The organism is Pseudogulbenkiania ferrooxidans 2002, assembly GCF_000174355.1.
Lineage (GTDB): Bacteria > Pseudomonadota > Gammaproteobacteria > Burkholderiales > Chromobacteriaceae > Pseudogulbenkiania > Pseudogulbenkiania ferrooxidans.
This window is the reverse complement of sequence record NZ_ACIS01000007.1, coordinates 168,922-281,208: the sequence shown is the minus strand read 5'-3', so window position 1 is coordinate 281,208 and position 112,287 is coordinate 168,922. Positions and strand designations below refer to the sequence as shown.

Genomic DNA, 112,287 nt, shown 5'->3' with positions numbered 1-112,287 from the left:
CGCCCGGCGGGGCGGTCGGGCTGGGTCAGCACCAGCGGGATGTCGTGCCCGGCGTCGAGCAGGGCCTGCAAGGCGGCGGCGGCGAATTCCGGGGTGCCGGCAAAAATCAGTTTCATGGCATTCCTGCAAAAACGAGGGGACACGGCGTGCGTGTCCCCGGGGTTCGGCCAACGCGGGTCGGGCCTGGAATCTGTTCACGATCTGTCGCGAGCGGCCCTCAGCGGGGTGAAGAGCAGCACAGAAACCGGAATGGACCTGAAGTCCATGAGGATTTCCGATCGCTGAGCGAATCCCTGCGTGCCAATCTTCGATTGGCTCAGCGATAGATTCGCACGCAGTGCACCTGAGCCCCGATCAGGGACGCGCAGCAAGATCGGGACAGATTCTTACAGCGTGTGCTTCTCGCGCTTCTTCATCTTGGCCTTGATGCGGCTCTGCTTGAGCTGGGACAGGTAGTCGACGAACACCTTGCCGTCGAGATGGTCGATCTCGTGCTGGATGCAGATCGCCAACAGGCCGTCGGTCTCGATCTCGAACGGCTCGCCGTTGCGGTTGAGCGCGCGCACCCGCACCCACTCCGAGCGGTGCACCTTGTCGTAGATGCCGGGCACCGACAGGCAGCCTTCTTCGTACACGGTATCGCCACGACGCTCGACGATTTCCGGGTTGACGAAGGCGGTCAGGGCCGACTTCTCTTCGCTGACGTCGATCACCACCACGCGCTCATGCACGTTGACCTGGGTGGCCGCCAGGCCGATGCCGTTGCATTCGTACATGGTCTCGGCCATGTCGTCGATCAGTTGGCGGATGCGCTCGTCCACCGCGCCGACCGGACGCGCGACTTTGTGCAGACGCTCGTCCGGGTAATGCAGAATAGTTAGCAGCGCCATCTAATTCCGTTACTCCAGATTGTAGTTTTGCCATCAGCATGTCGATAATAGACCTGTCTGACGCAGATATCGTTACTTCGAGGGCGCCGGGAATGGCGCGCCCGTCCATGAATATTGGGGCATTTTCCATGCGCAAAAGCATTATATCGCTAGTCTTGGCTCTGGGCCTTGCGGCACCGGCCTTTTCCGACACGCTGACGCTGCGCCCTGACGCCCCGGCGCGCTACGTGGTGGTCAAAGGCGACACGCTGTGGGGCATCTCCGGCCGCTACCTGAAAAAGCCGTGGAACTGGCCCCGCCTGTGGCAGATGAACCGCGACGAAGTGAAAAACCCGCACCTGATCTACCCCGGCGACGTGCTGGTGCTGACCTGGGTCAACGGCCAGCCGCGCCTCGGCCTGGAGCGCAACCGCCGCGAGGTGAAGCTGTCGCCGCAGGTGCGCATCGAGGACCAGGACCGTGCCCTGCCGAGCATCCCGGCCAAGGCCATCGAGCCCTTCCTGTCGCGCCCGCTGATCGTCGATATCGACAGCTTCTCGCGCGCACCGCGCCTGGTCGCCGGCAGCGACGAGCACGTCGCGATGAGCAGCGGCGACCGCGCCTACGCCATGGGGCTCGACCAGGGCGGCAGCTGGCAGTCGTACCGCCCCAACAAGCCGCTGCGCGACCCGGACAGCGGCGAGACGCTGGGCTACGAGGTGACCTACGGCGGCGATCTGGCGGTCGAGAAGATGGGCGACGAGGTACAGTCGTTGCGGGTGCGCAAGGTGGCCGAGGAAATCCTGGTCGGCGACCGCCTGGTCAAGGCGCCGCGTGACTATTTCGTCAGCTACGTGCCGCATCCGCCCGAAAAGATGGTGCAGGGCAAGATCATCTCCACCCCCAACGGCGTCGCCGGCGCGGCCCAGTACTACAACGTGGCGATCAACCTGGGACAACGTGACGGCCTGGAAACCGGCCACGTGCTCGACATCCTCAAGAACGGCAGCCTGGTCAAGGTCACGACGCCGGACAACCGCGAGACCAAGGTGCTGCTGCCGACCGAGAAAGCCGGCTCGCTGTTCGTCTACCGCGTGTTCAACCGCGTCGCCTACGGCCTGGTGATGGAGAGCGCGGTGCCGATCGGCGTGGGCGACGTGGTGCGCACGCCGGACGAGGAATGAGCAGCGAGCGCGCCGACTGGGCGCTGCTGGCGCTGACGCCGGGCATCGGCCCGGTCGGCGTGCTGCGCCTGATCGACACCTTCGGCAGCGCCGCCGCCGCGGCTTCGGCCAACCTTTCGCAGCTGCAGCGTTGCCTCGGCGACGAGGCGGCGCGCGCCCTGGCGGGACGCGTGGCGACCGCCGAGGTGGAGGCGGCGCTGGCCTGGGCCGACGCGCCGGGCTGTTTCCTGCTGACCCTGGCCGATCACGACTACCCCACCGCGCTGGCCGAGGCCGGCCACGCCCCGCCGCTGCTGTTCGGCCGGGGCCGGCGCGAATTGCTGGTGCGCCCGATGCTGGCCATGGTCGGCAGCCGCCACGCCACACCGCAGGGCCGGCAGACCGCCGAGGAGTTCGCGCACGGCCTGGCACAGGCCGGCTACACCATCGTCAGCGGGCTCGCCAGCGGCATCGACGGCGCCGCCCACCGTGGCGCGCTGGGCACGGCGGCATCGACCATCGCGGTGATCGGCACCGGCATCGACCGGGTCTACCCGGCCAGCCATCGCCAGCTCGCCCACCAGTTGGCCGAAGACGGCCTGATCCTGTCGGAATTCCCGCTCGGGACGGCACCGCTGGCGCACAACTTCCCGCGCCGCAACCGCATCATCGCCGGGCTCAGCCGCGGCTGCCTGGTAGTCGAGGCCAACGTCAACTCCGGCTCGCTGATCACCGCGCGCCTCGCCGCCGAGGTCGGGCGCGAGGTGCTGGCGATTCCCGGCTCGATCCACAACCCACAGGCGCGCGGCTGCCACCGCCTGATCAAGGACGGCGCCAAGTTGGTGGAAACGGTGGACGACGTGCTGGACGAAATCGGCCGCCCCGCCCCCGACGCACCAGGGGCGGCCAGAGCCAACGCGGCCGTGGCGGACGGCACGGCAACGGCGGAGGCAGAGACGCCGCTGCTGGTCCAGCTGGGCTACGATCCGGTCGACGTCGACAGCCTGGCGGCGCGGCTCGAGTTGACGGCGGGGGAGGTTTACGCGATGCTTCTCGAGCTGGAACTGGAAGGCCGGGTGGCAAGCCTGCCGGGCGGTCGTTTCCAGCGCCTGTCCTGAAGCGGGACGCGCCCTGCCAGCATCCTTAAAAGTCTCTGCACCATGTTTGACGTTCTTGCCTATCTGTTTGAAGAATACCAGGACCCCGAAGCCTGCAACGACCGCGAAGGCGTGATGCGCACGCTCGCCGCCGCCGGCTTCGAGGACGCCGACATCAACGACGCCCTCGACTGGCTCGACATCCTCTGCAACATCAACGAGGGTGCCTTCGCCGCGATGGACGAGTCCTACGGCCTGCGCGTCTACAGCGACAGCGAACAGAAACGCCTGCCGACCGAAGTGCGCGGCCTGCTGCAGTTCCTCGAGCACCACGGCGCCCTCTCCCCGGCGCAGCGCGAGATGGTGATCGACCGCCTGCTGGCGATGCCCGACGACGAGGTCAACGTCGCCTCGGCCAAACTGGTCACCTTGCTGGTGCTGTGGGTGCAGAAGGCCGAGCTGCCGATCCTGCTCGGCGAAGAGCTGCTCGACGTGGTGAACGGCGAACCGACCATGCAATGAGCTTGTCACGGCGTTGCGACAGGCTTACCATCGCGCCCTTCCGACGCCTTAACGACACGTCCGACAAGAGCGCCCCCTTGCGCTCTTGTTTTATTTGATAGATACACAAGATGTCAGCCCGGGACTGCCGGGTTCACGATTGAACAAAACATGCCCTCGAGCCTATTGATCGTTGAGTCGCCGTCCAAGGCCAAAACGCTGAAAAAATACCTGGGTCAGGACTTCGAAGTCCTCGCCTCCTACGGCCACGTCCGCGACCTGGTGCCGAAAAGCGGCGCGGTCGACCCGGACAAGAACTTCGCCATGAAGTACCAGCTGATCCCGCGCAACGCCAAGCACGTGGACGCCATCACCCAGGCGGTGGCCGAGGCCGATCACATCTATCTGGCAACTGACCCGGACCGCGAAGGCGAGGCCATTTCCTGGCACCTGGTGCAGATCCTCAACAACAAGAAGCTGCTGAAGGGCAAGACCGCGCAGCGCGTGGTGTTCCACGAGATCACCAAGAACGCGGTGCTCGACGCCATCGCCAACCCGCGCGACATCTCGCAGGAGCTGGTCGACGCGCAGCAGGCGCGCCGCGCGCTCGACTACCTGGTCGGCTTCAACCTGTCGCCGATGCTGTGGAAGAAGATCCGCCGCGGGCTGTCCGCCGGCCGCGTGCAGAGCCCGGCGCTGCGCCTGATCTGCGAGCGCGAGAACGAGATCCGCGCCTTCACCGAGCAGGAATACTGGTCGATCCACCTCGACAGCCACAAGGGCCGGCAGAAGTTCGGCGCCAAGCTGTTCGAGCTCGGCGGCAACAAGCTCGACCAGTTCGACATCCCGAGCGAGGCGATCCAGGCCGACACCCTGGCGCGGCTGGCCGAGCAGCCGGCGACCGTCAGCAACGTCGACAAGAAGAAGAAAACCCGCAACCCGGCCGCGCCGTTCACCACCTCGACGCTGCAGCAGGAGGCGGTGCGCAAGCTCGGCATGACCACCGACCGCACCATGCGCACGGCGCAGCAGCTGTACGAGGGCGTCGACATCGGCCAGGGCACGGTCGGTCTGATCACCTACATGCGTACCGACGCCGTGGTACTGTCGAACGAGGCCCTGACCGAAATCCGCGGCTACATCGAGAGCCAGTTCGAGCCGGCCTTCCTGCCCAAGGCCCCTGTCACCTTCAAGAACAAGTCGAAGAACGCCCAGGAAGCCCACGAGGCGATCCGCCCGACCTCGATCGAGCGCACCCCGGCGGCGATGAAGCCGTTCTTGACCACCGACCAGTTCAAGCTCTACGAGATGATCTGGAAGCGCACCCTGGCCTGCCAGATGGCGCCGGCCAAGTTCGACACCACCAGCGTCGACATCACCGTCGGCGAGGGCGTGTTCCGCGCCACCGGCCAGGTGCAGACCTTCGCCGGCTTCCTCGCGGTGTACGAGGAAGACGTCGACGACGCCGAGGACGAGGACAACGCCAAGCTGCCGGTGCTGGAGGTGGGCGACGTGCTGCCGGTGGACAAGCTCTACGGCGAACAGCACTTCACCCAGCCGCCGCCGCGCTTCTCCGAGGCCAGCCTGGTCAAGGCGCTGGAAGAATTCGGCATCGGCCGCCCGTCCACCTACGCCAGCATCATCTCGACGCTGAAGGACCGCGAGTACGTGGTGCTGGACAAGAAGCGCTTCCTGCCGACCGACACCGGAGAGATCGTCAACAAGTTCCTCACCGAGCACTTCGGCCAGTACGTCGACTACAACTTCACCGCCAAGCTGGAAGACCAGCTCGACGAGATCGCCAACGGCCGGCGCGAGTGGGTGCCGGTGATGGAGACGTTCTGGAAGGGGCTGGCCAAGCAGCTGAGCGAGAAGGAAAGCCTGTCGCGCGCCGAGGTCACCACCGAGAGCCTGGACGAGGCCTGCCCGAAGTGCAGCAAGCCGCTGCAGATCAAGTTCGGCAAGCGCGGCCGCTTCATCGCCTGCACCGGCTACCCCGAGTGCGACTACACCCGCGACATCGGCGAGACCGCCGAGAGCGCGGCGGCGGCGGCGGAAGAGCCGACGGTGATCGAGGGGCGCACCTGCCCGGAATGCGGCGGCGCGCTGCACATCAAGAAGGGCCGCTACGGCAAGTTCATCGGCTGTGCCAACTACCCCAAATGCAAGCACATCGAACCGCTGGAGAAGCCGCGCGACACCGGCGTGACCTGCCCGGAATGCAAGACGGGCAGCCTGATCGAGCGCAAGAGCCGCTACGGCAAGCTGTTCTACAGCTGCAATACCTATCCCAAGTGCAAGTACGCCACCTGGAACCCGCCGGTGGCCGAGCCCTGCCCGAAGTGCCACTGGCCGATCCTGACCATCAAGACCACCAAGCGGCGCGGCACCGAGAAGGTCTGCCCGCAGAAGGAGTGTGGCTACAGCGAGGTGATCGCCCCGCCGGAAGCCAAGGAAGCCTGAGCCGCATCCGCCCTCACCCCCGACGCCACCGCCAGGTGGCGTTTTTCATTCCCGGTCGGCCCGCGATATCGCCCGTTCGTCATAACCTAGCACCGGCTTTTATTCAGCATTTCCCGGCGCAATGCTTATACTTCGAGTCAAGGGCGAAGTCAGCCCGATTTCACGGCCAGATTCGTTCTGGCGAGTACGGTACCTGCGACGGACCGGAATGCCCTCCGGGGCAAAACGCCGCCTGCCCCCAGGCGGCGTTTCCATTGGGCCAGAACGCCGCGCGCATTCCAACTGACAGCCGCAGCGCCTCGAGCAGATGTCCGCAAGCCGCCCTGGAATGCGGTTGCGGCGGCGCTGGCGACGCTTCGGGCACGGCGCAGACAGGGCGGGGTACCCGTTCCCCGGTTTGTCCGGGGTGGGTGTTGTGCCGCAGTGCCTGCAAGGCGGGCTGGAGGTAAAGGGCGGATCATGAAAGCCGACAGCAGCTTCTACTTCACCGGCAGCGCCGTGCTGACCTTGCTGGCTTTCGCCTCCACGACCTGGCCGCTGCTGGCCGTCTCCTTGCTCGTCACGTTCTGCGGCATGATGGTGGCGGACCGCGAGCAGCTGGCGGCGCTCGACAGCCACGCGCTGGCGATGTTCCTGATGCAGCACGAACGCCCGCTGCTGCCGCTGGATGCCTTCCGTGGCCGCGAGCTGCTGTTCTACTGCGCCGGCCAGCCGGTGTACCGCTACCTGATCGCGCGCGACTCGCGCTGGCTGCTGGTCGGCAAGCAGGGCGAGGTCAAGGAAGGCCCGGGCATGATCCGGGTGACGCCGGGCTACCTGTACCGCCGCCTCGACGACTGATAGCCTGATTCATTAGGCGGCTGCGCCTTTGCATCTTGAGCACCGGCAATGCTCTGAGCGTGCGAATCTCTGATTCGCTCAGCCATGATCCTCATGTGCTCCGTGTACATTCCGGTTCCTGTGCGTTGGCGGCACTCAACCTGCTTTGGCTTGCTCTCCTACTGAAACAGGCTCCCGTCCCGCCCAATGCAAAAACGGCAGCGCGCCATCAGGCATGCTGCCGTTTTGTCCCGTGCTTCGGCCAACCTTGTCAGCCGAACAGCACCAGCCCCCACACCACGGCCAGGTTGACCAGACCGATCAGCTGCGCCGCGCTGCCCATGTCCTTGGCGCGCTTGGCGAGCGGATGGCGCTCCAGCGAAGTGTGGTCGACCGCCGCCTCCACCGCCGAATTGAGCAGCTCGATGATCAGCGTGGCGAGCGAGCTCGCCACCAGCAGGGCGCGCTCGAGCGCGCTGGCGTGGATGACGAAGGCCAGCGGGATCAGGATCACGGCCAGCAGCAGCAGCATGCGAAACGCGTCCTCGTGGCGGAAGGCGGCCTTGAGACCGTCCAGCGAGTACCCGAAGGCGTTGATCAGCCGGGTGATCCCGGTCTTGCCCTTGAACGGGCTTTCCTGCAGTTTCATGCGGCTCCCAGAAGATGGATACGTGGCGCTTCGCCCAGCCAGTGCAGGCGTGCCTGCATCGAGCGCGACAGCCAGACCTCGCCGTGGCCGTCGACCAGCAGCACGTCGCGGATGCCGAAGCGGCTGGCATAGTAAGAAGCGCGCGCGGTGTCGGCAAGATAAATCGGCTTGGTGGCGACATCGGAGCGCAGCCCGGCGTCGGCGGCCGGCGCCACCACCACGGTGGCGGCCTGGGCGCGGCAGTCGCTGCTGCCGTCGCGCGGGTCGATCAGGTGGCAGTGGCGCCGTCCGTTCAGCTCGAAGTAGCGCTGGTAATCGCCCGAGGTGCCCACCGCCTCGCCGTCGGCCAGCTCCACCACTGCCATCGCCTCGTTGCGGCGCGGGTGCTGGATGCCGACCTTCCACGGCGTGCCGTCCGGCTTTTTGCCCAGCGCGATGACGTTGCCACCGATGTTGATCAGCGCGGCACGGACACCGGCGGCCTTGAGCTGGTTGCGCACCCGGTCGAGCGCCCAGCCCTTGGCGATGCCGCCCAGATCAAGCTGCACCGCCGGGTTGCGGCTGGCGATGCGGCCGTCGGCGAGGCTCAGGTCGGCCATACGCGGGCGGGCCTCGACCAGTTGCCGGAGCGCCGCCGGGTCGGGCGTGACCGGGGCGAAGCTGTCGGCGTGAAAGCCCCACAGCGCCACCAGCCCGCCCAGCGCCGGCGTGAACAGGCCGTCGGAGAGCGCCTCGTCGCGCTGCGCGGCGCGCAGTAGCTCGGCCAGATCGGGCGCCAGCGGCGCCGATTCGCCGCGCGCCAGGGCGCGGTTGATGGCGACCAGCTCGCCGTTGCCCTTCCAGGCGTGCAGGCGCAGGTGCAGGCGGTCGAGTTCGGCCATGGCCTGCGCCACCGCGGCCTGGGCGCGGACCTCCGGCTCGCCCAGCACGGTGACCTCGACGCGCGTGCCGAACACGTAGCTTTCCTGGCGGAACGGTTCGGGCTCGCGGCTGCACGCCGCGAGCCCGATCAGCAGACACAGGGCCAGACAGGTTGGCCGAAGCCACGAGATCAGTGCGCGCACCGCCGCTCCAGCGCATCGATGTACAGCCCGGCGACGTTGATGCCGGTCTGATCCATGATCTCGCGGAAGCAGGTGGGACTGGTGACGTTGACTTCGGTGAGGTAGTCGCCGATGACGTCGAGACCGGCGAACAGGATGCCGCGCCGCTGCAGTTCCGGCCCCACCGCCGCCACGATCTCGCGGTCGCGCGCGGTGAGTGGGCGCGCCTCGCCGCGGCCGCCGGCGGCGAGGTTGCCGCGCGTCTCGCCGGCCATCGGGATGCGCGCCAGGCAGTAGTCCACCGGCACGCCGTCGATCACCAGGATGCGCTTGTCGCCGTCGCGGATTTCCGGGATGAAGCGCTGCGCCATCACGGTGCGGGTCTCGCGCTGGGTGATGGTTTCCAGGATCACCGACAGGTTGGGGTCGTCCGGGGTGACCCGGAAGATGCTGTCGCCGCCCATGCTGTCGAGCGGCTTGAGGATGACGTCCTGGTGCTGGCGCACGAAGGCGCGCAGGCGGGCCGACTCGCCGGAGATCAGGGTCGGCGCGATGCAGTCGGGGAAATTCAGGATCGCCAGCTTCTCGTTGTAGTCCCTGAGCGCCTGGCCGCTGCTGAACACCTTGACGCCCTGGGCTTCGGCCAACGTGAACAGCTGCGAGGCGTACAGGTACTCCATGTCGAACGGCGGGTCCTTGCGCATGATCGCCGCGCTGAACGCGGTGAGCGGCTGGCGCTGCACCTCGGCGAGGCGGAACCAGTCGTGCTTGTCGCCGGTCAGGGTCAGGTCGCGCGCGTCCACCAGCAGCCGTCCGCCTTCCACCGACAGCTGACGCGCTTCGGCCACCGCCAGGGCATGGCCGCGTCGCGCCGCCTCCTCCATCATGGCGAAGGTGGTGTCCTTGTAGATCTTGAAGTGGTCCAGCGGGTCGGCGATGAACAGGATTTTCATAGGCGGGATCCAGTGCGCTCAGGCGTTGTCGGGGTCGGTGGCTTCCAGCTCCAGCGAGGCGGCCAACAGCGCCAGGCGGGCGATCACGCCGTAGGAATAGAAACGGTTGGGCGGGCAGTCCGGGGTGCCGCTCTTGTCCGGCAGGCAGGCCGATTCGAACGACAGCGGCACGAAGTGCATGCCTGGCGCGTTGAGGTTCTCGTCGACGCCGCGCCCGGTATGGACGCGGTAGAAGCCGCCGATGACGAAGCGGTCCATCATGTACACCACCGGCTCGGCCACCGCGGCGTTGACCGTCTCGAAGGTGTACACGCCTTCCTGCACGATCACCTCGGACACTTCCAGCCCTTCCTTCACCACCGCCATCTTGTTGCGCGCCTTGCGGTTGAGGCCGATCACCTCGTCCGGCGACTTCACGCTCATCACGCCCATACCGTAGGTGCCGGCGTCGGCCTTGACGATCACGAATGGGTCATGGGTGATGCCGTACTCGCGGTACTTGATGCGGATCTTGTCGAGCAGGCCGGAGACGCTGTCGGCCAGCGCTTCTTCGCCCTGGCGCGACTGGAAATCCAGCCCCTTGGTGGCGTTGAAATAGGGATTGATCAGCCACGGATCGATCGAGATCAGCCGCGCGAAATCGTCGGCGACCTGGTCGTAGGCCTTGAAATGGTGTGTCTTGCGCCGCACCGCCCAACCGGCGTGCAGCGGCGGCAGCAGGGTCTGCTCCAGGTTCTGCAGGATGTCCGGCACGCCGCCCGACAGGTCGTTGTTGAGCAGCACCACGCACGGGCTGAAGCCGTCGGCCAACACCAGGCGGTTGCCGCGGCGCTCGATCGGCTCCAGCCGCACCGTGGCGCCGTTGGCGGCGGTCAGTTCGGTCGGCTCGGTGATCTCTGGATTGAGCGAGCCCAACCGTACCTTGAGGCCGGCCTGCTCGAAGATGTGCACCAGCGCCGCCACGTTCTGCAGATAGAAGGTGTTGCGGGTATGGTTCTCCGGGATCAGCAGGATGTTCTTGGCTTCGGGACACACCTTCTCCACCGCGCTGGTGGCGGCCTGGACCGCGAGCGGGGTGAATTCCGGGTTGAGGTTGTTGAAACCGCCGGGGAACAGGTTCATGTCCACCGGGGCCAGCTTGAAGCCGCTGTTGCGCAGGTCGACCGAGCCGTAGAACGGCACCTGGTGGGCGTGCCACTGGCTGCGGAACCAGTGCTCGATATGGGGCTGGGCGCCGAGGATGCGGCTTTCCAGCTCCAGCAACGGGCCCTTCAGGGCGGTGGACAGGTAAGGAACGGTCATGTCTTCCCCTTTGGGATGATCTTGGGTCGAATTGCACAATGGTGGGGATGACAGGCGCCTTATTCAACCCTGGGTGGCGGAGCGGCGCGGGCTCAGTCCGGCCATGCTTCGTTATAGGCCGCCTGGTAGCGCTCTTTCAGTTGGGCCCAATCGAAGACATGGTTCTGCGCGCCGCGGCTGACCACCTTGATGGCGCCCAGCAGATTGGCCAGGCGGCCGGTGAGGTGCCAGTCGAGGCCGTGCCGGATGCCGTACAGCAGGCCGGCGCGGAAGGCGTCGCCGCAACCGGAGGGGTCGAGTGCGGGGCCGTCCAGCGGCACCGCCGGGATGTGGAGCAGCGTGTCGTCGACGTGGATCTCCGCCCCCTGCGCCCCGCGCGTGATGATCAGCGCGCGCACCTGGCGGCGCATGTCGTCCAGCGTGAGCCCGGCGCGCTCGCGCATCAGTTCGGCTTCGTAGTCGTTGAGCGTGACGTAGCTGGCCATTTCGACCAGCGCGCGCAGCTCGGTGCGCGAGAACAGCGGCAGCTCCTGGCCGGGGTCGAACACCAACGGGATGCCGGCCTCGGCCAGCTCGCGGCAGTGCTGCAGGCAGCCGAGGTAGCCCGACGGCGCCACGATGGCGAGTTCCACCGGGCTCTCGACCTCGCTCAGGTGGTTGTCGGTGGCGTGCTCCATCGCGCCGGGATGGAACGCCATCAGCTGGTTGCCGCCGCTATCGCTGATGATGAAACATTGCGCGGTATACTGGCCGGGAACGGTGCGGATATGGCGGTCCGCCACGCCGAGGCGCGCCAGATGCTCGCGGTAGGGGTCGAAGTCCTCGCCCACCGTGGCCATCACCAGCGGCCGCTCGCCCAGCAAGGCGAGGTTGTAGGCGATGTTGCCGGCGCAGCCGCCGAACTCGCGGCGCATCGTCGGCACGCGGAAGGTGGTGGAGATCTTGTGCAGCTGGTCTGCCAGGATATGCTGGTCGAAACGGTCTTCGAAGGTCAGCAGGGTATCGTAGGCGAGCGATCCGCAGACGAGGATGGACATGCCGGCTCCGCTATGAAATCAAGCGTTTAAGTGTAGCACGAAACACCGCCCTCCCCCGTGGCGAACCCTGGCTGCGCCGCCCGCTCCAAGCTGTTGCCACGTTTTTACAGGATGATCCGATGACCCCCACCACTCTGCGCCGCGGCGTGCTGCCGCTGCTGTGCGCCGCGCTGTTGACGGCGCTGCCGGCCGCCGCCAGCCCGGCGCTGGAACGCGCCCGCTTCACCGACCTGGCCGGCAGGAACGCCGCGCTCACCCAGTACAAGGGCAAGGTCACCGTGGTGAATTTCTGGGCCACCTGGTGTTCGCCCTGCCGCGAGGAGATGCCGATGCTCAACGCCGTGCGCACCCGCCTGGCGCCGCGCGGCGTCGAGGTGGTCGGCGTGGCGCTCGACGACAAGGTGTCGGTCGGCAATTACCTGCGCACGACCCGGGTGAGCTATCCCATCGTGCTGGGCGACGGCAACACGCTCGACCTGATGCGCGCCATCGGCAACCCGGCCGGCGGCCTGCCCTACACCGTGGTGCTGGACCGCTCCGGCAAGCAGGTCGCCACGCTGATCGGCAAGCTGTCGGAACAGACCCTGCTGCAGGCGGTAGAGCCGCATCTCTAGAAACCTGTTCACGATCCCCTGGCACCCGTGCCGGGCCTCGTCGTCCGGCAGCCGCCACAGCGAAAAAAGCCCGGCCTAGGCCGGGCGCAAGCTGACAACAACAGGGAAAATCTCAGAAGGTCACCTTGACCGGCGCCCACTTGGCCTGGCGCACCTGATAGACGGTGATCGGCGCCTGGATCAGGTCGCCACGGCTATCGAAGCGGTAGCTGGCGTTCACTCCCTCGTAACTGATCTTCTTCAGCGCCGCCGTGACCTTGCCGGGCTCGGTGCTGTTGGCCTGCTGCATGGCCTTCGCCACCAGCATCACCGCGTCGTAGTGCTGCGGGCCGTAGGACAAGGGCGGCTTGCCGTACTTGGCATGATAGCGCTTGATGAAGTCCTGCCCCTGGCTGCGCTTTTCCAGCACGTTGCCGGCCACCGCCGCCATGAAGCCTTCGCTGTTGCTGCCGGAGAGCTTGATGAAGTTATCGGTCTGGATCATGTCGCCACTGAGCACCTTGGTGGACAGGCCGAGCTGTTTCATCTGCAGCGCCAGGGGGGCCGCCTGGCTGTCGGACATGGCGACGAACAGCAGGTCCGGCTTGGCGGCACGGATCGTGGTCAGGATCGGACTGAAGTTGTTCTGTCCCGGCGTGGTGTATTCGCGGCGAATCACCTGCGCCCCCAGACGCTTGGCCTCGGCCTCGAACTTGTCGGCCAGGCCCTGGCTATAGGCGGTGCGGTCGTCGATCATGGCGATGCGCTTGGCCTTCAATTCGCTCAGCGCGTATTGGGCGATAGCCGGTCCCATGCGGGTGTCCACCGCGCTCAGGCGGAAGGCGTTGCCGTAGCCCTGGTTGGTGTAGGTGGCGTTGACCGCCACCGAGAACTGCGGCAGACCAGCCTGGTTGATGATGCGCGCGGCGGGAATGGTGGTGCCCGACGTGAACGGGCCGACCACCGCCTTCACTTCTTCATCCAGCAGTTTTTGCGCGGCCAGGGTGGACTGCTTGGGGTCTTCCTGGTCGTCCTGCGATACCAGTTCGAACTGCACCGGCTGGCCGTTGATCCTCAGCGCACTGCGGTTGAGGGTGTCGACGGCGAGCTGGGCACAGTTCTGGTTGTCCTTGCCCCAGTGGGCGTCCGGCCCGGTCAAGGGGCCGATGAAGCCGATTTTCACCACCTCGGCGGCAGAAGCGGCGCTGATGCCCCCCAGGGCCAGCAGGGTAACGAGCAGGGTGTGTTTCATGTTTTGCATCCTGATGAGGTTGTTGAATCGACAAGGGCACAGCAACAGCTTGATTGCGACAGCGTTGGCACCGACCGGAACGCTAACGGAACCGGCCGGGCCAGAACTCTGGCGGAATGGCCGCCACCCCGGTGAGGTGGTCGCGCAGCAGCGCGCCGGTGGTGGCGGCGAGGGTCAGGCCGAGATGGCCATGACCGCAGGCGAAGAACAGTTGCCGCAGGTGCGAGGACGGGCCGATCACCGGCACGGTATCCGGCACCGACGGGCGGTTGCCCATCCAGGCGCTCATGCCCTCGGTACCGAGCTCGCCCAGCATGGCCTGCGCCTTGTCCAGCAGCAGGTGGGCGCGACGGTAGTCCGGCGGCGCGTCGCGGTGCGCCAGTTCCACCGTGCCGGCGAGGCGCAGGCCACCGTCGGCCATCGGCAGGATGACGAAGCTTTCACTGGCGTTGAGCAGGAAATGCCGCAGCGGACGACCGGCCCTGGGCAGGGTCAGGTGGTAGCCGCGCTCACTCTCCAGCGGCAGCGCCTGGCCAGCCTGGCGTGCGAAACGGTCGCTCCACACGCCGCTCGCCACCACGACCTGCCCCGCGCTCAGCGCGCGGCCGTCGGCCAGGGTGATGCCGCTGACGGTGCCGTGCTGCTGACGCAGCGCCGTCACCGGCTGCTGCAGGAACCGGCCGCCTTCGCGCAGGAACTGCTGGAACAGGCCGAGGCTGAACAGGTAGGGATCGTCCACGTGCGACCAGTCGGGAATCAGCACCCCCTGCTGCCACGGCGCACGCAAGGCCGGCTCCAGCCGTGTCAGTTGGTCTTTGTCGCAGCGCCGCCAGCGCACGCCCTGCTCGCCGCGCCGCTGCCAGCGCGCCAGGTCGGCCTGCAGGGCGCCCTGATCGGGATAGAGCGCCAGTGCGCCGTGGCGACGCCAGCTCCCTTCCAGACCGCAGCGGGCGATGAGCGGGGCGTAGTCCTGGTTCACCCGGGCCAGCAGCTGTCCCAGCTGCCGGCTCAGCGCCGCCACCCGCGCTGGCCGGCTCGCCAGCACGAAGCGGCCGAGCCACGGCATCAGACCGGGCAGATGGCGCCAGCGTACCGCCAGCGGGCCGAGCGGATTGAGCAGCCAACGTGGCACCTGGCGCAGCACGCCAGGCTCGGCGAGCGGGAACACCTCGCTCACCGCCAGCGCCCCGGCGTTGCCGGACGAGGTGCCGGACGCCGGCGGATCGCGGTCGAGCAACAGCACGTCGAGCCCGGCCAGGCGCAGTTGCAGCGCGCTGGCGATGCCGACCACGCCGGCGCCGACCACGATGACGTCGGCGCGGCTCATGCCCCCTCGCCTACGCCGAGGCGCCAGTTGGCCAGCGCGCATCGCGCCGCCGCCAGATCCCAGGCGGCGGTACCGACGCTCTTGAACAGGCGCGGGCGGGCCGCGTCGAAGCGTCCGGCCACGGCGTCGGCCAGCGACGCCACGGTGGACCAGTCGATCCCGGCCTGGATCAGATCCCCAGCCTCGTGGCGCGCGCCGACCGGGTCGTCGGAAAACAGCTGGCTGCCGGCGATGGCGTGCGGCCCCAGCTCGGCCATGTCGGGACGGAAGGCGCCGACCCCGATCAGCAGACGATCGGGACGCGCCGGCTGGTCGTACACCGGAACCTTGCTGGTGGTCAGCATGATCACTACTTGCGCCGCCTCGGCCACGTCCCCCGTGGCCGGCTGCAGATCCAGGCCGAGCGTGCCGTGCTCGCGGCAGAACGCCTCGGCGGCCGCCCTCTGGTGGCCATGCACGTCGACGCGCAGTCCCGGATACAGCGCCGCCAGCGCCTCGGCATGGCCGGCCGCCTGCTTGCCGGTGCCGATCAGCGCAACGTGGCGCGTAGGCGCCGCTTGCAGCGAGCGCATCGCCAGCATCGAAACCGCCGCGGTGCGCCGTGCGGTGACGGTCGGCCCGTCCAGGATCAGCAGCGGCACGCCGCTGGCGGCGTCGTAGACGCTGACCACGCCGTGGATGGTGGGCAGGCCGCGGCGGCTGTTGTGCGGGCAGACGTTGACCAGCTTGTGCATGGCGACATCGTGGGCGGAGGCCGGCATCGAGAGCAGCACGCCCTCCTCCTGTAACGGCAGCACCTGGCGTTCCGGGCTGCTGATGCGACCGGCCTGGTACTCTTCGGCGGCGTACGCCAGCCCTTGGCACAGGGAATCGAAGGGCAGCAGCTCGGCGGTTTGGCGGGCGGAGAGAACCGGTAGCGGTGTCGGCATGCTCATGGGGCGTCAGACCTCTGAATTGGTAGAATTTCGACCAGATTTTGGTTGCTTCCACATCAACCATCCAAAACTGGCCAGATGCAGGACAGCAACCACACTGTTCATGTCAAAAAAATTACCAATTAGCCACGCAAGGCACAACCCTATCGCGTCATCGCCAGGGAATTTGGTAAACTTTGTCACCAATACGCAACACTCATGTCCGCTTTTAGACCAATTTGAGTGACCACCATGCAAGAGACCAACCACTTCCAGCCGCGCCCGATCTACCAGCAGGTGGCCGAGCAAATCCAGCACAGCATCACCAACGGCGAATTCCTGCCGGAATCCCGCCTGCCGTCGGAGCGCGAGCTGGCGGCACGCTTCCGCGTCAGCCGCCCCGCCGTGCGCGAGGCCATCGGGTCGCTGCAGAACCAGCAGCTGGTGATGACGCGCCGCGGCTCGGGCACCTACGTCTGTGCCGATGCCTTGCAGCGGCTGCAGCAGGCCCAGCTCGCCGACACGGACCGACGCGCCGACGACAGCCCGCTGTCAACGCTGGAGGTGCGGCTGCTGCTGGAGCCCGCCATCGCGCGGCTGGCCGCGCGACGCGGACAGCGCGACGACAAGGCCGAGCACTACCTGGCGCTGATGAAGAACGTCAAGAACATCGACATCCAGGCACAGCAGGCGTTGTGGAGCGAGAGCGACCGGCTGTTCCATCGCCAGCTGGCCGTGATGACCGGCGATGCGCTGATGGTGCGCATCGCCGACGAAATCGCGAAAGCCATGGAGCAGCCGCTGTGGCAGCGGCTGCGTGACGACGGGATCTACGACGAGGAACGCATCAGCCTGTACGTGGCGGAACACCAGCTGATCTACGAGGCGATCGTCAGCGGCGACGAGCAGGCGGCGGCCTTCTACGTCGAGCAGCATCTGCGTCGGGTGGGCCGGGACATTTCCACCGGCGACGCCTCGCCGCCGAAAACGCCGGCCTAGCCGGCCGCACGCCCACCCGCGCAGCCGCTGCCTGCAGACGGCCCCCTCACCGGGGGAAAGGACGCCTCCGCGGGGCGGAGGCGGCACGCCTAAGCACTACTCACCCGCTGCGCCAGCCGCAGCGCGGCGATGCGGCCGATCTCGCCGAGACAGCGGGCGAATTCCTGTTGCGGGGGGTCGTGCAGGCGCTGCTCGAGCTGGGCGAGGATGTCGTCCCGGCCGAGCCCGGCCACGGCGACGATGAAGGGATGGCCGAAGCGCGCGCGATAGTGGGCGTTGAGTTCGGCCAGCCGCGCGGTGTCGGCGCTCTCCTGGCGCAGGCCGGCGGCCTGCTGCTCGCCGCCCGAGGCCGCGCTCAGCGGGGCACGTGTACCCAGTTCGGGGTGGGCGCGGATCAGCGCCAGCTGTTCCTCGTGGGAGGCTGACAGCATGGCGGACACCAGCGCCTGCCACAGCGCAAAGCGCGTGCTGAACGGGCGTTGTTCCCAGGCGCGCTCGGCCACCCACGCCGTCTGTTCGAACACGCCGTCGAGCGCGGCGACGAAAGCGTCGCGCTCCAGGGCCGACAAGTCCGCCGGCGTCCAGCGCCGGTTGTCAGGGCTATCCATGGCGTCCTTCCTGCCGCCAACGCGGCGAATCATCACCATGCGGTTATAACCATAATAGAAGCTGGCCACTGCGCTGCTTTCCCGACAGCATCGTCATGACCGACAGAAAGGCCACGCCATGGGCCGTCTCACCACGCATGTGCTCGATACCGCGCGCGGCTGCCCCGCCGCCGGGCTGGTCGTGAGCCTGTACCGCATCGACGGCCTGCAACCACGCCGGCTGCTGGTTACCCGCACCAACGCCGACGGCCGCTGCAATGCCCCGCTGCTGGAAGGCGCGGCGCTGCAGCCGGGGGTGTACGAGCTGCACTTCGCCGCCGGCGACTACCTGCGCGCGCAGGGCCATGCCCTGGGCGACCCACCCTTCCTCGACGTGGTGCCGATCCGCTTCGGCATCAGCGATACCACGGCGCACTACCACATCCCGCTGCTGCTGGCGCCGTACGGCTACAGCAGCTACCGCGGGAGCTGAGCGTGGTTGCCTACCTGCTCGACTGGCTGGCGCTGCTGCTGCGCTGGCTGCACTTCGTGGCCGGGGTGGCGTGGATCGGGGCGTCGTTCTACTTCGTCTGGCTCGACAACCACCTGACTCCGCCCACCGACCCGGAACTGCAGCGGCGCGGCGTCGGCGGTGAGCTGTGGGCGGTGCACGGCGGCGGCTTCTACAACCCGCAGAAGTACCTGGTCGCCCCAGCCGTGTTGCCGTCCAGGCTGCACTGGTTCAAGTGGGAGGCCTACACCACCTGGCTGTCGGGCTTCGCGCTGCTGGCGCTGCTGTATTTGGCGCGCGCCGAGGTGATGCTGGTCGATAGCGCCGTGGCGCGCTTGAGCCCGGCGCTGGCGGTGGCCGCGGCGTTGCTGACGCTGGGCGGGGCCTGGCTGGTCTACCACGGCCTGTGTCGCAGCCCGCTCGGACGGCGTGACGGCTGGCTCGGTCTGAGCGTTTACCTGCTGCTGGTGGCGCTGGCCTGGGGGCTGTCGCAGCTGTTCGCGGCGCGCGCGGTGTATCTGCTCTGCGGCGCGGTGATCGGCACGCTGATGGCCGGCAACGTGTTCTTCGTCATCATCCCGGGCCAGCGCGTCATGGTGGCAGCCCTGACACGCGGCGAGACGCCGGACCCGGAGCCGGGACGGCGCGGCAAGCAGCGCTCGGTGCACAACAACTACTTCACGCTGCCGGTGCTGTTCATCATGATCAGCCCGCACTTCGCCTTCACCTACGGCCACCGCTACGGCTGGGCGCTGCTGGCCGGCATCGGCGCCGCCGGGGTGCTGATCCGCCACTTCTTCAACCTGCGCCACCGTGGCATCGTCGACTGGCGCTTTCCCGCCGCCGGCGTGGCGCTGTTGCTGCTGGTGGCGCTGGCCGGCGCGCCGTCCGGCGTGCTGTCGGCCGGGGAAACACGGTCTTCGGCCAACCTGGAGCAGGTGCGCGCCATCCTGGCGCAGCGCTGCGTCGCCTGCCATGCGGCACGGCCGAGCTTTGCCGGATTTTCGGCACCGCCGGCCGGGGTGCGGCTGGACGAACCGGCCGAGATCAAGCGCAACGCCGCGCGCCTGGCCGCGCAAGTGCAAAGCAGGACCATGCCGCTCGGCAACCTGACGCACATGACCGACGCCGAACGCCGCCTGGTCATCGAATGGGCCGCCGCCGGAGCGCCGGACTGAGCGCCGGCCCGGCACCCCGGGCCACGGAGAACCCGGCCGCAGCGGCTTCGGCCAACCTGGGTCAGCTGGACCGACGAGCGGCCCGGCATGGCCGGAGTGAAGGCTACGCCTTGGCAACCGCGGCGCGGGGGAAGTGGGTAAGGAGGGACGGGGGAGTGGCGGCACCAGCGGCAAGCGGGCCGTCCGCCGAAGCGGGTGCCGGCGCGCTGCTCACACTCAGGACGCCTCGGCCGCGTCGATGATGCCCCACCAGCGCAGCGTCTGGCGGAAATGGTTGCGCACCTGGCCGGCGGCCTCCTGCTCGTCGCCGCCGGCGATCGCATCCATGATCGCCAGGTGCTCCTGCATCGCCGGCACGATGCGGTCGGGAAGCAGCGGGCGGGAATGCTGCATCACCAGGATGCGGTCGCGGTTGCGCGCGTAGATCTCCCGGATGCTGGCGTTGTCGAGGACATTGGACAGGGCGCTGTGCAAGGCCCAATCCACCGCCATCGCCTCGCGCTGCAGCGAGGGCGTGATGCCGGCGCGCGCGGCGTCGAGCACCTGCTGATGCTTTTGCCGCAGTTCGCCGAGCGTGTCCGCGGCGTGCCGGCGCACCAGCAGCCGGGCGCCCTCCTGGTCGAAGACGGTGCGCAGGTGGAAGCACTCGCGCACCAGCTCCGGCGTCGCCTCCATCACCGCCACGCCGCGCTTGGGCAGGACGCGGACGTAACCGGCCGACTCGGCGCGCTTGACCGCTTCGCGCACCGGCGCCAGCGGCAGCCCGATCACCCCGACCAGGTCCGACATCGAGACGAACTGCCCGGCCCGCAGGCCACCGCCGGTCAGCAGCTCCCGCAGCGCCAGGAAGGCCTTGTCGGCCAAGAGCAAACCTTCAGGCTCCTGCATGTTTCTCGTCCCCATCCATTTCGTCGAGCGGCAATTGTCACATCAGGCTTCGCCGGCAGCAAATTCCACCTGCCACACCAAGCAAACCCATAAAGACATTTTTGTTGCAAAACTCGAAAAATTCAAACTAACATGTCAGAAAGAATATAACACCACGTCCCCGGTGCCGCTGTACTCCGGCCGGCGGGTAACGGTGAGTCGTCCGACGCGGAATCCGTCCCGCTTCGGCAAGCACCAGGTGGCTCAGCACCCCCTCCCGGCCGGCTCGGGAGGAGAGGCCTACCGGCCGGGAGTCGATAGCAAAACTATCGACAGAACCGATGCCGGAGGGAATTCAAGCGCTTGCGCTTTATCCCTAAGCTGTTCCAACCAAGCTAATAATTATTTACACCAAGGAGAAGCAGATGGCCCGAACAAGAGCAGCGCATGCCGCCACCGTGGCGTTGCGCAACAACCCCGTGAGCATGGAACTCACCCCCTCCCGTCATCCCTTCGACAAGACCCCGGTTGCGCACGGCAACCCCCTTTCGATCCGGTTTGCGAGGTGAACCATGTACAAACGCTTCCATAAGACCCTGTTCGGGCAAGTCGTCATCGCCCTGATTCTCGGCGTGATCGTCGGCATCGTCTGGCCCGATTTCGCCACCAAGCTCAAACCGATGGGCGACGGCTTCATCAAGCTCATCAAGATGCTGGTCGCACCCCTGGTGTTCTGCGTCGTGGTGCACGGCATCTGCAGCACCGGCGACCTGAAGAAGGTCGGCCGCGTCGGCGTCAAGGCCCTGCTCTACTTCGAGATCGTCACCACCTTCGCCCTGGCGCTGGGCGTGCTGCTGGCCGAAACCCTGCGGCCGGGCGCGGGCATGAACATCGACCCCCACACCCTCGATGCCTCGGCGCTGGCCGACTATAGCGAGCGGGTGTCCCAGGTGGGCCACCTGACGGCGGTGGACTTCATCATGAAGCTCATCCCCGCCACCTTCGGCGACGCCTTCGCCAAGGGCGACATCCTGCAGGTGCTGCTGATCGCCATCCTGTTCGGTTGCGCCGTCGCGGCGCTCGGCGAGCGCGGCCGCCCGGTGACCGTCGCCATCGACCACCTCGGCCAGGTGTTCTTCAAGCTGATCGGCTTCATCGTCAAGCTCGCCCCCTTGGGCGTGATGGGCGCCATCGCCTTCACCGTGGGCAAGTACGGCATCGGCTCGCTCAAGCAGCTCGGCCTCTTGGTGGCGCTGTTCTACCTGACCTGCAGCATCTTCGTGGTCGGCATCCTGGGCATCATCCTGCGCCTGGCCGGCTTCAACATCTTCAAGCTGCTGGGCTACCTGCGCGAGGAACTGCTGATCGTGCTGGGCACCGCCTCGTCCGACGCCGTGCTGCCCCAGGTGATGCGCAAGCTCGAACTGATGGGGGTGAAGGATTCGACCGTGGGCCTGGTGATCCCCACCGGCTACTCCTTCAACCTCGACGGCTTCTCGATCTACCTGACCCTGGCCGCGGTGTTCATCGCCCAGGCCACCAACACGCCGCTGTCGCTGACCGACCTCCTCACCATCCTCGCCATTTCGCTGGTGACCTCGAAGGGCGCCCACGGCGTGCCGGGCTCGGCCATCGTGATCCTGGCCGCCACCTTGAGCGCCATCCCGGCCATCCCCGCCATCGGCCTGGTGCTGGTACTGTCGGTGGACTGGTTCATGGGCATGGCGCGCGCGCTGACCAACATGATCGGCAACTGCGTGGCGACCGTGGTGGTCGGCGTGTGGGAAAAGGATATCGACCGCAAACGCGCCACCCAGGTGCTCAACGGCGAAATCAAGGTCGATCTGCGCGCCCCGGCCCGTGCCGAAATGTTGGCCGAAGCCGCGCCCCAGACACGCATCTGATCGAACGCTCGACACCCCGAGGGACGCGCCAAGCCGGCGCGTCCCTCACGAACTTTCACTGAACACTGCAAGGAGAACCCATCATGGCCCACGCCACCGGACCCACCGTCATCGCCCCGCCCGCCGAGCTGCCCGATTGGGCGCGCCGCTCGGTGGACCTCGCCAACCCGCGCCTGGGCGCCCAGGCCCTGTACGCGTCCGACGATTTCTTCGCCGACGTCTCGCGCATGCTCAACCCGGAACCGGCCCAGTTCGTGCCCGGCAAGTTCGACGAGAACGGCAAGTGGATGGACGGCTGGGAGTCGCGCCGCAAGCGCGTGGCCGGCTATGACTGGGCGCTGGTGAAGCTCGGCGTGAAGGGCGTGATCCGCGGTTTCGACGTCGACACCAGCCACTTCACCGGCAACTACCCGCCGGCGGTGTCGATCGAGGCCGCCGTGTCCGCCAGCGACGACGTCGAGGCCCTGAAGGCCGCCGCCTGGACCGAGATCCTGCCCGCTACCGCGCTGGGCCCCAATAGCCATCACCTGCTGCAATGCGCCAGCGGCGATGTCTGGACCCACCTGCGCGTCAACATCTACCCGGACGGCGGCATCGCCCGCCTGCGCGTGTACGGCCAGCCGGTAGGCGGCCTGGAGAGCGCCGGCCCGGACCAGCTGGTCGACCTCGTCGCGCTGGAAAACGGCGGCCGCCCGGTGGCCTGGAACGACGCCAGCTTCGGCTCCTCCGCCAGCAATATGCTGCTGCCCGGCCGCGGCCTGAACATGGGCGACGGCTGGGAGACCCGCCGCCGCCGCGAACCGGGCAACGACTGGTGCGTGCTGGAACTGGGCGCGCCCGGCATCATCGAGAAGATCGAGCTGGATACCGCCTTCTACAAAGGCAATTATCCCGACGCCTGCTCGCTGCAGGCGGCCTTCGTCAGCGGCGGTACCGACCAGTCCGCCACCACCCAGAGCATGTTCTGGCCGGTGCTGCTGCCGGAGCAGAAACTGTCGATGGACGCGGTGCACACCTTCACCGATCTGGCCAGCCTCGGCCCGGTGACGCACGTGCGCCTCAACATCTTCCCCGACGGCGGCGTCTCGCGCCTGCGCCTGTGGGGCCGGGTGGCCAAATGAAGACCCTCGCCCTCACGGTGGAGCCGCTCAGCCGGGAAGCCTTCGCCCCCTTCGGCGACGTCATCGAGGCGTCGGAGGCGGTGCGCCACTTCCCCATCAACGGCGGCAACACCGAGCGCTACCACGATCTGGCCAGCGTCGAGCCGGGGCCCGAGGGCCGGGCCATCGTGTCCATCTTCCGCGGCCAGCCACGCGCGCTGCCGTTCCGGGTGGAGATGATGGAGCGCCACCCGCTGGGCAGCCAGGCCTTCATTCCCCTGTCCGGCCGCCCCTACCTGGTGGTGGTGGCGCCGGCGGGGGCGCCTCCGGCGGCGGAACACCTGCGGGTCTTCCTGGCCCGCGCCGACCAGGGCGTCAACTACCGCACCGGGGTGTGGCACCACCCGCTGCTGGCGCTCGACGCGGTATGCGACTTCCTGGTGGTGGACCGCAGCGGCCCCGGCCACAACTGCGACGAAGTCCAGCTCGACGCCGTCGGGGTGATTCCCGGCGTGGCCTGAGCAGCGGGAGCACCGATCATGCCTGATATCGTTGCCGACGGCGCCCGCGCCAGCTCCACCCGCCAAGGCGGGGGCGCTCCGGGCGCAGGTTGGCCGAACCGCGAAAGGTAGCGCGCCATGTTGCTCGGTCTGGCGCTCCTCTACGTAGGAGCCGTGCTGATTCTCAACGGCCTGTGGATGCTGGGTCGCATCGGCGACAGGGAGATATCCGTGATCAACCTGTTCGCCGGCGGCCTCACCCTGCTGGTGGCCCTCAAGCTCGCCTTCGGCGAGGGGGCTAACGCCGCGTCGATCAAGGCGGGCGCCCTCTCCCTGCTGTTTTCCTTCACCTACCTGTGGGTCGCCATCAACCGCCACAACGGCGCCGACGGCCGCGGACTGGGCTGGTTCAGCCTGTTCGTGGCGATCACCGCGCTGCCGGTGGCGGTGGATACCCTGCGCCTCGCCGCGTCCACCTGGGACTGGTGGTTCGGCCTGTCCTGGCTGGCGTGGGCCGTGCTGTGGCTGCTGTTCTTCCTGCTGCTGGCGCTGCAGAAACCGGTGGCCAGGCTCACCGCCGGCATGGCCATCGTCCAGGGCGTGCTGACCGGCTGGCTGCCGGGCTACCTGCTCCTGACCGGGGCGATGCGCTAAGAACCTGTTCACGATCTTGCTGCGCATCCCTGATCGGGGCTCATGTGCTGCTCGGAATCCTCATGTACTCCAGTACATTCCGGTTCCTGCGCTGCTTTTCACCCCGCTGAGGGCTGCTCGCGACTGATCGTGAACAGGTTCTAAGGACAACGGCACCCGACGCCGCCCGCAGGCCAAAACAAAGCCGGCCCGTCTCGCGACGGCCGGCTTTTTCCTTTCGACGGCGGGAACTCAGCCCTGCGGCGCGTAGGGATGATGCTGGTGCCAGTGGCGGGCGATGTCGACGCGGCGACACACCCACACCCGGTCGTGCTTCTCGATGTGGTCGAGGAAGCGCTGCAGGGCGCGGAAGCGCCCCGGACGGCCGAGCAGCCGGCAATGCATGCCGACCGACATCATCGCCGGACGCTCGTCGCCCTCGGCGTACATCACGTCGAAGGCGTCGCGCAGGTAGTCGAAGAACTCGTCGCCGTGCGAGAAGCCCTGCGGCAGGGAGAAGCGCATGTCGTTGGTGTCGAGGGTGTAGGGCACGATCAGTTGCGGCACCGTCGCGCCGTCGGTCTTCTGCACCTCCATCCAGAACGGCAGGTCGTCGCCGTAGTAGTCCGAGTCGTACAGGAAGCCGCCGTAGTCGGCCACCAGGCGGCGGGTGTTGGGGGAATCGCGCCCGGTGTACCAGCCCAGCGCGCGCTCGCCGGTGAGGCGTTCGATGATCTCCATGCCGATGCGCAGGTGCTCGCGCTCGGTCGCCTCGTCGACGTTCTGGTAGTGGATCCAGCGCCAGCCGTGGCCGGCGATCTCGTGCCCCAGCTCGCGGAAGGCCGCGGTGACCTCGGGGTGACGTTCCAGCGCCATGGCGACCCCGAACACGGTCAGGGGCAGGCCGCGCCGCTCGAATTCGCGCAGGAAGCGCCATACCCCGACGCGCGAGCCGTATTCGTAGACGCCTTCCATCGACATGTGGCGGTCCGGGAAGGCCGGCGGGCTGAAGAGCTCGGACAGGAACTGCTCGCTCCCCGGGTCGCCGTGCAGCACGCAGTTCTCGCCGCCCTCCTCGTAGTTCAGCACGAACTGGACGGCGACGCGGGCGCGGCCGGGCCAGTTGGCGTACGGCGGGTTGCGGCCGTAGCCGACCAGGTCGCGGGGGTAATCCTTGGTGATGGCCATGTGTTTCTCCTGCATTGTTGCGCGCCCGGCACCGTGCGGTGCCCGGCGTCATGATTGCCGTTGCCTCAGGTGCGCCGCGCGGCGCGCATCGCCGCCAGGTAGATCAGTGCGCCGGCCAGCGCGCCGATCACCCAGCCGAAGTTGTTCTCGGGCAACAGATGGAAAAATTGCGTCGCCAGCTCCCAGCCGACCGACAGCGTGCCGGACAGCGCGAGCGCCGCCAGGCCGACCTTGTTCCAGCCGCCGTCGTAGTGATAGCGCCCGGTGGGCGCCATCGTGTACAGCTCGGCCTCCTGCACGATCTGCTTCTTGACGAGGTAGAAGTCGGCCATCATCACGCCGTACAACGGGGCGAGGATGGAGCCGAACACGCTGACGAAGACCGTGATCGCCTTCGGGCTATCGACGAAGATCCACGGGCACACCAGCACCGCGAGGATCGACGCGATCAGCCCGCCGCGCTTGAAGTCGACGTGCTTGGGGAACAGGTTGGCGATGTCGTAGGCCGGCGAGACGAAGTTGGCGACGATGTTGATCCCCATCGTGGCGACGACGAAGGTCAGGCTGCCGATGACCACGGCCACCTTGTTGTCGATGCGCGAGACGATGTCGACCGGGTCCATGATCATCGCGCCGAACACCGTCGAGCTGCCGGCGGTCACGATCACGGTGATGATCGAGAACACGATGAAATTCACCGGCAGGCCGAGGAAATTGCCGATCTTCATCTGGCGCTCGTTCTTGCCGAAGCGCGAGAAGTCGCCGAAGTTGAGCAGCAGCGCGGCGAAGTAGCTGACCACCAGCAAGACCGCGCTGCCCATCGCAGTGACCGATTCGCTGCCGCTGAGCACCTTGTCGCCGAGCGTCAGGTCGAGCGCACCGAGGCCGGCCTGCGACAGGATCCAGCCCATCAGCACGAACATCACGACATACACCGCCGGGCCGCAGAAATCGACGAATCGGCGGATCGTTTCCATGCCGCGCTGGAAGATCACCAGCTGGAAGAACCACATGAACATGAAGCAGGCCCAGCCGAGCAGGTCGAGCCGCAGAAAGCTTGTGTCGCGCAGCGCCACGGCGCCGGGGAAGAACAGCAGCACCAGCGTCGCCACCGCCTTGGAGGCGAAGTAGGTCTGCACGCCGTACCACACGATGCCGACCACGCCGCGGATGACCGCCGCGAGGTTGGCGCCCATCACGCCCATGCTCACGCGCGCCATCACCGGGAAGGGGATGCCGTGCACCAGGCTGGGCTTGCCGACCCAGTTCATCAGCAGGTTGACCAGCAGGATGCCGAGCGTCAGCGCCGCCAGCACCTGCCAGCCCGACAACCCGAGCAGGAACAGGCTCGCGGCAAAGGTATAGCCGCCCACGCTATGCACGTCGGACATCCACATCGCGAAGATGCTGTAACCGTTCCAGGTGCGCGCGCTCTGCGGCACCGGCGCGAGGTCGTCGTTGTAGAGGCGTGGGTCGGCGCCGGCGATGACCGGTTGCGGAGTGCTGCGGGTGGCGCTGTGGGCGGTGGTGGTCATGAAGGGTTCCTCCTCGCGATGCGTCGTCGTGGTGCCGATGGGGCCGGGGCCGGCACGCTGACGCGTGCAGGCTCATACCGTTGTTAATAGACGGCGGAGACGGTAAATGCTGGCCCCGTTGACGACAGCCTCGGCGGGAGAGGCTCAGGAACCCGGCTGGGCGCTCAGGTGTTCGAACTGCCCGGTGAAGCGCTTCGCGGGCGGGAAGGCCAGATCGCCGTGCTTGCTGGTGCCGAGCCGGAGGCTCACCAGCGTCTCGGCAAGCTTCACCGCGGCGGTGACGCCTTCGACGATCGGCAGGCCGACCGCCTCGCGGATCTCGTCGGCGAGATCGGCCATGCCGCCGCAGCCCAGCACGATCGCGCCGATGCCGTCCTCGGCCTTGGCGCGGCGGCATTCCGCGACGATGCGCTCGAGCGCGCAGGCGCCGTCGTCCTCGAGATCGAGTACCGGAATCTCGGCCGCGCGCACGCGCCGGCAGTGGTGGGCGAAACCGTAGGACTGCAGCAGGTGCTCGGCGATGATGCCGGTGCGCCCGAGCGTGGTGACCACCGAGAAGCGCGTCGCGATCATCGTCGCCAGGTGAAAGGCGGCCTCGGCGATGCCGATCACCGGGGCGCGCGTCAGCTCGCGCGCGGCGAGCAGGCCCGGATCGCCGAAACAGGCGATGACGTAGGCGTCGGTCCCGTCGCGCTCGCCCTTGCGCACCTCCTCGGCGACGCCGACCGCGCTGATCGCCTCGTCGAAATGGCTCTCGATCGAGACCGGACCGCTGTCCGGGTTCACCGCGATGATGCGCGTGCCGGGCGCGGCCACGCGCTGGGCAGACGCGCCGATCTTTTCGGTCATGCTGCGGGTGGTGTTGGGGTTGATGACGCGTATCAGCATGGTTGTCTCCTTGGTATGTAGGCGGGAGCCCGTCCTCGGTCGGCGAAAGCCGGTTTTCCCATCTTCCGCCTCCCAGTGGGACAAGCTCGGACGGCCCATCGTTGCCAACAGTCTAGAATTGCCTTGTACACAATTCAATGATTTTTTGTGTACACACACTAGTTACCCACGATACGCGTTGCCAGTGTGCACCCCCTGCCTCGTGCCGTGCTCGATGCCAGCCCGCAATGGACACGCCGCAAGCCGCCTGCTCAGCGCAGGCAAAAAACAATTTCAGTCCTATACGTATACAATTTTTCACGCACCCACTTCCCCGACGATGGCAACGCTCGAGCCGACAGCACGCGCTGGAGCGGTATCGCCAGCAAGGACGGGCACCCCGCAGCGCGGGACAACGCCTGCGGCGGCAAGGCGGCCGCACGGCGTTCACGGTGCGCGACAGCAGCACCGGCGTTTTCACCGGCCAGGGGAGGCGCGACCGGGCGAGTAGATACTAAAAGTATCGACAGAACCGAGACCCCCGGCAATTCAACCACTTAGTCTTTCTCCCTATGCTGTGACCATCAGTCAAGCAAACCCACCCCAGGAGGAAGACAAATGGCCCGAATGAGAGCAGTGGATGCCGCCGCGGCGGTATTGCGCAAGGAAGGTGTGAGTACCGTGTTCGGCGTGCCCGGCGCCGCCATCAATCCCCTTTATTCGGCCATGAAGAAGGATGGCCGCTTCCAGCACGTGCTGGCGCGCCACGTGGAGGGTGCCTCGCACATGGCGGAGGGCTACACCCGCGCGCGCGCCGGCAACATCGGGGTGTGCATCGGCACCTCCGGCCCGGCCGGCACCGACATGATCACCGGCCTGTATTCGGCGTCGGCGGATTCGATACCTATCCTGTGCATTACCGGCCAGGCGCCGCGCGCCCGCCTGTACAAAGAGGACTTCCAGGCGGTGGACATCGAATCTATCGCCAAGCCGGTCACCAAGTGGGCGGTGACGGTGCGCGAGCCGGCGCTGGTGCCGCGCGTGTTCCAGCAGGCCTTCCACATCATGCGCTCCGGCCGTCCCGGCCCGGTGCTGATCGACCTGCCCTTCGACGTGCAGATGGCCGAGATCGAATTCGACATCGAAACCTACGAGCCCCTGCCCTTGCACAAGCCGGCCGCCACGCGCGCCCAGGCCGAGAAGGCGATGGCCATGCTCAACGCCGCCCAACGCCCGCTGATCGTCGCCGGCGGCGGCGTGATCAACGCCGACGCCGCGGCCCGGCTGCAGGAATTCGCCGAACTCACCGGGGTGCCGGTGATCCCCACCCTGATGGGCTGGGGCACCATCCCCGACGACCATCCGCTGATGGCCGGCATGGTCGGCCTGCAGACCTCGCACCGCTACGGCAACGCGACGCTGCTGGCGTCGGACTTCGTGATCGGCATCGGCAACCGCTGGGCCAACCGCCACACCGGCTCGGTGGAGGTCTATACCGAAGGCCGCACCTTCGTGCACATCGACATCGAGCCGACCCAGATCGGCCGGGTGTTCGGCCCCGACTACGGCATCGTCTCGGACGCCGGCGCGGCGCTCGACCAATTGCTGGAAGTGGCGCGGGGGATGAAGCTGGCCGGCTGGCTCCCCGACCGCAGCGCCTGGGTCGCCGAGTGCCAGGAACGCAAGCGCACCCTGCAGCGCAAGACCCACTTCGACGCCGTGCCGATGAAGCCGCAACGGGTATACGAGGAGATGAACCGCGCCTTCGGCCGCGACACCTGCTACGTCAGCACCATCGGTCTGTCGCAGATCGCCGCCGCCCAGTTCCTCCACGTCTACCGGCCGCGCCACTGGATCAACTGCGGCCAGGCCGGCCCGCTGGGCTGGACCATCCCGGCCGCGCTGGGCGTGTGCGCCGCCGACCCCGAGCGCAAGGTGGTGGCGATCTCCGGCGACTACGACTTCCAGTTCATGATCGAGGAACTGGCCGTCGGTGCCCAGTTCAAGCTGCCCTACCTGCACGTGGTGGTGAACAACGCCTACCTGGGGCTGATCCGCCAGGCGCAGCGCGGCTTCGACATGGACTTCTGCGTGCAGCTCGCCTTCGAGAACATCAACGCTCCCGAGACCGAAGGTTACGGCGTGGACCACGTGGCGGTGGTGGAAGGCCTCGGCTGCAAGGCGATCCGCGTGCGCCGGCCGGAGGAAATCCAGCCCGCCTTCGCCCAGGCCCGCGCCTGGATGGAAGAGTTCCGCGTGCCGGTGGTGGTGGAGATCATCCTGGAACGCGTCACCAACATCTCGATGGGCACCGAGATCAACGCCGTCAACGAGTTCGAGGAACTGGCCGCCCGCGGCGCCGACGCCCCGACCGCCATCGCGCTGCTCGACTGAGCCGCGCCCAGACATCAGGAGGACACCATGCCTAAATTCGCCGCCAACCTGACCATGCTCTTCACCGAGCTGCCTTTTCTCGAGCGCTTCCAGGCCGCCGCCGAGGCCGGTTTCCAGGGGGTCGAGTACCTCTTTCCCTACGCCTTCGCCAAGGAGGTCCTGGCCGAGCAGCTGGCGCGCCACGGCCTGGTGCAGGTGCTGCACAACCTGCCCGCCGGCGACTGGGAAGCCGGCGAGCGCGGCATCGCCTGCCATCCGGACCGGGTCGACGAGTTCCGCGACGGCGTCGGCCGTGCCATCGACTACGCCCGCGCCCTGGGCTGCACCCAGCTCAACTGCCTGGCGGGCATCGCCCCGGCCGGGGTGCCGCAGGACACGCTGCACGAGACCTTCGTCGCCAACCTGCGCTTCGCCGCCGCCCAGCTGCAGCGGGCGGGCCTGCGCCTGCTGATCGAACCGATCAACACCTGGGACATCCCCGGCTTCTACCTCAACCGCACCGCCCAGGCGGCGGCGATCCTCGACGCGGTGGGCTCGGACAACCTGTTCATCCAGTACGACATCTACCACGCCCAGCGCATGGAGGGCGAACTGGCGGGCACCATCGCGAAATACCTGCCGCGCATCGCCCACATCCAGCTCGCCGACAACCCTGGCCGTCACGAGCCGGGCAGCGGCGAGATCAACTACCCGTGGCTGCTGCGTCACATCGACCAGCTCGGCTACGACGGCTGGATCGGCTGCGAGTACAAGCCCGCCAGCAGCACCCGCGACGGGCTGGGCTGGATCAAGGCCCTTGCCGCCTGACCCCCCAGCAGAGAACCGGAATATCCCGATAACAGGAGAAACATCATGGCAAACATCGGCTTCATCGGCCTCGGCATCATGGGCGCCCCCATGGCCGGCCACCTCATCACCGGCGGGCACACCGTCTTCACCTACACCCGCAGCCACACCCCGGGAGCCATCCTCGAGGCCGGCGCCAGGGTCTGCGCCAGCGGCGCCGAGGTGGCGCGCCAGGCGGACATCGTCATCACCATGGTGCCCGACACCCCGCACGTGGAAGACGTGCTGTTCGGCGCCAACGGCGTCGCCGCCGGTCTCAGCGCCGGCAAGATCGTGGTGGACATGAGTTCCATCTCGCCGGTGGCCACCAAGGAGTTCGCGCGCCGCATCAACGAGCTCGGCTGCGAGTACCTCGACGCGCCGGTGTCGGGCGGAGAAGTCGGCGCCAAGGCGGCGACGCTGACCATCATGGTGGGCGGCAGCGAGGCCGCCTTCGCCACGGTCCAGCCGCTGTTCGAGCTGATGGGCAAGAACATCACCCTGGTCGGCGGCAACGGCGACGGCCAGATCACCAAGGTGGCCAACCAGATCATCGTCGCCCTCACCATCGAGGCGGTGGGCGAGGCGCTGCTGCTCGCCGCCAAGGCCGGCGCCGACCCGGCCAAGGTGCGCCAGGCGCTGATGGGCGGCTTCGCCAACTCGCGCATCCTGGAGGTGCACGGCGAGCGCATGGTCAAGCGCACCTTCGATCCGGGCTTCCGCATCGAGCTGCACCAGAAAGACCTCAACCTGGCGCTGACCACCGGCCGCCAGCTCGGCGTGTCGCTGCCCAACACCGCCACCGCGCAGGAACTGTTCAACGCCTGCGCGGCGCACGGCGGCGCCGGCTGGGATCACTCGGCGATGGTGCGCGCGCTGGAGAAGATGGCCAACTTCGAGATCGGCCAATAAGTGTTCCAAGAAGGGCCGGCATCGACCGGCCCCATAGCCCCCAGGAGACCCCATGCGTTACCTGTCCATCGATGTCGGTTCCTACCGTTTCGTCGCGCGGCTGGAAGAGGAGGCCGCGCCGCGCACCTGCGCCGCCTTCCTGAAGCTGCTGCCCTTCTCCAACCAGGTGATCCATTCGCGCTGGAGCGGCGAGGCGGTGTGGGTGCCGCTCGGCGATTTCGACACCGGGCTCGGCTTCGAGAACCACACCAGCCACCCTTCGCGCGGCGACCTGCTGCTCTACCCGGGCGGCTTTTCCGAAACCGAGATCCTGTTCGCCTACGGCAGCAGCCAGTTCGCCAGCAAGATGGGCCAATTGGCCGGCAACCACTTCCTGACCGTGGTCGAAGGCGCCGATCAGTTGATGGACATGGGCCGCACCGTGCTGTGGAAAGGCGCGCAGCCGATCCGTTTCACCGACCTCGGTGAGCTCTGAGAGCAAAGGACCCCCGCCGATGAACACGCCTCCCCGCGACCTGCTGGCGAAGATGTTCGCCGCCGCCGTCAACGCCGCCCAGCCCGAGCACTGCCTCCCGCCGTTCCTGCCCGAGCCGCCGCACGGCCGCACCATCGTCATCGGCGCCGGCAAGGCTTCCGCCGCCATGGCCCAAGCGCTGGAGCGGCACTGGCCGGGTGAGCTTGCCGGCCTGGTGGTGACGCGCTACGGCTACGCCGTGCCGTGCCAGCGCATCGAGATCGTCGAAGCTGCCCACCCGGTGCCGGACGCCGCCGGGCTGGCCGCGGCGGGCCGCCTGCTGGACACGGTGCGCGGCCTGACGCCCGACGACCTGGTGATCTGCCTGATCTCGGGCGGCGGCTCATCGCTGCTGCCGCTGCCGGGCCACGGCGTCAGCCTGGAGGACAAGCAGGCCATTAACCGCGCCTTGCTGACCTCCGGCGCGACGATCGCCGAAATGAACTGCGTGCGCCGCCACCTCTCGGCGATCAAGGGCGGACGGCTCGCCGCCGCCTGCCATCCGGCGCGCGTGGTGAACCTGCTGATCTCGGACGTGCCCGGCGACAACCCGATGGACATCGCCTCCGGCCCGACGGTGGCCGATCCCACCACCTGCGCCGACGCGCTGGAGATCGTGCGCCGCTACGGCATCGCCCTGCCCGCCGGCGCGCGCCGCTGCTGGAGTCCGGCGACGGCGAGACCGTCAAGCCGGACGACGACCGCCTGGCGCGCGTCACCACCCACCTGGTGGCGACGCCGCAGATGGCGCTGGAGGCCGCCGCCACGGTCGCCGCCGAAGCCGGGCTGCCGGCGCTGATCCTGGGCGACAGCATCGAGGGCGAGGCGCGCGACGTCGGCAAGGTCATGGCCGGCATCGCGCTGCAGGTGAAGCACCGCGGCCAGCCGGCGGCGGTGCCGTGCGTGCTGCTGTCCGGCGGCGAGACCACGGTGACGGTGCGCGGCCAGGGACGCGGCGGCCGCAACGTGGAGTTCCTGCTGTCGCTGGCGGTGGCGCTGAACGGCACGCCAGGCATCCACGCCGTGGCGGGCGATACCGACGGCGTCGACGGGCAGGAGGAGATCGCCGGCGCCTTCATCACCCCCGACACCCTCGCGCGCGCCTGGGCCGCCGGCATCCGCCCGCGCGACCGCCTCGACGACAACGACGGCCACGGCTTCTTCGAAGCGCTGGGCGACGCCCTGATCACCGGCCCGACGCTGACCAATGTGAACGACTTCCGCGCCATCCTGCTCACCTGAGCGGCAAGCCATTATTAACTACAAAGTCTATTCCAGTAGGTGAGCGAGCCAAGGCAGGTTGAGTGTCGCCGGAGCGCAGGAACCGGAATGTACACGGAGTACATGAGGATTCCGAGCAGCGCCGACGCTCAAACTGCGAAGGCGCAGCCGCCTAATGGGATGGACTCGAAGAGGAGACTGATGATGAGAGACACCAAGGCACTGACCCTGGACGAGGTCAAGCGTATCGCCGCCGCCGCCGAAACCGAGGCGACGGCACAAGGCTGGGCGGTCAGCATCGCGGTGTGCGACGCTGGCGGCCACGCCCTGTGGCTGCAGCGCATGGACGGCGCGCCGCTGATGAGCGCCGCCGTGGCGCCGGAAAAGGCGCGCACCTGCGTGCTCAGCGGCAAGCCGAGCAAGGCGTTCGAGGAGATGGTGAACAACGGCCGCTTCGCCGCGCTGGCGATGCCGGTGGTGCCGCTGGAAGGCGGCGAGCCGATCGTCGTCGGCGGCCAGGTGATCGGCGCGGTCGGGGTTTCCGGCGTCAAGGCCGGCGAGGACGCCCAGGTCGCCCGCGCCGGGGTGGCCGCCGTCATCGGCCAGTGGGAGGTCGCATGAGACGCCAGCGTCGTGCCCGCATCCTCGCCACGCTCGGGCCGGCGAGTTCCACGCTTGAACGCATCCGCACGTTGGCCGAAGCCGGCGCCGACGTGTTCCGGCTCAATTTCAGCCACGGCAGCCACGAGGACCACGCCGCACGCCTGCGCCTGATCCGCGAGGTCGAGCAGGAACTGGGCCGCCCGATCGGCGTGCTGCTCGACCTGCAAGGCCCCAAGCTGCGCATCGGCCGCATGGCCGGCGGCAAGGCGCTGCTCGAACCCGGCGCCCGCTTCCGCCTCGACCTCGACCCCGCCGAGGGCGACGCCGGCCGCGCCACCCTGCCGCACCCGGAAATCTTCGCCGCGCTCGAGGTCGGCACCGAGCTGCTGCTCGACGACGGCAAGCTGCGCCTGCGCGTCGAGGCCTTCGGCCCCGACTTCGCCGACACCACGGTGCTGGTGGGCGGCACGCTGTCCGACCGCAAGGGGGTGAACGTGCCCGGCGTGGTGCTGCCGATCTCGCCGCTGACGGCGAAGGACCGCGCCGATCTCGCCTTCGGCCTGGAACTGGGGGTCGACTGGGTGGCGCTGTCGTTCGTGCAGCGCCCCGAGGACATCGCCGAGGCGCGCGCGCTGATCGGCGACCAGGCCTGGATCATGGCCAAGCTGGAAAAGCCGGCCGCCATCGAGCATCTGGAGGAAATCGTGGCGCTGGCCGACGGCGTCATGGTGGCGCGCGGTGACCTCGGGGTGGAACTGCCACCGCAGCAGGTGCCGGTGCTGCAGCGGCGCATCGTGCGCGCCGCCCGCGCCGCCGGCCGGCCGGTGGTGGTGGCCACCCAGATGCTGGAATCGATGATCGTGGCCCCGGTGCCGACCCGCGCCGAAGCCTCCGACGTCGCCACCGCGGTGTACGAGGGCGCCGACGCGGTGATGCTGTCGGCCGAATCCGCCTCCGGCCAGTACCCGGTGGAGGCGGTCGCCATCATGGACCGCATCATCGCCGAGGTGGAGCACGACCCGGCATGGCGCCACGAACTGGCGGCCGGCCACACCCCGGCCCGGCCCAACACCCCGGACGCCATCTGCTGCGCCCTGCGCCGCGTCGCCGAACTGCTGCAGCCCGCCGCCACGGTGGCCTTCACCTCCTCCGGTTTCAGCGCGCTGCGCGCCAGCCGCGAGCGCCCGGTGGCGCCGATCCTGGCGCTCACCCCTCAGCTCGCCACCGCGCGCCGCCTGGCCCTGGTCTGGGGGGTCCATCCGGTGCCGTTCGACGAGGTGCAGGACGTGGGCGAGATGATCGCCCACGCCAGCGACGCCGCGCTGCGCGAACAGGTCGCCGCGCCCGGCGATACCGTGGTGGTGATCGCCGGCATTCCCTTCGGCCAACGTGGCAGCACCAACCTGCTGCACGTGGTGCACCTGCCCGACGGCGTGGCAGGGGAAGGCTGACATGGCACCGCAGGACAACACCCCGCAGCCGCTCGTCATCGCCGGCCGGGCCTACGCCTCGCGCCTGCTGGTGGGCACCGGCAAGTACCGCAGCCTGGAGGAAACGCGGCAGGCAGTGGAAGCCTCGGGGGCGGAAATCGTCACCGTGGCCGTGCGTCGCACCAACCTCGGCCAGACGCCGGGGGAGCCCAGCCTGCTGGAAGTGCTGCCGCCAGAGCGCTACACCTACCTGCCCAACAGCGCCGGCTGCTATACCGCAGAAGATGCGGTGCGCACCCTGCGCCTGGCGCGCGAGCTGCTGGACGGCCACGCGCTGGTGAAGCTGGAGGTGCTGGGCGACGAGCGCACCCTCTACCCCAACATGCCGGAAACCTTGCGGGCCGCCGAGGTGCTGGTCCGTGACGGCTTTCAGGTGATGGTGTATTGTGCCGACGACCCGATCCAGGCGCGCCGCCTGCAAGATATCGGCTGCGTGGCGGTGATGCCGCTGGCCAGCCTGATCGGTTCCGGCATGGGCATCCTCAACCCCTGGAACGTGCGCCTCGTGATCGACGCCGTCTCCATCCCGGTGCTCGTGGATGCCGGGGTGGGCACCGCCTCCGACGCCGCCATCGCCATGGAACTGGGCTGCGACGGCGTGCTGATGAACACCGCCATCGCCCAGGCCCGCGACCCGGTCGCCATGGCACAGGCGATGCGCCTGGCCGTGGCGTCGGGACGGCTCGCCCACGAGGCGGGACGCATGCCGATGAAGCATTACGCGGCCTCGCCCAGTTCGCCCGGCGACGGCCTGATCGCGGTTGGCCGAAGCCGCTAGCCCCCGAGGAGAGGTGAGGATGGACCGATACACGGAACTCAAGAGCTTCGTGCTGGTGGCCGAAAAAGGCAGTTTCGCCGCCGCGGCGCAGGCCGAGCGGGTGACGCCGGTGGTGATGGGGCGCCGCCTCGACAGCCTGGAGGATCGCCTGGGCGTCAAGCTGATGCACCGCTCCACACGCGGCCTGCACCTCACCGACCTGGGCGAGCAGTTCCTCGATCAAGCGCGCCAGCTGCTCAAGGACTTTGACGACATCGAATCCTCGCTGCTGGCCGGACGCAACCTGGTGCGCGGCCACCTGGTGGTGTCGGCGCCGGCGGCGTTCGGGCGGCGCCACGTGGCGCCGCTCGGCCAGACCTTCCAGACCCTCTACCCCGACCTGAAGCTCTCGTTCAACCTCACCGACAGCGTAGTCGACCTGGTGCGCGAGGGCTACGACATGGCGATCCGCATCGGCGAGGTCACCGACCCCAACTACGTCGCGGTGAAGCTGGCCAGCAACCGCCGCGTGGTGTGCGGCACGCCGGCGTACTTCGCGCAGCACGGCGTACCGCACAGCCTGGAAGACCTGGCCCAGCACAACTGCCTGGCCTTCAACCTGCAGGGCGGCCAGCCGCGCGGCTGGTCCTTCCTGAAGGACGGCCGGCTGGTGGCGGTGAAGGTCGGCGGTAACCTGGACTGCAACGACGGCGAGCTGCTGTACAACTGGGTGAAGCAGGGGCTGGGCATCGGCTGGCGCTCCACCTGGGAGATCGAGGGCGAGCTGAAGCGCGGCGAACTGGTCACCGTGCTCGACGCGTTCGCGGTGCCGGCCTACGACATCCAGGCGGTCTACCCGCAACAGCGCCACCTGCCTGCCAAGGTGCGCTTCTTCATCGACTACCTGAAAAAGACCTACAACACCCCCGGCTATTGGGAACGATAGACGGCGCGATGCACGCCGCCGCGGTGTCTATAGTGAGGGAAACCCCTCTGCGGATGTCCCCGCCATGCCCCTCTCCCGCCGCCCCCTGCAGCTCCTCTGCCGCCTGCTGCTGGCGCTGTGGGTATTTGCCTGCGCGGCGGGCGCTCTCGAGGGCTGCCTGGCCGAGCAACCGTTGGCGGCGGGCCCGGCCGTCCTGAACGCCGACCCGTCGGACGCGCCCGCTCCGGCGCCGGCCTCGCACCACGCCGCCTGCCAGTCCTGGTGCGCCAGCCTGGGCAGCGCGACCAGCGCCTCCCAGCCGGCGCCGGCCGCTCCCTTGGCGACCCCCGTGCTGCTGCTGTGGCTGCTGCTGCCCATGATCCTCCCGCCCCTCTGCCGCCACGGCCGGGCCTCCCGGCCGCGCCAGGCGGCATGGCCGGCCACCTCGCCCCCTTCCTTCCTGCTCCTGCTGTTCCAGCGTTTCAACCAGTAGCGTCCGCGCCCTCCGGATGACCGGAGCGCGCGCCGTGTCGCCGTCGGCGGCAAGCTCATGCCGCGACGATGCGTGGCGCCGGCCGGCCTGTTGCCACCCTCACCAGCCAAGGAGTCTGCCATGGCCCTGTTCCCCCCTTGGAAAACCGGCCTCGCCCTGGCCCTCACCATGGCGTTCAGCTACATCGTGTGCGCCCTCCTCTACCGGCAGTGGCCCGCGCAGGGCATCGACTTCCTCAACGCCCTGTTCCACGGCCTCGATTTTCACAAGCTGGCCAGCCCGGCCCCGTTCACGCTCGCCGTCTTCCTCTACCCGCTGGTCGTGCTGACGGTATGGGGCTTCGTGGTCGGCACGGTGTTCGCGTGGCTGCACACGCGGCTGCACGGCTGCCGCTAGCGGCGCAATGAAAGGAGAATGACGATGGCACGCGTCAGCGACCCGGTCTGCGGCATGCAGATCGACCCGGCCACGGCCCAGTCCAGCCAGGAGTACCGCGGGCAACGCTACTGGTTCTGCTCGGCGCACTGCCAGCAGCAGTTCGCCGCCGCGCCGGAGCGCTACGCCCCCGTTAGCGCCACCGGTGGCGCCAGCACGCCCCCGCCCGCGGCCGCGGCGATGCCGCCGGCCGCAGCAAGCGGTGCCAGCGGCCGTGCCAAGGACCCGATCTGCGGCATGCTGGTGGACAAGGCCAGCGCGCTCAGCACCCAGCGCGGCGGCCGTACCTATTACTTCTGCAGCGACAGCTGCCTGCGCACCTTCGAGTCGCCCGAGCACGAACTGAAGGCGATGAAGACGCGGGTCACCATCGCGCTGACCGGCGTGCTGGCGCTCGCGATGCTGCGCGCCGGCGCCTTCCTGGCGCTCGCCGCCGGCGCCACGCTGCTGTCATGGGCGCCGATTCCGGCCCTGCCCTGGCTGACCTGGGGCATGTGGCTGTTCCTGCTGGTCACGCCGGTGCAGTTCATCGGCGGCTGGAGCTTCTACAAGGGCGCCTGGAACGCCATCCGCACCCGCAACATCAACATGGATTTCCTGATCGCGCTGGGCACCTCGGTGGCCTACTTCTACAGCGTGGCGGTGCTGTTCTTCCCGGCCATCCTGCCGGTCAAGGTGGCCGAGCGCGACGTCTATTTCGAAGTGTCGGCGGTGATCATCGCCTTCGTGCTGCTCGGGCGCTACATGGAGGAGATCATCAAGAAGAAGTCGTCGGCGGCGGTGCGCCATCTGCTCGACCTCAAACCGGCCACGGCGCACGTGCGGCGCGACGGCGTGGAAACCGACATCCCGGCCGAGAGCATCATGGTGGGCGAAACGGTGCTGGTGAAGCCCGGCGAGAAGGTGCCGACCGACGGCGAGGTGATCGAAGGACAGTCCAACGTGGACGAGTCGATGCTCACCGGCGAATCGATGCCGGTGGCGAAGCGCCCCGGCGCACCGGTGATCGGCGGCACCCTGAACGGCGCCGGCGTGTTCGCCTTCCGCGCCACCCGCATCGGCGCCGACACCGCGCTGGCGCAGATCATCCGCATGGTGGAAGAGGCCCAGGCCAGCACCGCGCAGATCCAGCGCCTGGCCGACACCGTCACCGGCTATTTCGTGCCGGCGGTGGTCGGCGTCGCCGTGCTCGCCTTCCTGGGCTGGTGGCTGGCCGGCCACTTCCCGCAAGGGCTGCTGGCCTTCATCGCGGTGCTGATCATTTCCTGCCCGTGCGCGCTGGGCATCGCCACGCCGGCGGCGCTGATGGTTGGCGTCGGCAAGGGGGCGGACGGCGGCATCCTGATCCGCGGCGGCGAGGTGCTGGAGCGGGCGGAAAAGCTCACCACCATCGTGTTCGACAAGACCGGCACCCTGACGCGCGGCGAGCCGAACGTCACCGATATCGTGCCGTTCGACACTCACGACGCGGCGCAGGTGCTGGGGCTGGCCGCCGCAGTGGAAACCGGCTCGGAACACCCGCTGGGGCAGGCCATGGTAAGGGCGGCACGGCAGCGCGGCCTGCCGCTGCCGCCGGCCGGCGCCATCACCGGCATCGCCGGCCACGGCATCCAGGGCGTGGTGGAGGGGCGCACGGTGCTGCTCGGCAACCGCCGCCTGTTCGCCCGGGAAAACATCGCGATCGACGCCGCGGCAGAGACCCTGGCGCGCCTGGAGGCGGACGGCAAGACCGCCATGCTGGTGGGGGACAACGGCCGCCTGATCGGCGTGATCGCCGTGGCGGACACGCTGAAGCCGGAGGCCGCGCAGGCCGTGGCCGCCCTCGCGGCGCGGCGGATCAAGGTCGTGCTGCTGACCGGCGATAACCGGCGCACCGCCGAGGCGATCGCCCGGCAGATCGGCATCGAGCAGGTGATCGCCGAGGTGCTGCCGGAGGACAAGGCCAAGGTGATCCGCCAGCTGCGCGACGCGGGCGAGGTGGTGGCGATGGTGGGCGACGGCGTCAACGATGCGCCGGCCCTGGCGACCGCCGACATCGGCATCGCCATCGGTTCCGGTTCCGACGTGGCCAAGGAGACCGGCGGCATCATCCTGATCCGGAACGACGTGCGCGACGTGGTGGCGTCCATCCAGCTGTCGCGCGCCACCATGGGCAAGATCAAGCAGAACCTGTTCTGGGCCTTCATCTACAACAGCATCGGGATTCCCGTCGCGGCGCTGGGCCTGCTCAACCCCATCCTGGCCGCGGCGGCGATGGCGCTCAGTTCGCTGTCGGTGATCGTCAACTCGGCGCTGCTCAAGCGGGCGCGTATCGGGCTCTGAGAACCTGTTCACGATCTGTCGCGAGCAGCCCTCAGCGGGGTGAAGAGCAGCGCAGGAACCGGAATGTACTGCAGTACATGAGGATTCCGAGCAGCACATGAGCCCCGATCAGGGATGCGCAGCAAGAGCGGGAACAGGTTCTTAGCGCAGGAGGGCATGGCGATGAAACGGCTGACTTACCTGGGCTGCGCCGCGCTCTCGGTCGCGGTGGCGGGCGGCGTGCTCTACGTCCATGGCGTCGCGCCGGCGACGCTGGCCATGGCGCTGGCGCTGTTGCTTGTCCCGTGCTGGTGGTGTTGCTCATCTTTTGCCGGGTACGGCGCACGACGTTTACCGAGGCGCTGTCCCCCACTGACCCGCCGCCCGGCAGCCGGGCCGGCGGCGCCCCAAGCTGGCAAGCCTCGCCTGCCCGACTATCTTTATAGAAACCGGGCCGCCGCCCGGCAGCCCAGCGGACAGCACAGCATGGAACAACGGCCGATCCAGTTCTACTACCAGGGCGACATCGTGCGGGTGCAGCAGCAGCCCCCCACCCGCACCGTCCTGCAATTCCTGCGCGACGAGCGGCACGCCACCGGCAGCAAGGAAGGCTGCGCCGAGGGCGACTGCGGCGCCTGCACCGTGGCGGTGGGCGAGCTGCGCCACGGCAAGCTGGTCTGGCGCAACGTCAACGCCTGCCTGATGCTGCTGCCAGCGCTCGACGGCAAGGCGCTGCTGACGGTGGAGGACGTGGCCGCGCTGGCGCCGCACGGGCTGCACCCGGTGCAGCGGGCGCTGGTCGAGCAGCACGGCTCGCAATGCGGCTTCTGCACCCCGGGCTTCGTGATGTCGCTGTTCGCGCTCGCCAGCCAGCACCCCGGCGCCGGACGCGCCGAGGTGATCGACGCGCTGTCCGGCAACCTGTGCCGCTGCACCGGCTACCGCCCCATCATCGACGCCGGCGTCGCCGCCTGCGCGGCGCCGCCCTGCCTGCCCGACCCGGAGCCGATCGCCGCCGCCTTGCATACGATGTCCGAGGCCCCGGCGCTCGATTACCGCGCCGGCGGCGCCCGCTTGCGCAGCCCCCGCACCCTGGCCGAGCTGGCGGAACTGTACGCCGCCGTCCCCGAGGCGCGGCTGCTGGCGGGCGGCACCGATCTCGGGCTGTGGGTCACCAAACAGCTGCACGAGCTGCCCGAGCTGATTGCGCTGGCGCACGTGGACGAGCTGAAAACCATCGAGCACGATCCCGAGTGGCTGCGCATCGGCGCCGCGGTGACGCTGACCGACGCCTTCGCCGCGCTGGTGGCCGAGTACCCGGAGCTGGCCGAACTGGCGCGGCGCTTCGCCTCGCCGCCGATCCGCAACGCCGCCACCCTGGCCGGCAACGTCGCCAACGGCTCGCCGATCGGCGATTCGATGCCGGCGCTGATCGCGCTGGGGGCACGGCTGCGGCTGCACCGGCTCGGCGCCGAACGCGAGCTGGCGCTGGAAGACTTCTACCTCGGCTACCAGCACAACGCCCTGGCGTCGGGCGAGTTCGTGCGCGCCGTGCTGGTGCCGCGCCGTAGGCCATCCAACGCTGCCCCGTTCATCCGCGCCTACAAGGCGTCCAAACGCTACGAACAGGACATCGCCACGGTGTTCCTGGCGCTGGCCATCACGCGCGACGACAGCGACGTGGTGCAGGACGCCCGGCTGGCCCTGGGCGGCATGGCGGCGGTGCCGTCACGCGCGCCCCAGGCCGAGGCGGCGCTGATCGGGCGGCCGTGGAATGCAGTGGCGGTGGAGGCGGCGATGAACGAACTGCAGCACGACTTTTCGCCGCTGTCGGACCTGCGCGGCCGCGCCGACCACCGCCAGCGCCTGGCACGCCGGCTGCTGTGGCGGGCCTGGCTCGACAGCCAGGGGATGACGCCGCTGCAGCTCGACGAGCTGGAGCCGATCGCGCTGCCCGCGCCGGAGGAAACCCTATGAGCACGCCACCACCGCCAGCGCACGACCACGTCGGCCTGCCCTATGCGCACGACAGCGCCCGGCTGCACGTCACCGGCCGTGCCCGCTACACCGACGACCTGCCGGAACTGCCCGGCACGCTCCACGCCGCGCTCGGCTGCGCCGAGGTCGCCCACGGCCGGCTCAGCGCGCTCGATCTCGACACGGTGCGGCAGTTGCCGGGCGTGCGCGCCGTGCTCACCGCGGCCGACCTGTGCCACGGCACCAGCTGCGGCCCGATCGAGCCGGACGACCCGATCCTGTGCGCGGGCGAGGTGAGCTTCTTCGGCCAACCTTTGTTCGCCGTCGCCGCCGACAGCGTCGAGATCGCGCGGCGCGCGGTACGGCTGGCGTGGGCCGAATACGAGACGCAGCCGGCGCACCTCGACATCGCCAGCGCGCGCGCCGCCGCCGACTACGTGCTGCCGCCGGTGGAGATGCAACGCGGCGACGCCGCGGCCGCCCTGCAACAGGCGCCGCACCGCCTGCAGGGGCAGCTGAGCGTGGGCGGCCAGGAGCACTTCTACCTCGAGGGGCAGGTCAGCTACGCCGTGCCGCGCGACGACGGCGGCCTGCAGCTCTACTGCTCCACCCAGCACCCGAGCGAGATGCAGCAACTGGTGGCGGAGGCGCTCGGGCTGCCGGCGCACGCGGTGACGGTCGAGTGCCGCCGCATCGGCGGCGGCTTCGGCGGCAAGGAAACGCAGTCGGCGCAGTGGGCCTGCCTGGCGGCGCTGTTGGCGCAGCGCACCGGCCGCCCGGTCAAGCTGCGCCTGGACCGCGACGTCGACATCGCCGTCACCGGCAAGCGCCACGACTTCGCCTACGACTACGACGCCGGCTTCGACGACAGCGGCCGCCTGCACGGCCTCGAGCTGACCCTGGCGGCGCGCTGCGGCCATTCCGCCGACCTGTCCGGCCCGGTCAACGATCGTGCGCTGTTCCACGTCGACAACGCCTACTACCTGGACGCGGTGACGCTGCACAACCTGCGCCTCAGGACTCACACGGTGTCGAATACCGCCTTCCGCGGCTTCGGCGGGCCGCAGGGCATGTTCGCCATCGAGAGCGTGCTCGACGACATCGCGCGCACCCTGCAATGCGACCCGCTGGTGGTGCGGCGCGCCAACTTCTACGGCGCCGCGCCGCGCGACACCACGCACTACGGCATGACCGTGGCGGACAACGTGCTGCCGGAGCTGGTGGACCAGCTGGAACGCGACAGCCACTACCCGGAACGCCGCCACGCCATCGCCGCCTTCAATGCCGCCAGCCCCGTGCTCAAGCGCGGCCTGGCGCTGACCCCGGTCAAGTTCGGCATCGCCTTCACCGCCACCCACTACAACCAGGCCGGCGCGCTGGCGCACGTCTACCTCGACGGCAGCGTGCTGGTCAGCCACGGCGGCATCGAGATGGGCCAGGGCCTGCACATCAAGGTGCAGCAGGTGGTGGCCGAGGAACTCGGACTGCCGCTGGAGCGGGTGCGCATCGGCGCCACCGACACCGCCAAGGTGCCCAATACCTCGGCCAGCGCCGCCTCCTCCAGCGCCGACCTCAACGGCCAGGCCGCGCGCCAGGCCGCCGGGGCGATCCGCACCCGGCTGGCCGCCCTGTTCGCCGTGCTCTACGGCTGCCACGCCGCCACGGTCGAATTCAAAGGGGGACAGGTCTGCTCCGGCGAACACCGGCTCGACTTCAGCGAACTGGTGACGCTGGCCTACCGCCGCCGCCTGCCGTTGTGGGAGGCCGGCTTCTACCGCACGCCCAAGATCCACTACGATGCCGACACGCGCCAGGGCCGGCCGTTCTACTACTTCGCCTACGGCGCGGCGGTGAGCGAGGTGGCGGTGGACACGCTGTCGGGGGCGACGCGGCTGTTGGCGGTGGACATCCTGCACGACGTCGGGCGCTCGCTGAACCCGGCCATCGACCGCGGCCAGATCGAGGGCGGCTTCGTGCAGGGCATGGGCTGGCTCACCAGCGAGGAGCTCTGCTGGCAGCCGGACGGGCGGCTCGCCACGCACGCGCCGTCCACCTACAAGATTCCCACCGCCTACGACGTGCCGGAGCACTTCACGGTCACGCTGTTCGACAACGCCAACATCGAGGAAGGCCTGCACCACTCCAAGGCGGTGGGCGAGCCGCCGCTGATGCTGGCGCTGTCGGTGTTCTTCGCCATCCGCGACGCCCTGGGCTACTGCGCCGCGCCGGGCCAGCGCGTGCCGCTCGCCGCCCCGGCCACGCCGCAGGCGGTGCTCGACGCGCTCGACGCCATCGGCTACCGCCCGGGAGCCTGACATGCCGCCCTGGCTCGCCGCCCTGCCCGCCCTGCTCGCCGACGGCGACGCCGAACTGGTGAGCGTGCTCAAGGTGGCCGGCTCGGCGCCGCGCGAAGCCGGCGCCACGCTGGCGCTGAACCTGACGGACAGCGCCGACACCCTGGGCGGCGGCCATCTGGAGTGGGAAGCCATCGCCCACGCCCGCGCCCGGCTGCTCAGCGCGCCACAAGCGCCGGAGGTCCTGCGCTTTGCCCTCGGGCCGAGCCTGGGGCAGTGCTGCGGCGGCGTGGTGTGGCTGCTGTTCGAACGCGTTGCGGCACGTGAACGCGACGCCTGGCGCCGGCGTGCCGAGGCGCTACGCCAGGGCGCCACGCTGGCGCGCGCGCTGGCCGCCGGCGCAGCGGGTTCGGACTGGACGGTGGAAACGGAAGGCGACAGCACCACGCGGCTGTCCGGCGGCGCGGACGACGGGCACTGGCAGCAGCGCTACCGCGCCTGGCGCCGGGAGCTGGCGCTGTTCGGCGCCGGCCATGTCGGCCAGGCGCTGGTGCGGGTGCTGGCGGGCAGCGACCTGCATACCCGCTGGATCGATCAGCGCGAAGACGCCTTCGCCGCCCCGCTGCCGGACAACGTAGACGCGATCGTCAGCGACGAGCCAACGGAGGAAGTGGCGCGCGCCGCACCCGGCAGCGCCTACCTGGTGATGACGCACCGCCACGACCTCGACCTGGAACTGGCCTGGCACATCCTGCGCCGCGACGACGTGGGCTTCTTCGGCCTAATCGGCTCGCAGAGCAAGCGCGCCCGCTTCGAACACCGCCTCGCCGCGCGCGGCATCGCGCCGGAACGGCTCGGCGCCATGGTCTGCCCGATCGGCCTGCCCGGCATCAGCGCCAAGGATCCGCCCTCGATCGCCATCGCGGTGGCGGCGCAGCTACTGCGCTGGCGCGACAGTACGCAGTCCACCGATTCCGTAGGACGGGTGAAGGCGGCGGCACCGTAACCCTAACGCTTGGAGAACAATCCAGTGCGTGGCCTTGAGAAATTCCTCCCGAACGAGACAAACCGCATGATGTTTCCAGGGTTTGTTGCTTTCTGTATAAGCGGCGTGGGAGTAACACTTGGCTTCATCGCTTCAGCACTATCACTTCGCTGGCTCGGTTTAATTGCATTTGCCATCACGGTCCTTGGCGTTATTGGCGGGTTCATTTTTATCTTGCACGTATGGTGGCGCCTCTTTCTCCGCGTGCGACGATACATGAAAAAACCAGATGGGCTATAGCTGCGTAGGATGGGTGGAGGCGCTTGCGCCGTAACTCATCGCCCATGATCCCAAGCCGCCCGATGGGTTGCGCTGCGCTCCACCCACCCTACCGAAGCGCGCCTTGGCCGAAACCATCTCAAATCACCGCCGCCAACCTCACCCCCTGATCGATCGCCCGCTTGGCGTCGAGCTCGGCCGCCACGTCGGCGCCGCCGATCAGGTGCACGGTCTTGCCGATGGCCTGGAGCGGCGCCACGAGTTCGCGCAGCGGCTCCTGCCCGGCGCACACCACCACGTTGTCGACCGGCAGCAGCTGGGCCTCGCCCTTGATCGTCACGTGCAGCCCGGCGTCGTCGATCCTGTCGTAGCTCACCCCGGACACCATCTGCACCCGCTTCATCTTCAGGCTCTCGCGGTGAATCCAGCCGGTGGTCTTGCCCAGCCCCTCGCCCACCTTGCTGGTCTTGCGCTGCAACAGGTAGACCTGGCGCGGGCTGGGATGCGGCTGCGGTCCCTGCGGCGCGAGGCCGCCGGCCGTCTCGCCCGACATGTCGACGCCCCACTCGCGCATGAACGCCGCGGCATCGAGCGAGCTCGACGTGCCCTCGTGGGTGAGGAACTCGGCGGTGTCGAAGCCGATGCCGCCGGCGCCGATGATCGCCACGCTTCGGCCAACCGGTTTGCCCTGTTTCAGCACGTCGAGGTAGCTCAACACCTTCGGGTGCTCGATGCCGGGGATGGCGGGCAGGCGCGGCGCGATGCCGGTGGCGAGGATCACCTCGTCGAAATCCTTGAGGTCGTCCGCCTGCACGCGGGTGTTGAGGCGCACGGTCACCTCGGTCGTCTCGAGGCGGCGCGCGAAGTAGCGCAGCGTCTCGTGGAACTCCTCCTTGCCCGGGATCTTCTTGGCGACGTTGAACTGGCCGCCGATCTCGCCGGCCGCGTCGAACAGCGTCACGGCGTGGCCGCGCTCGGCCGCCGCGGTGGCGCAGGCGAGCCCGGCCGGACCGGCGCCGACCACCGCCAGCCGCTTCGGCGTCGCCGCCGGCGCCAGGTTCAGCTCGGTCTCGCGGCAGGCGCGCGGGTTGACCAGGCAGCTGGTGGGCTTGCCCTGGAAGATGTGGTCGAGGCAGGCCTGGTTGCAGCCGATACAGGTGTTGATCTCGTCGCCGCGCCCCGCCGCCGCCTTGTTGACGAACTCCGGGTCGGCCAGGAACGGCCGCGCCATCGACACCATGTCGGCGCAGCCGCTGGCGAGGATCTCTTCCGCCACCTCCGGGGTGTTGATGCGGTTGGTGGTGATCAGCGGAATGCCGACCTGCCCCATCAGCTTTTTGGTCACCCAGGCGAAGCCGCCGCGCGGCACCATGGTGGCGATGGTCGGCACACGCGCCTCGTGCCAGCCGATGCCGGTGTTGATGAGGGTGGCCCCCGCTTTTTCGATCGCCTTGGCAAGCTGCACCACCTCGTCCCAGGTGCTGCCGTCCTGCACCAGGTCCAGCATCGACAGGCGGTAAATGATGATGAAGTTGGGGCCGGTGGCGGCGCGCACCGCCTTGACGGTCTCGATGGCGAAGCGGATGCGGTTGTCGAAGCTGCCGCCCCAGCCATCGCTGCGCTGGTTGGTGGCACGGGCGATGAACTGGTTGATCAGATAGCCCTCCGAGCCCATCACCTCGACGCCGTCGTAGCCGGCCTGCTGCGCCAGACGGGCACAGCGTGCGAAGTCGGCGATGGTGCGCCAGATGTCGTCTTCTGAGAGCTCGCGCGGCTTGTAGAAATTGATCGGCGCGATCAGCGGCGAGGCCGACACGCACTGCTCCTGGAAGCTGTAGCGGCCGGAATGCAGGATCTGCAGGCAGATCTTGCCACCCTCGGCGTGCACCGCCTCGGTCACCAGGCGGTGCTGCGGCACCTCGGTTTCATGCGCCAACATCGCCGCCCCTTCGGCCACGCAGCCTTCCGGATTGGGGCCGACGCCGCCGGTGACAATCAGCCCGACCCCGCCGCGCGCCCGTTCGGCGTAGAACGCGGCCATCTTCTCGAAGCCTTGCGGCGCCTCTTCCAGTCCGGTGTGCATCGAGCCCATCAGCACGCGGTTCTTCAGCGTGGTGAAGCCGAGATCGAGCGGGGCCAAGAGCTGCGGGTAAGCCGTCATGGGAAATTCCTCGTGTTGGTGTGGCGGTTTTTTATCGTGTTAGCCTGTGCCACGACAATACTTACTAGTAAGTAAGTTGTCAAACCAGCCCCCGACCGGGCGCGCTGCGCCAAGGGGAAGTGACCGAGAGGGATAGCGCGACGGCGGGGGGCGTCTCAGCGGGCGGGCGGCGACGGGGGCATGGCGCCGGGCCGCGAAGGCGGCAGGTCGCGCAGGTCTTGCAACACCAGCACGGCGCCGATGACGCTGCCGTTGCCGGCACGCACCGGGGCGGCCGAATCGAGCACCGGCACCGCACGGCCATCGCGGCCGATCAGGACCGCGCCGGGCTGGAGAAACACCGGCTGGCCCTGGCGCAGGCAGGCTTCCACCGGGTCGGCCAGCGGCTGGCCGCTGGCCTGATCGCGCAGCACCAGCACCGTGCTCAGCGGCCATCCCCGCGCCTCGGCCTGGCGCCAGCCGGTCAGGCGCTCCGCCACCGGGTTCATGTAATTGATCACGAGCGCGGTATCGGTGGCGATCACGGCGTCGCCAATGGAGTGCAGCGTGACGCGCCACAGCTCCTTCTCCTCGGCCAGGGCATCGGCCAGCCGGCGCTGCTCGGTGATGTCCCAGTTGGTGCCGGTCATCGCCACCGGCACGCCGTACTCGTCGCAGCGCACCGTCGCCAGGGCGCGGATGTGGCGCACCTGCCCGTCCGGCCACAGCGCGCGAAACTCGGTATCGAGCGGCTTCTTGCCTTGTTGCGCCAACACCACTTCCTGCAGCGCCCGCTCGCTGTCGTCCGGGTGCAGGCTGTTGTACCAGTACTCCAGCGGCGGATCGCCGTCGCCGGGCTGGCGCCCATACAACTCGTACATGCGCTCGTCCCAGATCAGGGTGTTGCTGCCGATGTGCCACTCCCAGATCCCCACCCGCGCCGCCGCCACCGCCAACGCCATGCGCTCGCTCTGGCGCCGGCGCTCGGCCTCGTCGCGCTTCCTGGCGCTGATGTCGGTGTGGGTGCCGATCAGCCGCCGCGGCTGGCCGGCGGCGTCGCGCTCGATCACCACGCCGCGGTCGTGAATCCACAGGGCGTTGTGACGCTTGTCGAGCAGGCGGTACTCGATGGCGTAACGGCTATCGCGCCCCTGCGCGATGCGCTGCAGCACCACCCGCACCCATTCCTCGTCCTGCGGGTGGATGCGCGACCACCACTCCTCGATGTCCTGGCCGATCTCGCCCGGGGCATAGCCCAGCATGCCCTTCCAGGTCTCGGAAAAGAACACCGTGCCGCTCGCCAGATCCCAGTCCCACACCCCCTGGCCGCTGCCGGACAGCGCGAAGTTCCAGCGCGCCTCGCTCTCGCGCAGCGCTTCCTGGGCCCGCTTCAGCTGGTCGATGTCCTCCACCTGGGCCACGAAGTAAAGCGGCCGCCCATCGCGGTCGCGCACGATCGACACCGCCAGTTGCGCCCACAACTCCCGGCCATCCTGGCGCAGGTAGCGCTTTTCCATGCGATAGGTGTCGGCACGCCCCTCCAGCAGCGCGTGGACGTTGGCCAGGTCCAGCTCCAGGTCGTCGGGATGGGTGACATCCTGAAACGTCAGCGGCAGCAGCTCCTCCTCGCGGTAGCCCAACAGCTGGCACAACGCCGGGTTGACCTTGATCCAGTGGCCGCTGGTCGACACCAGCGCCATGCCGATCGCCGCCGCCTGCATGGTGTCGCTGAGTTCCTTGCGGCTGAGCTCCAGCGCCGTCTGCTGACGCTCCAGCGCATCCATCAGCGCCCCCACCATCACCGGCAGCGACACCGTCACCGCCAGCGGCAGGTTGAACCCGGCCGGGCCCCAGCGTTGCAAGCCGGCCAGCACCATCTCCGGGGCATCCAGCGTGGCGGCCACGATCAGCGCCGCCGCGAGCAGGGTCAGGAGGGTCGCGGGGAACAGGCCCAGCAGCATGGCGCTGGCGATCAGCGGAATCTCGGCGAAGATGAACGGGTACGGCAGGTAGCGCACGCCCACGTAGCAGGTCAGCGCCACCAGCAGCGCCAGCGGCAGCACGCGCAGCCATTTCGTCGGAGCCAGCAGTTGGCGCCAGCGCGAGCGGTCGCTCAGCAGCAGCAAGGGCACCAGCACCAGTGCGCCCATGCCGTCGGCGAACCACCAGCTCGGCCAGATGGTGCCAAACGGCACGCCCAGCTCCAGCGCCACCACCAGCGCGCCGGCACTGGCCCCCACCACGGCGGCGCACGGACCGACCGCCAGCAGGCTCAGCGCCGTCAGCCGCAGCGACGACAGGAAGGGTTCGCCATGATGGATGAGCCGCAGCAACAGCGCCCCCAGCGCCACCTCGGCCAGGTTGGCGAGGCCCAGCCCGAACGCCAGCAGCGGCGTGTTGTCGGCCAGCACATTGGCCAGCCCCACCCCGACGAGAAAGGCCAGCGCCAAGGGCAGACGCGCGGTCGCCGGAGCCCGCGCCAGCACCGCCATGGCAAAACCGTTGACCAGCCAGATCGCGGCCACGTCGCCCGGCCCGCGCAGCAGCCAGATGCCGAGCCAGGCCAGGGCCAGGCTGGCCAGCCCCATCGCCAGCGCACACAGCCCCATGCCCCGGCGCGGGAGCGGAACAAAGGTGGAAACGGAGGGTGGCGACAGCGTAGACAAGTCGACTCTCCCGGCGCACGCGAACCCGCACGGCCGGGAGCAGGCGGTGCCAGGGTGGGCGTGATGATGAATACCGGCATACCCGGCAGCTATTATGAAGAATAGATGAGACGGAACGAGAACACCAAGCCGCCCCGCGGGCGCGCTAGCCGGTCCGTCCGGCCACGCCGACACGCTCCATCCAGGCCAGGATGTCGGCGGTCACCGCCTCGCGATTGGTTTCGTTGAGCATCTCGTGACGCCCGCCGGGGTAGACCCGCAGCGTGATGTCGTCGAGCCCGGCGCGCCGGTAGCGGCGCGCCAGCTGCCGCAGCGCCCAGTGCCCCAGGCTGACCGGATCGCGGCTGCCGGTCATCAGCAGCACCGGGCAACGCGGCAGGTTGCGGCCGCGCTGCTCGCCGGCCTCCAGCGCGATGATGCCGCCGAACAGGTCCTGCCACAGCGCCGGGGTAAAGTGAAAGCCGCACAAGGGATCGGCCAGGTAGCGATCGACCTCGGCCGCATCGCGGCTCAACCAGTCCACCGCGGTACGCGCCGGCAGAAACGACAGGTTGAAACTGCCGAACACCAGCCGGCTCATGAAGGCGTTCGGCTGCAGCCGTCCCCCCAGCCGGCCCGCCAGGCCGGCGACGCGGCGCATCAGCCGCGCCAGCCAGGCCTGGCGGTAGCCGGTGGCCGACAGCACCAGCCCGGCCAAGCCCTGGCCGTGACGCAGCAGGTAGGCGCGCGACACGAAACTGCCCATGCTGTGGCCGAACAGCAGCAGCGGCACCACGGGGTGCCGCGCCGCGGCGTGGGCGCGCACCGTATCGACGTCGTCCACCACCTTGTTCCAGCCCTGTTCGGCGGCGAACCAGCCGCGCCGCCGCGGCCGCTCGCCATGGCCGCGCTGATCGTGCGCGTACACCGCGTAACCGGCTTCGGCCAAGCTGTCGGCAAAGCGCCGGTAACGGGCGCGTGCTCTCCCATGCCGTGCACGATCAGCACCCCGCAGCGGGCCGTGCGGGCAGCCAACACCAGCCACGGATCGTTTGGCTCGCGCGCGAGGGAAAACTTGCTTCGCCGGCTCCGGGACAGGAGGGCCCGCCGCCGGTTCAGGCAGCATGCGCGCGGGGCGAAATGGGGGTTGGGCAGGGCCGTCAGCACGTGATCGCCCAGGGCCGTCGGGAAACAGGAGTCCTTGGGGTGGCCTTCGACGACGAAGCCGAGGGGGGCGCAGCACCGCCGCGCTGCCGCACATTCTCCGGGCTGGGAATTTGGCCTGGCATCAGCGCGATGATGCCGCCGAACAGGTCCTGCCACAGCGCCGGGGTAAAGTGAAAGCCGCACAAGGGATCGGCCAGGTAGCGATCGACCTCGGCCGCATCGCGGCTCAACCAGTCCACCGCGGTACGCGCCGGCAGAAACGACAGGTTGAAACTGCCGAACACCAGCCGGCTCATGAAGGCGTTCGGCTGCAGCCGTCCCCCCAGCCGGCCCGCCAGGCCGGCGACGCGGCGCATCAGCCGCGCCAGCCAGGCCTGGCGGTAGCCGGTGGCCGACAGCACCAGCCCGGCCAAGCCCTGGCCGTGACGCAGCAGGTAGGCGCGCGACACGAAACTGCCCATGCTGTGGCCGAACAGCAGCAGCGGCACCACGGGGTGCCGCGCCGCGGCGTGGGCGCGCACCGTATCGACGTCGTCCACCACCTTGTTCCAGCCCTGTTCGGCGGCGAACCAGCCGCGCCGCCGCGGCCGCTCGCCATGGCCGCGCTGATCGTGCGCGTACACCGCGTAACCGGCTTCGGCCAAGCTGTCGGCAAAGCGCCGGTAACGGGCCGCGTGCTCTCCCATGCCGTGCACGATCAGCACCACCGCACGCGGCGCCGTGGCGGGCAGCCAACACCAGCCACGGATCGTTTCGCCGTCGGCGGCGTCGAGGGTAAAGGCTTGCATCGTCCGGGCTCCAGAACGGCAAAGGCGCGCCGCCGGCTCAGGCCAGCATGCGCGCCGGGTCGAAATCGGGGTTGGTCAGCGCCGTCAGCACGTGATCGCGCCAGGCGCCGTCGAGAAACAGGTAGTCCTTGGCGTGGCCCTCGACGACGAAGCCGAGGCGGCGCAGCACCGCCGCGCTGCGCACATTCTCCGGCTGGTAATTGGCCTGGATGCGGTGCAGCTGCAGCGTCTCGAAAGCACAGGCGATGACCGCCCGCAGCGCCTCGTGCATCAGCCCGCGCCCCTGCTCAGCCTGGTCCAGGTTGTACCCGAGATGGCAAGCCTGGAAGCTGCCGCGCACGATATTGGACAGGGTTACGGTGCCGGCCACCCGCCCCGGCGTGCCTTCGCGCACCAGCAGGAACGCCGCGCCGCGCCCGTCCTGCCAGTCACGGCAGCGCTGGCGCAGGCGCATGGTCCAGTACAGTTCGCTGTAGAACATGTCTCCGCCACGCGGCTCCCAGCGCGCCAGATGCTCGCGGTTGCGGTGCTGGTAGTCGAGCAGCGCCAGCGCCCACGAAGGGTCGGCCGGGATCAGCAAGAGGCGGGCGGTGGACAGGGTGGGTTGCGGCACGGTCATCGGGTTTCCGTCGGAAAGCGGCACGCCGTCCAGTATGACAGAGGCCCGGCGCCGGCGGCAGCCGGTACCCCATCATGAAAAACCCGCCTGACGGCGGGTTGGTGTGCATGGGGTGTTTGGCGGCGAGAGGGAGACCCGCGGCAGCAGGCCGGCGCGCCCAAGCAGCTTGAGTGCCGCCGGAACACGGGGACCGGAATGGACACGTCGTCCATGAGATTCCGTATCGCAGGCAGTCCACCGGTGCTCAGGAGGCGCAGGCGCAGCCGCCTTGCAGTAGATTCAGCGCGTCAGGCGTTCCAGCGCCTCGCGGTACTTGTCCGCGGTCTTCTCGCGCACGTCCAGCGGCACCGCCGGGGCCGGGGCCTGCTTGTTCCAGCCCGAGGCTTCCAGCCAGTCGCGCACGAACTGCTTGTCGAACGACGGCGGGTTGCTGCCGGCGACGTAGCTGTCGGCCGGCCAGAAGCGGCTGGAATCCGGCGTCAGCGCCTCGTCCATCAGCGTCAGCGTGCCGTCCTCGTCCAGGCCGAACTCGAACTTGGTGTCGCAGATGATGATGCCACGGGTGGCGGCGTAGAACGCGGCCGCCTTGTACAGCGTGATTGCGGTGTCGCGCACCTTCTCGGCCAGCTCGGCGCCGATGATCTCGACGCAGCGCTCGTAGCTGATGTTCTCGTCGTGGTCGCCGACGGCGGCCTTGGTCGACGGGGTGAAGATCGGTTCCGGCAGCTGGCTGGCTTCCTTGAGGCCTTCCGGCAGCTTGATGCCGCACACGGTGCCGGACTGCTGGTATTCCTTCCAGCCGGAGCCGGCCAGGTAACCGCGCACCACCGCCTCGATCGGCACCGCCTTCAGGCGCTTGGCCACCACGGCGCGGCCTTCCACCTGCGGCAGGTCTTCCGCGCTCACCACGTCCTCCGGCTTGTCGCCGGTGAGGTGGTTGGGCACCAGGTCCTTGAGGCGTTCGAACCAGAAGTTGGAGATGGCGGTGAGGATCTGGCCCTTGCCCGGGATCGGGTCGTCGAGAATCACGTCGAACGCCGACAGGCGATCGGTGGCGATCATCAGCATGCGCTTGTCGTCGATCTGGTACAGGTCGCGCACCTTGCCCGAGTAGATCTTCTTCAGGCTGGTGAGGTTGGTGGTGGTGATGCCGGTCATGTTGCTTCCTTGAAAACAAGCCGGGCGCCCGTGGCGGGGCGCCCGAAATCCGATGATTACAGCGTGTCCTTGAGCGCCTCGGCCTGCTCCAGCGCGGCGTCGGCGCTGGCCGACAGCACGGTGTAGTGGCCCATCTTGCGGCCGGTGCGCGCCTGCTGCTTGCCATAGAGGTGTAGGTGGACGTTGGGCGCCTCGGCCAGCACCGCCCAGTTGGGCTCGCCGCCGTCCTCGCGCCAGCTGTCGCCCAGCAGGTTGACCATCACCGCCGGACTCAGCAGGTCGGTGCGGCCCGGCAGCAGATCGCACATGGCGCGCACCTGCTGCTGGAACTGGTCGGTGAGGCAGGCATCCAGCGTGTAGTGGCCGGAGTTGTGCGGGCGCGGCGCGATCTCGTTGACCACCAGCGTGTCGTCGGCGAGCACGAAGAACTCCACCGCCAGCACACCGACGTAATCGAGCGCTTCGGCCAACTTCTTGGCCATGTCCTGCGCCTGCGCCGCCAGTTCCGGCGCGATGCGCGCCGGCACGATGGAGACGTCGAGGATGCCCCCGGTGTGAAGGTTCTCCGCTACCGGAAACACCGCCACCTGCGCCGGCGAGGTGCGGGTGACGATGGCCGAGACCTCGAGCTGGAGGTCGAGCATCTTTTCCAGCACGCAGGCCTGGCCGCCCAGGTCGGCGTAGGCGGCGCGCGCCTCGTCGGCGGTCTGCACGCGCACCTGGCCCTTGCCGTCGTAGCCCAGACGCGCGGTCTTGAGGATGCCCGGCAGGTACGGGGTCAGATCGACCTGGATCTCCTCGACCGACTCGATCGCGAGATACGGCGCGGTCGGCAGCCCGGCCTTGTTGATCCAGCCCTTCTCGACGATGCGGTCCTGCGCGATCGCCACGCAGTCGCCGGACGGCGACACGCGGGTGCGTTCGGCCAGCGCGCGCATCGCCTCGGCGTTGACGTTCTCGAACTCGGTGGTGACGGCAGAGCAGGTTTCGCCCAAGGTCTTCAGCGCGTCCGGATCGTTGTACGGCGCGCACAAATGCACGTCGGCGAAGCGCGCCGCCGGGGCGCTGGCGTCAGGGTCGAGCACCGTCACGCGGTAGCCCATGGTCTTGGCTGCCACGGTGAACATGCTGCCCAGCTGGCCGCCGCCGAGAATGCCCAGCATCGCCGGGGGGAGAATTGCCGCCATTATTCGACCTCCGGCAGCGTCATCGCCAGCACGGTGTCTTCCTGCTTCTTGCGGAAGGCCTTCAGCTTCGCGGCCAGTTCCGGCACGGCATTGGCCAGCATCGCCACCGCGAACAGCGCGGCGTTGGCGGCCCCGGCTTCGCCGATGGCGAAAGTGGCCACCGGGATGCCCTTGGGCATCTGCACGATGGACAGCAGCGAATCCTCGCCGCGCAGGTACTTGGACGGCACCGGCACGCCCAGCACCGGGACGTGGGTCTTGGCGGCCAGCATGCCCGGCAGGTGGGCGGCGCCGCCGGCGCCGGCGATGATCGCCTTGAGCCCGCGCGCTTCGGCGCTGGCGGCGTAGTCGAACAGCAGGTCAGGAGTGCGGTGGGCGGAGACGACGCGGGTTTCGAACGCGACGCCAAAGTCCTTGAGAACGCGGGCGGCGTTCTGCATGACGTCCCAGTCGCTGTTGCTACCCATCACGATACCGACTTCGATCATGGCGGAAGAGCCTGTAAGGTATGGAAAAAACGGGATTTTACCCGAATGCCGCGTCAGGCCGGAACCGTTTTCTCGTTTTCGTCAGAAACCCCGGTTTTGAGTGCGGGCGAGAAAAAGGGGCCGCAGCCCCTGAAAATGCGGATTGACTCGCCCTGGCCTCACATCTGCTTAAGTTGCTCCTTGGCCTTCACCGCCGCGGCGCTCTTCGGATAAAGCTTGATCAGGCGGTGCAGGGTCGCCTTGGCCACGTCGACCTGGCCCAGGTCGCGCTGGCAGTTGGCGATGTTGCGCAAGGCGTCGGGGGCCTTGGGATGATTCGGATTGCGCTCGACGAAACGGCGATGGATGTCGATGGCGGCATCGTACTGGCGCTGCGCGGCGTGCGCTACGCCGAGCCAGTACATGGCGTCGACCGCCTCCACCGCGCCGGGGTTCTGGTCGATGAAGCGCTTCAAGGCCTCGGTGGCGTGCGGGAAATCGCGGTTACGCAGCAGGGCGATGGCCTTGTCGTAGTCGGCGCTGGCGGGTGTCGCCGCTGGCGCCGCCGAGCTCGGCGCGCTGCTGTCGGTAGAGCCCGACGGAGCCGACGAGGCCGGGGTGCCGCCTTCCAGCTTGGCGAGGCGGGCGTCCAGGTCGGCGTAGAGATCGTTCTGGCGCTTCTGCGTGTTCTGCAGGTTGTAGCCCTGCACTTCCAGCTCGCCGCGCAGGCGCGCCTGCTCGGCCTTGAGGCTTTCCAGCTCGCTGATCATCGCCAGCAGCTTGTCGTTGGACAGCTTGGTTTCGACGTCGGTCAGGCGGGTGTTGGCCTGGCGATTGATCTGGTCGAGCTGGCGCCGGGTATCTTCCAGGCGGCTGCGGGTGTCGTCCAGCTCGGTGGTGGTGGCGCAGCCAGCCAGCAGGGTCAGCAACAGCGCACCGAGGGCAAGCCGTTTCATGATCGTGTTCCTTGAAGGCAATCGGGCCGCTCAGGATACGTCATCCGGAACGGCCCGGGGGGAGCAACGTGGCACCCATTCCAGTATGACGGCCAGGCCATCGCCTGTTGCGCGCCGCGGCGACACTCAGGACGCCAAGGCTCGCCCGCCAGCTGAATATAGGCGGTTACTCGCCGTCGTAGGCGATGTCGGCGCGACGGTTCTGCGCGTAATCGGCCTCGGTGTTGCCGGTCGCCTTCGGTTTTTCCTTGCCGAAGCTGACCGCTTCCAGCTGGTTTTCCTTGACGCCGATAACCTGCATGGCGTTCTTCACGCTCTCGGCACGACGCTGGCCCAGGCCCAGGTTGTACTCGCGGCTGCCGCGCGCGTCGGTGTTGCCCTGGATCACCACCTTGCGGGTCGGGTGCGACTTCAGGTACTCGGCGTGGTTGGCCACGGTCTGCTGTTCACTCTGCTTGACGGCGGAGGAGTCGAAGTCGAAGTACACGCTGCGCTTGGACAGCGGGCTGTTCGGATCCTTCAGCGGGTCGACAGCCACGGAGCCCTGGCCGGCGGCACCGGTGTCGGCCGGCAGGGTGGCGCTCTGACCGGCGCCGGCGCTGCCGTTCACGGTCGGGGCGGCAGTCTCCAGAGGCTTGGTGCTGGAGCAGGCGGCCAGCAGGGCGACGGTGGCGGTACCGATCAGCAGGTGTTTCAGGTTCATGCAATGACTCCTAAGGTATTGGTCAAAGTGGGCAAGCGACTGCGCAAAAGGCAATCCGCTAACTGATAGCGGACAGGGAAAACCGTTCAGGGTTCCCCCCGTCATCGCGATATCCGGAAAAATTCTCAGGGGTGGTTGAACGGCCCCCACGCCGGGTCCTGCACGTCGCCGTTGATCACGGCGAGGCGCACCTTGCTGCTGCCATCCGGGGTGGCGGCGTACAGCACGCTCCGGCCCCCCTCGTCGCTGGCGAACAGCACCATGCGGCTGTTCGGGGCGAAGCTCGGCCGCTCGTTGTAGGCGCCGCTCGACAGCACGCGGTTGTCGCCGCTGGCGAGGTCCTGCACCACCACGCGGAACTGGCCGCCCTGGCGGCGGATGTAGCTCAGGGTGCGGCCGTCCGGCGACACCTTGGGCGAGACGTTGTAGCTGCCGTCCCAGCTCAGGCGGCGCGCGCTGCCGCCGGCCACCGGCTGCACGTAGATCTGCGGGCCGCCGGCGCGGTCGGAGACGAAGTAGAGCTGGCTGCCGTCCGGGCTCCATGCCGGCTCGGTATCGATGGCGTTGCTGTGCGTGACGCGGCGCGCGCCGCCGCCGTTGGCGTCGATCACGTAAATCTGCGAGGTGCCGCTGGTGGTGAGCACCACGGCGAGCTGGCGCCCGTCCGGACTCCACGCCGGCGCGGAGTTGCTGCCCTTGAAGTTGGCGACGATGCGGCGCTGGCCGGTGACGAGGTTCTGCACCCACACCACCGGTTTCTTGGCCTCGAACGAGACGTAGGCGATCTTGCCGCCGTCCGGGCTCCACGCCGGCGAGATGATCGGTTCCTTGGAGCGCAGGATGGTCTGGGCGCCGCGGCCGTCCATGTCGGCCACCTGCAGCAGGTAGTCGCGGCCGGACTTGAGCACGTAGCTGATGCGGGTGTTGAAGATGCCCTTCTGCCCGGTGATCGCCTCGTAGATCATGTCGGCGATGGTGTGCGCCACTTCGCGCGAGCGCTCCGGCGTCACGGTGAATTCGCCCGAGGTCAGCTGCTTCTGCTGGGCGGCGTCGAACAGGCGGAAGCTGATCTTCACCTGGCCGCCCGCCGCCTCGACCTTGCCGATGGCGAGCGACTGGGCACCGGCGCCGCGCCACGCCGGGTAGTTGATCTGCGCCGGCTCGAAGGCCGGGTTGGCGGCGCTGGCCGGGTCGACCATGCGGAACGCGCCGGTGAGCAAGAGATCGTTGCGGATGATCGGGGTCAGCGCCTCGCGCACCTGCGTGGTTTCGTTCTGGAACGGCAGCACGGCGATGGCGTGGCGGTTGGCGCCGCCGCCGACGATCTCGATGGTCATGTCGGCGCGGGCGGCGCCGGCGGCAGCCAGGCACAGCAGCAACATTGCTCGGATCAGCGTTTTGACGATGGGCATCGGCTTCCTCAGTGGTGCGATGGGGGTCTCAATGGGGGCGGAATTCCAGCTTGAGCTGGCGGAAATCGGTAAAGCTGGCGCCGGCCGGCAGCGACGGGAAGACCTTCGCCTCCCAGATCGCGCGCTGCACCGCCTCGTCGTAGGCCGTATTGCCGCTCGACGCCAGCAGGCGCACCGCGCGGACTTCCAGCGACGGCAGCAGCGTCACCTGCACCACCGCCTTGGGGTTGCCCGACAGCTCGGGCGGAACCTGCACCAGCGGCTTCACCTTGGCCTGGACCTTGCTGGCGTAGCCGTCTAGGTTGAGCGACGTGCCGTTGGCCGAACCGCCGACCACGCCGGTTTTCTGGCCGGCCTGGTCGCTGCGGGCGTTGCCCTTCTTGGTGGTGTTGCTGCTGCCAAGATCGGCCAGCAGGTCGTCGGCTTCCGGGTTGTAGCGCGGCGCCGCCTTGCTGCCCTTGCCCGGCGGCAGCGCCGCCGCCTTCTTCTCGGCATGCTTGTCGGGCACGCTGTCGGCCTTGGCGGTTTTCACCGGTGGGGCCTTCTCGACCGGCTTGGGTGCCGGCTGCGGCTTGGCCTGCTTCACCACCTCCGGCTTGGCTTCGCGCTTCGGTTCGGGTTTCGGTTCGGGTTTCGGTTCGGGTTTCGGCTCCGGCTTGGGTTCCGGCTTGGGTTCCGGCTTCTTCACCGGCGGCAGCGGCTTGCGTTTCTCGCCGAGGTTGACCTCGGCGCGCGGCGGCTCGACCGGCGCCGGCGCGGCCTTGGGCACTTCCGGCTGCGGGCGTGCCACCGGCTGCGGCACGGTCACGCTCGGCGCCTGCGGCGGAGGCGGCGGCGCGCTGCTCCACAGTTCGACGGCGACCGGGGCGTCCTGCGGCTTGTCGGTCGAGCTCAGTCCGCCCAGCACCAGCAGCAGCACCACCGTGGCGTGCAGCAGCAGCGACAGGACGACCGGCCACGGTGAATTGCGTTGTTCGGCCACGGCGATCATTTGCCCTGTTTCACCGTCAGCGCCACACGCTTGATGCCGGCCTTGTGCAGGTCGTCGGCGATCTCCACCACCTCGGCGTACTTCAGGTCGCGGTCGGCGGTGATGGCGACCGGGCGCTCGGTGGCGTTGAGTTCGTGCAAGCGCGCGATCAGCTCGTCCTTGCCGGCCAACGGCGTTTCCTTGCCGTCGGCCTTGAGCTGCATCGTTTTGTCGGCCTCGACGATCACCTCCAGCGGCTGCTCGTTGAGCGCGGCGGCGTGCGACACGCTCGGCACGTCGATCACGCCGGGGGTGAACAGCGGCGTGGTGACCATGAAAATCACCAGCAATACCAGCATCACGTCGATGTAAGGCACGACGTTCATCTGGTTCATCTGGCGGCGGGGGCGTCGATTGAGCATGGCAGCGTAGCGAATAACGGCGTCAGGCCGGATGATACCATCGCGGCCGCAGGGGTTTGATGACAGAAACGGTAAAGACCGGCCCGCACGGCGGAAAGTTCAGCCGGGGAGCCGATCGGCATTACAAGCGGGTGGCCAGCGTCAGGCCGTCGCCCACCGGCAGTACCGCGAGCCGGATGCGGGGGTCGTGCTTCAGGCCGGCGTTGAAGGCGTGCATGATGTGCACCCCGGGCGGGTCTTCCGGGCGCGGTGAAACCACGCGGCCGCTGAGGAAGATGTTGTCGATGGCGATCACCCCGCCCGGCCGCACCAGCTTCAGGCACGCCTCGAAGTAGTCCGGGTAGGCCGGCTTGTCGGCGTCGATGAAGGCCAGGTCGAAGCTGCCGGCGCGGCCTTCGGCCAACAGCGCCTCCAGCGTCGCCAGCGCCGGCTGCAGCACCAGCCGGATGCGCCCGGCCACGCCGGCCTTCTGCCAGTACTCGCGGGCGATGGCGGTGAAGGTGTCGCTGACGTCGCAGGCCACCACCTCACTGTCCTCCGGCATGGCCAAGGCCACCGCCAGCGCGCTGTAGCCGGTGAACACCCCGATTTCCAGGTAGCGCCGCGCGCCGATCAGCTGCGCCAGCCAGGCCATGAACTGGCCCTGCTCCGGGGCGATCTGCATCTTGGCCAGGCGATGGCCGGCGGTGAAGGCGCGCAGCTCGGCCATCACCGGGTGTTCGGTGACGCCGATGTCCATCAGGTAGTCGTGCAGGGGCGTATCGAGTGGTACGGTGCGGCTGGTCATGTCAGGAACGGCATCTAGACGGCAAAACGCCCGTGAACACGGGCGTAGCGGGGAACGACCGGGACAGGCTCACTCCGGCTGGTAGACGTAGGGCTTCTGCGGCACGCGCGCCTCTTTCCAGCGGCGCTGGTCGTCGAGATCGACCTTGCGGTCCCACCAGGTCAGGCGCAGCTCGCGGCGCTCGCTGTCCACTTGCGGGTTCTTATCGAGAAATTGGGTCATGAAATCGGTGAATTCGGACTGGTACATGCGGGCTTTCCTCGGATCGTTGGCGGGCATTGTACTGCAAAAACCGGCCTGTGGATAAGTGTCTGTTCCATATAGGCGGCTACGCCTTCCCATCGTGAGCGCCGACAGACGGCGGCGGAGCGCGCGGCGCAGCGAAGCGACATCCTCAGGCACCCATGCCGGCTCTGTGCGCCGGCGGCATGCAGCCGGCCTGAGCTCGTCAGCCTGCGGGAGCGGGCGCCGGCGCCGCTCGTTGGCAGCGCTAACGCTCTGCCGCCCGTTGCTTGGCGCTGTACATGGTGCGGTCGGCCACCGCGAGCAGCTCCTCGATCGAGTCGCCATCGTGCGGATAAAACGCGGTGCCGATGCTGACGCCCAGTGTCACCGTGCCGCCGTCGATGTCGTACGGTTCCTGCAGGGCCAGCTGCAGCCGTTCGAGCACCTGCGCCACGTCGGCATCGGCGTCGACGTCCTCGAGCAGCACCACGAACTCGTCCCCGCCCAGCCGCGCCACGGTGTCCTCGCCGCGCAACACCTCGTTGAGACGCGCCGCGATCAGCTGCAGCACACGGTCGCCGGCAGCGTGGCCGTAGGTATCGTTGACCGGCTTGAAGCGGTCCATGTCGAGCAGCAGCAGCGCCAGGCGCTTGCCGTTGCGCCGTACCCGGCGGATGGCATGCTGCAACCGGTCCTCGAACAGGTTGCGGTTGGCCAGCCCGGTCAGGGCGTCGTGGTTGGCGAGATGGAACAGCTCCTGCTCACGCGCGACCCGGTCGACATGGCAGCGCAGCAGGTTGTTGACGCCGAACAACAGCACCGCCAGCAGCACCAGCGCCAACAGCGCCATGACCAGCCACTCGAACAGCCCGATCTGCGCCCAGCCCAGCTGCCAGCTGACCTTGAGCATCAGGCTCGGGGTCGAACCTCCGGTGCTGCGGCTCAACTCCAGGCTCGGAAACAGCAGCGTCTCGAATGGCCCCCGCGCCACGCGGCCGGTATCGAGGAAGCGCCCTTGCGGGTCCTGCTGGCCGTAGCGCTGATGCCACAGTTGCACCCGCATCCCGGGGGGGAGATTCAGGGGCCGCGGCAACAGGTCGTCGACGCGCAGCACCAGCGCCACGAACTGGCGATCGGGCAACAGCGCCGGCGCCGGCTGCAGCACGAACTCGTCGGCGGGGCGGATGATCAGGTAGCCCAGACGGCCGTCGCCCAGCGCGAACGGACGCGACAACGCCGGCAGCTCGCGCCGCTGCGACTGGCGCAGGGCGTCGTAGAGAAAATCGACGCGGCTGACGTCCATGCCCAAGGCCGGCGAGAACGGTGGCGGCAACTCGCCGGCCGGCATCATCGATACCACCGGGTAATAGCCGCCGCCCTCCAGCGTGAAGCGCGGCGGCTGGCGTCCCGGGTCGTAGCCGTGGATGGCGACGGGGCGCCCGCGGCGGGCGCTCAACTCGCGCTCGAAGGCGGCGCGTTCGTCCTCGTTCACGCGCCGCACGCGCAGCCCCAGCACAATCGCGCGATGGCGCTTGAACTGGCGCAGCAGCAGGCTGTGCTCGGTCAGCTCCCCGTGATGCTGGCCAAAGGTCGAGAAGCCGGCGTAACTGTCGAGCTGCGCCTCGGTGGCGTTCAGGCGCTGCGCGATATCCTCGGCGAGCCGTCCGGTGACGCGCTCCAATTCGCTTTCGGCCTGATGAACGGCACGGCTGGCGAACGCCACCCCGATCAGTGCGCACAGCACCAACCAGAGTAGCAAGGCAGCCGGATACAACCATTTCATCTTCATCGTGTTGCCAACAAGAGAACGGGGCGGAATCGGAAAACAGGGGAACGGCAGGCAGAAAAACCATAGGGCTCCCCCGTGGGAAGCCCTGTTCAGAACGCCGCGGACCGTCCCGCGAGCGCCGACATGCTACCGGACTCCCCGGGCGCCGTCACGGCTTCCAACACGCAAACGGCACCGTTAAAGACAACGACATGATCAGGCAGGCACATTGCCTGCACGTCATGAAAACGCGCCCGGCCGGGTCAGGCGCCGTCGGTACAGCGGCTCACCAGCCCGCGCCACTTTGCCGAAACCACGGTGCCGTTCTCATCCAGATTGGCCTCGGTGTGGCGGCCATCCGGCGTCAACTCGATGCTCAGGCCGCGCTTGCCGGAATACGGATTGACCAGGGTCAGCACGATGCCGCCATCGGCGCGGGTCTGCCGCGTCAGGTAATTGGCGGGAATACCCCATTTCTGCGCCCCGCCCTGGATGCAGTCGGCCGCCGCGGCAAGGCGCGGCGCGGGGGCGGTACTCGGTGCCGGCGGCACGGCGGCGGCCTGGGCGGAGGGCGCCGGGGCCGGACTGGCGGCACGCCTGCCGCCCGCCGTCTGGGGCGTGGCGCAGGCGGCGAGCGTCAGCGCCAGCACGACGGCGCAGAGACGGGTCAAGTGGGGTGGATTCATTGCGCACTCCTGTGGAACCGGTTCACGATCTTGCTCCGCGCAAGCGGACAACAGGCAACAGACCGCCACGCGCACCAATCGTTCATCACGGTGCTACCATGCACCCCGTTCTTTCCCACCGCCCCGGACGCTGGAGCACGAGCATGGAAACACGATGGCTGGAGGATTTTCTGGTGCTGGCGGAAACCGCCAGCTTCACCCGTTCGGCACAGGCGCGCCACCTGACCCAGCCGGCGTTCTCGCGCCGCATCCGCGCCCTGGAAGGCTGGATCGGCACCGAGCTGATCGACCGCACCTCGTACCCGACGCGGCTCACGCCGGCCGGCGAGGTGTTCCGCGAACACGCCGCCGCCATGCTCAACCAGATCCACGCCACCCGGGCACTGCTGCAGGGCATGCGTCCGCTGCCGGAAGACACGCTGGAGTTCGCCGTCCCCCACACGCTGTCGTTCTCGTTCTTCCCCAAGTGGCTGAGCCGAGTGGAACAGGGCTTCGGCCAACTGTCGTGCCGGCTGCAGGCGAGCAACGTGCACGACGCCCTGCTGGCCTTCGTCGAAGGCGGCAGCGACCTCCTGATGTGCTACCACCATCCCAAGCAACCGGTGGAACTGGAAGACGGCCGCTACCTCGGGCTCCGGCTCGGCGTGGAACGGCTGCGCCCCTACGCCCGCGCCGACCGCCAGCGCCAGCCGCGCTTCGCCCTGCCCGGCAGCGCGGCCGCCCCCGTGCCCTTCCTCGGCTACGCCGCCAGCGCCTACTTCCGGCTGATGACCGAGCAGATCCTGGCCGACGCGCCGGAACCCTGCCATCTGCACCTGCGCTACGAGACCGACATGGCCGAGGGGTTGAAGAACATGGTGCTGGAGGGGCACGGCGTGGCGTTCCTGCCACAAAGCGCGGTGGCGCGCGAAGTGCGCTACGGCCAGCTCGCCCCGGCCGCCGACGAGCGCTGGGGGGTGGACATGGAGCTGCGCCTCTATCGCAGCAAGAAGCGCAACCGGCCGGTGCTGGAAGCGTTCTGGCAGTACCTCGCCACCGAATACCCGGCGATCTGAGAACGGGCGCACCCGCCACAACCCAACACCTTGCCCAAACGGCGCCTGTCCGCAGGGATTCGCGTCGCAAGAGTGAAGCACGGCGCCCCTATCGCCGGCGAGCTCCGCCACTGGCGGAGCAAGGCAGCACAGCGCTCACAAGGCCATGGTGTCTCCCCCCATCCTGCGCACTGCCGCCGCCTCACCGACAAGCCCCGGGCAGGCCGCCCCCTGCCCTGCGCCTTTATCCCCCAGCGCCAGTATCCGGGCCGCCGCCGCCCAGGTTATGCAAAAAAAGCATGACGCGATCGGCATTCGGAATTGGCCAGCCGGCACCGCCCTCACCTACAGTGCGCCCTGTCCCTTACCACAACACGACAACGACAAAACCCATGACTACTCGTAGCGAACACGACCTGCTCGGCGACCGCGACGTACCGGCCGATGCTTACTGGGGCGTGCATACCCTGCGCGCCATCGAGAACTTCCCGATCACCGGCCAGACCATCGCCGGCTACGCCAACCTGATCGCGGCGCTGGCCGCCATCAAGCAGGCCGCCGCGCTGAGCAACCGCGAGCTGGGCCTCTTGGACGCCCCGCGCGCCGACGCCATCGTCGCCGCCTGCGAGGAAATCCGCGCCGGCAAGCTGCACGAGCAGTTCGTGGTGGACGTGATCCAGGGCGGCGCCGGCACCTCGACCAACATGAACGCCAACGAGGTGATCGCCAACCGCGCGCTGGAGCTGATGGGCCACGCCAAGGGCGAGTACCGCCACCTGCACCCCAACGAGCACGTCAACCTGTGCCAGAGCACCAACGACGTCTACCCGACCTCGCTGCGTCTGGCCACCTACTGGGGCGTGCAGCAGCTGCTGGCCGCGATGGCCGAGCTGCGTGAATCGTTCGCCGCCAAGGCCGAGGAATTCGGCGACGTGCTGAAGATGGGCCGCACCCAGCTGCAGGACGCGGTACCGATGACGCTGGGCCAGGAATTCCAGACCTACGCGGTGATGCTGGGCGAGGACGAGCAGCGCCTGCAGGAAGCCTCGCGCCTGATGCTGGAAATCAACCTCGGCGCCACCGCCATCGGCACCGGCATCTGCGCCCACCCGGAATACGTCCCCCTGGTGTGCCGCCAGCTGTCGGCGCTGACCGGCCTGGAGCTGATCACCTCGCCCAACCTGATCGAAGCCACCCAGGATTGCGGCGCCTTCGTGCAGCTCTCGGGCGTGCTCAAGCGCGTCGCGGTCAAGCTCTCCAAGACCTGCAACGACCTGCGCCTGCTGTCGTCCGGCCCGCGCGCCGGCCTGGGTGAAATCAACCTGCCGGCACGCCAGGCCGGCTCGTCGATCATGCCGGGCAAGGTCAACCCGGTGATCCCGGAAGTGGTGACCCAGGTCGCCTACGAAGTGATCGGCAACGACCTCACCGTGACCATGGCGGCGGAAGCCGGCCAGCTGCAATTGAACGCCTTCGAGCCGGTCATCGCCTACAGCCTGTTCCGCAGCGTGAACCACCTGACCCAGGCCTGCCGCACGCTGTCCGACAACTGCGTCAAGGGCATCACCGCCAACCGCGACTTCCTGCGCAGCCAGGTGGAAAACTCGATCGGCCTGGTCACCGCGCTCAACCCCTACATCGGCTACGCCGCGGCCACCGAAGTGGCGGCCGAAGCGCACGCCAGCGGCGGCGGCGTCTACGACATCGTGCTGAAACGCGGCCTGATGAGCCGCGACCAGCTCGACGCCGTGCTCAACCCGGCCGCGCTGACCCAACCGCGTTGGGTCACGCTGTAACCGACATCTCCTTGGATGGAGTGTGAAGCGACCTGCCTCCATGGCAGAACTTGCAGGGTTGCCCTCCGGGGCAACCCTTTTTTTGTTTGGAGGATGTCAGGCAGCGCGCCGGCCCTGATCGGGTGGGCAGGTCTTACAACAGCACGCCGCTGGCGTCCGGCTGTGGTCCGGTGGTCAGCGGCTCGTTCAGCAGCATCAGCAGGTTGCTTTCGATGGTGTGGCACAGCGCGTTGAGCGGCAGGTCGTTGGGCAGGGTATCGAACGGGTCCTCGATCTGGTCGCCCAGGGTATCGAGCCCGAAGAAGGTGTAGGACACGATGCCCACCACCAGCGGCGTCATCACCCCGACGCTGTCCACCAGGCCGAACGGCAGCAGGTAGCAGTAGAGGTGCACGGTACGGTGCAGCAGCAGGATGTAGGCGTAGGGGATCGGGGTGTGGCGGATGCGCTCGCAGCCGCCGTAGGCGTGCGACAGCAGCGAGATCTGCTCGTCGATGTTGGCCAGCAGCTGCGGCGACACCCGTCCCGCGCGGCCCAGCGCGGCGTAGGCGGCGCCGATGCGCTCGAGCAGCATGTTGGGGCGGTTGGGCTGCGCCAGCACCGCGGCGCACTCGCCGGCCGGCAGCAGCCGGGCCAGGTCGGCGGACGGGTCGCTGCCGCGCAGCTGGTGGCGCAGGACATGGGCGAACGCCGCCAGCCGGTACAGCAGGACTTTCTTCTCTTCCGCCTCGAGATGGTCGACCAGCGTCAGGGTCTGCCGGCCGAGGTTGCGCGTCACCACCAGCACTTCGCCCCACAGCTTGCGCGCTTCCCAGAAGCGGTCGTAGCTGACGCTGTTGCGAAAGCCGAGGAAGATCGCCAGGGTCAGGCCGATCAGCGAAAACGGCGTCGGCGTCAGGGTGATCTTGAGCGGCCCCAGCGTGCCGTGCACCACCGTCACCAGCACCGCGACACCGACGGTGAACAGCACGCGGCGCCACACCACCGGCACCACCGAGCCGCGCATCGAAAATAACAGGGAGAAAGTGGAGGGCGAGGCAGGACGGACGATCATGGCGGGTTCAGCGGGCAAAGCGCCATTCTAGCCCCGGATCGCCTTTTCGTGCACTGCAACATTGGTCGCATTGACCATCCACCGCCGCTCCACAGCTTACCCTCAGGCCATCCACAGAGTTGTCCACAGCCTTGCGGCCGGGGCAGTCAGGTTGGCCGAAGACGCAGGGCAACGCGCTTCGGCCAACGTAGCGCGATGGCCGCTACTGCGCGCTCCAGCCACCGTCGATCGGCAGCGCCACCCCGGTCAGGTTGTGCGCCCAGTCGCCGCAGAGCATCGCCACCGCCTCGCCGATGTCGGACGGCTGGCTCATGCGTCCGGACGGCTGCTTGTCCAGCACCAGCGCCTTCAGGCCGGCGTCACGGTCGCCGCCGAAGGCGGCCGCGCGCGCCTGGATCTGCGGCTCGATCAGCGCGGTTTCCACCCAGCCCGGGCAGATCGCGTTCACCGTCACCCCGCTCTGCGCGTATTCCAACGCCGCCACCTTGGTCAGCCCGACCAGCCCGAACTTGCTCGCCACGTACGGCGCCTTGTTGACCGATGCCACCAGCCCGTGCACCGAGGCGATGTTGACCACGCGCCCCCAGCCGCGCCCCGCCATGCCGGGCAGCAGCGCCTGCATCAGCAAGAACGCGGCCGACAGGTTGACGGCGAGGATGGCCTGCCACAGCTCGGCCGGCATCGCCGCCACGCTCGCGGTGTGCTGCATGCCGGCGTTGTTGACCAGCACGTCGACAGGACGCCAGCGCTGCACCGCTTCGGCCAACCCCTGCACCGCGGCGGGGTCGCGCAGGTCGCCGTCGAAGAACGCGGCGTCGGCGGCGCCGGCCTGGCGCACCATGCCCAGCGCCTCGTCGCGCTGCGCGGGAGTCGCCAGGCCATGCAGGCCGATGGCCCAGCCGTTGGCGGCGAGACGGCAGGCGACGGCCAGGCCGATGCCGGAAGTGGAACCGGTGATGAAGGCGGTGCGGGTCATGGACGATCTCCTCTCGTGGCGATGGCTCAAGCTTAGCCGCTATCGCGCCAGTGGCTAAGCGAGGGCGGCGCCGGCCAAGGCAAGAAAAAACGCGCCCGATGCAGCATCGGGCGCGTTGTTGTTGCGCTCAGGTCGAGCCCGCTGACTCAGCGGTGATCGACCTCTCAGGCCAGGCGGCCATGGCACTGCTTGTACTTCTGGCCGCTGCCGCACGGGCACGGGTCGTTGCGGCCGATGCGCAGGCCCTGCGCCGCCAGTGCCGCCGGCGCGTACGGATTGTTCTCGTCGTCCGCCGCGGCCAGTGCCGAACCCGGCTCGGCGTGCTGCAGTTCGACCTCCGGCAGCTCGTGCGGCTCGACCGCGTCCATGTCTTCCTGGCTGCGGATTTGCACCGTCATCAGCACGCTGACCACGCTCTTCTTGATGCGCTCGAGCATGTCGGCAAACAGTTCGAAGGCCTCGCGCTTGTACTCCTGCTTGGGGTTCTTCTGGGCGTAGCCGCGCAGGTGGATGCCCTGGCGCAGGTGGTCCATCGACGACAGGTGCTCGCGCCAGTGGTTGTCCAGCATCTGCAGCACCAGCGAGCGCTCGAACTGACGCATCGCCGGCTCGCCGGCCAGCTCGACCTTGGCCTGGTAGATCGCCTCGGCCTGCTTGATGATGCGTTCGCGGATTTCCGGGATGTCGAGGTTGGGCGCGGCCTTGAGCCAGTCCGCCACCGGGGCCTCGAGCTGGTACTCGCTCTCCAGGGTCTTCTCCAGCCCCGGCAGGTCCCACTGCTCTTCCATCGATTCCGGCGGCAGGTGCAGGTCGACCAGGTCGGACAGCACGCCCTCGCGCATATTGGTGACGATGGCGCTGACGTCTTCCTCGTCGAGGATTTCGTTGCGCTGCTGGTAGATCACCTTGCGCTGGTCGTTGGCGACGTCGTCGTACTCCAGCAACTGCTTGCGGATGTCGAAGTTGCGGCCTTCCACCTTGCGCTGGGCGTTCTCGATGGAACGGCTCACCCAGGGGTGCTCGATGGCTTCGCCCACCGGCATCTTCAGGCGCTCCATGATCGCCGACACGCGGTCGGAGGCGAAAATGCGCAGCAACGGGTCTTCCAGGCTGAGGTAGAAGCGCGAGGAACCCGGGTCGCCCTGGCGGCCGGAACGGCCGCGCAGCTGGTTGTCGATGCGGCGCGACTCGTGGCGTTCGGTGCCGACGATGTGCAGGCCGCCGGCGCCCAGCACCTGCTCGTGGCGCAGCGACCACTCGCTGCGGATGGCGGCGATGCGTGCGGTCTTGTCCTGTTCGGCCAGGCTCTCGTCGTTCTCGACCGCGCGGATTTCCGGCTCCGGATTGCCGCCCAGCACGATGTCGGTACCGCGACCGGCCATGTTGGTGGCGACGGTGATCACGCCGGGACGGCCGGCCTGCACCACGATGTCGGCTTCGCGCGCGTGTTCCTTGGCGTTCAGCACGTTGTGCGGCAGCTTGGCCTGGCTCAGCAGGGCGGCGATCAGCTCCGAGTTCTCGATCGAGGTGGTGCCGACCAGCACCGGCTGGCCGCGCTCGTGGCAGTCCTTGATGTCGGCCAGGATGGCGTCGTACTTCTCCTGCGCGGTGCGGTAGACCTTGTCGTGCGCGTCCTTGCGGATCATCGGCTTGTTGGTCGGAATCACCACGGTTTCCAGGTTGTAGATGCTCTGGAACTCGAACGCCTCGGTGTCGGCGGTGCCGGTCATGCCGGACAGCTTGCCGTACAGGCGGAAGTAATTCTGGAAGGTGATCGAGGCCAGCGTCTGGTTCTCGCGGTTCACCGTCACGCCTTCCTTGGCTTCGACGGCCTGGTGCAGGCCCTCGGACCAGCGGCGGCCCGGCATCAGGCGGCCGGTGAATTCGTCGACGATGATGATCTCGCCGTCCTGCACCACGTAGTGCTGGTCGCGGTGGTACAGCGCGTGGGCGCGCAGCGCGGCCATCAGGTGGTGCATCAGCGTGATGTTGGTGGCCGAGTACAGGCTGTCGCCTTCCTTCAGCAGGCCCATCTGGGTCAGGATCTCTTCGGCACGCTCGTGACCGCGCTCGGACAGCAGCACCGAGTGCGCCTTCTCGTCCACCCAGTAGTCGCCCTCGCCCTCTTCTTCCTGCTGACGCTCCAGGAGCGGCGGCACCACGTTCATGCGCTGGTACATCTCGACGTTGTCTTCGGCCGGGCCGGAGATGATCAAGGGCGTTCTCGCCTCGTCGATCAGGATCGAGTCGACCTCGTCGACCACGGCGAAGGCCAGCTTCTTCTGCACCTTCTCCTCGGTGCTGAACACCATGTTGTCGCGCAGGTAGTCGAAGCCGAATTCGTTGTTGGTGCCGTAGGTGATGTCGGCGGCGTAGGCTTCCTGCTTCAGGTGGTGCGGCATCTGCGACAGGTTCACGCCCACGGTCAGGCCGAGGAAGTTGTACAGCTTGGCCATGATGCCGGCGTCGCGGCTGGCCAGGTAGTCGTTGACCGTCACCACGTGCACGCCGTTGCCGGTGAGCGCGTTGAGGTAGGACGGCAGCGTGGCGACCAGGGTCTTGCCCTCGCCGGTGCGCATCTCGGCGATCTTGCCGTCGTTGAGCACCATGCCGCCGATCAGCTGCACGTCGAAGTGGCGCATGCCGAGCACCCGGCGCGAGGCCTCGCGGCACACCGCGAAGGCTTCCGGCAGCAGCGCGTCGAGGCTTTCCCCGCTGGCGAGGCGCTGGCGGAAGTGCGGGGTCTTGCCGGCGAGGTCTTCGTCCGACAGCGCGCGCAGGCCGTCTTCCAGCGCGTTGATACGGGCCACTACCTGGCGGTATTGCTTCAGCAGCCGGTCGTTACGGCTACCGAACACTTTCTTGAGAAGCGTGGAAATCATCGGTTTTCGAATCCAGAGGCCAAGCGGGCCGGAAAAATGGGGAAAAGTGTAGCACAAGCACTGACCACGTAATGGGGGCAAAGTTGTGGCGCGTCAAGGGAACCCCGGAAAAACCGGTCGCACGCGCCGCGAATCGCCCATCATGGCGGCAATCGGCTAGAATTCGCGCCATGAGCAGTCTTTCTTTCCGCGACATCGCCCGCCAGGACAGCCGCCTGTCGCGCCTGGCCAGCGAGGCCAAGGCGCTGATGGCGCTGGACACGGCCTTTCGCCGCCTGCTGCCGGCGCCCCTCTCCGACTACTGCCGCGCGGTGCGCATCCGCGACGGCGAGCTGGTGGTGTACGCCGACAACGGCGTGGTGGCGGCGCGGCTGAAGATGATCGGCCCGGGCCTGCTGCCGGCGCTGACCGACCGCGGCTACCCGGCGAGCAAGATCCGCGTCAAGGTCGACATCCGCTTCAAGCCGCCGGTCAAGCCGCCCAAGGCGCTGGCGATCAGCCCGGCGGCGCTCGAGCGCATCGAGGAAGCCGCCGCCAGCGTCAGCAACCCGCTGGTGAGCGCGGCGCTGTCGCGACTGCTGGCGCACCACCGCCGCGGCTGAGTCCTTCCGCCGCACTCCCGCCGACCAGACCGCCCCCTTGACCTGCGTCAACCGGCGCAGCGCCCGCGCATGCCAGAATCATTTTCTTTGTTTGCTTCAGGCTCTCTTCAAGAAAATGAACCATCTCCGTATCGGCCAGCGGCTGGCACTCGGCTTCGGCGGCATGACCCTGCTGGTGGCGCTGCTGCTGGCGGTCCAGCTCACCGGTCTTAGCCGGCTGCGCGATCATCTCGACGAGGTGGCGCTCGACCACAACCGCACCGTCGAGCTGACCACCCGCCTTACCTACAATCTGCAAAGCCAGCGCACCGTCTACCGCGACGCGGTGATGTTTCCGGATGAGCCCAGCAAGCGTCAGGCCGTCGCCAAGATGGCCACGGCACGCCTCGACTACGACGCCACGCTGCACGAACTGGAGCAACACTGGCAGCGCTACACCCCCGGCGCCGCGGAGCGGGCGCTGCTGGAGCAGGCGGCCCGCCAGCGCCGCCAGGCCGAACCGGTGATCGACCGCATGATGCAGCTCGGGCTCGCCAACGACGTGCCCGGCGCCATCGCGGTGATGAACGCGCAGTTGATCCCCGCCGTGCGCCCCTGGCGCGAGGCGCTGGAAGCGCTGATCGCCGCGGAACAGGCCAGGACGCGCGCCGCGCTGGACGACGCCGCGCGGGCCTACGCCCAGGCCAAATGGATCGGCCTTGGCGCCGGCGGCGGCATCATCCTGCTGAGCCTGCTGGCCGGCTGGCTGATCACCCGCGGCATCACGGTGCCGATGCGGCGCATGGTCGGCGCGGTACGCGCCATCGCCGGCGGCGACCTCAGTGTCACGCTGCCGCCCGCAGGACGCGACGAGACCGGCCAGGTGCTGGGCGCCATGCAGCAGATGAGCGGCAACCTCGCCAGCAGCGTGGCGACGGTGCAACACAGCGCTGGCGAACTGGAGCGGCTGGCCGAGACGCTGGCGCAGATGTCGGCGCAGCTCCTGGGCGCGGCGCGCGAGCAGTCGCGGGCCTCGGCCGAATCGGCCGGTTCCATCGAGGAGCTGTCGGTCAGCGTAGCTTCGGTGGCCGACGTCAGCGACGCCATGCACCAGGCGGCGGACCATGCGCTGGCGAGCAGCCGCCAGGGCACGGCGCAGCTCGCCACCCTGGTGGACGAGGTGGGGCGGGTGGAAGCGGTGGTGGGCCGCACCGCCGAGCTGGTCGGCGCCTTCCTCGCCAAGAGCCGCGACATCGCCGGCATGACCAGCGAGGTGCGCGACATCGCCGACCAGACCAACCTCTTGGCGCTCAACGCCGCGATCGAGGCGGCGCGCGCCGGCGAGCAGGGGCGCGGCTTCGCCGTGGTGGCCGACGAGGTGCGCAAGCTGGCGGAAAAGTCGGCGGCTTCGGCCAACGAGATCGACCGCGTCACGCTGCTGCTCGACAGCCAGTCGCACACCCTGGAAGCGTCCATCGCCGAAGGCCTGGCGGCGCTGGCGAGCAGCCGCCGCTACGTCGAGAGCGTGGGCGACGGCCTCAAGCGCAACGAGACCGCGGCGCAGGCCTCGCGCGACCAGGCGCAGGGCATCGCCAGCGCGATGCAGCAACAGCACGTCGCCAGCCGCGACATCGCCGGCAGCATGGAGTGCGTGGCCGGTGCCGCCGAGCAGAGCGCGGCGGTGGCGGAAAGCCTCGCCGGCGGCGTCACGCAGCTGGTCGAACTGGCGCACCAGCTCGGCCACAGCGTACGGCGCTTCCGCGTCTGAACGCCCCCGGCCCCGCCGGGGCGTCAAGGTGGAGGTCCACTGAATCCAACAGCCCCGCAGGCGATGCTTGCGGGGCTGTTTCCTTTACGACGCGGAGGATTATCAGGCCCCTCTCGCATGCCTCGGCCTAGACAGGCGCAGTTCGGCCTGGCCATCAGATCGGCAGGGCGGCGTGGGCGGCGCTTTCGCGCCCCTGCGGTACGCGCCCCCCCGACACCCGGCCGCGACGGCGGAGTAATACGGAAGTGGTGGACAGCCGGGCGCGCGCTTGAGGTATGCTGTACGGCAAGCGGTTTTAAACATGCGCCACGCATCTTTAAAACCGTTTGCCTATTGGACCCACCATGCTCACCCTCACCCCGCACCCGCTGCGCCGCGTGCTCAACGACGAGGCGCACGCCCGCCCGTACGCCTCGATTCCGTCGCCGGCACGGCTGACCTCGCTGACCCTGTACTACGACTACGACGACGCCAGCCAGCGCGAGGCACTGGCCGAGCTGGCCCAGATGCTGGCCCTGCCGGCCCCGTTCGGCCACGCCGCGCACTACACCGCGAATGCCGGCGACCTGACGGTACGCTGGTCGCTACACGCGGAGTTCGCGCGCTACACCTTCATCCTCTCCGGCGATTTTTCCGAGCCCTTCGACCGCACCGCGCTCGACCGCCTGCCCTCGAGCTGGCTCGACCGCCTGCCCGGCACGGTGCTGGTGGCGCTGCACGCGGTGCTGCTCAAGGGCGGCTCGGCCAGCACTCCGGACGAGATCGCGGCGCGCTGGTTCGGCGGCGGCGAGCTTATCGGTTCGCGCATCGGCGACGGCAACGGCATCGCCTACACCGACCTGCAGCTGCACCCCGACCCGCGCCTGCCGGAGGGCTTCTCGCGCTACGTGGTGCTGGACGAGGAGATGGGACCGAACCAGTCCGGGCGCATGCTGCAGCGCCTGTTCGAGATCGAGACCTACCGCATGCTGGCGCTGTTGGCGCTGCCCATCGCCAAGGAGCAGATGCGCGAGCTCGACCGGCTCGACGTGGTGCTGCGCTCGCTGACCGAGCGCATGGGCAAGCCGGACAGCGGCGACGCCCAGCTGCTCACCGAGCTGGAAGACCTCTCCACGCGCGCCGAACAGCTGATCTCGGAGAGCCAGTACCGCATTTCCGCCACGCGCGCCTACTACTCGCTGGTGGAGCGCCGCATCGGCGAGCTGCGCGAGAGCCGCCTGCCCGGCATGCAGCCGTTCCACGAATTCATGGAACGGCGCATGGCACCGGCGATGAGCACCTGCGACACCGTGGTGAAGCGCCAGGACCGCCTCACCGACCGCCTGCAGCGCAGCACCGCGCTGCTGCGCACCCGCGTCGAGGTGCTGCACGAGGAACAGAACCGCGCCTTACTGGCCAGCATGGACCGCCGCGCCGCGATGCAGCTGCGCCTGCAGGAGACGGTGGAAGGGCTGTCGGTGGGGGTGCTGACCTACTACATCGTGAGCCTGCTGTCCTACCTGCTCAAGGCCGTCAAGGCCGCCGGCGTGCACCTCAACACCGAACTCGCCACCGGCATCGCCATCCCGATCGTGGCGACGGCGGTGTGGTACGGCGTGCGCAAGGTGCGCGACGGACTGGGGCACTGAGACGCCGTTGGCGCGCGGGGGCGGCGGCCGCGTAGCGGGCCGCTGGAGGAAGGGGCCCCTGCCTGCCCGAGCCTGGCGGGGAGGCCCAGCGCCACGCCGCTCGGTGCGGCGCGACTTGCACTTTCCTTAACGCATATCAAATGAATAAATCATTTACTTATTGCATGCGCAAATTGATTTAAAACACAATATGCTCGTTATTTATAATGAGCATCCATCATGCGTCCTGCTTCCTCCCGCCGCCTGCGCCCGATCCTGATCAGCTTCATCGCCGTCACCATCGCCCTGCTGCTGGCGCAAGGCGTGGCGATGGTCGCCTCCCTGAACCGGCTGTACCAGGCCAGCCGCACCGAACACCAGGTGACCAACGTGCTGGCCGGGGCCATGAAGGAAGCGCGCTATCACGTGGTGCAGATCCAGCAGTTTCTCACCGACGTCTGCGCCACCGGCGAGCGCGACGGCTTTGCCGACGCCGCGACCCACTTCCGCGCGGTGAACCGCGATCTCGACCAGATCGCGGCACTGAGCCAGGAACAGGCCCCGGCGGCGCAGCAGATCAAGCCGCTGGTGGAACAGTTCTACCTGGTCGGCAAGCAGATGGCCGAGGTCTACGTGCGCGACGGCCGCGAGGCCGGCAACCTGATCATGAAGGCCAAGGGCAGCGGCTTCGACGACCGTGCCGAGGCCCTCACCCACGCCCTGGACGACCTGGAGAAGCAGCTGGAGCAGGCTCGGGCCGCCACCATCGGCGACGACGAACGGCAGCTGCTGCAGGCACGCCAGCTCGCCATCGTGCTGGGCACGCTGCTGGTGCTGCTGGTGGTGGGCGGCGGGATCTGGCTGTATCGCCGTGTGTTCGGCCTCTTGGGCGGCGAGCCGGCCCTGGCCGTCGCCCTGACGCAGCGCATCGCCGGCGGCGACCTGTCCCAGCCGCTCCCCGCGACCCGGCAGGGCAGCCTGCTGGCGGCCCTGGCCGAGATGCAGCAGCAGCTACGCGACACCACCGGACAGATTCACCGCATGGCGGGCGAAGTGAAGGGCAGCGTCGGCTTGCTGACCCGATCGGCACACGATGTGCAGCACAGCTCGCACACCCAGAACGAGGCCACGCGCACCATGGCGGTGGCGGTGGAGGAGGTGCTGCAAAGCATCTCGCAGCTCGGCCAGCAGAGCCGCGACGTCGGCACCGAGGCGCTGGACGCCGGCCAGGTGGTCGGCGAGTGCGAGCACCTGATCCACGCCGCCGCCGACGAGATCGGCGCGGTGGCCGAACGCATCGGCGGCACCGCGCAGGCGATCGAGGCGCTGCAGCAGCAGACCGACGCCATCGCCACCATTACCCGCACCATCCACGACATCGCCGACCAGACCAACCTGCTGGCGCTCAACGCCGCCATCGAGGCGGCGCGCGCCGGCGAACAGGGGCGGGGTTTCGCCGTGGTGGCCGACGAGGTGCGCAAGCTGGCGGAACGCACCGGCCTGGCGACGGTGGAAATATCGCAACAGATCGGCACCATCCACGCCGGCATGCAGGACGTGGTGACGCTGATGCGGGCCAGCGTCGCGGCGTCCGCCGAAGGCGTGGCGCAGACGCGCTCGGCGAGCCAGGCCATCAGCGGCATCCGTGACAACACCGGGCGCATCGCCGAGCACATCGACGGCATCACGCTGTCGCTGACGGAGCAGCAGCAGGCGATGCGCGATATCGCGCAGCGCATCGAGGTGGTGGCCAGCATGACCGAAGCCAACCAGCAGACGGTGGACGCCACCGCCAGCGCCGCCGACCAGCTGGCCCAGAGCGCGCACGGCCTCAACTTCGCCGTGGCTGCGTTCCGCTGCTGAAGCAGACCCCGAGGTTGGCCCCGGCCGCCGTCATCGTGCTGCAACAGCGGCGCTCTACACTCGCCGGCTTCACCACCCTGCCGCGAGACCGTCCGATGCTGTCACCCGCCCTGCCCGTCGCCCGTCCCGACTTCTACCTAGCCCCCGGCGGCGCCACGCCGGAAGTGGATTTCCGCTTCCACAGCGGCCGCCTGCTGCTGCGCGGGGTGAGCTGCCCGGAGGACGCCGCCGCCTTCTACGACCGGCTGTTCCGGCCGCTGACCCCGTACCTGGCCGGCCTCGACCACGGCGAGGTGGCCCTGACGCTGGCGCTGACCCGGCTCGACGCCGACAGCGCCAACCAGCTCCTGACCCTGGCCGACCTGCTCAACAACGCCCAGGCCAAGGGCAGCCGCGTGCACTGCCACGTGTTTCACGACGAGGACGACGCCCGGCTGCAGGCGTTCCACCGCGTGCTGGCACACGAGTTTCCCGGCCTGCTGGCTGCGCCGCTGGCGCAGGTAGCGTAGGCATAAAAAACGGCCGTCGGCCCGGAGGCAGACGGCCCAGTGGTGACGCACACGCCACCCTCGAAAGGGCTCAGGCTCTGGTAATGGCCTGACGCACTTGTTCCAGACTCGCCGGATCGTCCAGCGTGGTGAGATCGCCCGGATCGCGCCCTTCGGCAATGGCCTGGATGGAACGGCGCAGCACCTTGCCGGAGCGGGTCTTGGGCAACTGGTTGACGAAGAACACCCGCGCCGGGTTGGCGATCGCGCCCAGCTCGTGCGCGACGCGGGCGATCACTTCCTTCTCCAGCGCGGCGCGGCGCACCGGGTCGGCCAGCATGCTCGGGTCGCGCACCACGGCGAAGGCCTGCGGCACCTGCCCCTTGAGCGCGTCGGCCACCCCCACCACCGCCACCTCGGCGATGGCGCCGTGGCCGGAAACCGCCTCCTCGATCTCGCGCGTGCCGAGGCGATGGCCGGCGACGTTGATCACGTCGTCGGTGCGGCCGAGGATGGTGATGTAGCCGTCGGCGTCGCGCACCCCCCAGTCGAACGAGGAATACAGCAGCCGATCGGCGAAGCCGCCGAAATAGGTGTTGAGGAAGCGCTCGTCCTGCCCCCACACCGTGCTCAGGCAGCCCGGCGGCAGCGGCGGCACGATGGCGATCACGCCCTTCTCGCCGACCCCGACCTCCTCGCCGCTGGCCTCGTCGACCAACTTGAGGTTGTAGCCGTACACCGGCAGGCCGGGGCTGCCGACCTTGACCGGCTGCGGCGCCACGCCGTTGCACACGGTGAGCATCGGCCAGCCGGTCTCGGTCTGCCAGTAGTTGTCAATCACCGGTACCTTCAGTTCGCCGGCGATCCAGTTGGCGGTCGGCTCGTCCAGCGGCTCGCCGGCGAGGAACAGCGCCTTGAGGCTGGAGAGGTCGTGGCGGTGCAGGTAGGCCGGGTCCTGCTTCTTCAGCACGCGGATCGCGGTCGGCGCCGAGAACATCACCGAGACGCGGTACTTTTCCACGAGCTGCCACCACACCGCCGGGTCCGGGTTGGTCGGCAGGCCCTCGTACACCAGCGTCGCCATGCCGGCGATGAGCGGGCCGTAGACGATGTAGGAATGCCCCACCACCCAGCCGATGTCCGAGGTGGAGAAGAAGGTCTCGCCGGCCGCGCCGCCGTAGATGTAGTCCATGCTCGCCGCCAGCGCCACGGCGTAGCCGCCGGTGTCGCGCTCGACCCCCTTGGGCTTGCCGGTGGTGCCGGAGGTATAGAGGATGTAGCTGGGATGGCTCGATTCCACCCAGGTCACCTCGGCGCGGTCGTCCAGGTGCTGCGCGCGCAGCGTGGCGTAGTCGAGGTCGCGCCCCGGCTTCATCATCGGCGCTTCGGCCAGGCCGCGGTTGACCAGGATCACCTTGCCCGGCGCCGCCGCCCCGGCCAGCTCCAGCGCCTCGTCCACCAGCGGCTTGTAGGCGATCACCTTGCCGCCGCGCAGCCCGGCGTCGGCGGTCACCATCACCTTGGGCTGGGCGTCCTCGATGCGCGCCGCCAGGCTGGCCGAGGCGAAGCCGCCGAACACCACCGAATGCACCGCCCCCAGCCGCACCGTGGCCAGCATGGCGAACACCGCCTCGGCGATCATCGGCATGTAGATCAGCACGCGGTCGCCCTTGCCCACCCCCTGCGCCTGCAGGATGGCGGCAAAGCGCGCCACTTCCTGTTGCAGTTCGGCAAAGCTGTAAACCCGTTCCTCTCCGGTCTCGCTCGAGACGTAGATCAAGGCCGCCTGATCGCCCCGCCCGGCCACGTGCCGGTCCACCGCGTTGTGACAGAGGTTGGTCTCGCCGCCGACGAACCAGCGCCGAAACGGCGGCTTGTCGTAGGCCAGCACCTTGTCGTAGGGACGGTACCAGTCGATGCGAGCCGCCTCGCGCCCCCAGAAAACCTCGGGCTGATCAATGGACTGGCGATGAAAATCGCGGTATGCGGTCATGCGGTCTCTCCTCCGTGCCGGCGTCTGGCGCGCCGTTGTGCGTAATGACGACAATTCAACCAAGCGGTTGCTCGAATCCCACCTTACCCCACACTCGCAGCAGGGTCAAACGATTCCGCAAGGCGCTGTTTTTCCGCCGCAACAGCCGCCCTCGCCCCTGCCGCACTGGCACGGCCTTGCCGCTTTGCGGTAATCTCAACGCATTCCCATCAAGATTTCGCAGGACCCCGAACATGGACGTCAAGGACTACATGCAGCGCGTCGGCCGCGCCGCCCGCGCCGCCAGCCGCGCCATCGCCCGCGCCGACACCCTCCAGAAAAACCAGGCCTTGCTGGCCATGGCCGACGCCGTCGAGCGCGACAGCGAGCAACTCATCGCCGCCAACATGCTCGATCTGGAAGCCGCGCGCCAGAACGGCCTGGAAGAAGCCTTCATCGACCGCCTGACGCTGTCGGACAAGACCATCCACGGCATGGCCGAGGGCCTGCGCCAGATCGCCGCGCTGCCCGACCCGGTGGGCGAGATGGACGACTTCACCTACCGTCCGTCCGGCATCCAGCTGGGCAAGATGCGCGTGCCGCTGGGTGTCATCGGCATCATCTACGAGGCCCGTCCCAACGTCACCGCCGACGCCGCCGGGCTGTGCCTGAAATCGGGCAACGCCACCATCCTGCGCGGCGGCTCGGAAGCCTTCCACAGCAACCAGGCCATCGCCCGCTGCGTGCACGAAGGGCTGCGCCTGGCCGGCCTGCCGGCCGAAGCGGTACAGGTGATCGAAACCACCGACCGCGCCGCGGTGGGCGAGCTCATCACCATGCCCGAGTACGTCGACGTGATCGTGCCGCGCGGCGGCAAGGGGCTGATCGCGCGCATCAGCCAGGACGCGCGCGTGCCGGTGATCAAGCACCTGGACGGCAACTGCCACGTCTATGTCGACGACACCGCCAACCCGGACAAGGCCGTGGCCATCGTGGTCAACGCCAAGACCCAGCGCTACGCGCCGTGCAACACCATGGAAACGCTGCTGGTGCACGAAGCCTCCGCCGAATTCATGCTGCCGAAGCTGGCTGCCCCGCTGTGGGAAAAAGGTGTGGAACTGCGCGGCTGCGAACGCACCCGCATCATCCTCGGCGACCAGGTGGTGCCGGCGGCCGAGGACGACTGGTACGCCGAATACTCGGCGCCGATCCTGGCGGTGAAGGTGGTGAAGGACCTCGACGAGGCGATCCAGCACATCAACGACTACGGCAGCCACCACACCGACGCCATCGTCAGCGAGGACTACAGCCGCACCCGCCGCTTCCTGCGCGAGGTGGACTCGGCCAGCGTGATGGTCAACGCCAGCACGCGCTTCGCCGACGGCTTCGAGTACGGCCTGGGCGCCGAGATCGGCATCTCCACCGACAAGATCCACGCACGCGGCCCGGTCGGCCTGCACGGGCTGACCAGCCAGAAGTGGGTGGTGCTGGGTGACGGCCAGGTGCGCAGCTGAGGGTGGGCTAGCACGAAAAGGAGAAAGCGGGCTGCGGCCCGCTTTTTTGTTGTCGCCGCCGACCGCGGCTAAACAATGACGCTCATTCCTTCAATGACACCATTGCTGCTCGCAGGGCACGCCGTCGTGGTTACCATCCATCTTCACGCCAGGGCAGTTCTTCAAGAAATACGTGGCTTCTTCACAGGAGGTCATCTGCGAGCAATAGATTCGGCCATCGCAGGTGAACGTAGGCGCTGCTGCCGATGGTTTTTTCCACAAGCCACCGCCCGGCCCAGACTCACCCGCTTCGGCAACGGTCCCATTGGCGGCAAGGGTATACGCTTGGTACTTGCCATATCCCTTCCAGCCGAGAAAACCTATCAGCAACACGATGATCAGTTTTTTCATGAGGAAATCCTCAATGCAAGAACTCAATCATCATATAACAGATGCGATGCTGCCTAGCCCAAGCGAAGGAAATCATATCTTCGGCCAACCTCTTGCTGTATTCACTGCCACTCACCCCAACAAGAATCCCCTCCGCCCTTCTGCCGCGCCGTCTGGCTGACTGGCGGCGAGGTCTTAAGCGGCGGGCTGTTTGAGTGCCGCGACGTTAGCGCGGCGCGAGTTCCCACCGCGCCTCGCCGGCCGACTCGGCCAGACGGATAGAGCGGCAGCGGGCTCGCCTTTTCTTTGGTGACTTTCTTTTGGCGAGACAAAAGAAAGTCACCCGCCTGCCGGGCGGGACCGGCAACCCTATCTGTAACCATCAGCAGTCGGAGTCAGTACGCAAACATCCGCAACTCAATGATGATGGACTTGGGGGCAACACCTACCTTCATTAATACCCCCTCAGGCAATACGGCGGATCGCCGCCACCGACTCGAACTCCTCCTCCGGGGCACAGTGCCGCAGCGATTCGATGCTGCCGTAACCCCACGCCACCGCGCCGAACGCCACCCCGGCACGGTGTGCCGCCTCGCCGTCGGTGATCTGGTCGCCGATGTAGATCGCCTCGTTGCCCGCTACCGCCGCCCGTGCCAGAACCTTCTTGATCCGGGAACGCTTACCGAAGATCGACATGCCGCACTCGACGTGGCGGAACAGCGACAGGCGCTCTGCGCCGAGGATGCGGCGCACGTTGTCAGCGGAATTGCCGGTAATGAGGGACAACGTCACCCCCTGCTGCGCGAGGTAGCGCAGGCTCTCCTCCACGCCGTCGAACAGCACGATGGCATCGGCCTGGCGGCGCATCAACGCAATGCCGCTACGCGCTACCAGAGGCAGCTTCCAGTTAGGCAGGCCAACGTGGCTCATGATCTGTCTGGCACTGTAGTGCCGGAACAGCGGAATATCGTGCGGCTCGATCTTCTTGAAACCATGCAGATCGGCCAGTTGGTTCAACATGCCGGTGAATACGGGGAAGGAATCGACGAGGGTGCCGTCGAAATCGAATATGGCCAAACGGTAGGTCATGACAGCAAGGGGAACCAGATGTCGCGACTGGCGCGACCACGTACACACATGAGATGCCAAAATCATACCATCGTCATGACAACTCGGGAAACGACCGCAGTCGGCGGGACGCGACGCCAGCAGGGCATGGCGGCTCACGCGTACGGCTGATTCCCAGCTTGGCCGAAGCCGGTACCTTGCACGCTACTGCACTTTCAGGCCGGCCGTGACGCTGCGCGACAGGCTGCCGCTATTGCCGTTGATGCTGAAAGTGTAACTGCCACGCTTGGCACGGCTGCCTACGTTCACGGTCAGGAGCGAGGTTCCGGCCGTGTTCAAGGTCCCCGGGCTGAAGCTGGTGCTGACCTCCTTGGGTAAGCCGCTCGCACTGAAAGCAACACTGCCGCTGAAACCACTCGAGGTAGTCAGCGTAATGGTGTAGCTGCCGCTGCCGCCGCGCTTGATGGTCTGGCTGCCCGGCGCCACCGACAGGGCGAAATCGCCAGGCGGGTTGACTGCCAGCGTCACCGTGGCGTTACGTGTGAGGCCGCCGCCGCTGCCGCTGATGTTCAGCGGGTAGCTGCCGCTCGGGGTGGAACTGCTGGTGCTCACGGTGAGCCTGGCGGTGCCTGAGCCTGCCAGTGAGGCCGGGTTGAAACTGGCGCTGGCCCCCGCCGGCAAGTTGCTCAGGCTCAGCGCCACGTTGCTGCTGAAGCCGCCCGATGGCGTCACGGTGACGTCGTAGCCGACCGAGCTGCCGCTCACCACACTCTGGCTCAGTGGCGAGGCGGCCAGGGTGAAATCGGGCGTGGCGATCACATTGGCGAGCGGCCCCTGCGACAGGTCGATCGCGAAGCTGCCACCCTTGCCCTGGTTGACGCTGTCCGTCGAGCCCCACACCTCGACGCGGTACTGGCCGGTGGTGGTCGGCATGGCGTGCAGGGTTTCCTGGCGCCCCAGCGCCACCAGCGGTGCGCGCGGCGAGGCGCATTCCGTGCCCTCGCCCATGCAGCCGCTGTAGGACAGGACCGTGCCGTCCGGCGCCAGCAAGCGCGCATCGAGGTCCGGGTCCCACTGGTAGGCGAAGCAGGAACCGAACAGGCGCAGGGTGCAGATCGGCTGGCCGATGATGGTGACGATGGCGGCAATCGGCTTGCCGGTATCGCTGACGTCGAAGCCATAGCTCCAGGTGCTATTGTTGCCCACGCTGGCCGACAGGTGCGTGGCGTGCGGGAACGCCGTGGTGACAGTCGACGACGGATTCTGCGCGCGCGCCACGAAGGCATAGGCATCGATCAGGCCGGTGCCCCATTCGTTGTCCTTGCCGGCGCTGCCGCGGTCCTGCGCCGTGGCCTCCATCAGGCTGCGCACCTGCGCCGGGGTCAGCGCCGGGTTGGCCTCCAGCGCCAGCGCCACGGTGCCGGCGACGAACGGTGTCGCCATCGAGGTGCCGCTGTAGGTGACGTAGCCGCTGACGGTGCCGGCCTGGGCGGCGGTGATGGTGTGGCCGGGCCCGCAGATATCGGGCTTGATGCGCTCGGTGCTGGCGTTGACGGTAATCGGCCCGCGACTGGAGAAGGCGGTGAGATACACGCCTTCGGAATGGTTGTCGGCACTCACCGGAGCCGACCATTCGGCGCAGGCGCCGACGGTGATGGCCTTTTCCGCCGCCCCTGGCGAGCCGACCGTGCCCGGTTCGTCACCGTCGTTGCCGGCCGCCACCACCACGACCTTGCCACTGTCTACCGCGGCATTCACCGCCTGACTCATGGCGTCGTTACCGTCGGCCGGTGGCAACGCGGCGAGGCTGAGCGAGATGACACGCACTGCGGCCTGCGCGGCACACCAGTCGATGCCACTCACCACCGCGCTCTCGGCGCCGGAGCCGCTGCTGTCGAGCACCTTGGCGGCGTAGACTGGCGCCCCCGGTGCCACGCCCTGGTAGCGCGCGGCATCCGCGCCGCCGCTGCCATCGCCGGCGGCGATGGACAGCACATGGGTGCCGTGGCCGTTGTCGTCGTAGGCCACAGTTTTATTCGCCACCAGATCGACGAAACCCGCCACCTTGCCGGCCAATTGCTCGTGGTTGGGATCGACGCCGGTATCGACGGTGCAGATGCCCACCCCGCGGCCGGTCAGGCCGGAGACTGCCAACCCCCGTGCCGACTCAACACCGAAGTCGGCGCGCGCGGCGTTGAGCTGGGTGTGAACCTTGACATCCTCCTCGATGCGCACCAGGCCGGCGGCATGCGACAGCGCACGGATCTGCGCCGCGCTCAGGCTGCCGGCAAAGCCGGGGATGAGCTTGAACTCGCGGCGCGGCACGAACGGGCCGAGTGCCTGGCGCGCGGCGGCGGCATGGCCCTGCTCGCGGAAGGTCACCACCACATCGAAGCGGTCTTCCGGCTGCGCCGTGGCGAGGCGCTGCTGCAGGTTATCGGCGACGCCGTCGCCGTCACGGTCGGTCAGTTGGCCGTGAACTACGGCGGCAGGCGCTACTGGCTGGGATGCCGCGGCACCGGGGGTGACGGCGGCGCAGAGGGGCGACAACAGGAGCAGGGTCAACGACCCGATGGCGATGGCGCGACGCATGGCAATTCCTCCGCGCCGGGCCGGCAGCTCCCTGCACGGGAGGTCAACGGCAGCGCGGCGCCCTGTTCCAGCTTGCATAACTCGTCATCTAAACGAGGCCCACTCCGAACAGAATCGCCATGCTGCCCGACTCGCCGAATCGCAAGGGGATATCGTTTAAATTGTTATAAGCCTTTATAGGGTAGCCGGAGCCGCTTTTCAATTCGCCCCAGTCGGCATTTCCGGGCAATCGCCCCCCCCCCGGCTGGCGAGGGTTTGCCACCGCTGCTGGGGCACTCATGACAGCCCGGCGGCGCGCCAACTCAGGTCCCACCGTCCGCCGCCCACACCACCGGGAACCAGTCCTCGCGCAGGCGCTCGCCGTCTTGCTGGTCGATGCCGGGGAACGGCGGCGAGGTGCGGCCGGGGCGCGCGACGTAGCGCACGTCGTCGCCGAGGAAGCGTGCCGAGAAGGCGCGGCGGCGGTTGCCGCCCGGGTTGCCGGCCGCGCCATGCACGGTGTGGAAGTCGAACAGCACCGCGTCGCCCGGTTCCAGCTCCGGCGCCAGCAGGGTGTAGCTGCCGTCCTCGACGTCGGGCATTTCCATGAAGTCGTCGGCGCCGGCGAAGAAGTTCTCGTTGGTGGCCCAGCGCTTGGGGCGCACCAGTTTGGGCCAGCGGTGCGAGCCCAGCACCACGCGCAGCGTGTTGTCGCGCGTCACCGGGTCGAGCGGGATCCAGTAGCTGGCGGTCTGCAGGCCGCTGACGCAGTAATAGGGGATGTCCTGGTGCCAGGGCGTGGGCTTGGCGGTGCCGGGCTCCTTGACCAGGATGTGCTCGTGGAAGATCTGCACCCGCTGCGCGCCCATCAGCCGCCCCGCCAGCGCGGCCGCCGGCGAATGGCGGATGAAGCGCGCAAACGGTTCGATGCGCTGCCAGTTGCAGTAATCCTCGAAGAAACGCCCGGTTTCGCCCGGCCGAACGTTCTCGATGGCGTACGGGCCGGGCGCGGCCAGCACCTGCTCGAATCCCTCGCGCAGCGGTTCGACCCAGTCGCGAAACGCCCCGCGCAGCACGATCGCGCCGTCGCGCTGGAATGCCTCGATTTGATCCTGTCCTACTGTCGTCGCCTGCATCGGCCTCTCCTCGGGTGGTGGTGGGTAAGACGGCTTCTGGCGACAGTATCGCGGGGCGCTTTATGATAATAAAAATATATATTTCCTATTTTTCATTATTGAAAAACATGATCGACTTCTCGTTGCGTCAGCTCGAATACTTCGTCGCCACCGCCGAGCACGGCGGCGTCAGTGCCGCGGCGCGCGCGCGCCACGTGTCTCAGCCCTCGGTATCGCTCGCCATCGCTCAGCTCGAGGCCGCGCTCGGTACCGCGCTGTTCCGCCGTCAGGCCAGCCGCGGCGTCGAGCTGACACCGGCCGGGCTGCGCGTGCTGGGCCAGGCGCGCGACATCCTGGCGCTGGCGGCAGGCCTCGGCAGCGGCGAGGAACCGGGCGAACTGCGCGGCCAGCTGTCGCTGATCTGTTTCCAGGATCTGGGGCCCTATTTCGCCCCGCGCCTGCTGGCGGGGTTTCGCGCACGCCACCCGCAGGTCGCGGTGACGCTGCTGGAGGGCGACCTGGCGACGGTGCAGCGCGCGCTGCGCGCCGGCAAGGCCGAGCTGGCGCTGACCTACGAACTCGCCACCGACGCGCAGATGGCATGCCGCACGCTGGCGGAACTGGCGCCCTACGCGCTGCTGCCGGGCGACCATCCGCTGGCGGCGCAGCCCGCCGTGTCGCTGGCCGAGCTGGCCGCGCAGCCGCTGGTGCTGGAGGATATTCCGCACACCCGCGACTACCTGCTGTCGCTGTTCTGGAACCTGGGGCTGACGCCGCGCATCGCGCAGACGGTGCAGAGCTTCGAAATGCAGCGCGGCCTGGTGGCGCACGGCGCCGGCGTGGCGCTGTCGTGCACGCGCCCGGCCGGCGACCTGAGCTACGACGGCACGCCCATCGCCTGCCGCCCGCTGCGCGACGATCCGCCGCCGCAGCGCGTGGTGCTGGCGCGCCCGGCGACAGCACACCCCTCCCCGGTGGTCGACGCCTTCCTGCACTGGGCCGTCACCCGGGAATGACGGTCCGCCCGCACGGCCGGCCCGCCGCGCTGGCACCGCATGGCCTCCGCTTGATGCTAAAGTGATAGTTCATTGTCATTACGGAGCCTGTCATGCCCACGACGTCGCCTCGCCTCGCCCGCCGCCTGCTGTCCTGCCTCGCACTCGCCGGCACCAGCCTGCTGCCGCTGGCGCCGGGCCTTGCCCACGCCGCGCCGCCGCCCCAACTGAAGACCCAGGTGCCGGGCTACTACCGCATGGCGCTGGGCGAGTTCCAGGTGACCGCGCTCTACGACGGCTACGTCGACCTCGACCAGAAGCTGCTGAAGAATGCCCGCGCCAGGGACGTGCAGAGCCTGCTGGCGCGCATGTTCATCGACACCACGCGCGGCGTGCAGACCGCGGTCAACGGCTACCTGGTGCACACCGGCACGCGCCTGGTGCTGGTCGATACCGGTTCGGCGCGCTGCTTCGGCCCGACCCTGGGCAACCTGATCAACAACCTGCGCGCCGCCGGCTACGAACCGGCCGACGTCGACGCCGTGCTGCTGACCCACCTGCACCCGGACCATGCCTGCGGCCTGGTGACGGCAGAGGGCAAGGCGGCGTTCCCCAACGCCGACGTCTACGTGGCGCGGGCCGAAGCGCGCTACTGGCTCGACGAGGCCACCGCGGCCAAGGCGCCGCCGGACAGCCAGCCCTTCTTCAAGATGGCGCGCGAGTCGGTCGCCCCCTACCTGGCCGCCAACCGGCTCAAGATCTACGGCAAAGGCGAGACGCTGCTGCCGGGCGTCACCACCGTGCCGGCGCCGGGCCACACGCCGGGACACAGCGGCTACCTGTTCAGCTCCAAGGGGCAGAGCCTGCTGCTGTGGGGCGACATCGTGCACAGCTACGCCACGCAGTTCGCCCGCCCCGACATCGCGATCGAGTTCGATGTCGACCGCCAGCAGGCGGTGGCCACGCGCAAGAAGCTGCTCGCCGACGCCGCACGCGACAAGTTGTGGGTGGGTGGCGCCCACCTGCCGTTCCCGGGGCTGGGGCACGTGCGCGCCGAGCGCAGCCGCTACGCCTGGGTGCCGGTCGAGTACGGCCCGCTGCGCAGCGACCGCTGATCACCATGTTGTATCTCCCCCGAGCCCGGCCCTCATAGACCGGGTTTTTTCATTGCGGCGCGGGTCGTCGCGAGGACAGGGGGCCGCGCCGGGTCCCGCTCCCTCAGGGTTGGCCGAAGTCCCCCATGCTGCCGATAGTACGGAGAGAGGGCCTCTGGTACCCTTGCAGGCAGTCCAAGAATAAAACCCTGACGGCAACCCCATGAGCACCAACGACACCCTGATCTACCTGGCCTCGGCCAGTCCGCGCCGGCGCGAGCTGCTGCAGCAGCTCGGCGTGCGCACCGAACGCATCCACGCCGAAATCGACGAGGCGGTCCTGCCCGGCGAAAACGCCGTGGCCTACACCGAGCGCCTGGCGCGCGACAAGGCCGCCGCCGGCTGGCACCTGGTGGAAAGCTGCGGCCTGCCGTCGCGTCCGCTCTTGGCCGCCGACACCACGGTGGTGCTGGACGGCGAGATTTTCGGCAAGCCGGCCGACGCCGCCGACGCGCGCCGCATGCTCGAGGCCTTCTCCGGCCGCAGCCACCAGGTGGTGACCTCGGTGGCGGTGCGCGAGGGCGAGCGCACCCTGCTCAAGACCTCGGTCACCGACGTCGCCTTCCGCCCGCTCACCGCACTCGACATCGCCCGCTACATCGACACCGGCGAGCCGTTCGACAAGGCCGGCGCCTACGGCATCCAGGGCCGCGCCGCGGTGTTCATCGAGCGCATCGAAGGCAGCTACACCGGCGTGGTCGGACTGCCGGTGTTCGAGACCGCCGCGCTGTTGTCCGAATTCGGCCTGGTCTTCCCCTGAGGAGCGTCGCATGCTGCATCAATCCATTCCGCTGCCACGCGACCTGCCGCGCCCCAACGAGCAGATCCTGGTCAACATCACGCCGCAGGAAACCCGCGTCGCGGTGCTGGAAGACGCCATCGTGCAGGAATTGCACGTGGAGCGCGCCGCCAGCCGCGGCATCGTCGGCAACATCTACCTCGGCCAGGTCAAGCGCGTGCTGCCCGGCATGCAGAGCGCCTTCATCGAGATCGGTCTGGAGCGCGCCGCCTTCCTGCACATCGCCGACGTGCTGGAACAGCGCCAGCATCCTTCCGAGCCGCAGCGCATCGAGAAGATGCTGTTCGAGGGCCAGACCGTGCTGGTCCAGGTGATCAAGGACCCGATCGGCACGAAAGGCGCGCGCCTGTCGACGCAGATCTCGCTGGCAGGGCGCTTCCTGGTGCACCTGCCGCAGGAAGAGCACATTGGCATCTCGCAGAAGATCGAGAACGAGGAGGACCGCCTGAGCCTCAAGGCGCGGCTGGAGAAGCTGCTGCCCGACGGCACACCCAAGGGCTACATCATCCGCACCAGCGCCGAGACCGCCAGCGACCAGGAACTCGCCGCCGACATCGGCTACCTCGGCAAGCTGTGGACCGACATCCGCCAGCGCTCGCTCACCGAACCGCCGCAGAGCCTGCTCTACGAAGACCTGCCGCTGGCGGTGCGCGTGCTGCGCGACATGGTGAGCGAATCGACCGAGCACGTCATCGTCGACTCCACCGAGAACTACAGCCGCATGGTGGAGTTCGCCGAGCAGTACGTCACCAACGCGGTGGACAAGATCGCGCGCTACAGCGGCGAGCGCCCGCTGTTCGAGCTGCACGGCATCGAGGCCGAGATCGACCGCGCCCTGGCGCGCCGCGTCAACCTGAAGTTCGGCGGCTACCTGATCATCGACCAGACCGAGGCGATGACCACCATCGACGTCAACACCGGCGGCTTCGTCGGCAACCGCAATTTCGACGAGACCATCTTCAAGACCAACCTCGAGGCCACCCACGCCATCGCACGCCAATTGCGCCTGCGCAACCTGGGCGGCATCATCATCGTCGACTTCATCGACATGGATAACGAGGAGCACCGCAGCCAGGTGCTGAACGAGCTGGCCAAGGCGATGGCGCGCGACCGCACCCGGGTGACGCTGAACGGCTTCACCAGCCTGGGGCTGGTCGAGATCACCCGCAAGCGCACGCGCGAGAGCCTGGCGCACGTGCTGTGCGAACCGTGCCCGACCTGCCAGGGGCGCGGCGAGATCAAGACGGCGCAGACGGTGTGCTACGAAATCCAGCGCGAGATCGTGCGTGAGGCGCGCCAGTTCGACGCCAAGGGCTTCCGCATCCTGGCCGCGCAGCCGGTGATCGACATGTTCCTCGACGAGGAATCGCAGAGCCTGGCGATGCTGGTGGACTTCATCGGCAAGCCGATCTCGCTGTCGGTGGAAACCACCTATCCACAGGAGCAGTTCGACGTGGTGCTGCTGTGATTCCAAATGCGCCTTAGAAACGATAACGTTGTCGGCCGCGTGGCCGCGGACCGCGTGCGAATCTTAAGATTCGCTCAGCGAGCCCTTGCCGTACTAGCTGTACTGTCTGCGGCCCCGCTCACTTGCCTTCGCGTTCTCGTTCCTAATGCTTTTTGGAATGCCGCCGCAAACACTGTAACGAGACAAGCATGAGCGAAAACTACGACGACCCGATCTGGCTTGCCGTCTTCAAGGAGGCCGAAGCCGCCGCGCAGGCCGAGCCTCTGCTGGCGAGCTTCCTGCACATGACGGTGCTGCGCCACGACACGCTGGAAGACGTGCTGGCCTTCCACCTGTCGAGCAAGCTCTCGAGCCCGGTGATGGACGCGCGCGCCTTGATGGAGCTGTTCCGCGAGGCGCTCGCGGCCGACCCCGTCATCGGCCAGAAGATGCGCGCCGACATCGTGGCCTGCTACGACCGCGACCCGGCCTGCGAGGGCTACTCCATCCCGTTGCTGTACTTCAAGGGCTTTCACGCCATCCAGAGCCAGCGCGTGACGCACTGGCTGTGGCAGCAGGGGCGGCAGACGCTGGCGCTGTTCCTGCAGAACCGCATCTCCGAGGTGACCGGCGCCGACATCCACCCGGCGGCGCGCATCGGCCAGGGCGTGATGCTGGACCACGGCACCGGCGTGGTGGTGGGCGAAACCGCGGTGATCGGCGACAACGTCTCGATCCTGCACGGCGTGACGCTGGGCGGCTCCGGCAAGGAGCGCGGCGACCGCCATCCCAAGATCGGCGACGGCGTGCTGATCGGCACCGGCGCGGCGATCCTCGGCAACATCCACGTCGGCGAGTGCGCCAAGGTCGGCGCCGGCAGCGTGGTGCTGGACGACGTGCCACCGCACAGCACCGTGGCCGGGGTGCCGGCCAAGGTGGTGGGCTCGCCCGGACCGGGCACGCCGGGGCTGGACATGGACCAGCGGGTGTAAGCTGCCATGCCACGGGCGGTGCAGGCACCGCGCGAGATTGTTGACAAACCCCTTTTGCGAAGCGGAAGGGGTTTGTCGTGTAAATAAGGAAGGCTGCGGATTCAATAGCTTGTCAGAAGCGGCCCGGCTTTGCCGGGTCCGGTAGAATCTGGACAGGGTACTTTGTCAGCAGCCTGGGGCGGTGCCAGCGCCGCCCGTGCCCCCTTGCTGCAACCTGACTTGATGCCCCATAGGAGCATGAGATGAACGTCCAGCAAGTCGACTACCGCGCCGCCGACGCCGCCGAACGCTTCGCCCGCTCGCTGCACGAGACCGGCTTCGCCGTGCTCAGCCATCACCCGATCCCGGAGACGCTGGTGACGGACCTGTACCGGCGCTGGCTGGCCTTTTTCGACGGCGACGCCAAGCACGCCTACGCCTTCTCTCCCGAGACCCAGGACGGCTGGTTCTCCACCGCGGTGTCCGAGACCGCCAAGGGCCACACCCAGAAGGACCTCAAGGAGTACTACCACGTCTACCCCTGGGGGCGCATTCCGCCCGAGCTGCACGACGACACCCTGCGCTACTACGCCGTGGCCAGCGCGCTCGCGGCCGAACTGCTCGGCTGGGTGGAGCGCCATACCCCGCCCGACATCGCCGCGCACTACAGCCAGCCGCTGTCGTCGATGATCGCGGACAGCCGCAGCACGCTGCTGCGCGTGCTGCGCTACCCCCCGCTGAGCGGCGACGAGCCGGCCGGCGCCCTGCGCGCCGCCGCGCACGGCGACATCAACCTGTTGACCATCCTGCCCGCCGCCAGCGAGCCGGGGCTGCAGGTGCAGGGGCGCGACGGCCAGTGGCAGGACGTGCCGTGCGACTTCGGCACGCTGGTGATCAACACCGGCGACATGTTGGCCGAAGCCTCGCGCGGCTACTACCCGTCCACGCTGCACCGCGTGGTCAACCCGGTGGGCGAAGCCGCCGCCAGGAGCCGCGTCGCGCTGCCCCTGTTCCTGCACCCGCGCGACGAGGTGGTGCTGTCGCAACGCTACAGCGCCGGCAGCTATCTCGCCGAGCGGCTGCGCGAGCTGGGGGTGAAGGGCTAGGGCCTCACGATGCCCCAAGGTTGGCCAAAGCCCCGCTTCGGCCAACCTTTTGTCTACGCAACGGCCGCCGTGGCGAGGCGCTTCGATCCGTCCGTACGGGCGGCGGCGCGCTGGGGTAAAATCGGCGTTTTGACGATTGCTGCCCCGCCATGTCCGATCTGCTCTCCGGCCTCAACCCCGAACAACTCTCCGCCGTCACCTGGCCCGCCAAGAGCGCGCTGGTGCTGGCCGGCGCCGGCAGCGGCAAGACGCGGGTGCTGACCACGCGCATCGCCTGGCTGATCCAGACTGGCCAGGTCAGCCCGGCCGGCATCCTCGCCGTGACCTTCACCAACAAGGCGGCGCGCGAGATGCAGACGCGGCTCGGCGCGATGATCCCGGTCAACGTCAAGACCATGTGGATCGGCACCTTCCACGGCCTGTGCAACCGCTTCCTGCGCGCCCACTACCGCGACGCCGGGCTGCCCAGCACCTTCCAGATCCTCGACTCGGCCGACCAGCAGGCGGCGATCAAGCGCCTGCTGAAGAGCCTCGACGTCTCCGACGAAAAATTCCCGCCGCGCGCGGTGCAGAACTTCATCAACGGCAACAAGGAATCCGGCGTGCGCGCCGACGCGCTGTCGGCGCACGACGCCTACACCAAGAAGCTGATCGAGCTCTACGCCGCCTACGACGCGCAGTGCCAGCGCGAGGGCGTGGTGGATTTCGCCGAGCTGCTGCTGCGCAGCTACGAGGTGCTGTCGCGCAACGCCGCGCTGGCCGAGCACTACAAGAGCCGCTTCCGCTTCATCCTGGTGGACGAGTTCCAGGACACCAACCGCCTGCAGTACGCCTGGCTCAAGCTCTTGGCCGGGCGCGACAACGCGCTGTTCGCGGTGGGCGACGACGACCAGAGCATCTACGCCTTCCGCGGCGCCGAGGTCGGCAACATGCGCTCGCTGCTGGTCGACTTCGGCATCGACGGCCCGGTGCGGCTGGAGCAGAACTACCGCTCGGCCGGCAACATCCTGACCGCCGCCAACGCGCTGATCGAGAAGAACGACGGCCGGCTCGGCAAGAACCTGTGGACCGAGGCCGGCGAGGGCGAACCGATCCGCCTCTACGACGCCTATTCCGATGGCGACGAGGCCGAGTTCATCTGCGACGAGGTCAAGGCGCTCCAGCGCGACGGCTGGCGCCTCTCCGACATCGCCGTGCTGTACCGTTCCAACGCCCAGAGCCGCGCGCTCGAGCACGCCCTGGTCAACGCCAAGCTGCCGTACCGCGTGTACGGCGGGCTGCGCTTCTTCGAGCGCCAGGAGATCAAGCACGCGCTGGCCTACCTGCGCCTGATCGCCAACCCGGACGACGACAACGCGCTCTTGCGCGTGATCAACATCCCGGCGCGCGGCATCGGCGCGCGCACCGTGGAAGGCCTGCAGGCCGCCAGTCGCGAGCAGGGCATCAGCCTGTGGCAGGCCGCCTGCGCCTCCGGCAGCGGCCGCGCCGCCGCCAGTCTGGGCAAGTTCGTGCTCTTGATCGACCAGCTGCGCGCGCGCACCTCCACGCTGAACCTGGCCGAGACCGTCAGCCTGCTGCTCGACGATTCCGGCCTCAAGGCGATGTACGAGGCCGACAAGAAGGAGAGCGAGGAGCGCCTCGCCAACCTCGACGAACTGATCAACGCCGCCGCCGGCTTCTTCCCGCAGGACCCGGAGCAGGCGGTGGTGGAATTTCTCAGCGCCGCCAGCCTGGAAGCCGGCGAGCACCAGGCCGAGGCCGGCCAGGACGCGCTGCAGCTGATGACGGTACACGCCGCCAAGGGGCTGGAGTTCGACGCGGTGTTCGTGTCCGGGTTGGAGGAAGGGCTGTTCCCGCACGAGAACAGCTTCAACGATCCCAAGGGGCTGGAGGAGGAGCGGCGCCTGATGTACGTCGCGGTGACGCGCGCGCGCAAACGGCTCTACCTCAGCTCGGCGCAGAGCCGCATGCTGCACGGCCTGAGCCGCTACCCGATCCGCTCGCGCTTCGTCGACGAGGTGCCGGGCCAGCTGCTGCACGTGCTGTCTGCTACAGTGAAACCGTTACCGGTCTCGCATAACGCGCGTGCGCCCTGGCTGGAGCAGCCGCCGCCGAGCCGCCCTTCGGCCAACCTCAAGGGCTTCGCCATCGGCCAGTCGGTGACGCACGCCAAGTTCGGGCTGGGGGTGGTGATCGACGCCGAAGGCGGCGGCGACGACGTGCGCCTGCACATCAACTTCGCCGAACACGGCCTGAAATGGCTGGACCTGCGTTACGCCAAGCTCAGCGCGGCCTGACGGCCGCCGTGCACCGTTGCCGGAAGATACCCCGATGAGCGATCTCAAGCCGCAGTCCACCTCGTTTCACAGCATCGCCTCGGCGTACAAGGGCGCGCGTCCGGCCGAGCAGCCCATGGCCGACCCCTACGCCAAGCGGCTGTTCCTGATCATCGACAGCGTGCCGGAAATGCAGCGCGCGCTGGCGATGACGCTGTCCTCGTTCGGCGCCGAGAAGGTCGAATACGCCAGCAAGGCGAGCGACGCGCTGGCCAAGCTCGCCAAGTACGAGTTCGACGTGGTGCTGTGCGACTACGACCTCGGCAACGGCTACGACGGCTTGTACCTGTTTGAAGAGGTCAAGGAGCGCAACCTGATCAAGCAGTCGTGCGTGTTCATGATCGTCACCGGCGAGCGCCGCGCCCAGCGCGTGATCTCGGCCGCCGAACAGGCCCCCGACGACTACCTGCTCAAGCCCTTCACCGGCGAGGTGCTGGCGCAGCGGCTGGAGCGCGCCATGCGCCGGCGCGAGGCGTTCCGCATCGTCGACGAGGCGGTGATGCGCCACGAATACCTCTCCGCCATCGACGCCTGCAGCCGCAAGATCGGCGAGCGGAGCGAATTCGCGCTCGACTTCATGAAGCTGAAGGGCTCGCTGTCGCTCAAGATCGGCGACTACGACACCGCCCGCGCGCTCTACATGGACGTGCTGCGCATCAAGACCGTGCCGTGGGCCAAGCTGGGCCTGGCCAAGGCGCTGACCGGGCAGAAGGCCTACGACGAAGCGCGCCTGCTGTTCGAAGAGGTGCTGCGCGAGAACGACCGGGTGATGGAAGCCTACGACTGGCTCGCCCGGCTGCACCAGACCAACCACGAACTGGACAAGGCGCAGCAGATGCTGGCCAGCGCCACCCGGCTGTCGCCGGTGGTAATCCGGCGCCAGAAACAGCTGGCCGAAGTGGCGCTGAAGAACCACGACCTCGCCACCGCCGAGGCCGCCAGCCGCGAGACGCTGGAAATCGCCAAGTACACCTGGCACCGCCACCCCACCCACTACGCCATGCTGGCGCGCGTCCAGATGGCGCAGGGCGAGCACGGCGCCGCCGCACGCACCGTCGCCAGCCTGCGCCGTGACTACCGCTACAACGAGGTGGGCGAATGGATGGCGGACGTCTGCGACAGCCAGCTGCAGCTCAAGAGCGGCAACCGCCAGCGCGCCGCCCAGCTGCTGAACGAGGCGCAGGCGCGCTTCGCCACGCTCGGTGCCGGGCTGCCGCCCGAGGCGCAGATGGAGTTCGCCCGCGCCTGCTACGCCCAGGGGCAGCAGGACGCCGGCGACGCCGCGATGCAGGCGCTGGTGCGCAACCACCACGACGACGAGACCCTGCTGGGCCAGATCGGCGACCTGTTCGAGGACGTCGGCCGCCGCGACGCCGGCCACCAGCTCATCGCCAGCAACGTGCAGTCGGTGATCGAACTCAACAACGAGGCGGTGCGCGCCGCCCAGGCCGGCCAGTTCGAGCAGGCCATCGAGCGCTTCGCCAAGGCGCACGAAGACATGCCGGGCAACCTGCAGGTGATGCTCAACCTGGTCAACGCCACGCTGGCCTATGTGCACCGCAACGGCTGGCACGAGAGCCACATGCGCCGCGCCCACGAGCTGCTGAAGAAGGCGCGCGAGCTGGCCCCGGCCAACAACAAGTTCCAGAAACTGCTGCAGGCCTGGCGCATCCTGGTGGAGAAGCTCGGCAAGCCGCAGTGGGTGCTGTGACCCCGGTGCGCGCCGCCCGCTAGCGGCGCGACGCGGTGGCGACGGAAACCCGGCCACCGCCCCACAAGGGACGAATCATGTCCGCTACCGCCCTGCCGGCCGCCCAGGCCGAATGGCTGCGCGCCGAAGGCGTGTGCGAGGTCGAACTGGTGTTCGCCGACCTCACTGGCTTCCCGCGCGGCAAGACCCTCCCCGCCCTCGCCTTCGCCCACGGCCAGGAAGTCCGCATTCCCCGCGCCGTGGCGGTGCAGGCCTGCACCGGCGCCTATCCCGACTACCGCTTCTACGGCGAGCAGGACCCGGACGTCGTGCTGCGCCCGGATCTGGCCACGCTGCGCCGCGCCCCCTGGAGCGACACCCCGCGCGCCGTGGTGATCTGCGACAACGTCGACCACGGCGGCAGCTTGTCGCCACTGGCGCCACGCAGCGCGCTGCAGCGCGTGCTGGCCGACTACGCCGCGCACGGCCTCAGCCCGGTAGTGGCGCCGGAGCTGGAGTTCTACCTGTTCGCCGCGCACGACGGCGACGCCGCCCCGTTCCAGTCGCCGGCGCTGCGCGGCGGGCGGCGCGAGGCCGGCGGCGATGCCTTCAGCCTGTCGGCGCGCAACGACCTCGCGCCGTTCTTCGACGAGGTCTACCGCGGCTGCGAGCGGCTCGGCATCGCCAGCGACACCTTCCTGCACGAGATGGGACCGAGCCAGTTCGAGATCAACCTGCGCCACGGCGACGCGCTGCGCCTGGCCGACCAGATGTTCTTGTTCAAGTACCTGCTGAAGGAAACCGCGCACCGCCACGGCCTGTCGGCGGTGTGCATGGCCAAGCCGCTGGAGGGTGAGCCGGGCAGCTCGATGCATCTGCACCAGAGCCTGGTCGACAGGCACGGCCATAACCTGTTCGGTCGCGCCGACGGCAGCAACAGCGCGTTGTTGCTGCACTTCATCGCCGGCCTGCAGCGTTACCTGCCGCTGCTGCTGCCGCTGTTCTGCCCCAACCCCAACTCCTACCGCCGTTTCGTCAAGGGCCTGGCGGCGCCGGTCAACCTGGCCTGGGGCGAGGACAACCGCTCGGTCGGGCTGCGCGTGCCGCGCTGCGGCGCGGAGGCGCGCCGGGTCGAGAACCGCCTGCCCGGCGCCGACGCCAACCCCTACCTGGCGCTGGCGGCGAGCCTGGGCGCCGGGCTGGCGGGCATCGCCGAGCACCTGACGCCGGATCCGCCGGTGAGCGGCAACGTGTTCCGGCAGGGCGACACCAGCCTGCCCGCCACGCTGGACGCCGCGCTCGCCGCCATGCGCGCCTCCCCCTGCGCGGAGCGGCTGTTCGGCAGCGAGTTCGTGCCGGCCTACCTGGCGGTGAAGGAGCTGGAACTGCTCGACTTCCAGCACCAGATCACGCCGTGGGAGCGGCGCCACCTCGGGCTCTTGGCCTGAAGCGGCCCCCAGCAAAACAGCCCCGGCACGCCGGGGCTGTTTGGTTTTCGCGTAACGGGCTCAGCTGCGCGACAGGCGCAGCCTTTCGGCCAGGCGCTCCATCGCCTCGTCGCGGCTGAGCGGCGGCGTGGCGCGCTGCTGCTCGGCCAACACCCAGGTTTCCAGGCGGCTGCGGTCGCCGTGCGCGGCACGCAGCAGGATGCCGTAGTCGCGCCCGGTCATCTGCGACGGCACGTCGATGGCGCGGGTCTGGGTGTGGCGCGCGTAGGACGGCTCATCGGCCGGCACGCGCCGCGCCGGCGGACGACGGGAACGGACCACCCAGGCGACCAGGGCCAGCATCACGACCGCCATAATCGACAGAAATTCGGCCATCAGTCGGCGTCTCCTTTCGAACAATCGTTTGCCATTATGCCATAAGCTTAAACCGGGCGCGAATCAGCGCCGCCACGGGGCTCAGCGCACGGGGTGGAGCGGCCGGCGCGCAAAGACGAAGAACTCGCGGTTGCCGTCGCCGCCCTTGATCGGGCTGTCGAACCACTTCAGCACCTCGCAGCCGAGCTGCTCGACCAGCGTGGTGATGGTCTGGCGCACCCCGTCGTACAGCCCTTCGTCCTTGACGATGCCGCCGCGGCCGATGCCGGAGCGCCCCACTTCGAACTGCGGCTTGACCAGCGACAGCAGGTAGCCGCCGGGGGCTATCAGGGGCAGCGCCGAGGGCAGCACCAGGGTCAGCGAGATGAACGACACGTCGCACACCATCAGTTCGAACGGCCCCCCCTGGTTGGCCGCCAACAGCGCGGCGTGGTCCAGGGCGCGCGCGTTGACGCCCTCGAAGAAGGTGACGCGCGGGTCTTCGGCCAACCTGGCGGCGAGCTGGCCGTGTCCCACGTCCACCCCCACCACGCGGCTCGCCCCGGACTGCAACAGGCAGTCGGTGAAGCCGCCGGTGGATTGGCCGACGTCGAGCGCGCTCATGCCGCTCACGTCGAGCCCGGCCGCCGCCAGCGCGCCCTGCATCTTGAGCCCGCCGCGCGAGACGAAACGGTCGGCCTCGTCCGGCGTCACCAGTAGGCGCGCCGTGGGCGCGAGCTTCAGGCTCGGCTTGGCAACGACGACGCAGCGTCCGTCGTCGTCGACGCTCACCCGCCCGGCCGCGATCAGGTTCTGGGCAGCGGTGCGCGAGGCGGCAAGGCCCTGTTCCACCAGGAGAAGGTCGGCTCGAATCATGATGTGCTTATGGACGCTGAAAAAAAGAGCACAGGGTGGCGTCGCTGCCGCCGGCTGTCAAGCCGCCGGATTCCGACCGATGTTGCTCCCTGCGACGTTGCGCTTCCTTGCGCCCGCTCAAACAAATCGCCTTCCGTTCGCCCGAGCTGAGGGTTGGCTGAGAGACGGCTTGGTGCGATCATCCTTGGCATAAACGACAACAAGGGAGCACCGCCATGGACACTCACCAACTCGAGCCGGCAGAAGTGCGCGTGCTGGGCGCGCTGATCGAAAAGCAGGCGCTCACCCCGGACGCCTACCCGATGACGCTCAACGGACTGTGACCGCCTGCAACCAGCTGACCAGCCGCGAACCGGTGATGCAGTTGTCCGAAGCCGAATTGAGCCAGGCGCTGGCGAGCCTGATGGAGCAGAAGCTGGTCGGGGAGCGGCTGCCTGCCGGCAGCCGCGTCGCCAAGTACGAGCACCGCCTGCCCTACGCCTGGAACATCGACGGCGCCCGCGTGGCGGCGCTGTGCGTGCTGCTGCTGCGCGGCCCGCAGACCGCGGCCGAGATCCGCAGCAAGGCCGGCCGCATCTACGCCTTCTCCGGCGTCGACGAAGTCGACACCGCGCTGGCGACGCTGGCCGACAAGTACCCGCCGCTGGTGGTCAAGCTGGAGCGCCAGCCGGGCGAGCGCGAGGCGCGCTGGGCGCACCTGTTGAGCGGCGAGCCGGAACTCGTCCCGGCCGGGGCCGCAGCGCCGATCGAGGTCGGCCTGACCGGCCGTGTCGCGGCACTGGAAGCCGAAGTGGCGGCGCTGAAAACGCGGCTGTCCGAACTGCTGGATTTGCTCGGCGGTTGAACCCGGGGGAGCGAGCGTGGTCTACTCCCTTCCCCGCAGCAACTTCCCTTTCGGAGAGCACATGAAAAAGACCACCCTCCTCCTTGGCCTCGTGGCCATCAGCGGGCTGGCACAGGCCGGCAACCTGTCGCTCGGCGCCGGCGACGACTTCGTGACGCTGTCGCGCACCCCGAACGGCCTTGGCCTCGGCTTCACCGCCGACTACCTGAACAACAAGCACGGCGACGACAGCGCCAGCGTCGGCCTGGAGTTCGCCGTTCCGGCCGGCCCGCTGACCGTCGCCGCCGGCGCCAAGGCGATCTACGTCGATGCCGACGGCTATGGCTCCGCCGCGGCGCTCGGCGGCCGCGCCGCGCTCGACCTCGGTTCCAACTTCAGCCTGTTCGGCCAGGGCTATTTCGCCCCGTCCGGCGCCTCCAGCGGCAGCATCCGCGAAGTCAACGACGTCAACGCCGGCCTGCGCTGGAACCCGGTGCCGCTGTTCACCGTGGAAACCGGCTACCGCTACTTCGACGTCAAGCGCGAAGACGCGCAGCGCAACCGCAAGCTGGCCGACGGCCCCTACCTCGGCGTCGGGCTGCAGTTCTGAGCGCAGACCACCCCGTCAGCATGAAAAGCGCCCCGGCTTGCCGGGGCGTTTTGCTGTCCGTCCGTGGTCTCAGAAGCCCAGCGACAGGTTCAGGCCGAATTCCTTGGTGGTGTTGTTGGGCTCGTAGTTCTCGTAGATCAGGCCGCCATTCAGGGTATAGATGCTCTCGCTCTTCTTGATGTCCCAGTAACGGAAGAACGGCGTCACCGACAGGGTGCTGCGCGCGCCGAGATTGATCGGGCGGCTGAAGCTCATCGCCAGCTCGAAACCGTGCCCCTTGTTCTGATCGTTCTGCAGCTCTCCGCTCGACAGGTAGCTATGCTGCTTGCCCTGCAGCAGGTAGTTGTAGGCTACGCGCGGCGTCGCCTGCCAGTAGGAGGTGCCGAGGAAGAACGACGACTCGAACGCCAGCGTGGCGTACCAGTACTCCGATACGCGCTTGTAGCCGCCAGGCCCGCCTTGGTCCAGGCGGTCGGTCAGGTTGCGGTAGCCGAGGCCGAGCGACGAGATCACCGGGTGGTCTTCCCACGGCGAGGTGTATTCGTAGGCGCCGTGCAGTTCGTAGACGGAACGATCGAGCCCGTCGATACGCAGCGAACCGTAGCCCGGACCGCCGTTATAGCCGCCGGTATAGTCGGATTCACCCTGGGCGTAGCGGCCCTTGAACTTGACGGCGTGATTGTCGGCCAGGAAGAAGCGGGCCGAACCGTTGAGGCCGGCCATCCAGGCTTCTTCCTGCATGAATTTGGCGCCGCCGATCTCCTCCTCGTACTTCTCGTGGTAGAGCTCGGTACCGAGGGTGAATTCCGGCTGCGGGGCGGCGAAGGCACTGCTGGCCGGAGCCAGGGCGAGAACGGCCAACAGGGGACGAAGCGATGTGGACATGGCGTGATGATGAGGTTGTGTCAAAACCAACGATTATGCCTTTTGGATATTGTTAAATCCATTCCGCATATATCTTTCCCCGTGATGCACCGCAAAAAACAACACCCCGGCCGCCGCCGGGGTGTTCGGTCTCCTCCGCTGCCGCGCGGTCCGGTGCCGCCCGGGACCTTTCCTCAATCCATCAGCTGGCGGTACAGGTACACCAGCACGCGCGCCAGTTCGGCCGCGGTCTGCTGCTGGCCGGTGTTGCCGCTGTGGCCGCCGGCGTCGGTCTCGATGAACAGCGCGTCGTGGCCGTGTTCGGCCAACCTGGCCACCATCTTGCGCGCGTGCGCCGGGTGCACGCGGTCGTCCTTGGCGCTGGTGGTGAACAGCGCCAGCGGGTAGCGCGCCTCGGGGCTCACCTGATGGTAGGGCGAGTAGGCGGCGAGCTGCGCGCGCGTTTCCGGATCTTCCGGATCGCCGTACTCGTCGATCCAGCTGGCGCCGGCCAACAGCTCGGTGTAGCGCAGCATGTCGAGCAGCGGCACCTCGCACACCACGGCGTGGAACAGCTCGGGACGGCGCACCATGCAGGCGCCGACCAGGAGGCCGCCGTTGCTGCCGCCCTCGATGCCGAGCCGGCGCGGGCAGGTGACGCCGCGCGCGATCAGGTCTTCCGCCACCGCGGCGAAGTCGTCGAAGCTGACCGCGCGCTTCACGCCCTGCGCCGCCTGGTGCCAGGCCGGGCCGAACTCGCCGCCGCCGCGGATGTTGGCCACCGCGAACACGCCGCCCTTCTCCAGCCACTGCGGGCCGAAGTTGTCCATGTAGTACGGCATCATCGGCACTTCGAAGCCGCCGTAGCCGTACAGCAGCGTCGGCGCCTGGCCGTCGAACGGCAGCTCGCGCGGGCGCACCACGAAGTAGGGAATGGCGGTGCCGTCGGGCGCGGCGGCGTGCCACTGCTCGGCGATGAAGGCGCTGGCGTCGAACGCTGCCGGCTGCTGGCGCAGCACCTCGGGTGCCGTATCGCGGCCGAGGTCGATGCGGTACAGCCCGGCCGGGGTGAGGAAATCGCTGTAGCTGTAGTAGAGCACGTCGCTCTGCCACGGCTGGTCGGCAAACTCGATCACGCCGTCCTGCGGCAGCGGGTTGGCGCATTGCTGCCACTCGTCGCCGGCATGGCGCAGCGTGACGAGCCGGCTCTTGACGTTGTCGAGCACGATCACCGCGAGCAGGTTCAGCGTGGCCTCGACCATTTCCACTGACTGGCGCGCGCCCGGCTCGAACAGCGCGGCGATGCGCCCCACTTGCCCGGTCGCCGCGTCGCAGGCCACCGCCAGCAGGCTGCCGGCGACGTACTGCTGACCGTGCACGTTCCAGTCGTCGGCCAGCTTGACGATCAGGTCGCCGTGGCTGTAGGCCTCGATCTCACTTTTCGGCGGCAAGGGCAAGGCGGTCAGCGCGCGGTCGGCGGCGACATGGTAGTAGGTCTTGCTGTAGAACGAGTCGGAAGCCTCGACGATGTCGAACGGCGTCGCATCCGCGTCGAGGAAGCGCCAGGCGGCCGCCATCATGGCGTCTTCGGGCAGCTTGAGCAGCGGCACGGCGGCGTCCCAGCCCTGGCCGCGCTCGAGCAGCCACACCTCGCGCGGGTAGCCGGCACGGCTCAGCTGCTCGTCTTCCCAGGCCGGGCAGACGAACACGCTGTCGAGGTCGCGCCAGGCGATATGGTTCTTGCCGTAGGGGAAGGCGAAGCCGCCGGCGACGAAGGCCTGCGCCTCGAGGTCGTACTCGCGCGTTACGGTGGCGTCGGAGCCGCCCGGGGTCAGGCTCAGCAGCACGCGCGTCGGCTGCAGCGTGTAGTGCGACACGCCGTCGAGATACCAGTCGACTTCCTCCGCCGCGGCCAGCGCGTCGAGGTCGAGCACGGTGTGCCAGTCCTGCGCGTTGGCACGGTAGGCGGCCAGCGTGGTGCGGCGGTAGACGCCGCGCGGGTGGGCTTCGTCCTGGTGGAAGTTGTAGAGCCAGCCGGCGTGCTCGGCGAAGAACGGAATCTGGCGCGTGTCGCGCAGGGTGGCGAGGATGTCGGCGGCGAGCGGGACAAAGCGCGGGTCGGCGTCGAGCTGCGCGCGGGTGCGTTCGTTCTGCGCCTCCACCCAGCGGGTGACGTCGGGGCTGTCGAGGCTTTCCAGCCAGCGGTGGGGGTCGTGGTCAGGCATGTCGGGTTGGCCGAAGGTTGCAATGGGGCCGAGGGTAGCACCACGCGCCCTTGCCGCCAAATGCCGCTACCGGGACAGATGTCCCTTGATCCAGGCGCTGGCCCGCGACACCACCTGGTCCTCAATGCCGTTGTAACCGTGCCAGGCCCAGGGCTGGCACGGGTCGCCTCGGTTATTGCCGCCGTCCACCACGATCAGTTCCTTGGCCTGGGCCGCCGTCAGCTTGTCCACCACCGGCTGCAGGTTGTCCAGCCGGCTTTCCTGGCATTCGTCGCGCTGGTGCTGGACCAGCAAGACCGGCTGGGTCACCCGCTGCAAATTGAAATCCGCCAGATTGCCGCGGCCATGGTCGATGCTGGAGGTCAGTACCAGGCCGTCCACCTTGTCCCGTTGCTTGATCGCGACCGAGGCGGCCGAGGTGGTGCCGCGACTGGTGCCGACCAGCCAGACCGGCACGTCGGCCTGCCGACGCAGGAAGTCGATCACGGCCGCCATATCCTGGGCGTGCGCCGGCGTGCCGCGGAAATCCCCCGCCAGGCCCTCTGCGGCATGATCGGACGGGGCATCCACCACCGCCACCGTGAAGCCCTGCGCCACCCAGCGGGCACGGGTGCGCACCAGGAAGTTGCCGGCGCCGCTGCCGAGCCGGCCATCGTCGGACAGCTTGAGATTGCCATCGCCCCCGGTGAACAGAATCAGGCTGGCCAGCGGCGGCCCTTCCGGCTTGAGCAGCAGGAAACGCTGGGAGACCCCGTCACGGGGCGAAACGCTTTCCAAGGTCTCGGCCGCAGCGGCCAGCGAGGCGCTCGCCATCAGGACAAGACCGACAAGAACAGGGCGCATGGCACACTCCGGAAAAGGTTCGGGCAGGCGGCAAAGCGGCCTTCCTGAGGATGTATAGCGGCGCTGGCTCCTCGCCAGTGCCTCCCGGCCGGCGAGGAGCGGCGGACCACTCAGCCCACCAGGGCCTGCTGCAGCGCCGCCAGCACGCGCTCGATCTCGGCGCGGCCGACCTGCCAGTGCGTCACGATGCGCATCATGCCGGCCTCGGGCGGGTTGGCCTTGATGCCGGCCTCCGTGAGCGTCGCCATCAGGCGCGCCACGTCGACCGAGTCGGCCAGGCGGAACCACACCATGTTGATCTCGACGCTGGCGAGGTCGACTGTCACCCCCGGCAGCGTTGCCAGCCGTTCGGCCAGGTAGCGCGCATTGGCGTGGTCTTCGGCCAACCTCTGGCTCATCTCGGTGAGCGCGATCAGCCCGGGTGCGGCCAGCACGCCGGCCTGGCGCCAGCCGCCGCCCATCAGCTTGCGGTTCTTCCGTGCACGGGCGATGAACCCGGCGGGACCGGCCAGGATCGAGCCCACCGGCGCCGCCAGCCCCTTGGACAGGCACACCATCACGGTGTCGGCGTGAAGCGTGATGTCGCGCACGTCGCATTGGAGATAGGTCGCCGCGTTGAACACCCGCGCGCCGTCCAGGTGCACCGGCACGCCGTGCGCAGCGGCCACCTCGGCCACCGCCTGCATCGCCGCGAGCGGAATCACCCGGCCGTTGCTGTGGGCGTTCTCCAGGCAGATCAGCCCGGTGTGCGGATGGTGGATGTCGTCGCCGATACGGATGCGCTTCGCCACCTCGGCGGCGCTGAGCACCCCGTCCGGGCTGGCGATGGTGCGCAACTGCACCCCGGCGATCACCGCCGCCCCGCCGGTCTCGTGCCAGACGATGTGGCAGTCGTCGCCCAGGATCACCTCGTCGCCGCGCCGACAGTGCGTCAATAGCGCCAGCTGGTTGCCGAAGTTGCCGCTGGGCACGAATAGCGCCGCCTCCTTGCCCAGCCGCTCGGCGGCCGCGCGTTCCAGTTCCTGCACCGTCGGGTCGTCGCCGTAGACGTCGTCGCCCACCACGGCGTCGAACATCGCCTGGCGCATCGCCGGCGTCGGCTGGGTCACGGTGTCGCTGCGTACATCAATCCACTGCATGGTATCCCCTCTGAGCCGATGCCATGAGACGGCCGCCCCTCGCATCGTGAGGGCGCACAGGATGGGTGAAGGCACCCTTGCTCAGTCGGTGCCGGCACCCATCGCCATCGAGCGACGGGTTGCGCGTTGCGCCCCCCATCCAAACAGCGTCGACGGCGCGCCTCCTGCAGGGGCTCGCTCGCTACTGGAATCGGCTCGTGAAATGACCGACGGCGACTCGTGGCCGCCGTCGAAACGAATTCTCAGTCAGGCTCTTGCCTGATTGTGCCAGCATCGCATGCCGGCTGTCAGAACCGGAAGGTTCTCGCTGCTTACAGGGTTGGCTGGTCCTTCTAATGGATACGGTAGGATTGCTTGATGTCGGCCGCCAGGCGGTGCGCCTTGTCCAGCGCGGTGCTGTCCAGCGAAATGTCGGCACCACAGTCGCAACGCAAGGCGGCGGCCTGGTCCGGAGCCAGGGTATCGAGATGCTGGCGCGTTTCATGGCCACACTGGGTGCAGGCGATGACCACGGTGGGGTTGTAGTGTTTGTCGAGGTCGATGTCGAAACTCGGCTGCTGCTTCATGGGTCTGTCTCCACGTTGGGAACGGAGGGACGAGCCGCCAGCGGAACGTCGGTGCCGTTCTTGACAGGCTCACCTAGAAGGATAGCAGCCGAGCCGGCGAGCGCCAGCCGCAATCCCTACTGCCCGGCCGCGCGCCGCTGCGTCACCGTCTCGCCGCCGATGCCCCAGTTGTCGGTGTCGACCTCGTCGATCACCACCACCGTGGTGGCCGGGTTCTTGCCCAGCACGTCGACCAGCAGCTGGGTGGCGCCGCGGATCAGTTCGGCCTTCTGCTCGGCCGTGGCTCCCTCGCGGGTAATCTTGATGTTGACGTAAGGCATGCAAAGCTCCTTGTGGATAAAAACGACGGGGGACGGACCGCCAGCCAGGCGCCGGCGCTGCTCAGCACCAGTCCGGCCAGCAGCCAGCCCGACAACGGTTCCGCCAGCAGCCACAGCGCCAGCACGCCGGACAAGGCCGGCACCAGCGCCATCATCGCCCCCATGCGCGCCGCGCCGATGTGCTCGACAGCGTACAGGTAGAGCAGCATGGTTACCACCACCGCCAGCGCACCCTGGTAGAACGCCTGCAGCAGGATGGCCCCGACCGGGGCGATGGCGAGGCCGGACGGCAGCACCAGCCAGTAGACCGGCATGAAGCACAGCGCCGCCCACAGCGCGCTGCCGATGGTGGCGTCGATCGGGTGGATGGCGTAGCGCCGCACCGTCACGCTGTACCAGGCCCAGCACAGCGCCGAACCGACCAGGAGCAGATCGCCCCAGCCGCTCGCCGCGCCGGCGAAGTTCTCCACCGCCACGCAGCCGACGCCGGCGGCAATCAGGCCGAGCCCGACCAACTTGGCCCGCTCCGGCAGTTCGCCCTGCAGCCGCCACAGCCACAGCGGCACCAGGAACGGCAGCAGGCCCGGCAACAGCACCGCCGCGTGCAGCGCCGACGACAGCCGGAAGCCCCAGTACGCCAGCAGCGCGTAGCCCAGCGCGCCGATAAGCCCGAGACGCAGCAGCCGCCCGTCCAGCAGCCGGGTGCGGCGCCATGCCCACAGCGGCAGCAGCAGCACGGCGCCGACGCCGAAGCGCAGCGCCACCATGTCGTACGGCGTCAGCGCGCTCCGGCCGCCCAGCCGCGACACCACGATGAAACCGCTCCAGATCAGCACGGCCAACATGGCAAACAGCATTCCGCGACGCATCTCCCCCTCCTGCACCCTGTTCATGCACGACAAGGTAGCGCGACGGCAGCCATGCGGTAAAATGAATAATTACTTATTAACCGTTCTCGTATCGAGATGGATCTCTCCGACCTCACCGTGTTCTGCACCGTGGTGGAAGCCGGCGGCGTCACCCGCGCCGCCGAGCGGCTGCACCGCGTGCAGTCCAATATCACCACCCGCATCCGCAAGCTGGAACAGGACCTGGGTGTCGACCTGTTCGAGCGCGAGGGGCGCCAGCTGGTGCTCACCGCCGACGGCGAACGCCTGCTGGGCTACGCCCGCCAGCTGCTCGGGCTGGCCGCCGCCGCGCGCGACGACCTGGCCGGGCAGCGCCTGGGCGGCCGCTTCCGTCTGGGCTCGATGGAAAACACCGCCGCCACCCGGCTGCCGCTGCCGCTCAGCCGCTTCCACCGCGACTACCCCGAGGTCGAGCTGGAACTCTCCACCGGCCCCTCGCTGCCGATGTGCCAGCGCGTGCTGCGCGGCGAGGTGGACGCGGCGCTGGTGGCCGAACCGGTGGGCGGCGCGCTGGATGCGCGGCTGGACAGCCGCCTTATCGGCGTGGAGGAGCTGGTGCTGGTCACCGCGCTCGACCACCCGCCGGTGCGCGACGCCCGCGACGTCGCCCACGACACGCTGCTGGCGTTCCAGCCCGGCTGCGGCTACCGCCAGCGCCTGGAAGACTGGTTCGCCGGCGCCGGCCGCCTGCCGCAGCGCCAGGTCGAGCTGTCCTCCTACCACGCCATGCTCGGCTGCGCCGCCGCCGGCATGGGCGTGGCGCTGGTGCCGGAAAAACTGCTCGACCAGTACGCCGGCCAGGCCGCGCTGGCACGCCACCGCCTCCCTCCCGGAACAGCACGCGCCCCCACGCTGTTGGTGTGGAAACGCAGCCAGCCGCGTGCGGTGATCATGCGCTTCGCCGACTACCTGATCGAAGACGCCGATGCACCGTCCTGAACTGTCGGAGCAGCGCCACGCCAAGAGCCTGGTTCAGTAGGCGAGCGAGCCAAGACAGGTTGAGTGCCGCCAGCGCACAGGAACCGGAATGTACATGGAGTACATGAGGATTCCGCATCGCTGGGCGCATCAGAGATGCGCACGCAGTCTGCCGGCACTCAAGATGTAAAGCCGCAGCCGCCTAATGAACCAGGCTCCAGCTGCTGGCCCACCAACTCCACATGCAGTATCCTTCGCCGCTTTGACGCCTTGCCGGAGATGTTGATGAACCCGTCCGATGCCGATCTCGACCGCCGCTTTGGCGGCATCGCCCGCCTCTATGGCGCGGCGGCGCTGGAACGCTTCCGCCACGCCCACGTCTGCGTGATCGGCGTCGGCGGCGTCGGCTCGTGGGCCGTCGAGGCGCTGGCCAGAAGCGCCGTCGGCAAGCTGACCCTGATCGATCTCGACAACGTCGCCGAATCCAACACCAACCGCCAGCTGCCGGCGCTCGACCCGCACTACGGCCGCGCCAAGGTCACCGTGCTGGCGGAACGGGTGCGCGCCATCAACCCGGCGTGCGAGGTCGTCGAGATCGAGGAGTTCGTCGAGGAAGGCAATCTGGAAGACATGCTGGGGCGCGGCTACGACTTCGTCATCGACGCCATCGACAACCTGCGCGTGAAGACCGCCATGGCGGCGTGGTGCGTGAAACGGCGCCAGCCCTTCATCGTCTCCGGCGGCGCCGGCGGCCAGATGGACCCGACGCAGATCCGCGTCGCCGACCTGGGCGAGGTCACCTACGACCCGCTGCTCGCCAAGCTGCGCTACAACCTGCGCCGCAGCCACGGCTTCGCGCGCGAGCCGGGCAAGAAGCTGCACGTGCCCTGCGTGTTCTCCACCGAACAGCTGGTCTACCCCGACGCGCCCAGCTGCGACCTCGGCGAGCGCGGCCCGCAAGGGCTGTCGTGTGCCGGCTTCGGCGCCAGCATGGCGGTCACCGCCAGCTTCGGCCTGGCCGCCGCCGCCCACGCGCTGAAGGCGCTGGCCAAGCCAGCGCGGCGCTGACCCCAAAACCGTTCAATCGAAACCGTAGGCGGCACGGTAGCGCGCCACGATGCGCGCCACCTCGCCACTGCGCTGCAGCGCCTTCAGTGCACGATCGAAGGCGTCGCGCTGCTCCTCGCGCAGGAAGCCGACCGAGCGCGGCGACGGCGGAAAGAGATCGAACTCGGCCAGCTCCGCCGAGGTGTCGAGACGCGTCCCCAGCGCGCGATTATTCTGATGAAACACCAGGCTGTCGCCCACCACCACCTCGACCCGGTGCAGGTAGAGCAGGCGGTTCTGGATTTGCTGATCGGCAAGCTCGACGTAGCGCGGATGGCGGGCCATCACCGCGGTGAACTCCGGACCCAGCAGCAGTCGGGCGTTCTGAAACCCCGCCACGCTGTAGCGCGCCAGGTCGGTGAGGTGCTCCAGCCGGATGCCGGATGACTTGAGCACGATGGCGCGGTTACGGTAATACAACACCGGCGCCGAGCGAAAGGCCTCGACCGGGGTATCCGGCGCCAGCGTCAGCATGGCGTCGACGCGGCCGCTTTGCAGCAGCATCAGCCCGCGCGCCTGCGGATAGACCTCGAACACCGGCTTGAAACCGGCCTGTTGCAAGGCCGCGCGCACGATCTCCACTTCCATCCCGCTCTGCCCGCCCTCTTCCACATACGGCGGCTTGGCCAGACCGACCGCGACGTGCAACTCGGCCGCGGTCGCGGCCTGTCCGGCAAACAGCCCGCACAGCAGTACCCAAACGCACCAACTCGCTTTCATGCCCGACGTTTCTCCGCCACACCCTGGACACCGCCATCATGCCAGTGTTTGGGAACGCTTCACATTTCAAACTGCAATACGTGGCGTCCGGCATACAAAAGCCGGGGCGCCCCCTCCGGCATGCCTCAGCGGCGCAGCCCATGCCGCTCCAGCAACAGGTAGCCGCAGGGAATGATCAACAGCGTCAGGACCGTGGAGAAGATCAGCCCACCGATCACCGCCACCGCCAGCGGGCCGTTGGTTTCCGCTCCCGCGGAGAGGCCGAGCGCGGCGGGCAGCATCGCCAGGATCACGGTCAGCGTGGTCATCAGCACCGGGCGCAGCCGGATCGGGCAGCTCACGCGCAGGGCCTCGTCCACGGTCAGCCCCTGCACGTGGTACTGGTTGGTGATGTCCACCAGCAGGATGCCGTTCTTGGCCACCAGCCCGATCAGCAACACCAGCCCGATCACCGAGTAGACGTTGAGGGTCTGCCCCGTCAGCCACAGCGCCAAGAGGCCGCCCACCAGCGCCAGCGGTTCGGCCAACATGATCAGGGCCGGCTGGCGGAAGCTGTTGAACTGGGCGGCGAGGATCAGGTAGAGCATCAGCGACGCCAGCACGAACACCGACACCAGCTCGCCGCCGGTGCGGTCGAGCTCGCGCGCCTCGTCGAGGAACTCGATGCGGTAGCCCGGCGGCAGGAACGTTGCCGCCTCGCGGCGCACCAGTTGCATGGCGTCGGCCAGCGGCAGATCGGGCGAGCTGGCCAGCCCCACCGAGTACATCTGTCCCATGCGGCTGATCTGGGTCGGGCCGAGACGGTGCTGCACCTGCGCCACGCTGGAGAGCGGCACCAGCGTGCCGCTGGCGTTGCGCAGATACACCGCCTCCAGATCCTGCGGCCGGCTCAAGGCATAGTCCGCGGCCTGCAGCCGCACCTCGTAGCGCTCGCCGTCCCCGTCGGAGAAATTGCCGATCTTGGCACTGCTGGTGAGCAGGTTGAGCGCATCCAGCAGGTCGGCCGTGGACAGTCCGGCGCGCGCCGCCGCTTCGTGCCGTATCGCCAGCGTCA

At 68.4% G+C, this 112,287-nt stretch carries 101 protein-coding genes and 1 pseudogene (2 of these 102 cut by a window edge); 51 read left to right on the top strand and 51 right to left on the bottom strand.

Annotated elements, in window-relative coordinates; translation table 11 throughout:
• Positions 1 to 116, bottom strand: partial view of a methionyl-tRNA formyltransferase gene (fmt, locus tag FURADRAFT_RS13965; protein WP_008954820.1) — the 5' end (the start) only. Its footprint begins 805 nt before the window's first position; 116 of the gene's 921 nt are visible here — the first part of the coding sequence; its start codon is at positions 114 to 116; its stop codon lies off the left edge, out of view.
• 270 nt (positions 117 to 386) lie between these two features.
• A complete protein-coding gene (def, locus tag FURADRAFT_RS13960) occupies positions 387 to 890 on the bottom strand; it encodes a peptide deformylase (protein WP_008954819.1) in 504 nt (167 codons plus the stop codon).
• Between the two features lie 128 nt (positions 891 to 1,018).
• Here def and FURADRAFT_RS13955 point away from each other — a divergent pair, with 128 nt between their 5' ends.
• From FURADRAFT_RS13955 to FURADRAFT_RS13935, 5 genes are all read left to right on the top strand, one after another.
• A complete protein-coding gene (locus tag FURADRAFT_RS13955) occupies positions 1,019 to 2,053 on the top strand; it encodes a LysM peptidoglycan-binding domain-containing protein (protein WP_040652931.1) in 1,035 nt (344 codons plus the stop codon).
• Positions 2,050 to 3,150, top strand: coding sequence for a DNA-processing protein DprA (dprA, locus tag FURADRAFT_RS13950; RefSeq protein ID WP_008954817.1), 1,101 nt, complete (start codon positions 2,050 to 2,052; stop codon positions 3,148 to 3,150). Before FURADRAFT_RS13955 ends, dprA begins: the two co-directional genes overlap by 4 nt.
• 42 nt (positions 3,151 to 3,192) lie before the next feature.
• Positions 3,193 to 3,651, top strand: a complete 459-nt coding sequence (locus tag FURADRAFT_RS13945) for a DUF494 family protein (protein ID WP_008954816.1) — start codon at positions 3,193 to 3,195, stop codon at positions 3,649 to 3,651.
• Between the two features lie 150 nt (positions 3,652 to 3,801).
• Positions 3,802 to 6,093 carry a type I DNA topoisomerase gene (topA, locus tag FURADRAFT_RS13940; protein ID WP_008954815.1) on the top strand — a complete coding sequence of 764 codons (2,292 nt, stop codon included), beginning with the start codon at positions 3,802 to 3,804 and terminating at the stop codon, positions 6,091 to 6,093.
• Positions 6,094 to 6,552: 459 nt separating this feature from the next.
• Entirely contained in the window at positions 6,553 to 6,933 is a 381-nt protein-coding gene (locus FURADRAFT_RS13935; RefSeq protein ID WP_008954814.1) for a hypothetical protein, read from the top strand.
• 250 nt (positions 6,934 to 7,183) lie between these two features.
• Here FURADRAFT_RS13935 and FURADRAFT_RS13930 read toward each other — a convergent pair whose 3' ends face one another.
• The 5 genes from FURADRAFT_RS13930 to FURADRAFT_RS13910 form a co-directional block, all read right to left on the bottom strand.
• Positions 7,184 to 7,561 (bottom strand): diacylglycerol kinase, encoded by a 378-nt coding sequence (locus FURADRAFT_RS13930; RefSeq protein ID WP_008954813.1) that lies wholly within the window; start codon positions 7,559 to 7,561, stop codon positions 7,184 to 7,186.
• On the bottom strand, positions 7,558 to 8,625 hold the full coding sequence (locus tag FURADRAFT_RS13925; RefSeq protein WP_008954812.1) for an FAD:protein FMN transferase: 1,068 nt from the start codon (positions 8,623 to 8,625) through the stop codon (positions 7,558 to 7,560). Before FURADRAFT_RS13925 ends, FURADRAFT_RS13930 begins: the two co-directional genes overlap by 4 nt.
• Complete coding sequence (gshB, locus tag FURADRAFT_RS13920; RefSeq protein ID WP_008954811.1) at positions 8,613 to 9,557, bottom strand: glutathione synthase; 945 nt, start codon at positions 9,555 to 9,557, stop codon at positions 8,613 to 8,615. Before gshB ends, FURADRAFT_RS13925 begins: the two co-directional genes overlap by 13 nt.
• An 18-nt stretch (positions 9,558 to 9,575) precedes the next feature.
• Positions 9,576 to 10,859 (bottom strand): glutamate--cysteine ligase, encoded by a 1,284-nt coding sequence (gene gshA, locus FURADRAFT_RS13915; RefSeq protein WP_008954810.1) that lies wholly within the window; start codon positions 10,857 to 10,859, stop codon positions 9,576 to 9,578.
• A 92-nt stretch (positions 10,860 to 10,951) separates the two neighbouring features.
• Complete coding sequence (locus FURADRAFT_RS13910; RefSeq protein WP_008954809.1) at positions 10,952 to 11,896, bottom strand: carbohydrate kinase family protein; 945 nt, start codon at positions 11,894 to 11,896, stop codon at positions 10,952 to 10,954.
• Between the two features lie 119 nt (positions 11,897 to 12,015).
• On the opposite strand from FURADRAFT_RS13910, the gene FURADRAFT_RS13905 reads away from it, so the two are divergent.
• Positions 12,016 to 12,510, top strand: coding sequence for a TlpA family protein disulfide reductase (locus FURADRAFT_RS13905; protein ID WP_008954808.1), 495 nt, complete (start codon positions 12,016 to 12,018; stop codon positions 12,508 to 12,510).
• Positions 12,511 to 12,622: 112 nt separating this feature from the next.
• On the opposite strand, the gene FURADRAFT_RS13900 is transcribed toward FURADRAFT_RS13905, so the two are convergent.
• The 3 genes from FURADRAFT_RS13900 to lhpI form a co-directional block, all read right to left on the bottom strand.
• Positions 12,623 to 13,741, bottom strand: coding sequence for a branched-chain amino acid ABC transporter substrate-binding protein (locus tag FURADRAFT_RS13900; protein ID WP_008954807.1), 1,119 nt, complete (start codon positions 13,739 to 13,741; stop codon positions 12,623 to 12,625).
• Between the two features lie 82 nt (positions 13,742 to 13,823).
• The gene (locus tag FURADRAFT_RS13895; protein WP_008954806.1) at positions 13,824 to 15,068 is read right to left on the bottom strand and encodes an NAD(P)/FAD-dependent oxidoreductase; all 1,245 of its coding nucleotides are present in this window, start codon (positions 15,066 to 15,068) and stop codon (positions 13,824 to 13,826) included.
• Positions 15,065 to 16,003, bottom strand: coding sequence for a bifunctional Delta(1)-pyrroline-2-carboxylate/Delta(1)-piperideine-2-carboxylate reductase (gene lhpI / locus FURADRAFT_RS13890; protein ID WP_008954805.1), 939 nt, complete (start codon positions 16,001 to 16,003; stop codon positions 15,065 to 15,067). Before lhpI ends, FURADRAFT_RS13895 begins: the two co-directional genes overlap by 4 nt.
• A 231-nt stretch (positions 16,004 to 16,234) precedes the next feature.
• On the opposite strand from lhpI, the gene FURADRAFT_RS13885 reads away from it, so the two are divergent.
• On the top strand, positions 16,235 to 16,981 hold the full coding sequence (locus tag FURADRAFT_RS13885; protein ID WP_008954804.1) for a FadR/GntR family transcriptional regulator: 747 nt from the start codon (positions 16,235 to 16,237) through the stop codon (positions 16,979 to 16,981).
• Positions 16,982 to 17,070: 89 nt separating this feature from the next.
• Here FURADRAFT_RS13885 and uraD read toward each other — a convergent pair whose 3' ends face one another.
• Positions 17,071 to 17,589 (bottom strand): 2-oxo-4-hydroxy-4-carboxy-5-ureidoimidazoline decarboxylase, encoded by a 519-nt coding sequence (gene uraD, locus FURADRAFT_RS13880; protein WP_008954803.1) that lies wholly within the window; start codon positions 17,587 to 17,589, stop codon positions 17,071 to 17,073.
• 118 nt (positions 17,590 to 17,707) lie between these two features.
• On the opposite strand from uraD, the gene uraH reads away from it, so the two are divergent.
• Together uraH and FURADRAFT_RS13870 are read left to right on the top strand one after the other, a co-directional pair.
• Positions 17,708 to 18,061, top strand: coding sequence for a hydroxyisourate hydrolase (uraH, locus tag FURADRAFT_RS13875; RefSeq protein ID WP_008954802.1), 354 nt, complete (start codon positions 17,708 to 17,710; stop codon positions 18,059 to 18,061).
• A gap of 2 nt (positions 18,062 to 18,063) precedes the next feature.
• Positions 18,064 to 19,257 carry a urate hydroxylase PuuD gene (locus FURADRAFT_RS13870; RefSeq protein ID WP_008954801.1) on the top strand — a complete coding sequence of 398 codons (1,194 nt, stop codon included), beginning with the start codon at positions 18,064 to 18,066 and terminating at the stop codon, positions 19,255 to 19,257.
• Between the two features lie 216 nt (positions 19,258 to 19,473).
• Here the strand turns inward: FURADRAFT_RS13870 and FURADRAFT_RS13865 are convergent, their stop codons facing one another.
• Entirely contained in the window at positions 19,474 to 20,145 is a 672-nt protein-coding gene (locus tag FURADRAFT_RS13865) for a GntR family transcriptional regulator (protein WP_008954800.1), read from the bottom strand.
• Positions 20,146 to 20,549: 404 nt separating this feature from the next.
• Here FURADRAFT_RS13865 and FURADRAFT_RS20825 point away from each other — a divergent pair, with 404 nt between their 5' ends.
• From FURADRAFT_RS20825 to FURADRAFT_RS13845, 5 genes are all read left to right on the top strand, one after another.
• The gene (locus FURADRAFT_RS20825) at positions 20,550 to 20,693 is read left to right on the top strand and encodes a hypothetical protein (protein WP_008954799.1); all 144 of its coding nucleotides are present in this window, start codon (positions 20,550 to 20,552) and stop codon (positions 20,691 to 20,693) included.
• A gap of 3 nt (positions 20,694 to 20,696) precedes the next feature.
• Positions 20,697 to 22,028 carry a C4-dicarboxylate transporter DctA gene (locus FURADRAFT_RS13860; RefSeq protein ID WP_008954798.1) on the top strand — a complete coding sequence of 444 codons (1,332 nt, stop codon included), beginning with the start codon at positions 20,697 to 20,699 and terminating at the stop codon, positions 22,026 to 22,028.
• A gap of 83 nt (positions 22,029 to 22,111) precedes the next feature.
• The gene (gene alc / locus FURADRAFT_RS13855) at positions 22,112 to 23,149 is read left to right on the top strand and encodes an allantoicase (RefSeq protein WP_008954797.1); all 1,038 of its coding nucleotides are present in this window, start codon (positions 22,112 to 22,114) and stop codon (positions 23,147 to 23,149) included.
• Positions 23,146 to 23,649, top strand: a complete 504-nt coding sequence (locus tag FURADRAFT_RS13850; protein ID WP_008954796.1) for an ureidoglycolate lyase — start codon at positions 23,146 to 23,148, stop codon at positions 23,647 to 23,649. The genes alc and FURADRAFT_RS13850 overlap by 4 nt, the downstream gene beginning before the upstream one ends.
• A gap of 117 nt (positions 23,650 to 23,766) precedes the next feature.
• Positions 23,767 to 24,282, top strand: coding sequence for an AmiS/UreI family transporter (locus tag FURADRAFT_RS13845; protein WP_008954795.1), 516 nt, complete (start codon positions 23,767 to 23,769; stop codon positions 24,280 to 24,282).
• A gap of 231 nt (positions 24,283 to 24,513) precedes the next feature.
• Here the strand turns inward: FURADRAFT_RS13845 and puuE are convergent, their stop codons facing one another.
• The 3 genes from puuE to FURADRAFT_RS13830 form a co-directional block, all read right to left on the bottom strand.
• Positions 24,514 to 25,449, bottom strand: coding sequence for an allantoinase PuuE (puuE, locus tag FURADRAFT_RS13840; protein WP_008954794.1), 936 nt, complete (start codon positions 25,447 to 25,449; stop codon positions 24,514 to 24,516).
• Positions 25,450 to 25,514: 65 nt separating this feature from the next.
• The gene (locus tag FURADRAFT_RS13835; RefSeq protein ID WP_008954793.1) at positions 25,515 to 26,984 is read right to left on the bottom strand and encodes an NCS1 family nucleobase:cation symporter-1; all 1,470 of its coding nucleotides are present in this window, start codon (positions 26,982 to 26,984) and stop codon (positions 25,515 to 25,517) included.
• A gap of 144 nt (positions 26,985 to 27,128) precedes the next feature.
• The gene (locus tag FURADRAFT_RS13830) at positions 27,129 to 27,872 is read right to left on the bottom strand and encodes an aspartate/glutamate racemase family protein (protein ID WP_008954792.1); all 744 of its coding nucleotides are present in this window, start codon (positions 27,870 to 27,872) and stop codon (positions 27,129 to 27,131) included.
• A gap of 597 nt (positions 27,873 to 28,469) precedes the next feature.
• Between FURADRAFT_RS13830 and gcl the strand changes: the two genes are divergently transcribed.
• From gcl to xdhC, 16 genes are all read left to right on the top strand, one after another.
• Entirely contained in the window at positions 28,470 to 30,245 is a 1,776-nt protein-coding gene (gcl, locus tag FURADRAFT_RS13825; RefSeq protein WP_008954791.1) for a glyoxylate carboligase, read from the top strand.
• Between the two features lie 27 nt (positions 30,246 to 30,272).
• Positions 30,273 to 31,052 carry a hydroxypyruvate isomerase gene (gene hyi, locus FURADRAFT_RS13820; RefSeq protein WP_008954790.1) on the top strand — a complete coding sequence of 260 codons (780 nt, stop codon included), beginning with the start codon at positions 30,273 to 30,275 and terminating at the stop codon, positions 31,050 to 31,052.
• A 45-nt stretch (positions 31,053 to 31,097) separates the two neighbouring features.
• Positions 31,098 to 31,982: a 2-hydroxy-3-oxopropionate reductase gene (locus FURADRAFT_RS13815; RefSeq protein ID WP_008954789.1), complete on the top strand. Its 885-nt coding sequence runs from the start codon at positions 31,098 to 31,100 to the stop codon at positions 31,980 to 31,982.
• Between the two features lie 52 nt (positions 31,983 to 32,034).
• Entirely contained in the window at positions 32,035 to 32,457 is a 423-nt protein-coding gene (locus FURADRAFT_RS13810; RefSeq protein WP_008954788.1) for a DUF3830 family protein, read from the top strand.
• Between the two features lie 19 nt (positions 32,458 to 32,476).
• Positions 32,477 to 33,295, top strand: a complete 819-nt coding sequence (locus FURADRAFT_RS21095; protein WP_008954787.1) for a glycerate kinase type-2 family protein — start codon at positions 32,477 to 32,479, stop codon at positions 33,293 to 33,295.
• Positions 33,241 to 33,738 carry an MOFRL family protein gene (locus FURADRAFT_RS21090; protein ID WP_008954786.1) on the top strand — a complete coding sequence of 166 codons (498 nt, stop codon included), beginning with the start codon at positions 33,241 to 33,243 and terminating at the stop codon, positions 33,736 to 33,738. Before FURADRAFT_RS21095 ends, FURADRAFT_RS21090 begins: the two co-directional genes overlap by 55 nt.
• Positions 33,739 to 33,918: 180 nt before the next feature.
• Positions 33,919 to 34,338: a GlcG/HbpS family heme-binding protein gene (locus tag FURADRAFT_RS13800; protein WP_236261593.1), complete on the top strand. Its 420-nt coding sequence runs from the start codon at positions 33,919 to 33,921 to the stop codon at positions 34,336 to 34,338.
• Positions 34,335 to 35,771 (top strand): pyruvate kinase, encoded by a 1,437-nt coding sequence (gene pyk, locus FURADRAFT_RS13795; RefSeq protein WP_008954784.1) that lies wholly within the window; start codon positions 34,335 to 34,337, stop codon positions 35,769 to 35,771. Before FURADRAFT_RS13800 ends, pyk begins: the two co-directional genes overlap by 4 nt.
• A gap of 1 nt (position 35,772) precedes the next feature.
• Positions 35,773 to 36,588, top strand: coding sequence for a thiazole synthase (locus FURADRAFT_RS13790; protein ID WP_008954783.1), 816 nt, complete (start codon positions 35,773 to 35,775; stop codon positions 36,586 to 36,588).
• A gap of 19 nt (positions 36,589 to 36,607) precedes the next feature.
• Entirely contained in the window at positions 36,608 to 37,513 is a 906-nt protein-coding gene (locus FURADRAFT_RS13785) for a LysR family transcriptional regulator (RefSeq protein WP_008954782.1), read from the top strand.
• Positions 37,514 to 37,577: 64 nt separating this feature from the next.
• A complete protein-coding gene (locus FURADRAFT_RS13780) occupies positions 37,578 to 37,985 on the top strand; it encodes a hypothetical protein (protein ID WP_008954781.1) in 408 nt (135 codons plus the stop codon).
• Between the two features lie 120 nt (positions 37,986 to 38,105).
• Positions 38,106 to 38,381: a DUF5676 family membrane protein gene (locus FURADRAFT_RS13775; protein WP_008954780.1), complete on the top strand. Its 276-nt coding sequence runs from the start codon at positions 38,106 to 38,108 to the stop codon at positions 38,379 to 38,381.
• A gap of 24 nt (positions 38,382 to 38,405) precedes the next feature.
• Complete coding sequence (locus FURADRAFT_RS13770; protein WP_008954779.1) at positions 38,406 to 40,742, top strand: heavy metal translocating P-type ATPase; 2,337 nt, start codon at positions 38,406 to 38,408, stop codon at positions 40,740 to 40,742.
• A 162-nt stretch (positions 40,743 to 40,904) separates the two neighbouring features.
• Positions 40,905 to 42,698 (top strand): xanthine dehydrogenase small subunit, encoded by a 1,794-nt coding sequence (xdhA, locus tag FURADRAFT_RS13765; RefSeq protein ID WP_008954778.1) that lies wholly within the window; start codon positions 40,905 to 40,907, stop codon positions 42,696 to 42,698.
• Positions 42,695 to 45,013 (top strand): xanthine dehydrogenase molybdopterin binding subunit, encoded by a 2,319-nt coding sequence (gene xdhB / locus FURADRAFT_RS13760; protein WP_008954777.1) that lies wholly within the window; start codon positions 42,695 to 42,697, stop codon positions 45,011 to 45,013. The genes xdhA and xdhB overlap by 4 nt, the downstream gene beginning before the upstream one ends.
• A gap of 1 nt (position 45,014) precedes the next feature.
• Entirely contained in the window at positions 45,015 to 45,998 is a 984-nt protein-coding gene (gene xdhC / locus FURADRAFT_RS13755; RefSeq protein ID WP_008954776.1) for a xanthine dehydrogenase accessory protein XdhC, read from the top strand.
• Positions 45,999 to 46,395: 397 nt separating this feature from the next.
• Here xdhC and FURADRAFT_RS13750 read toward each other — a convergent pair whose 3' ends face one another.
• The 17 genes from FURADRAFT_RS13750 to FURADRAFT_RS13670 form a co-directional block, all read right to left on the bottom strand.
• Entirely contained in the window at positions 46,396 to 48,417 is a 2,022-nt protein-coding gene (locus FURADRAFT_RS13750) for an NADPH-dependent 2,4-dienoyl-CoA reductase (RefSeq protein WP_008954775.1), read from the bottom strand.
• A gap of 155 nt (positions 48,418 to 48,572) precedes the next feature.
• Positions 48,573 to 51,062 (bottom strand): PAS domain-containing protein, encoded by a 2,490-nt coding sequence (locus FURADRAFT_RS13745; RefSeq protein WP_236261592.1) that lies wholly within the window; start codon positions 51,060 to 51,062, stop codon positions 48,573 to 48,575.
• Positions 51,063 to 51,207: 145 nt separating this feature from the next.
• Positions 51,208 to 51,990 carry an alpha/beta fold hydrolase gene (locus tag FURADRAFT_RS13740; protein ID WP_008954773.1) on the bottom strand — a complete coding sequence of 261 codons (783 nt, stop codon included), beginning with the start codon at positions 51,988 to 51,990 and terminating at the stop codon, positions 51,208 to 51,210.
• A 211-nt stretch (positions 51,991 to 52,201) separates the two neighbouring features.
• On the bottom strand, positions 52,202 to 52,996 hold the full coding sequence (locus FURADRAFT_RS13735; protein ID WP_008954772.1) for an alpha/beta fold hydrolase: 795 nt from the start codon (positions 52,994 to 52,996) through the stop codon (positions 52,202 to 52,204).
• Between the two features lie 37 nt (positions 52,997 to 53,033).
• Positions 53,034 to 53,615, bottom strand: a complete 582-nt coding sequence (locus FURADRAFT_RS13730) for a GNAT family N-acetyltransferase (protein ID WP_008954771.1) — start codon at positions 53,613 to 53,615, stop codon at positions 53,034 to 53,036.
• Between the two features lie 279 nt (positions 53,616 to 53,894).
• Positions 53,895 to 54,773 carry a phosphoribosylaminoimidazolesuccinocarboxamide synthase gene (locus tag FURADRAFT_RS13725; RefSeq protein ID WP_008954770.1) on the bottom strand — a complete coding sequence of 293 codons (879 nt, stop codon included), beginning with the start codon at positions 54,771 to 54,773 and terminating at the stop codon, positions 53,895 to 53,897.
• Between the two features lie 56 nt (positions 54,774 to 54,829).
• Positions 54,830 to 55,960, bottom strand: coding sequence for a 5-(carboxyamino)imidazole ribonucleotide synthase (locus FURADRAFT_RS13720; protein WP_008954769.1), 1,131 nt, complete (start codon positions 55,958 to 55,960; stop codon positions 54,830 to 54,832).
• On the bottom strand, positions 55,960 to 56,448 hold the full coding sequence (gene purE, locus FURADRAFT_RS13715; protein ID WP_008954768.1) for a 5-(carboxyamino)imidazole ribonucleotide mutase: 489 nt from the start codon (positions 56,446 to 56,448) through the stop codon (positions 55,960 to 55,962). The genes FURADRAFT_RS13720 and purE overlap by 1 nt, the downstream gene beginning before the upstream one ends.
• Positions 56,449 to 56,606: 158 nt before the next feature.
• Positions 56,607 to 57,383, bottom strand: coding sequence for a tol-pal system protein YbgF (gene ybgF, locus FURADRAFT_RS13710; RefSeq protein WP_008954767.1), 777 nt, complete (start codon positions 57,381 to 57,383; stop codon positions 56,607 to 56,609).
• 166 nt (positions 57,384 to 57,549) lie between these two features.
• The gene (pal, locus tag FURADRAFT_RS13705; protein WP_008954766.1) at positions 57,550 to 58,086 is read right to left on the bottom strand and encodes a peptidoglycan-associated lipoprotein Pal; all 537 of its coding nucleotides are present in this window, start codon (positions 58,084 to 58,086) and stop codon (positions 57,550 to 57,552) included.
• Between the two features lie 125 nt (positions 58,087 to 58,211).
• Positions 58,212 to 59,498: a Tol-Pal system beta propeller repeat protein TolB gene (gene tolB, locus FURADRAFT_RS13700; protein ID WP_008954765.1), complete on the bottom strand. Its 1,287-nt coding sequence runs from the start codon at positions 59,496 to 59,498 to the stop codon at positions 58,212 to 58,214.
• 28 nt (positions 59,499 to 59,526) lie between these two features.
• Complete coding sequence (locus FURADRAFT_RS13695) at positions 59,527 to 60,489, bottom strand: cell envelope integrity protein TolA (RefSeq protein WP_008954764.1); 963 nt, start codon at positions 60,487 to 60,489, stop codon at positions 59,527 to 59,529.
• Positions 60,486 to 60,854, bottom strand: a complete 369-nt coding sequence (locus tag FURADRAFT_RS13690; protein ID WP_232503510.1) for a biopolymer transporter ExbD — start codon at positions 60,852 to 60,854, stop codon at positions 60,486 to 60,488. Before FURADRAFT_RS13690 ends, FURADRAFT_RS13695 begins: the two co-directional genes overlap by 4 nt.
• 157 nt (positions 60,855 to 61,011) lie before the next feature.
• Complete coding sequence (locus FURADRAFT_RS13685; protein ID WP_008954762.1) at positions 61,012 to 61,677, bottom strand: class I SAM-dependent methyltransferase; 666 nt, start codon at positions 61,675 to 61,677, stop codon at positions 61,012 to 61,014.
• A 69-nt stretch (positions 61,678 to 61,746) separates the two neighbouring features.
• On the bottom strand, positions 61,747 to 61,926 hold the full coding sequence (locus FURADRAFT_RS13680) for a DUF3460 family protein (RefSeq protein ID WP_008954761.1): 180 nt from the start codon (positions 61,924 to 61,926) through the stop codon (positions 61,747 to 61,749).
• A gap of 241 nt (positions 61,927 to 62,167) precedes the next feature.
• Positions 62,168 to 63,685 carry a sensor domain-containing diguanylate cyclase gene (locus tag FURADRAFT_RS13675; protein WP_236261591.1) on the bottom strand — a complete coding sequence of 506 codons (1,518 nt, stop codon included), beginning with the start codon at positions 63,683 to 63,685 and terminating at the stop codon, positions 62,168 to 62,170.
• 248 nt (positions 63,686 to 63,933) lie between these two features.
• Entirely contained in the window at positions 63,934 to 64,356 is a 423-nt protein-coding gene (locus FURADRAFT_RS13670) for a hypothetical protein (RefSeq protein WP_008954759.1), read from the bottom strand.
• 143 nt (positions 64,357 to 64,499) lie between these two features.
• On the opposite strand from FURADRAFT_RS13670, the gene FURADRAFT_RS13665 reads away from it, so the two are divergent.
• Entirely contained in the window at positions 64,500 to 65,411 is a 912-nt protein-coding gene (locus tag FURADRAFT_RS13665) for a LysR substrate-binding domain-containing protein (protein ID WP_008954758.1), read from the top strand.
• A gap of 371 nt (positions 65,412 to 65,782) precedes the next feature.
• A complete protein-coding gene (aspA, locus tag FURADRAFT_RS13660; RefSeq protein WP_008954757.1) occupies positions 65,783 to 67,186 on the top strand; it encodes an aspartate ammonia-lyase in 1,404 nt (467 codons plus the stop codon).
• A gap of 133 nt (positions 67,187 to 67,319) precedes the next feature.
• Here the strand turns inward: aspA and FURADRAFT_RS13655 are convergent, their stop codons facing one another.
• The 3 genes from FURADRAFT_RS13655 to secA form a co-directional block, all read right to left on the bottom strand.
• Positions 67,320 to 68,240 (bottom strand): bestrophin family protein, encoded by a 921-nt coding sequence (locus FURADRAFT_RS13655; protein WP_008954756.1) that lies wholly within the window; start codon positions 68,238 to 68,240, stop codon positions 67,320 to 67,322.
• A gap of 202 nt (positions 68,241 to 68,442) precedes the next feature.
• A complete protein-coding gene (locus FURADRAFT_RS13650) occupies positions 68,443 to 69,216 on the bottom strand; it encodes a 3-hydroxybutyrate dehydrogenase (protein WP_008954755.1) in 774 nt (257 codons plus the stop codon).
• A 164-nt stretch (positions 69,217 to 69,380) separates the two neighbouring features.
• Positions 69,381 to 72,098, bottom strand: coding sequence for a preprotein translocase subunit SecA (secA, locus tag FURADRAFT_RS13645; RefSeq protein WP_008954754.1), 2,718 nt, complete (start codon positions 72,096 to 72,098; stop codon positions 69,381 to 69,383).
• Positions 72,099 to 72,268: 170 nt separating this feature from the next.
• Between secA and FURADRAFT_RS13640 the strand changes: the two genes are divergently transcribed.
• The 5 genes from FURADRAFT_RS13640 to FURADRAFT_RS13620 all read left to right on the top strand — a co-directional run bounded on the left by FURADRAFT_RS13640 (position 72,269) and on the right by FURADRAFT_RS13620 (position 78,426).
• A complete protein-coding gene (locus tag FURADRAFT_RS13640; protein WP_008954753.1) occupies positions 72,269 to 72,700 on the top strand; it encodes a DUF721 domain-containing protein in 432 nt (143 codons plus the stop codon).
• Between the two features lie 115 nt (positions 72,701 to 72,815).
• Positions 72,816 to 74,447, top strand: coding sequence for a methyl-accepting chemotaxis protein (locus FURADRAFT_RS13635; protein WP_008954752.1), 1,632 nt, complete (start codon positions 72,816 to 72,818; stop codon positions 74,445 to 74,447).
• Between the two features lie 344 nt (positions 74,448 to 74,791).
• The gene (locus tag FURADRAFT_RS13630) at positions 74,792 to 76,075 is read left to right on the top strand and encodes a DUF3422 family protein (RefSeq protein WP_008954751.1); all 1,284 of its coding nucleotides are present in this window, start codon (positions 74,792 to 74,794) and stop codon (positions 76,073 to 76,075) included.
• A gap of 219 nt (positions 76,076 to 76,294) precedes the next feature.
• Positions 76,295 to 77,917: a methyl-accepting chemotaxis protein gene (locus FURADRAFT_RS13625; RefSeq protein WP_008954750.1), complete on the top strand. Its 1,623-nt coding sequence runs from the start codon at positions 76,295 to 76,297 to the stop codon at positions 77,915 to 77,917.
• A gap of 14 nt (positions 77,918 to 77,931) precedes the next feature.
• Positions 77,932 to 78,426, top strand: coding sequence for a SiaC family regulatory phosphoprotein (locus FURADRAFT_RS13620; protein WP_236261590.1), 495 nt, complete (start codon positions 77,932 to 77,934; stop codon positions 78,424 to 78,426).
• A 70-nt stretch (positions 78,427 to 78,496) separates the two neighbouring features.
• Here the strand turns inward: FURADRAFT_RS13620 and FURADRAFT_RS13615 are convergent, their stop codons facing one another.
• A complete protein-coding gene (locus FURADRAFT_RS13615; RefSeq protein WP_268869735.1) occupies positions 78,497 to 80,452 on the bottom strand; it encodes a propionate--CoA ligase in 1,956 nt (651 codons plus the stop codon).
• Between the two features lie 179 nt (positions 80,453 to 80,631).
• Between FURADRAFT_RS13615 and FURADRAFT_RS13610 the strand changes: the two genes are divergently transcribed.
• Entirely contained in the window at positions 80,632 to 81,891 is a 1,260-nt protein-coding gene (locus FURADRAFT_RS13610) for a glutamate-5-semialdehyde dehydrogenase (protein WP_008954747.1), read from the top strand.
• A gap of 90 nt (positions 81,892 to 81,981) precedes the next feature.
• Here the strand turns inward: FURADRAFT_RS13610 and FURADRAFT_RS21375 are convergent, their stop codons facing one another.
• From FURADRAFT_RS21375 to FURADRAFT_RS13590, 4 genes are all read right to left on the bottom strand, one after another.
• Positions 81,982 to 82,281 (bottom strand): excalibur calcium-binding domain-containing protein, encoded by a 300-nt coding sequence (locus FURADRAFT_RS21375; RefSeq protein ID WP_008954746.1) that lies wholly within the window; start codon positions 82,279 to 82,281, stop codon positions 81,982 to 81,984.
• 444 nt (positions 82,282 to 82,725) lie between these two features.
• Positions 82,726 to 83,349, bottom strand: a complete 624-nt coding sequence (locus FURADRAFT_RS13600) for an HAD hydrolase-like protein (protein ID WP_008954745.1) — start codon at positions 83,347 to 83,349, stop codon at positions 82,726 to 82,728.
• A 183-nt stretch (positions 83,350 to 83,532) separates the two neighbouring features.
• Entirely contained in the window at positions 83,533 to 85,920 is a 2,388-nt protein-coding gene (locus FURADRAFT_RS13595; RefSeq protein ID WP_008954744.1) for a S8 family serine peptidase, read from the bottom strand.
• A gap of 302 nt (positions 85,921 to 86,222) precedes the next feature.
• Positions 86,223 to 87,035 carry a phytanoyl-CoA dioxygenase family protein gene (locus FURADRAFT_RS13590; RefSeq protein WP_008954743.1) on the bottom strand — a complete coding sequence of 271 codons (813 nt, stop codon included), beginning with the start codon at positions 87,033 to 87,035 and terminating at the stop codon, positions 86,223 to 86,225.
• Positions 87,036 to 87,142: 107 nt separating this feature from the next.
• On the opposite strand from FURADRAFT_RS13590, the gene FURADRAFT_RS13585 reads away from it, so the two are divergent.
• The 9 genes from FURADRAFT_RS13585 to FURADRAFT_RS13545 all read left to right on the top strand — a co-directional run bounded on the left by FURADRAFT_RS13585 (position 87,143) and on the right by FURADRAFT_RS13545 (position 98,960).
• Complete coding sequence (locus tag FURADRAFT_RS13585; RefSeq protein ID WP_040652920.1) at positions 87,143 to 88,030, top strand: LysR family transcriptional regulator; 888 nt, start codon at positions 87,143 to 87,145, stop codon at positions 88,028 to 88,030.
• 92 nt (positions 88,031 to 88,122) lie between these two features.
• Entirely contained in the window at positions 88,123 to 89,124 is a 1,002-nt protein-coding gene (locus FURADRAFT_RS13580; protein WP_008954741.1) for an MBL fold metallo-hydrolase, read from the top strand.
• A gap of 202 nt (positions 89,125 to 89,326) precedes the next feature.
• Positions 89,327 to 89,923 carry a Maf family protein gene (locus tag FURADRAFT_RS13575; RefSeq protein WP_008954740.1) on the top strand — a complete coding sequence of 199 codons (597 nt, stop codon included), beginning with the start codon at positions 89,327 to 89,329 and terminating at the stop codon, positions 89,921 to 89,923.
• A gap of 10 nt (positions 89,924 to 89,933) precedes the next feature.
• Complete coding sequence (rng, locus tag FURADRAFT_RS13570) at positions 89,934 to 91,430, top strand: ribonuclease G (RefSeq protein WP_008954739.1); 1,497 nt, start codon at positions 89,934 to 89,936, stop codon at positions 91,428 to 91,430.
• A 188-nt stretch (positions 91,431 to 91,618) separates the two neighbouring features.
• Positions 91,619 to 92,401 (top strand): serine O-acetyltransferase, encoded by a 783-nt coding sequence (gene cysE, locus FURADRAFT_RS13565; protein WP_008954738.1) that lies wholly within the window; start codon positions 91,619 to 91,621, stop codon positions 92,399 to 92,401.
• Between the two features lie 242 nt (positions 92,402 to 92,643).
• Positions 92,644 to 93,486 carry an isopenicillin N synthase family dioxygenase gene (locus tag FURADRAFT_RS13560; protein WP_008954737.1) on the top strand — a complete coding sequence of 281 codons (843 nt, stop codon included), beginning with the start codon at positions 92,644 to 92,646 and terminating at the stop codon, positions 93,484 to 93,486.
• Between the two features lie 149 nt (positions 93,487 to 93,635).
• Positions 93,636 to 95,783, top strand: a complete 2,148-nt coding sequence (locus tag FURADRAFT_RS13555; RefSeq protein ID WP_008954736.1) for a UvrD-helicase domain-containing protein — start codon at positions 93,636 to 93,638, stop codon at positions 95,781 to 95,783.
• Positions 95,784 to 95,817: 34 nt separating this feature from the next.
• Entirely contained in the window at positions 95,818 to 97,533 is a 1,716-nt protein-coding gene (locus tag FURADRAFT_RS13550; RefSeq protein WP_008954735.1) for a tetratricopeptide repeat-containing response regulator, read from the top strand.
• Between the two features lie 77 nt (positions 97,534 to 97,610).
• Positions 97,611 to 98,960 carry a glutamine synthetase family protein gene (locus tag FURADRAFT_RS13545; protein WP_008954734.1) on the top strand — a complete coding sequence of 450 codons (1,350 nt, stop codon included), beginning with the start codon at positions 97,611 to 97,613 and terminating at the stop codon, positions 98,958 to 98,960.
• Between the two features lie 60 nt (positions 98,961 to 99,020).
• Here FURADRAFT_RS13545 and FURADRAFT_RS13540 read toward each other — a convergent pair whose 3' ends face one another.
• Together FURADRAFT_RS13540 and FURADRAFT_RS13535 are read right to left on the bottom strand one after the other, a co-directional pair.
• Positions 99,021 to 99,335: a hypothetical protein gene (locus FURADRAFT_RS13540; protein ID WP_008954733.1), complete on the bottom strand. Its 315-nt coding sequence runs from the start codon at positions 99,333 to 99,335 to the stop codon at positions 99,021 to 99,023.
• An 81-nt stretch (positions 99,336 to 99,416) separates the two neighbouring features.
• Positions 99,417 to 100,190, bottom strand: coding sequence for a TlyA family RNA methyltransferase (locus tag FURADRAFT_RS13535; RefSeq protein WP_008954732.1), 774 nt, complete (start codon positions 100,188 to 100,190; stop codon positions 99,417 to 99,419).
• A gap of 215 nt (positions 100,191 to 100,405) precedes the next feature.
• Between FURADRAFT_RS13535 and FURADRAFT_RS13530 the strand changes: the two are divergent.
• Positions 100,406 to 101,034 (top strand): annotated as a pseudogene (locus FURADRAFT_RS13530) (YceH family protein).
• A gap of 61 nt (positions 101,035 to 101,095) precedes the next feature.
• The gene (locus FURADRAFT_RS13525) at positions 101,096 to 101,623 is read left to right on the top strand and encodes a YfaZ family outer membrane protein (protein ID WP_008954729.1); all 528 of its coding nucleotides are present in this window, start codon (positions 101,096 to 101,098) and stop codon (positions 101,621 to 101,623) included.
• Positions 101,624 to 101,692: 69 nt separating this feature from the next.
• On the opposite strand, the gene FURADRAFT_RS13520 is transcribed toward FURADRAFT_RS13525, so the two are convergent.
• The 7 genes from FURADRAFT_RS13520 to FURADRAFT_RS13490 form a co-directional block, all read right to left on the bottom strand.
• Positions 101,693 to 102,508 carry a hypothetical protein gene (locus FURADRAFT_RS13520; RefSeq protein WP_008954728.1) on the bottom strand — a complete coding sequence of 272 codons (816 nt, stop codon included), beginning with the start codon at positions 102,506 to 102,508 and terminating at the stop codon, positions 101,693 to 101,695.
• Positions 102,509 to 102,681: 173 nt separating this feature from the next.
• Positions 102,682 to 104,712 (bottom strand): prolyl oligopeptidase family serine peptidase, encoded by a 2,031-nt coding sequence (locus tag FURADRAFT_RS13515; protein ID WP_008954727.1) that lies wholly within the window; start codon positions 104,710 to 104,712, stop codon positions 102,682 to 102,684.
• A 66-nt stretch (positions 104,713 to 104,778) separates the two neighbouring features.
• Positions 104,779 to 105,555 (bottom strand): alpha/beta hydrolase, encoded by a 777-nt coding sequence (locus FURADRAFT_RS13510; protein WP_008954726.1) that lies wholly within the window; start codon positions 105,553 to 105,555, stop codon positions 104,779 to 104,781.
• Positions 105,556 to 105,665: 110 nt separating this feature from the next.
• Positions 105,666 to 106,694 carry a low-specificity L-threonine aldolase gene (gene ltaE, locus FURADRAFT_RS13505; protein ID WP_008954725.1) on the bottom strand — a complete coding sequence of 343 codons (1,029 nt, stop codon included), beginning with the start codon at positions 106,692 to 106,694 and terminating at the stop codon, positions 105,666 to 105,668.
• 332 nt (positions 106,695 to 107,026) lie between these two features.
• On the bottom strand, positions 107,027 to 107,260 hold the full coding sequence (locus tag FURADRAFT_RS13500; RefSeq protein WP_008954724.1) for a hypothetical protein: 234 nt from the start codon (positions 107,258 to 107,260) through the stop codon (positions 107,027 to 107,029).
• Between the two features lie 116 nt (positions 107,261 to 107,376).
• Positions 107,377 to 107,580, bottom strand: coding sequence for a 2-hydroxymuconate tautomerase family protein (locus tag FURADRAFT_RS13495; protein ID WP_014085639.1), 204 nt, complete (start codon positions 107,578 to 107,580; stop codon positions 107,377 to 107,379).
• On the bottom strand, positions 107,517 to 108,449 hold the full coding sequence (locus FURADRAFT_RS13490; protein ID WP_008954723.1) for a DMT family transporter: 933 nt from the start codon (positions 108,447 to 108,449) through the stop codon (positions 107,517 to 107,519). The genes FURADRAFT_RS13495 and FURADRAFT_RS13490 overlap by 64 nt, the downstream gene beginning before the upstream one ends.
• A gap of 96 nt (positions 108,450 to 108,545) precedes the next feature.
• Here FURADRAFT_RS13490 and FURADRAFT_RS13485 point away from each other — a divergent pair, with 96 nt between their 5' ends.
• Positions 108,546 to 109,427 (top strand): LysR family transcriptional regulator, encoded by an 882-nt coding sequence (locus FURADRAFT_RS13485; protein WP_008954722.1) that lies wholly within the window; start codon positions 108,546 to 108,548, stop codon positions 109,425 to 109,427.
• A 264-nt stretch (positions 109,428 to 109,691) separates the two neighbouring features.
• A complete protein-coding gene (locus FURADRAFT_RS13480; protein ID WP_008954721.1) occupies positions 109,692 to 110,474 on the top strand; it encodes a tRNA threonylcarbamoyladenosine dehydratase in 783 nt (260 codons plus the stop codon).
• Between the two features lie 12 nt (positions 110,475 to 110,486).
• On the opposite strand, the gene FURADRAFT_RS13475 is transcribed toward FURADRAFT_RS13480, so the two are convergent.
• Positions 110,487 to 111,233 (bottom strand): substrate-binding periplasmic protein, encoded by a 747-nt coding sequence (locus tag FURADRAFT_RS13475; protein WP_008954720.1) that lies wholly within the window; start codon positions 111,231 to 111,233, stop codon positions 110,487 to 110,489.
• A gap of 125 nt (positions 111,234 to 111,358) precedes the next feature.
• Positions 111,359 to 112,287, bottom strand: partial view of an efflux RND transporter permease subunit gene (locus FURADRAFT_RS13470; RefSeq protein WP_008954719.1) — the final stretch only. Its footprint extends 2,104 nt past the window's final position; only the last 929 of its 3,033 coding nucleotides appear in the window; its start codon lies beyond the right edge, outside the window; its stop codon occupies positions 111,359 to 111,361.

Bases quoted from the DNA above. Each gene is read 5' to 3' on its own strand.
- def (WP_008954819.1), bottom strand. From the start codon at position 890: ATGGCGCTGCTAACTATTCTGCATTACCCGGACGAGCGTCTGCACAAA.
- FURADRAFT_RS13955 (WP_040652931.1), top strand. From the start codon at position 1,019: ATGCGCAAAAGCATTATATCGCTAGTCTTGGCTCTGGGCCTTGCGGCA.
- dprA (WP_008954817.1), top strand. From the start codon at position 2,050: ATGAGCAGCGAGCGCGCCGACTGGGCGCTGCTGGCGCTGACGCCGGGC.
- FURADRAFT_RS13945 (WP_008954816.1), top strand. From the start codon at position 3,193: ATGTTTGACGTTCTTGCCTATCTGTTTGAAGAATACCAGGACCCCGAA.
- topA (WP_008954815.1), top strand. From the start codon at position 3,802: ATGCCCTCGAGCCTATTGATCGTTGAGTCGCCGTCCAAGGCCAAAACG.
- FURADRAFT_RS13935 (WP_008954814.1), top strand. From the start codon at position 6,553: ATGAAAGCCGACAGCAGCTTCTACTTCACCGGCAGCGCCGTGCTGACC.
- FURADRAFT_RS13930 (WP_008954813.1), bottom strand. From the start codon at position 7,561: ATGAAACTGCAGGAAAGCCCGTTCAAGGGCAAGACCGGGATCACCCGG.
- gshB (WP_008954811.1), bottom strand. From the start codon at position 9,557: ATGAAAATCCTGTTCATCGCCGACCCGCTGGACCACTTCAAGATCTAC.
- gshA (WP_008954810.1), bottom strand. From the start codon at position 10,859: ATGACCGTTCCTTACCTGTCCACCGCCCTGAAGGGCCCGTTGCTGGAG.
- FURADRAFT_RS13910 (WP_008954809.1), bottom strand. From the start codon at position 11,896: ATGTCCATCCTCGTCTGCGGATCGCTCGCCTACGATACCCTGCTGACC.
- FURADRAFT_RS13905 (WP_008954808.1), top strand. From the start codon at position 12,016: ATGACCCCCACCACTCTGCGCCGCGGCGTGCTGCCGCTGCTGTGCGCC.
- FURADRAFT_RS13900 (WP_008954807.1), bottom strand. From the start codon at position 13,741: ATGAAACACACCCTGCTCGTTACCCTGCTGGCCCTGGGGGGCATCAGC.
- FURADRAFT_RS13895 (WP_008954806.1), bottom strand. From the start codon at position 15,068: ATGAGCCGCGCCGACGTCATCGTGGTCGGCGCCGGCGTGGTCGGCATC.
- lhpI (WP_008954805.1), bottom strand. From the start codon at position 16,003: ATGAGCATGCCGACACCGCTACCGGTTCTCTCCGCCCGCCAAACCGCC.
- FURADRAFT_RS13885 (WP_008954804.1), top strand. From the start codon at position 16,235: ATGCAAGAGACCAACCACTTCCAGCCGCGCCCGATCTACCAGCAGGTG.
- uraD (WP_008954803.1), bottom strand. From the start codon at position 17,589: ATGGATAGCCCTGACAACCGGCGCTGGACGCCGGCGGACTTGTCGGCC.
- uraH (WP_008954802.1), top strand. From the start codon at position 17,708: ATGGGCCGTCTCACCACGCATGTGCTCGATACCGCGCGCGGCTGCCCC.
- FURADRAFT_RS13865 (WP_008954800.1), bottom strand. From the start codon at position 20,145: ATGCAGGAGCCTGAAGGTTTGCTCTTGGCCGACAAGGCCTTCCTGGCG.
- FURADRAFT_RS20825 (WP_008954799.1), top strand. From the start codon at position 20,550: ATGGCCCGAACAAGAGCAGCGCATGCCGCCACCGTGGCGTTGCGCAAC.
- FURADRAFT_RS13860 (WP_008954798.1), top strand. From the start codon at position 20,697: ATGTACAAACGCTTCCATAAGACCCTGTTCGGGCAAGTCGTCATCGCC.
- alc (WP_008954797.1), top strand. From the start codon at position 22,112: ATGGCCCACGCCACCGGACCCACCGTCATCGCCCCGCCCGCCGAGCTG.
- FURADRAFT_RS13850 (WP_008954796.1), top strand. From the start codon at position 23,146: ATGAAGACCCTCGCCCTCACGGTGGAGCCGCTCAGCCGGGAAGCCTTC.
- FURADRAFT_RS13845 (WP_008954795.1), top strand. From the start codon at position 23,767: ATGTTGCTCGGTCTGGCGCTCCTCTACGTAGGAGCCGTGCTGATTCTC.
- puuE (WP_008954794.1), bottom strand. From the start codon at position 25,449: ATGGCCATCACCAAGGATTACCCCCGCGACCTGGTCGGCTACGGCCGC.
- FURADRAFT_RS13835 (WP_008954793.1), bottom strand. From the start codon at position 26,984: ATGACCACCACCGCCCACAGCGCCACCCGCAGCACTCCGCAACCGGTC.
- FURADRAFT_RS13830 (WP_008954792.1), bottom strand. From the start codon at position 27,872: ATGCTGATACGCGTCATCAACCCCAACACCACCCGCAGCATGACCGAA.
- gcl (WP_008954791.1), top strand. From the start codon at position 28,470: ATGGCCCGAATGAGAGCAGTGGATGCCGCCGCGGCGGTATTGCGCAAG.
- hyi (WP_008954790.1), top strand. From the start codon at position 30,273: ATGCCTAAATTCGCCGCCAACCTGACCATGCTCTTCACCGAGCTGCCT.
- FURADRAFT_RS13815 (WP_008954789.1), top strand. From the start codon at position 31,098: ATGGCAAACATCGGCTTCATCGGCCTCGGCATCATGGGCGCCCCCATG.
- FURADRAFT_RS13810 (WP_008954788.1), top strand. From the start codon at position 32,035: ATGCGTTACCTGTCCATCGATGTCGGTTCCTACCGTTTCGTCGCGCGG.
- FURADRAFT_RS21095 (WP_008954787.1), top strand. From the start codon at position 32,477: ATGAACACGCCTCCCCGCGACCTGCTGGCGAAGATGTTCGCCGCCGCC.
- FURADRAFT_RS21090 (WP_008954786.1), top strand. From the start codon at position 33,241: ATGGCGCTGGAGGCCGCCGCCACGGTCGCCGCCGAAGCCGGGCTGCCG.
- FURADRAFT_RS13800 (WP_236261593.1), top strand. From the start codon at position 33,919: ATGATGAGAGACACCAAGGCACTGACCCTGGACGAGGTCAAGCGTATC.
- pyk (WP_008954784.1), top strand. From the start codon at position 34,335: ATGAGACGCCAGCGTCGTGCCCGCATCCTCGCCACGCTCGGGCCGGCG.
- FURADRAFT_RS13790 (WP_008954783.1), top strand. From the start codon at position 35,773: ATGGCACCGCAGGACAACACCCCGCAGCCGCTCGTCATCGCCGGCCGG.
- FURADRAFT_RS13785 (WP_008954782.1), top strand. From the start codon at position 36,608: ATGGACCGATACACGGAACTCAAGAGCTTCGTGCTGGTGGCCGAAAAA.
- FURADRAFT_RS13780 (WP_008954781.1), top strand. From the start codon at position 37,578: ATGCCCCTCTCCCGCCGCCCCCTGCAGCTCCTCTGCCGCCTGCTGCTG.
- FURADRAFT_RS13775 (WP_008954780.1), top strand. From the start codon at position 38,106: ATGGCCCTGTTCCCCCCTTGGAAAACCGGCCTCGCCCTGGCCCTCACC.
- FURADRAFT_RS13770 (WP_008954779.1), top strand. From the start codon at position 38,406: ATGGCACGCGTCAGCGACCCGGTCTGCGGCATGCAGATCGACCCGGCC.
- xdhA (WP_008954778.1), top strand. From the start codon at position 40,905: ATGAAACGGCTGACTTACCTGGGCTGCGCCGCGCTCTCGGTCGCGGTG.
- xdhB (WP_008954777.1), top strand. From the start codon at position 42,695: ATGAGCACGCCACCACCGCCAGCGCACGACCACGTCGGCCTGCCCTAT.
- xdhC (WP_008954776.1), top strand. From the start codon at position 45,015: ATGCCGCCCTGGCTCGCCGCCCTGCCCGCCCTGCTCGCCGACGGCGAC.
- FURADRAFT_RS13750 (WP_008954775.1), bottom strand. From the start codon at position 48,417: ATGACGGCTTACCCGCAGCTCTTGGCCCCGCTCGATCTCGGCTTCACC.
- FURADRAFT_RS13735 (WP_008954772.1), bottom strand. From the start codon at position 52,996: ATGCAAGCCTTTACCCTCGACGCCGCCGACGGCGAAACGATCCGTGGC.
- FURADRAFT_RS13730 (WP_008954771.1), bottom strand. From the start codon at position 53,615: ATGACCGTGCCGCAACCCACCCTGTCCACCGCCCGCCTCTTGCTGATC.
- FURADRAFT_RS13725 (WP_008954770.1), bottom strand. From the start codon at position 54,773: ATGACCGGCATCACCACCACCAACCTCACCAGCCTGAAGAAGATCTAC.
- FURADRAFT_RS13720 (WP_008954769.1), bottom strand. From the start codon at position 55,960: ATGGCGGCAATTCTCCCCCCGGCGATGCTGGGCATTCTCGGCGGCGGC.
- purE (WP_008954768.1), bottom strand. From the start codon at position 56,448: ATGATCGAAGTCGGTATCGTGATGGGTAGCAACAGCGACTGGGACGTC.
- ybgF (WP_008954767.1), bottom strand. From the start codon at position 57,383: ATGAAACGGCTTGCCCTCGGTGCGCTGTTGCTGACCCTGCTGGCTGGC.
- pal (WP_008954766.1), bottom strand. From the start codon at position 58,086: ATGAACCTGAAACACCTGCTGATCGGTACCGCCACCGTCGCCCTGCTG.
- tolB (WP_008954765.1), bottom strand. From the start codon at position 59,498: ATGCCCATCGTCAAAACGCTGATCCGAGCAATGTTGCTGCTGTGCCTG.
- FURADRAFT_RS13695 (WP_008954764.1), bottom strand. From the start codon at position 60,489: ATGATCGCCGTGGCCGAACAACGCAATTCACCGTGGCCGGTCGTCCTG.
- FURADRAFT_RS13690 (WP_232503510.1), bottom strand. From the start codon at position 60,854: ATGAACGTCGTGCCTTACATCGACGTGATGCTGGTATTGCTGGTGATT.
- FURADRAFT_RS13685 (WP_008954762.1), bottom strand. From the start codon at position 61,677: ATGACCAGCCGCACCGTACCACTCGATACGCCCCTGCACGACTACCTG.
- FURADRAFT_RS13680 (WP_008954761.1), bottom strand. From the start codon at position 61,926: ATGTACCAGTCCGAATTCACCGATTTCATGACCCAATTTCTCGATAAG.
- FURADRAFT_RS13675 (WP_236261591.1), bottom strand. From the start codon at position 63,685: ATGAAATGGTTGTATCCGGCTGCCTTGCTACTCTGGTTGGTGCTGTGC.
- FURADRAFT_RS13670 (WP_008954759.1), bottom strand. From the start codon at position 64,356: ATGAATCCACCCCACTTGACCCGTCTCTGCGCCGTCGTGCTGGCGCTG.
- FURADRAFT_RS13665 (WP_008954758.1), top strand. From the start codon at position 64,500: ATGGAAACACGATGGCTGGAGGATTTTCTGGTGCTGGCGGAAACCGCC.
- aspA (WP_008954757.1), top strand. From the start codon at position 65,783: ATGACTACTCGTAGCGAACACGACCTGCTCGGCGACCGCGACGTACCG.
- FURADRAFT_RS13655 (WP_008954756.1), bottom strand. From the start codon at position 68,240: ATGATCGTCCGTCCTGCCTCGCCCTCCACTTTCTCCCTGTTATTTTCG.
- FURADRAFT_RS13650 (WP_008954755.1), bottom strand. From the start codon at position 69,216: ATGACCCGCACCGCCTTCATCACCGGTTCCACTTCCGGCATCGGCCTG.
- secA (WP_008954754.1), bottom strand. From the start codon at position 72,098: ATGATTTCCACGCTTCTCAAGAAAGTGTTCGGTAGCCGTAACGACCGG.
- FURADRAFT_RS13640 (WP_008954753.1), top strand. From the start codon at position 72,269: ATGAGCAGTCTTTCTTTCCGCGACATCGCCCGCCAGGACAGCCGCCTG.
- FURADRAFT_RS13635 (WP_008954752.1), top strand. From the start codon at position 72,816: ATGAACCATCTCCGTATCGGCCAGCGGCTGGCACTCGGCTTCGGCGGC.
- FURADRAFT_RS13630 (WP_008954751.1), top strand. From the start codon at position 74,792: ATGCTCACCCTCACCCCGCACCCGCTGCGCCGCGTGCTCAACGACGAG.
- FURADRAFT_RS13625 (WP_008954750.1), top strand. From the start codon at position 76,295: ATGCGTCCTGCTTCCTCCCGCCGCCTGCGCCCGATCCTGATCAGCTTC.
- FURADRAFT_RS13610 (WP_008954747.1), top strand. From the start codon at position 80,632: ATGGACGTCAAGGACTACATGCAGCGCGTCGGCCGCGCCGCCCGCGCC.
- FURADRAFT_RS21375 (WP_008954746.1), bottom strand. From the start codon at position 82,281: ATGAAAAAACTGATCATCGTGTTGCTGATAGGTTTTCTCGGCTGGAAG.
- FURADRAFT_RS13600 (WP_008954745.1), bottom strand. From the start codon at position 83,349: ATGACCTACCGTTTGGCCATATTCGATTTCGACGGCACCCTCGTCGAT.
- FURADRAFT_RS13595 (WP_008954744.1), bottom strand. From the start codon at position 85,920: ATGCGTCGCGCCATCGCCATCGGGTCGTTGACCCTGCTCCTGTTGTCG.
- FURADRAFT_RS13590 (WP_008954743.1), bottom strand. From the start codon at position 87,035: ATGCAGGCGACGACAGTAGGACAGGATCAAATCGAGGCATTCCAGCGC.
- FURADRAFT_RS13585 (WP_040652920.1), top strand. From the start codon at position 87,143: ATGATCGACTTCTCGTTGCGTCAGCTCGAATACTTCGTCGCCACCGCC.
- FURADRAFT_RS13580 (WP_008954741.1), top strand. From the start codon at position 88,123: ATGCCCACGACGTCGCCTCGCCTCGCCCGCCGCCTGCTGTCCTGCCTC.
- FURADRAFT_RS13575 (WP_008954740.1), top strand. From the start codon at position 89,327: ATGAGCACCAACGACACCCTGATCTACCTGGCCTCGGCCAGTCCGCGC.
- rng (WP_008954739.1), top strand. From the start codon at position 89,934: ATGCTGCATCAATCCATTCCGCTGCCACGCGACCTGCCGCGCCCCAAC.
- cysE (WP_008954738.1), top strand. From the start codon at position 91,619: ATGAGCGAAAACTACGACGACCCGATCTGGCTTGCCGTCTTCAAGGAG.
- FURADRAFT_RS13560 (WP_008954737.1), top strand. From the start codon at position 92,644: ATGAACGTCCAGCAAGTCGACTACCGCGCCGCCGACGCCGCCGAACGC.
- FURADRAFT_RS13555 (WP_008954736.1), top strand. From the start codon at position 93,636: ATGTCCGATCTGCTCTCCGGCCTCAACCCCGAACAACTCTCCGCCGTC.
- FURADRAFT_RS13550 (WP_008954735.1), top strand. From the start codon at position 95,818: ATGAGCGATCTCAAGCCGCAGTCCACCTCGTTTCACAGCATCGCCTCG.
- FURADRAFT_RS13545 (WP_008954734.1), top strand. From the start codon at position 97,611: ATGTCCGCTACCGCCCTGCCGGCCGCCCAGGCCGAATGGCTGCGCGCC.
- FURADRAFT_RS13540 (WP_008954733.1), bottom strand. From the start codon at position 99,335: ATGGCCGAATTTCTGTCGATTATGGCGGTCGTGATGCTGGCCCTGGTC.
- FURADRAFT_RS13535 (WP_008954732.1), bottom strand. From the start codon at position 100,190: ATGATTCGAGCCGACCTTCTCCTGGTGGAACAGGGCCTTGCCGCCTCG.
- FURADRAFT_RS13525 (WP_008954729.1), top strand. From the start codon at position 101,096: ATGAAAAAGACCACCCTCCTCCTTGGCCTCGTGGCCATCAGCGGGCTG.
- FURADRAFT_RS13520 (WP_008954728.1), bottom strand. From the start codon at position 102,508: ATGTCCACATCGCTTCGTCCCCTGTTGGCCGTTCTCGCCCTGGCTCCG.
- FURADRAFT_RS13515 (WP_008954727.1), bottom strand. From the start codon at position 104,712: ATGCCTGACCACGACCCCCACCGCTGGCTGGAAAGCCTCGACAGCCCC.
- FURADRAFT_RS13510 (WP_008954726.1), bottom strand. From the start codon at position 105,555: ATGCGCCCTGTTCTTGTCGGTCTTGTCCTGATGGCGAGCGCCTCGCTG.
- ltaE (WP_008954725.1), bottom strand. From the start codon at position 106,694: ATGCAGTGGATTGATGTACGCAGCGACACCGTGACCCAGCCGACGCCG.
- FURADRAFT_RS13500 (WP_008954724.1), bottom strand. From the start codon at position 107,260: ATGAAGCAGCAGCCGAGTTTCGACATCGACCTCGACAAACACTACAAC.
- FURADRAFT_RS13495 (WP_014085639.1), bottom strand. From the start codon at position 107,580: ATGCCTTACGTCAACATCAAGATTACCCGCGAGGGAGCCACGGCCGAG.
- FURADRAFT_RS13490 (WP_008954723.1), bottom strand. From the start codon at position 108,449: ATGCGTCGCGGAATGCTGTTTGCCATGTTGGCCGTGCTGATCTGGAGC.
- FURADRAFT_RS13485 (WP_008954722.1), top strand. From the start codon at position 108,546: ATGGATCTCTCCGACCTCACCGTGTTCTGCACCGTGGTGGAAGCCGGC.
- FURADRAFT_RS13480 (WP_008954721.1), top strand. From the start codon at position 109,692: ATGAACCCGTCCGATGCCGATCTCGACCGCCGCTTTGGCGGCATCGCC.
- FURADRAFT_RS13475 (WP_008954720.1), bottom strand. From the start codon at position 111,233: ATGAAAGCGAGTTGGTGCGTTTGGGTACTGCTGTGCGGGCTGTTTGCC.